The 110,927-nt window shown below is 73.3% G+C and carries 106 protein-coding genes, 1 pseudogene and 1 riboswitch (2 of these 108 cut by a window edge); of the genes and pseudogenes, 58 read left to right on the forward strand and 49 right to left on the reverse strand.

Annotation, left to right across the window (positions count from 1 at the left end):
• Both ACIP98_RS00250 and ACIP98_RS00255 read left to right on the forward strand, forming a co-directional pair.
• Positions 1-47, forward strand: the 3' portion of a protein-coding gene (locus ACIP98_RS00250) for a TetR/AcrR family transcriptional regulator (protein ID WP_401973002.1). It extends 622 nt beyond the left edge of the window; 47 of the gene's 669 nt are visible here — the last part of the coding sequence; its start codon lies beyond the left edge, outside the window; its stop codon occupies positions 45-47.
• A gap of 131 nt (positions 48-178) precedes the next feature.
• Positions 179-754, forward strand: a complete 576-nt coding sequence (locus ACIP98_RS00255; protein WP_319663299.1) for a TerD family protein — start codon at positions 179-181, stop codon at positions 752-754.
• 139 nt (positions 755-893) lie between these two features.
• Here the strand turns inward: ACIP98_RS00255 and ACIP98_RS00260 are convergent, their stop codons facing one another.
• Positions 894-1,511, reverse strand: coding sequence for an FMN-dependent NADH-azoreductase (locus tag ACIP98_RS00260; RefSeq protein WP_401973003.1), 618 nt, complete (start codon positions 1,509-1,511; stop codon positions 894-896).
• Positions 1,512-1,640: 129 nt separating this feature from the next.
• Here ACIP98_RS00260 and ACIP98_RS00265 point away from each other — a divergent pair, with 129 nt between their 5' ends.
• Complete coding sequence (locus tag ACIP98_RS00265) at positions 1,641-2,027, forward strand: helix-turn-helix domain-containing protein (protein ID WP_319663297.1); 387 nt, start codon at positions 1,641-1,643, stop codon at positions 2,025-2,027.
• 33 nt (positions 2,028-2,060) lie between these two features.
• On the opposite strand, the gene ACIP98_RS00270 is transcribed toward ACIP98_RS00265, so the two are convergent.
• A complete protein-coding gene (locus tag ACIP98_RS00270) occupies positions 2,061-4,556 on the reverse strand; it encodes a SpoIIE family protein phosphatase (protein WP_401973004.1) in 2,496 nt (831 codons plus the stop codon).
• Positions 4,557-4,735: 179 nt separating this feature from the next.
• On the opposite strand from ACIP98_RS00270, the gene ACIP98_RS00275 reads away from it, so the two are divergent.
• The 3 genes from ACIP98_RS00275 to ACIP98_RS00285 all read left to right on the forward strand — a co-directional run bounded on the left by ACIP98_RS00275 (position 4,736) and on the right by ACIP98_RS00285 (position 7,634).
• Positions 4,736-6,148 (forward strand): DUF2252 domain-containing protein, encoded by a 1,413-nt coding sequence (locus tag ACIP98_RS00275; protein ID WP_319663295.1) that lies wholly within the window; start codon positions 4,736-4,738, stop codon positions 6,146-6,148.
• 292 nt (positions 6,149-6,440) lie between these two features.
• Positions 6,441-7,253, forward strand: coding sequence for a hypothetical protein (locus ACIP98_RS00280; protein WP_319663294.1), 813 nt, complete (start codon positions 6,441-6,443; stop codon positions 7,251-7,253).
• Between the two features lie 48 nt (positions 7,254-7,301).
• Positions 7,302-7,634 (forward strand): rhodanese-like domain-containing protein, encoded by a 333-nt coding sequence (locus tag ACIP98_RS00285; RefSeq protein ID WP_319663293.1) that lies wholly within the window; start codon positions 7,302-7,304, stop codon positions 7,632-7,634.
• A gap of 30 nt (positions 7,635-7,664) precedes the next feature.
• On the opposite strand, the gene ACIP98_RS00290 is transcribed toward ACIP98_RS00285, so the two are convergent.
• From ACIP98_RS00290 to paaA, 5 genes are read right to left on the reverse strand one after another with little or no spacing between them, the layout of a single operon-like run.
• Positions 7,665-8,744: a 2Fe-2S iron-sulfur cluster-binding protein gene (locus tag ACIP98_RS00290; protein ID WP_401973005.1), complete on the reverse strand. Its 1,080-nt coding sequence runs from the start codon at positions 8,742-8,744 to the stop codon at positions 7,665-7,667.
• On the reverse strand, positions 8,745-9,248 hold the full coding sequence (gene paaD, locus ACIP98_RS00295; protein ID WP_401973006.1) for a 1,2-phenylacetyl-CoA epoxidase subunit PaaD: 504 nt from the start codon (positions 9,246-9,248) through the stop codon (positions 8,745-8,747).
• Positions 9,242-9,958, reverse strand: coding sequence for a 1,2-phenylacetyl-CoA epoxidase subunit PaaC (gene paaC, locus ACIP98_RS00300; RefSeq protein ID WP_319663290.1), 717 nt, complete (start codon positions 9,956-9,958; stop codon positions 9,242-9,244). The genes paaD and paaC overlap by 7 nt, the downstream gene beginning before the upstream one ends.
• Complete coding sequence (gene paaB / locus ACIP98_RS00305; RefSeq protein WP_319663289.1) at positions 9,955-10,248, reverse strand: 1,2-phenylacetyl-CoA epoxidase subunit PaaB; 294 nt, start codon at positions 10,246-10,248, stop codon at positions 9,955-9,957. The genes paaC and paaB overlap by 4 nt, the downstream gene beginning before the upstream one ends.
• Complete coding sequence (gene paaA / locus ACIP98_RS00310) at positions 10,245-11,249, reverse strand: 1,2-phenylacetyl-CoA epoxidase subunit PaaA (RefSeq protein WP_401973007.1); 1,005 nt, start codon at positions 11,247-11,249, stop codon at positions 10,245-10,247. Before paaA ends, paaB begins: the two co-directional genes overlap by 4 nt.
• A gap of 335 nt (positions 11,250-11,584) precedes the next feature.
• Between paaA and ACIP98_RS00315 the strand changes: the two genes are divergently transcribed.
• On the forward strand, positions 11,585-12,265 hold the full coding sequence (locus tag ACIP98_RS00315) for a DUF5819 family protein (RefSeq protein ID WP_319663287.1): 681 nt from the start codon (positions 11,585-11,587) through the stop codon (positions 12,263-12,265).
• Complete coding sequence (locus tag ACIP98_RS00320; protein WP_401973008.1) at positions 12,262-13,614, forward strand: HTTM domain-containing protein; 1,353 nt, start codon at positions 12,262-12,264, stop codon at positions 13,612-13,614. Before ACIP98_RS00315 ends, ACIP98_RS00320 begins: the two co-directional genes overlap by 4 nt.
• Here ACIP98_RS00320 and ACIP98_RS00325 read toward each other — a convergent pair.
• The 3 genes from ACIP98_RS00325 to ACIP98_RS00335 all read right to left on the reverse strand — a co-directional run bounded on the left by ACIP98_RS00325 (position 13,595) and on the right by ACIP98_RS00335 (position 15,879).
• Positions 13,595-14,392: a TrmH family RNA methyltransferase gene (locus ACIP98_RS00325; RefSeq protein WP_401973009.1), complete on the reverse strand. Its 798-nt coding sequence runs from the start codon at positions 14,390-14,392 to the stop codon at positions 13,595-13,597. The genes ACIP98_RS00320 and ACIP98_RS00325 overlap by 20 nt on opposite strands.
• A 22-nt stretch (positions 14,393-14,414) precedes the next feature.
• A complete protein-coding gene (locus tag ACIP98_RS00330) occupies positions 14,415-15,332 on the reverse strand; it encodes a pyridoxamine 5'-phosphate oxidase family protein (RefSeq protein WP_401973010.1) in 918 nt (305 codons plus the stop codon).
• 85 nt (positions 15,333-15,417) lie between these two features.
• Entirely contained in the window at positions 15,418-15,879 is a 462-nt protein-coding gene (locus ACIP98_RS00335; protein ID WP_319663284.1) for a VOC family protein, read from the reverse strand.
• 124 nt (positions 15,880-16,003) lie between these two features.
• Here ACIP98_RS00335 and ACIP98_RS00340 point away from each other — a divergent pair, with 124 nt between their 5' ends.
• Entirely contained in the window at positions 16,004-16,567 is a 564-nt protein-coding gene (locus tag ACIP98_RS00340; RefSeq protein ID WP_401973011.1) for a CGNR zinc finger domain-containing protein, read from the forward strand.
• Between the two features lie 40 nt (positions 16,568-16,607).
• Here ACIP98_RS00340 and paaN read toward each other — a convergent pair whose 3' ends face one another.
• Positions 16,608-18,284 (reverse strand): phenylacetic acid degradation protein PaaN, encoded by a 1,677-nt coding sequence (gene paaN / locus ACIP98_RS00345; RefSeq protein ID WP_319663282.1) that lies wholly within the window; start codon positions 18,282-18,284, stop codon positions 16,608-16,610.
• 134 nt (positions 18,285-18,418) lie between these two features.
• Here paaN and ACIP98_RS00350 point away from each other — a divergent pair, with 134 nt between their 5' ends.
• Genes ACIP98_RS00350 through ACIP98_RS00360 form a run of 3 tightly spaced genes read left to right on the forward strand, consistent with a single transcriptional unit; the run spans position 18,419 to position 21,390 of the window.
• A complete protein-coding gene (locus tag ACIP98_RS00350) occupies positions 18,419-19,954 on the forward strand; it encodes a 3-hydroxyacyl-CoA dehydrogenase (RefSeq protein WP_401973012.1) in 1,536 nt (511 codons plus the stop codon).
• Between the two features lie 2 nt (positions 19,955-19,956).
• Positions 19,957-20,610, forward strand: a complete 654-nt coding sequence (locus ACIP98_RS00355) for a TetR/AcrR family transcriptional regulator (protein WP_319663280.1) — start codon at positions 19,957-19,959, stop codon at positions 20,608-20,610.
• Positions 20,611-20,643: 33 nt separating this feature from the next.
• On the forward strand, positions 20,644-21,390 hold the full coding sequence (locus ACIP98_RS00360) for a hypothetical protein (protein ID WP_319663279.1): 747 nt from the start codon (positions 20,644-20,646) through the stop codon (positions 21,388-21,390).
• Here ACIP98_RS00360 and ACIP98_RS00365 read toward each other — a convergent pair.
• Positions 21,387-21,929: an Lrp/AsnC family transcriptional regulator gene (locus ACIP98_RS00365; protein WP_319660059.1), complete on the reverse strand. Its 543-nt coding sequence runs from the start codon at positions 21,927-21,929 to the stop codon at positions 21,387-21,389. The genes ACIP98_RS00360 and ACIP98_RS00365 overlap by 4 nt on opposite strands.
• Before the next feature lie 151 nt (positions 21,930-22,080).
• On the opposite strand from ACIP98_RS00365, the gene pdhA (ACIP98_RS00370) reads away from it, so the two are divergent.
• From pdhA (ACIP98_RS00370) to ACIP98_RS00410, 9 genes are all read left to right on the forward strand, one after another.
• Complete coding sequence (gene pdhA / locus ACIP98_RS00370; RefSeq protein WP_319660060.1) at positions 22,081-23,181, forward strand: pyruvate dehydrogenase (acetyl-transferring) E1 component subunit alpha; 1,101 nt, start codon at positions 22,081-22,083, stop codon at positions 23,179-23,181.
• Positions 23,178-24,200, forward strand: a complete 1,023-nt coding sequence (locus tag ACIP98_RS00375) for an alpha-ketoacid dehydrogenase subunit beta (RefSeq protein ID WP_401973013.1) — start codon at positions 23,178-23,180, stop codon at positions 24,198-24,200. Before pdhA (ACIP98_RS00370) ends, ACIP98_RS00375 begins: the two co-directional genes overlap by 4 nt.
• On the forward strand, positions 24,200-25,552 hold the full coding sequence (locus ACIP98_RS00380; RefSeq protein WP_319660062.1) for a dihydrolipoamide acetyltransferase family protein: 1,353 nt from the start codon (positions 24,200-24,202) through the stop codon (positions 25,550-25,552). Before ACIP98_RS00375 ends, ACIP98_RS00380 begins: the two co-directional genes overlap by 1 nt.
• Before the next feature lie 28 nt (positions 25,553-25,580).
• Positions 25,581-26,483: an NTP transferase domain-containing protein gene (locus tag ACIP98_RS00385; RefSeq protein WP_319660063.1), complete on the forward strand. Its 903-nt coding sequence runs from the start codon at positions 25,581-25,583 to the stop codon at positions 26,481-26,483.
• On the forward strand, positions 26,480-27,940 hold the full coding sequence (locus tag ACIP98_RS00390) for a molybdopterin molybdotransferase MoeA (RefSeq protein ID WP_401973014.1): 1,461 nt from the start codon (positions 26,480-26,482) through the stop codon (positions 27,938-27,940). Before ACIP98_RS00385 ends, ACIP98_RS00390 begins: the two co-directional genes overlap by 4 nt.
• A gap of 104 nt (positions 27,941-28,044) precedes the next feature.
• Positions 28,045-29,067 (forward strand): potassium channel family protein, encoded by a 1,023-nt coding sequence (locus ACIP98_RS00395; RefSeq protein WP_401973422.1) that lies wholly within the window; start codon positions 28,045-28,047, stop codon positions 29,065-29,067.
• 10 nt (positions 29,068-29,077) lie between these two features.
• Complete coding sequence (locus ACIP98_RS00400; RefSeq protein WP_401973015.1) at positions 29,078-30,049, forward strand: NAD(P)H-quinone oxidoreductase; 972 nt, start codon at positions 29,078-29,080, stop codon at positions 30,047-30,049.
• A 51-nt stretch (positions 30,050-30,100) separates the two neighbouring features.
• Positions 30,101-30,457, forward strand: coding sequence for a hypothetical protein (locus ACIP98_RS00405; RefSeq protein WP_319660066.1), 357 nt, complete (start codon positions 30,101-30,103; stop codon positions 30,455-30,457).
• Between the two features lie 250 nt (positions 30,458-30,707).
• Positions 30,708-31,268: a bacterial proteasome activator family protein gene (locus ACIP98_RS00410; protein ID WP_319660067.1), complete on the forward strand. Its 561-nt coding sequence runs from the start codon at positions 30,708-30,710 to the stop codon at positions 31,266-31,268.
• A 152-nt stretch (positions 31,269-31,420) separates the two neighbouring features.
• Here ACIP98_RS00410 and ACIP98_RS00415 read toward each other — a convergent pair whose 3' ends face one another.
• Positions 31,421-33,211, reverse strand: a complete 1,791-nt coding sequence (locus ACIP98_RS00415) for a protein kinase (RefSeq protein ID WP_401973016.1) — start codon at positions 33,209-33,211, stop codon at positions 31,421-31,423.
• Positions 33,212-33,441: 230 nt separating this feature from the next.
• On the opposite strand from ACIP98_RS00415, the gene ACIP98_RS00420 reads away from it, so the two are divergent.
• Positions 33,442-35,085, forward strand: a complete 1,644-nt coding sequence (locus ACIP98_RS00420; protein ID WP_401973017.1) for a protein kinase — start codon at positions 33,442-33,444, stop codon at positions 35,083-35,085.
• On the opposite strand, the gene ACIP98_RS00425 is transcribed toward ACIP98_RS00420, so the two are convergent.
• The 3 genes from ACIP98_RS00425 to ACIP98_RS00435 form a co-directional block, all read right to left on the reverse strand.
• Positions 35,075-36,130 (reverse strand): phosphotransferase, encoded by a 1,056-nt coding sequence (locus ACIP98_RS00425; protein ID WP_401973424.1) that lies wholly within the window; start codon positions 36,128-36,130, stop codon positions 35,075-35,077. The two genes, ACIP98_RS00420 and ACIP98_RS00425, sit on opposite strands and share 11 nt — an antisense overlap.
• The gene (locus ACIP98_RS00430) at positions 36,124-36,495 is read right to left on the reverse strand and encodes a pyridoxamine 5'-phosphate oxidase family protein (RefSeq protein WP_319660071.1); all 372 of its coding nucleotides are present in this window, start codon (positions 36,493-36,495) and stop codon (positions 36,124-36,126) included. The genes ACIP98_RS00425 and ACIP98_RS00430 overlap by 7 nt, the downstream gene beginning before the upstream one ends.
• 73 nt (positions 36,496-36,568) lie before the next feature.
• Entirely contained in the window at positions 36,569-37,384 is an 816-nt protein-coding gene (locus ACIP98_RS00435; RefSeq protein WP_401973018.1) for a carbon-nitrogen family hydrolase, read from the reverse strand.
• Positions 37,385-37,515: 131 nt separating this feature from the next.
• Here ACIP98_RS00435 and ACIP98_RS00440 point away from each other — a divergent pair, with 131 nt between their 5' ends.
• A complete protein-coding gene (locus tag ACIP98_RS00440; RefSeq protein ID WP_319660073.1) occupies positions 37,516-38,346 on the forward strand; it encodes a maleylpyruvate isomerase family mycothiol-dependent enzyme in 831 nt (276 codons plus the stop codon).
• A 15-nt stretch (positions 38,347-38,361) separates the two neighbouring features.
• Here the strand turns inward: ACIP98_RS00440 and ACIP98_RS00445 are convergent, their stop codons facing one another.
• The 3 genes from ACIP98_RS00445 to ACIP98_RS00455 all read right to left on the reverse strand — a co-directional run bounded on the left by ACIP98_RS00445 (position 38,362) and on the right by ACIP98_RS00455 (position 41,141).
• Positions 38,362-39,666 carry an MFS transporter gene (locus ACIP98_RS00445; protein WP_319660074.1) on the reverse strand — a complete coding sequence of 435 codons (1,305 nt, stop codon included), beginning with the start codon at positions 39,664-39,666 and terminating at the stop codon, positions 38,362-38,364.
• Positions 39,666-40,340: a GntR family transcriptional regulator gene (locus ACIP98_RS00450; protein ID WP_319660075.1), complete on the reverse strand. Its 675-nt coding sequence runs from the start codon at positions 40,338-40,340 to the stop codon at positions 39,666-39,668. Before ACIP98_RS00450 ends, ACIP98_RS00445 begins: the two co-directional genes overlap by 1 nt.
• A gap of 78 nt (positions 40,341-40,418) precedes the next feature.
• On the reverse strand, positions 40,419-41,141 hold the full coding sequence (locus tag ACIP98_RS00455; protein WP_319660076.1) for a response regulator transcription factor: 723 nt from the start codon (positions 41,139-41,141) through the stop codon (positions 40,419-40,421).
• A 310-nt stretch (positions 41,142-41,451) separates the two neighbouring features.
• Between ACIP98_RS00455 and pdhA (ACIP98_RS00460) the strand changes: the two genes are divergently transcribed.
• The 6 genes from pdhA (ACIP98_RS00460) (at position 41,452) to ACIP98_RS00485 (ending at position 49,504) form a co-directional block, all read left to right on the forward strand.
• Positions 41,452-42,594 carry a pyruvate dehydrogenase (acetyl-transferring) E1 component subunit alpha gene (gene pdhA / locus ACIP98_RS00460; RefSeq protein WP_319660077.1) on the forward strand — a complete coding sequence of 381 codons (1,143 nt, stop codon included), beginning with the start codon at positions 41,452-41,454 and terminating at the stop codon, positions 42,592-42,594.
• 1 nt (position 42,595) lies between these two features.
• Positions 42,596-43,570: an alpha-ketoacid dehydrogenase subunit beta gene (locus ACIP98_RS00465; RefSeq protein ID WP_319660078.1), complete on the forward strand. Its 975-nt coding sequence runs from the start codon at positions 42,596-42,598 to the stop codon at positions 43,568-43,570.
• A 52-nt stretch (positions 43,571-43,622) separates the two neighbouring features.
• On the forward strand, positions 43,623-45,032 hold the full coding sequence (locus ACIP98_RS00470; RefSeq protein WP_319660387.1) for a dihydrolipoamide acetyltransferase family protein: 1,410 nt from the start codon (positions 43,623-43,625) through the stop codon (positions 45,030-45,032).
• Positions 45,033-45,136: 104 nt separating this feature from the next.
• Entirely contained in the window at positions 45,137-45,331 is a 195-nt protein-coding gene (locus ACIP98_RS00475) for a hypothetical protein (RefSeq protein WP_319660079.1), read from the forward strand.
• A gap of 42 nt (positions 45,332-45,373) precedes the next feature.
• Positions 45,374-45,871 (forward strand): DUF4240 domain-containing protein, encoded by a 498-nt coding sequence (locus ACIP98_RS00480; protein WP_401973019.1) that lies wholly within the window; start codon positions 45,374-45,376, stop codon positions 45,869-45,871.
• A 156-nt stretch (positions 45,872-46,027) separates the two neighbouring features.
• The gene (locus tag ACIP98_RS00485; protein WP_401973020.1) at positions 46,028-49,504 is read left to right on the forward strand and encodes an IPT/TIG domain-containing protein; all 3,477 of its coding nucleotides are present in this window, start codon (positions 46,028-46,030) and stop codon (positions 49,502-49,504) included.
• A 69-nt stretch (positions 49,505-49,573) separates the two neighbouring features.
• Here ACIP98_RS00485 and ACIP98_RS00490 read toward each other — a convergent pair whose 3' ends face one another.
• Positions 49,574-50,326 (reverse strand): hypothetical protein, encoded by a 753-nt coding sequence (locus tag ACIP98_RS00490; RefSeq protein WP_401973021.1) that lies wholly within the window; start codon positions 50,324-50,326, stop codon positions 49,574-49,576.
• Between the two features lie 68 nt (positions 50,327-50,394).
• On the opposite strand from ACIP98_RS00490, the gene ACIP98_RS00495 reads away from it, so the two are divergent.
• The gene (locus tag ACIP98_RS00495; protein ID WP_319660084.1) at positions 50,395-52,212 is read left to right on the forward strand and encodes an NHL domain-containing thioredoxin family protein; all 1,818 of its coding nucleotides are present in this window, start codon (positions 50,395-50,397) and stop codon (positions 52,210-52,212) included.
• Positions 52,213-52,228: 16 nt separating this feature from the next.
• Here the strand turns inward: ACIP98_RS00495 and ACIP98_RS00500 are convergent, their stop codons facing one another.
• The 4 genes from ACIP98_RS00500 to ACIP98_RS00515 all read right to left on the reverse strand — a co-directional run bounded on the left by ACIP98_RS00500 (position 52,229) and on the right by ACIP98_RS00515 (position 56,942).
• Positions 52,229-52,450, reverse strand: a complete 222-nt coding sequence (locus ACIP98_RS00500; protein WP_319660085.1) for a hypothetical protein — start codon at positions 52,448-52,450, stop codon at positions 52,229-52,231.
• 87 nt (positions 52,451-52,537) lie between these two features.
• A complete protein-coding gene (locus tag ACIP98_RS00505) occupies positions 52,538-53,827 on the reverse strand; it encodes a M18 family aminopeptidase (RefSeq protein WP_401973022.1) in 1,290 nt (429 codons plus the stop codon).
• A 96-nt stretch (positions 53,828-53,923) separates the two neighbouring features.
• The gene (locus ACIP98_RS00510; RefSeq protein ID WP_319660087.1) at positions 53,924-55,753 is read right to left on the reverse strand and encodes an acyl-CoA dehydrogenase; all 1,830 of its coding nucleotides are present in this window, start codon (positions 55,751-55,753) and stop codon (positions 53,924-53,926) included.
• Between the two features lie 112 nt (positions 55,754-55,865).
• Positions 55,866-56,942, reverse strand: a complete 1,077-nt coding sequence (locus ACIP98_RS00515; RefSeq protein ID WP_319660088.1) for an AI-2E family transporter — start codon at positions 56,940-56,942, stop codon at positions 55,866-55,868.
• A gap of 135 nt (positions 56,943-57,077) precedes the next feature.
• On the opposite strand from ACIP98_RS00515, the gene metG reads away from it, so the two are divergent.
• The gene (gene metG / locus ACIP98_RS00520; protein WP_319660089.1) at positions 57,078-58,805 is read left to right on the forward strand and encodes a methionine--tRNA ligase; all 1,728 of its coding nucleotides are present in this window, start codon (positions 57,078-57,080) and stop codon (positions 58,803-58,805) included.
• On the forward strand, positions 58,805-59,359 hold the full coding sequence (locus tag ACIP98_RS00525) for a hypothetical protein (RefSeq protein ID WP_319660090.1): 555 nt from the start codon (positions 58,805-58,807) through the stop codon (positions 59,357-59,359). The genes metG and ACIP98_RS00525 overlap by 1 nt, the downstream gene beginning before the upstream one ends.
• Positions 59,360-59,560: 201 nt before the next feature.
• Here the strand turns inward: ACIP98_RS00525 and aspS are convergent, their stop codons facing one another.
• Positions 59,561-61,339, reverse strand: a complete 1,779-nt coding sequence (gene aspS, locus ACIP98_RS00530) for an aspartate--tRNA ligase (RefSeq protein ID WP_319660091.1) — start codon at positions 61,337-61,339, stop codon at positions 59,561-59,563.
• Positions 61,340-61,456: 117 nt separating this feature from the next.
• On the opposite strand from aspS, the gene ACIP98_RS00535 reads away from it, so the two are divergent.
• The 4 genes from ACIP98_RS00535 to ACIP98_RS00550 all read left to right on the forward strand — a co-directional run bounded on the left by ACIP98_RS00535 (position 61,457) and on the right by ACIP98_RS00550 (position 65,620).
• Positions 61,457-63,550: a SpoIIE family protein phosphatase gene (locus ACIP98_RS00535; RefSeq protein WP_401973023.1), complete on the forward strand. Its 2,094-nt coding sequence runs from the start codon at positions 61,457-61,459 to the stop codon at positions 63,548-63,550.
• A gap of 21 nt (positions 63,551-63,571) precedes the next feature.
• A complete protein-coding gene (locus ACIP98_RS00540; RefSeq protein ID WP_389249720.1) occupies positions 63,572-64,045 on the forward strand; it encodes an SseB family protein in 474 nt (157 codons plus the stop codon).
• Positions 64,046-64,192: 147 nt separating this feature from the next.
• Complete coding sequence (locus ACIP98_RS00545; RefSeq protein WP_319660092.1) at positions 64,193-65,146, forward strand: pirin family protein; 954 nt, start codon at positions 64,193-64,195, stop codon at positions 65,144-65,146.
• A gap of 234 nt (positions 65,147-65,380) precedes the next feature.
• Complete coding sequence (locus tag ACIP98_RS00550) at positions 65,381-65,620, forward strand: DUF397 domain-containing protein (RefSeq protein ID WP_319660093.1); 240 nt, start codon at positions 65,381-65,383, stop codon at positions 65,618-65,620.
• 40 nt (positions 65,621-65,660) lie between these two features.
• Here the strand turns inward: ACIP98_RS00550 and ACIP98_RS00555 are convergent, their stop codons facing one another.
• Positions 65,661-66,149 (reverse strand): ATP-binding protein, encoded by a 489-nt coding sequence (locus ACIP98_RS00555; RefSeq protein WP_319660094.1) that lies wholly within the window; start codon positions 66,147-66,149, stop codon positions 65,661-65,663.
• 193 nt (positions 66,150-66,342) lie between these two features.
• Between ACIP98_RS00555 and ACIP98_RS00560 the strand changes: the two genes are divergently transcribed.
• Together ACIP98_RS00560 and ACIP98_RS00565 are read left to right on the forward strand one after the other, a co-directional pair.
• On the forward strand, positions 66,343-67,212 hold the full coding sequence (locus ACIP98_RS00560; RefSeq protein WP_319660095.1) for a helix-turn-helix transcriptional regulator: 870 nt from the start codon (positions 66,343-66,345) through the stop codon (positions 67,210-67,212).
• Between the two features lie 132 nt (positions 67,213-67,344).
• Entirely contained in the window at positions 67,345-67,698 is a 354-nt protein-coding gene (locus tag ACIP98_RS00565) for an STAS domain-containing protein (protein ID WP_401973024.1), read from the forward strand.
• Here ACIP98_RS00565 and ACIP98_RS00570 read toward each other — a convergent pair.
• Positions 67,695-68,117 carry a CBS domain-containing protein gene (locus tag ACIP98_RS00570; protein WP_319660097.1) on the reverse strand — a complete coding sequence of 141 codons (423 nt, stop codon included), beginning with the start codon at positions 68,115-68,117 and terminating at the stop codon, positions 67,695-67,697. The genes ACIP98_RS00565 and ACIP98_RS00570 overlap by 4 nt on opposite strands.
• Before the next feature lie 127 nt (positions 68,118-68,244).
• Between ACIP98_RS00570 and ACIP98_RS00575 the strand changes: the two genes are divergently transcribed.
• Positions 68,245-68,514 carry a DUF1876 domain-containing protein gene (locus ACIP98_RS00575; protein ID WP_319660098.1) on the forward strand — a complete coding sequence of 90 codons (270 nt, stop codon included), beginning with the start codon at positions 68,245-68,247 and terminating at the stop codon, positions 68,512-68,514.
• A 30-nt stretch (positions 68,515-68,544) separates the two neighbouring features.
• Here the strand turns inward: ACIP98_RS00575 and ACIP98_RS00580 are convergent, their stop codons facing one another.
• Positions 68,545-69,555, reverse strand: a complete 1,011-nt coding sequence (locus ACIP98_RS00580; protein ID WP_401973426.1) for a magnesium and cobalt transport protein CorA — start codon at positions 69,553-69,555, stop codon at positions 68,545-68,547.
• 370 nt (positions 69,556-69,925) lie between these two features.
• On the opposite strand from ACIP98_RS00580, the gene ACIP98_RS00585 reads away from it, so the two are divergent.
• From ACIP98_RS00585 to ACIP98_RS00595, 3 genes are all read left to right on the forward strand, one after another.
• Positions 69,926-70,189: a chaplin gene (locus ACIP98_RS00585; protein WP_319660100.1), complete on the forward strand. Its 264-nt coding sequence runs from the start codon at positions 69,926-69,928 to the stop codon at positions 70,187-70,189.
• 424 nt (positions 70,190-70,613) lie between these two features.
• A complete protein-coding gene (locus ACIP98_RS00590; protein ID WP_319660101.1) occupies positions 70,614-73,136 on the forward strand; it encodes a SpoIIE family protein phosphatase in 2,523 nt (840 codons plus the stop codon).
• A gap of 148 nt (positions 73,137-73,284) precedes the next feature.
• On the forward strand, positions 73,285-74,925 hold the full coding sequence (locus ACIP98_RS00595) for a glycosyl hydrolase family 18 protein (RefSeq protein WP_401973025.1): 1,641 nt from the start codon (positions 73,285-73,287) through the stop codon (positions 74,923-74,925).
• Between the two features lie 57 nt (positions 74,926-74,982).
• Here ACIP98_RS00595 and ACIP98_RS00600 read toward each other — a convergent pair whose 3' ends face one another.
• On the reverse strand, positions 74,983-76,470 hold the full coding sequence (locus tag ACIP98_RS00600; protein WP_319660103.1) for a cellulose-binding domain-containing protein: 1,488 nt from the start codon (positions 76,468-76,470) through the stop codon (positions 74,983-74,985).
• Between the two features lie 322 nt (positions 76,471-76,792).
• A complete protein-coding gene (locus ACIP98_RS00605; protein ID WP_401973026.1) occupies positions 76,793-78,043 on the reverse strand; it encodes an MFS transporter in 1,251 nt (416 codons plus the stop codon).
• A gap of 160 nt (positions 78,044-78,203) precedes the next feature.
• Between ACIP98_RS00605 and ACIP98_RS00610 the strand changes: the two genes are divergently transcribed.
• Positions 78,204-78,965 carry a hypothetical protein gene (locus ACIP98_RS00610; RefSeq protein WP_401973027.1) on the forward strand — a complete coding sequence of 254 codons (762 nt, stop codon included), beginning with the start codon at positions 78,204-78,206 and terminating at the stop codon, positions 78,963-78,965.
• Positions 78,966-78,974: 9 nt separating this feature from the next.
• Here the strand turns inward: ACIP98_RS00610 and ACIP98_RS00615 are convergent, their stop codons facing one another.
• The gene (locus ACIP98_RS00615) at positions 78,975-79,505 is read right to left on the reverse strand and encodes a YceI family protein (RefSeq protein ID WP_319660106.1); all 531 of its coding nucleotides are present in this window, start codon (positions 79,503-79,505) and stop codon (positions 78,975-78,977) included.
• 83 nt (positions 79,506-79,588) lie between these two features.
• Between ACIP98_RS00615 and ACIP98_RS00620 the strand changes: the two genes are divergently transcribed.
• Positions 79,589-80,098, forward strand: coding sequence for a MarR family winged helix-turn-helix transcriptional regulator (locus tag ACIP98_RS00620; protein ID WP_319660107.1), 510 nt, complete (start codon positions 79,589-79,591; stop codon positions 80,096-80,098).
• A gap of 10 nt (positions 80,099-80,108) precedes the next feature.
• On the opposite strand, the gene ACIP98_RS00625 is transcribed toward ACIP98_RS00620, so the two are convergent.
• The 4 genes and pseudogenes from ACIP98_RS00625 to ACIP98_RS00640 all read right to left on the reverse strand — a co-directional run bounded on the left by ACIP98_RS00625 (position 80,109) and on the right by ACIP98_RS00640 (position 83,349).
• Positions 80,109-80,870 carry an ABC transporter ATP-binding protein gene (locus tag ACIP98_RS00625; RefSeq protein WP_319660108.1) on the reverse strand — a complete coding sequence of 254 codons (762 nt, stop codon included), beginning with the start codon at positions 80,868-80,870 and terminating at the stop codon, positions 80,109-80,111.
• Complete coding sequence (gene cbiQ / locus ACIP98_RS00630; RefSeq protein WP_319660109.1) at positions 80,858-81,619, reverse strand: cobalt ECF transporter T component CbiQ; 762 nt, start codon at positions 81,617-81,619, stop codon at positions 80,858-80,860. The genes ACIP98_RS00625 and cbiQ overlap by 13 nt, the downstream gene beginning before the upstream one ends.
• Positions 81,620-81,622: 3 nt before the next feature.
• A pseudogene (locus tag ACIP98_RS00635) lies at positions 81,623-82,638 on the reverse strand (energy-coupling factor ABC transporter permease).
• Between the two features lie 147 nt (positions 82,639-82,785).
• Positions 82,786-83,349, reverse strand: a complete 564-nt coding sequence (locus ACIP98_RS00640) for a histidine phosphatase family protein (RefSeq protein WP_401973028.1) — start codon at positions 83,347-83,349, stop codon at positions 82,786-82,788.
• Positions 83,350-83,498: 149 nt separating this feature from the next.
• Positions 83,499-83,566: riboswitch (cobalamin riboswitch) on the forward strand.
• A gap of 60 nt (positions 83,567-83,626) precedes the next feature.
• Here ACIP98_RS00640 and ACIP98_RS00645 point away from each other — a divergent pair.
• On the forward strand, positions 83,627-83,848 hold the full coding sequence (locus tag ACIP98_RS00645; protein WP_319660111.1) for a CbtB-domain containing protein: 222 nt from the start codon (positions 83,627-83,629) through the stop codon (positions 83,846-83,848).
• Positions 83,849-84,042: 194 nt separating this feature from the next.
• On the opposite strand, the gene ACIP98_RS00650 is transcribed toward ACIP98_RS00645, so the two are convergent.
• The 4 genes from ACIP98_RS00650 to ACIP98_RS00665 all read right to left on the reverse strand — a co-directional run bounded on the left by ACIP98_RS00650 (position 84,043) and on the right by ACIP98_RS00665 (position 89,174).
• Positions 84,043-85,287, reverse strand: a complete 1,245-nt coding sequence (locus ACIP98_RS00650; RefSeq protein ID WP_401973029.1) for a Tm-1-like ATP-binding domain-containing protein — start codon at positions 85,285-85,287, stop codon at positions 84,043-84,045.
• 40 nt (positions 85,288-85,327) lie between these two features.
• Entirely contained in the window at positions 85,328-87,478 is a 2,151-nt protein-coding gene (locus tag ACIP98_RS00655; RefSeq protein ID WP_401973030.1) for a SpoIIE family protein phosphatase, read from the reverse strand.
• Between the two features lie 339 nt (positions 87,479-87,817).
• Entirely contained in the window at positions 87,818-88,588 is a 771-nt protein-coding gene (locus tag ACIP98_RS00660; protein WP_319660114.1) for a DUF4118 domain-containing protein, read from the reverse strand.
• A gap of 61 nt (positions 88,589-88,649) precedes the next feature.
• Entirely contained in the window at positions 88,650-89,174 is a 525-nt protein-coding gene (locus ACIP98_RS00665) for a universal stress protein (RefSeq protein WP_319660115.1), read from the reverse strand.
• A 248-nt stretch (positions 89,175-89,422) separates the two neighbouring features.
• On the opposite strand from ACIP98_RS00665, the gene ACIP98_RS00670 reads away from it, so the two are divergent.
• Together ACIP98_RS00670 and lysA are read left to right on the forward strand one after the other, a co-directional pair.
• Entirely contained in the window at positions 89,423-89,794 is a 372-nt protein-coding gene (locus ACIP98_RS00670; RefSeq protein WP_319660116.1) for an SAV_915 family protein, read from the forward strand.
• A 13-nt stretch (positions 89,795-89,807) separates the two neighbouring features.
• Entirely contained in the window at positions 89,808-91,157 is a 1,350-nt protein-coding gene (gene lysA / locus ACIP98_RS00675; RefSeq protein WP_401973031.1) for a diaminopimelate decarboxylase, read from the forward strand.
• Positions 91,158-91,215: 58 nt separating this feature from the next.
• Here lysA and ACIP98_RS00680 read toward each other — a convergent pair whose 3' ends face one another.
• From ACIP98_RS00680 to modA, 3 genes are read right to left on the reverse strand one after another with little or no spacing between them, the layout of a single operon-like run.
• The gene (locus ACIP98_RS00680; protein ID WP_319660118.1) at positions 91,216-92,265 is read right to left on the reverse strand and encodes an ABC transporter ATP-binding protein; all 1,050 of its coding nucleotides are present in this window, start codon (positions 92,263-92,265) and stop codon (positions 91,216-91,218) included.
• Positions 92,262-93,086 carry an ABC transporter permease gene (locus ACIP98_RS00685; RefSeq protein WP_319660389.1) on the reverse strand — a complete coding sequence of 275 codons (825 nt, stop codon included), beginning with the start codon at positions 93,084-93,086 and terminating at the stop codon, positions 92,262-92,264. Before ACIP98_RS00685 ends, ACIP98_RS00680 begins: the two co-directional genes overlap by 4 nt.
• 11 nt (positions 93,087-93,097) lie before the next feature.
• Entirely contained in the window at positions 93,098-93,940 is an 843-nt protein-coding gene (gene modA, locus ACIP98_RS00690) for a molybdate ABC transporter substrate-binding protein (RefSeq protein WP_401973032.1), read from the reverse strand.
• Between the two features lie 174 nt (positions 93,941-94,114).
• Between modA and ACIP98_RS00695 the strand changes: the two genes are divergently transcribed.
• From ACIP98_RS00695 to ACIP98_RS00710, 4 genes are all read left to right on the forward strand, one after another.
• The gene (locus tag ACIP98_RS00695) at positions 94,115-94,594 is read left to right on the forward strand and encodes a molybdopterin-dependent oxidoreductase (RefSeq protein ID WP_401973033.1); all 480 of its coding nucleotides are present in this window, start codon (positions 94,115-94,117) and stop codon (positions 94,592-94,594) included.
• 47 nt (positions 94,595-94,641) lie between these two features.
• Complete coding sequence (locus ACIP98_RS00700) at positions 94,642-95,076, forward strand: MazG nucleotide pyrophosphohydrolase domain-containing protein (RefSeq protein ID WP_319660121.1); 435 nt, start codon at positions 94,642-94,644, stop codon at positions 95,074-95,076.
• A gap of 102 nt (positions 95,077-95,178) precedes the next feature.
• Positions 95,179-95,979: a VOC family protein gene (locus ACIP98_RS00705; protein ID WP_319660122.1), complete on the forward strand. Its 801-nt coding sequence runs from the start codon at positions 95,179-95,181 to the stop codon at positions 95,977-95,979.
• Positions 95,980-96,005: 26 nt separating this feature from the next.
• Positions 96,006-96,401: a DUF1992 domain-containing protein gene (locus ACIP98_RS00710; protein WP_319660123.1), complete on the forward strand. Its 396-nt coding sequence runs from the start codon at positions 96,006-96,008 to the stop codon at positions 96,399-96,401.
• Between the two features lie 599 nt (positions 96,402-97,000).
• Here ACIP98_RS00710 and ACIP98_RS00715 read toward each other — a convergent pair.
• Genes ACIP98_RS00715 through ACIP98_RS00725 form a run of 3 tightly spaced genes read right to left on the reverse strand, consistent with a single transcriptional unit; the run spans position 97,001 to position 99,245 of the window.
• Positions 97,001-97,987 (reverse strand): RNA polymerase subunit sigma-70, encoded by a 987-nt coding sequence (locus ACIP98_RS00715; protein ID WP_401973034.1) that lies wholly within the window; start codon positions 97,985-97,987, stop codon positions 97,001-97,003.
• Complete coding sequence (locus tag ACIP98_RS00720; protein ID WP_401973035.1) at positions 97,984-98,421, reverse strand: glyoxalase superfamily protein; 438 nt, start codon at positions 98,419-98,421, stop codon at positions 97,984-97,986. Before ACIP98_RS00720 ends, ACIP98_RS00715 begins: the two co-directional genes overlap by 4 nt.
• 35 nt (positions 98,422-98,456) lie before the next feature.
• Positions 98,457-99,245: an SDR family oxidoreductase gene (locus tag ACIP98_RS00725; RefSeq protein ID WP_319660126.1), complete on the reverse strand. Its 789-nt coding sequence runs from the start codon at positions 99,243-99,245 to the stop codon at positions 98,457-98,459.
• A 125-nt stretch (positions 99,246-99,370) separates the two neighbouring features.
• Between ACIP98_RS00725 and ACIP98_RS00730 the strand changes: the two genes are divergently transcribed.
• Positions 99,371-100,246, forward strand: coding sequence for a YhjD/YihY/BrkB family envelope integrity protein (locus ACIP98_RS00730; protein WP_319660127.1), 876 nt, complete (start codon positions 99,371-99,373; stop codon positions 100,244-100,246).
• Between the two features lie 15 nt (positions 100,247-100,261).
• Here the strand turns inward: ACIP98_RS00730 and ACIP98_RS00735 are convergent, their stop codons facing one another.
• Positions 100,262-100,756: a hypothetical protein gene (locus ACIP98_RS00735; RefSeq protein WP_401973036.1), complete on the reverse strand. Its 495-nt coding sequence runs from the start codon at positions 100,754-100,756 to the stop codon at positions 100,262-100,264.
• A 98-nt stretch (positions 100,757-100,854) separates the two neighbouring features.
• Here ACIP98_RS00735 and ACIP98_RS00740 point away from each other — a divergent pair, with 98 nt between their 5' ends.
• The 6 genes from ACIP98_RS00740 (at position 100,855) to ACIP98_RS00765 (ending at position 107,176) form a co-directional block, all read left to right on the forward strand.
• Positions 100,855-102,174 carry a hypothetical protein gene (locus ACIP98_RS00740; protein ID WP_319660129.1) on the forward strand — a complete coding sequence of 440 codons (1,320 nt, stop codon included), beginning with the start codon at positions 100,855-100,857 and terminating at the stop codon, positions 102,172-102,174.
• Positions 102,171-103,985, forward strand: coding sequence for an APC family permease (locus ACIP98_RS00745; protein WP_401973037.1), 1,815 nt, complete (start codon positions 102,171-102,173; stop codon positions 103,983-103,985). The genes ACIP98_RS00740 and ACIP98_RS00745 overlap by 4 nt, the downstream gene beginning before the upstream one ends.
• 296 nt (positions 103,986-104,281) lie before the next feature.
• Positions 104,282-105,013 (forward strand): response regulator transcription factor, encoded by a 732-nt coding sequence (locus ACIP98_RS00750; RefSeq protein ID WP_401973038.1) that lies wholly within the window; start codon positions 104,282-104,284, stop codon positions 105,011-105,013.
• The gene (locus ACIP98_RS00755; RefSeq protein WP_401973039.1) at positions 105,010-106,509 is read left to right on the forward strand and encodes a sensor histidine kinase; all 1,500 of its coding nucleotides are present in this window, start codon (positions 105,010-105,012) and stop codon (positions 106,507-106,509) included. The genes ACIP98_RS00750 and ACIP98_RS00755 overlap by 4 nt, the downstream gene beginning before the upstream one ends.
• A gap of 53 nt (positions 106,510-106,562) precedes the next feature.
• On the forward strand, positions 106,563-106,946 hold the full coding sequence (locus tag ACIP98_RS00760; protein WP_319660133.1) for a hypothetical protein: 384 nt from the start codon (positions 106,563-106,565) through the stop codon (positions 106,944-106,946).
• On the forward strand, positions 106,943-107,176 hold the full coding sequence (locus ACIP98_RS00765) for a hypothetical protein (protein WP_401973040.1): 234 nt from the start codon (positions 106,943-106,945) through the stop codon (positions 107,174-107,176). The genes ACIP98_RS00760 and ACIP98_RS00765 overlap by 4 nt, the downstream gene beginning before the upstream one ends.
• On the opposite strand, the gene ACIP98_RS00770 is transcribed toward ACIP98_RS00765, so the two are convergent.
• The 3 genes in view from ACIP98_RS00770 to ACIP98_RS00780 are tightly spaced (at most 34 nt apart) and all read right to left on the reverse strand, a layout consistent with a single transcriptional unit that may run on beyond the window.
• Entirely contained in the window at positions 107,177-108,121 is a 945-nt protein-coding gene (locus ACIP98_RS00770) for a ribose-phosphate diphosphokinase (protein WP_401973041.1), read from the reverse strand.
• A 10-nt stretch (positions 108,122-108,131) separates the two neighbouring features.
• Positions 108,132-109,670: a hypothetical protein gene (locus tag ACIP98_RS00775; RefSeq protein ID WP_401973042.1), complete on the reverse strand. Its 1,539-nt coding sequence runs from the start codon at positions 109,668-109,670 to the stop codon at positions 108,132-108,134.
• A 34-nt stretch (positions 109,671-109,704) separates the two neighbouring features.
• Positions 109,705-110,927, reverse strand: the 3' portion of a protein-coding gene (locus ACIP98_RS00780) for a pyridoxal-phosphate dependent enzyme (RefSeq protein ID WP_401973043.1). 16 nt of this gene lie beyond the right edge of the window; the window shows 1,223 of its 1,239 coding nt (coding positions 17-1,239); its start codon lies off the right edge, out of view — the gene reads right to left on this strand; the stop codon is at positions 109,705-109,707.

A 110,927-nucleotide genomic window follows, 5' to 3' on the forward strand; every position in this document is an offset into this window, starting at 1 on the left:
CCGCGGTGCTGTTCGCGGCGGAGCTGGAGAGCGTACGGTCGCTGTGACGAGCCCTGCTGCGGCACTCAGGTGAAGCGGCGTGGCACCGGGAACCCGCGCGCGGGGCGGCCCGTTGTAGGCGATGGGCAAAGGAATCGTCAAGGGGCGCGGCCCGCGCCGGATTGAGCAGGGAGATCCCATGGGTGTCAGCCTTTCCAAGGGCGGCAATGTCTCGCTGACCAAGGAGGCGCCGGGACTGACCGCAGTCACCGTCGGTCTCGGCTGGGACGTGCGCACGACCACCGGCACCGACTTCGACCTCGACGCGAGCGCGCTGCTGGTCAACGCCGACAGCAAGGTCGTCTCGGACAAGCACTTCATCTTCTTCAACAACCTCAAGAGCCCCGAGGGCTCGGTGGAGCACACCGGCGACAACCTCACGGGTGAGGGCGAGGGCGACGACGAGCAGGTCAAGGTGAACCTGTCGACCGTCCCCGCCGAGGTCGAGAAGATCGTCTTCCCGGTGTCGATCTACGACGCCGAGAGCCGCCAGCAGTCCTTCGGGCAGGTCCGCAACGCGTTCATCCGCGTGGTGAACCAGGCCGACAACAACGAGCTCGCTCGCTACGACCTCTCGGAGGACGCCTCCACCGAGACGGCGATGGTCTTCGGCGAGCTGTACCGCAACGGTGCGGAGTGGAAGTTCCGCGCCGTCGGCCAGGGGTACGCCTCCGGCCTGCGCGGCATCGCGCAGGACTTCGGCGTCAACCTCTGACGCCGCGCGCCTTCACGGGCGCACGTACGGACGAAGGGCCGCGTGGCATCTGCCGCGCGGCCCTTCGCCGTGTCGGGGGTACCGCGGCTCGGGGGTGCCGCGGCCGGTCCGGGCGCCGCGGCCGGGCGGCGCCCGGCGGTCAGGCGGCGATGCGGGCGGCGAGTTCCTTGGCCTTGGCGCCGGCCTGCTCGTGGGCGCTGGCCCTGGAGGCGTCGGAGAGGTCGATCAGGTCGGCCATCGCGGGCACGACGCGGGCCAGGGTCAGCTCCGGGACGATGAAGGACAGGTTCTTGATGCCGAGGCCGGCCGAGAGCACCTTCTCCATGTAGGTGGTGACGAACTCGAAGTCGGCGCGCGGGGTGCCCGGGCCGTAACCGCCGCCGCGGCTGGCGACGACGACCACCGGGGTGTCGGCCGCGGAGGGGTGCTCGCCCGCGGTGCGGCCCAGGATGATCACCTGGTCCAGCCAGGCCTTCAGCGTCGACGGGATTGTGTAGTTGTACATCGGCGCGCTGATCAGCACGGCGTCGGCGCGCTCCAGCTCGTCGACGAGCTCGCCCCGGACCGGGTGCTCGGCACCCGCGGTGTAGGCGGTGGCGTCGAGGTGCGGCACGGGTTCGGCGGAAAGGTCCCGGTAGATCACCTCGCCGCCCGGGTGCTGGGCCTCCCACTCCTTGCGGAAGGTGGCGGCGACGTCGCGGGAGGTGGAGCTCTCGGCGGGCCAGATGGACGAGTCGATGTGCAGCAGCGTGGGCATGGGGGTGCTCGCTTCCTTTTACTTCGCATAGAACGAAAGATTCGCAGCTATGGCTTCGTGTGTAGCTATTGCTATCACAGGAGCTTACTTTTCTGCAGCCGCTAGTGACAAGGGCGGTATCGTGGGGGCATGGCACAGGAGATCGAGCAGGCGGACCATCCGCCGGAGCAGTGCGCGCGCGTCGACGGCGGGCTGACGCGCGTCTTCGGGCTCCTCGGCAAGCGCTGGACGGGCCTCGTCGTGGCGGTCCTCACACAGCGGCCGGCCTACTTCGCCGAACTGCGCCGGGCCATCCCCGGCATCAGCGAGCGCATGCTCTCCGACCGGCTCACGGAGCTGGCCGAGGCCGGGCTGGTGGTCCGTGAGGTGGATTCCGGGCCTCCGCTGCGGGTCAGCTACCGGCTGACCGGGGCGGGCGAGGCGCTCGGCCCTGCCCTGGGCGAACTCGGCCGCTGGGCTGAGAACCACCTGCCCGGCGAGAACCCCTGCGGCGGGATCGGATCCGACGCCTGCTGACCGCCGCCGCCCCGGTTCCCGCCGGCGCCACGCTCAGGAGGGCAGCGGCAACTCGAACCAGACGACCTTGCCGACGGCCTGGCGGCTGGTGCCCCAGCGCCGTGAGAGGTTGCTCACCAGGGCGAGCCCACGGCCCTCTTCGTCGTCGGCGTCCGCGCGCCGCAGCTGCGGCAGGTTGTGGTCGTCGTCGCTCACCTCGACCAGCAGTTTGCCGACCCGCATCAACCGCAACGACACCTCGTGCGAGGCGGCCCGCAGCGCGTTGGTCACCAGCTCGCTGACCAGCAGCTCCGTCAGCTCGCCGAGCCCCTCCAGCCCCCACTCCGCCAGCTGCGCACGGGTGAGCGCCCGCGCCCTGCGGACGTCGGAGGGGTCCATCGACAACCGCCACTCGGCGACGTCCTGCGACGGGATGCCCTGGAAGTTGGCGACCAGCAGTGCCACGTCGTCGCGCCGGTCGTCGGAGTGGACGCGGCTGAGGATCTGCTCGCAGACGTCCTCCGGCGTCTGCTGCGGCTCGATGACATTGGCGCAGAGGGCCGCCAGGCCGGCGTCTATGCCCTGCCCGCGCACCTCCACCAGGCCGTCCGTGCACAGCACCAGCCAGCTGCCGTCCGGGACGGGGATCTCCACCGTCTCGAAGGGCACGCCGCCCACACCGATCGGGGCGCCCTTGGGGATCTGCAGCAGCTCGCTGCGGCCGTCGTGCCGGGACAGCACCGGCGGGATGTGACCGGCGTTGGCGAGGGTCAGGGTGCGGTGGATCGGGTCGTAGACCGCGTACACGCAGGTCGCCAGGTGCTCGGCGCCGAGACGGTGGGCGAGGTTGTCCAGGTGGCGCAGCAGCTGGGCGGGCGGCAGGTCGAGGGCGGCCATGGTGATCACCGAGGTCCGGAACTGGCCCATCACGGCGGCCGACAGCAGACCGTGCCCCATCACGTCGCCGACGATCAGCGCGACCCGGCCGCCCGGCAGCTGGATGGCGTCGAACCAGTCGCCGCCCACCTGGGCCTGGCGGTCGCCGGGCATGTAGCGGTGGGCGATCCGCACCCCGGGCAGCCGCGGCGGCCGGGTCGGCATCATGCTGCGCTGCAGCGTCGCCGCGGCCCGCGACTCCATCCGGTGCAGCCGCGCGTTGTCCAGGTGGACGGCGCCGCGCGCGGCCACCTCGGAGGCCGTCGCGGCGTCCTTGGCGTCGAAGGGGCGCCGGCCCGGATGCCGCAGGAAGCACATGCGGCCCAGCACCGTGCCGCGCGCCGTCAGCGGCACCACGATCATCGAGCGCTCCGGCAGCAGCGGCCCGAGCCCCGGCACCCCCAGGTCCAAGGCGATGTCCTGGGCGATCGCGGGGTCTATCACCGGGACGACCAGGGGTTCCCCGATCCGCGGGGTGCTGTCGGTGGGCAACGGGATCAGCTCGCCCTCCGGCAGGGCGGCGGCCCACGCGCCGGGGGTGGCCGCGGTGTGCGCGACGGCCACCCGGCGGGCGACGATCGTGTCCCCGGCCCGGTCGTCCTTGGGCAGCTCCGTGTCGGAGAACAACTGGTCCACGACGAGCACCGCCGCGAAGTCGGCGAACCGCGGCACCGTCACCGCGCACAGCTCCCGCGCCGTCGTCTCCAGGTCGAGGGTGGAACCGACCTTGGCGCCCGTCTCGCGGAGCAGCGCCAACTGCTCGTCCAGCACGTGCCCGGGCGCGGGCGCCGGAGCGAGCGACGGCGGCGTCCCGTCGCCGCGCGGGCCGGGGAGCAGCTCGCGATACGCCGGGCGGGTCGTCCGGGCCGTACGGCCGGTGCCGGGATTGGCGGGCGCCGCCCGCACCGCGCCCGCCTCGTACTCCTCGGGCAGGACGGGCAGCGGCAGCGCGCCGTCGACCTCCACCGCCGGGTACCCCAGCGGAACGATCTGCTGCATGATCCGCTCCAGCCGGCCGGCGCTCACCCGCGGCAGCACCGAGCCGAGCCGGCCGGCCAGCAGCCCGGCGTGCCCGGGATCGGGGACCGGGGCGAGACGGGCGGCGACGCGCACGCCCCCGCGCACCGCCGAGGTGTCGGCGGTGTACGGCAGGAGGCGGTCGCCGAGCGCCAGACGCGGCCCGGTGTCGCGCAGCGGCCGGGCGTTGGCGGCGATCAGCAGGAGGCTGCGGCCGGCCGGCTCCATGATCCGGTACGACCACCACATCGCGTCCTTGACGGCGCCGTCACGGTCGGTGGCGGGCAGGCTGCCCGCCCACGCGGGCTCCGTGAGGTCGTCCAGCAGCTCCAGCACGTCCTGCCCGGTGGCCGTGGACCGGCCGGGCGGTGCCGCCGGTCCTGGCGGTCCGGCCGCGCTCGGGGCATGCGGCAGCAGACCGGCCGACGGGCGGCCGAAAACGCCCTCCCAGCGGTGTCCGAAGAGCTCTTCGGCACCGCGGTTCCAGTACGAGATGTCCCCGTCGGGGTCGACGCACACGACGGCGAGGCGCAGCAGGGCGGAGACGCCCGTGGCCGCGAGCGCGGTGGTGGTGGCGGTGGCAGGGAGCCTGGTCATCTCATCCAACGTCGGGTACCTGCGGTTCGGCTGCGGTTCGGCGCGGAAGGCTGAAGGGGCAATCAGGGTCGGTTCGTTCGTGTTCAGGCAAGCATGAAACAACGGACGCGGTCCGGTAAATGGCTAGATTGCCCCCAGGAGTGACCAACCGGGCATGGCCCGAAGGGGTGGAGAGGCGCGTGGAGCAGGTGCAGCAGGTGGAGCACAGAATTCCGCACATCCCGGGGTTCGCGCGGTGGCCGCACGACGGTGCGCCCCGGCAGGAGGGCCGGGCCCTGCGCCAGAGGGTGCCGCGGGAGTCGCACGCCGAGCTCGCGTCCGAGGACGGCCGCCAGGGGGCCGTGGAATCGGTGCTCGCCTCCAGCGAGGGGCGCATTCCCGGGCTCGTGCCGCTGCGGGTGGGGCGGATGGCCGCGAGCCCCTTCGCGTTCCTGCGCGGCTCGGCCGGGCGCATGGCCGGCGACCTGGCCGGCACCCCGGTCACCGGCATCGGCACCCAGATCTGCGGCGACGCCCACGCCGCCAACTTCGGCCTGTACGGCGACCACCGCGGCAGCCTGGTGATGGACATCAACGACTTCGACGAGACCGTGCACGGACCCTGGGAATGGGACGTCAAACGGCTCGCCGTCTCCCTGGTGCTCGCCGGACGCGAGGCCGGCGCGGGCGAGGACGTCTGCCGCGGCGCGGCCTTCGACGCGGTCGGCGCCTACCGGCGCACCATGCGGCTGCTGGCGAAACTGCCGGTGATGGAGGGCTGGCACGCCGTCGCCGACGAGGAGCTGGTGACCCACGCCGACGCCCGCGACCTGGCCGGCACGCTGCGCCGGGTCGGCGACAAGGCGCGGCGCAACACCAGCGCCAAGTTCGCCGCCCGGGCGACCGAGCCGGACGGGGGCGGCGGACGGCGCTTCGTCGACGCGCCGCCGGTGCTGCGCCGGGTGCCGGACGCGGAGGCGGTGGCCGTCGCGGGCGCCCTGTCCGTCGAGGGCTATCTGGCCACGGTCGGCGAGGACCGGTGGCCGCTGCTGTCCCGGTACGCGGTGCACGACGTGGCGTTCCGCGTGGTCGGGACGGGGAGCGTGGGCACCCGCTCGTACGTGGTGCTGCTCCTGGACCACCACGGTGAGCCGCTGGTGCTCCAGGTGAAGGAGGCGCGGCCGTCGGCGCTCGTGCCGCACCTGGGGCGGGCCGGCTTCGGGGCGCCCGCGGCCGGGCACGAGGGGCGGCGCGTGGTGCTGGGGCAGAAGCGCATGCAGGTCGTCAGCGACAGCCTGCTGGGGTGGGCCGACGTGGAGGGCCGGCCGTACCAGGTGCGGCAGTTCCGCAACCGCAAGGGCAGCGTCGACCCCGCCTCGCTGCGGGCCGGGCTGATCGACGACTACGCCCGGATGACCGGGGCGCTGCTGGCCCGTGCGCACGCGCACAACGCCGACCCGCGGCTGATCGCCGCGTACTGCGGCAAGGGGGAGCAGCTGGACGAGGCGGTGGCGTCGTTCGCGGTCGCGTATGCGGACCGGACGGAGGCCGACCACGCGGAGCTGCTGGCGGGGGTACGGGCGGGGCGGATCGCGGCGGAGACGGGGATCTGAGGCGGCGGTGCCAGGGCTGCGGTGCGAGGGCGGCGGTGCGAGGGCGGTCTGAGGCAGCGGTGCGGGGGCGGTCCGAGGCAGCGGTGCGAGGGCGGTTGGGGGCGCGGATGCGGCGGCCTGGGAGCGCTCCGATGGGCACGGAGTCCACGGGACGCCGCCGGGGCGGTGGGGCGTACATGCGTGCGCGGGGCGCGCGCCGGAGCGCACAGGAGCGCGCTCAGGGGGCGGGCGGGGCGCGAGCAGGCTCACGGACCTTGTGACCGGCACCCGTTCGGCCTCGTAGGCTGGACCGGTGAAGAAAACCTCCGGCACTGAAGCGACCGCCGACGCCTCCCCCGATCCGCAGGACCGGCTGGCACAGGCCGTGCGGGCCGCCGAGCGCGCACTGATCGAGTTCGAGATCGCGGTGGAGACCTTCCGGGTGGAGGTCGAGAACTTCTCCCGGCTGCACCACCAGAAACTCGGACCCATGTACGCCCGGCTCGACGAGCTCGACGCGCTGATCGCCGAGGCGGTCGCGGCCAAGAGCGGCGACCGGGACGACATCCGCCGTGCCTGGGAGGCCCGGGCCCTGGTGATGCCCATGCCGGGGGTCGAGGAACTGTTCGGGGGGCTGCTCGGTTCCGACGGCGTCCGTCCCAGCGAGGACCCCAGCCCGCCGCGCCGGGTCCGGCCCGGCAAGGAGGCTCAGCGCCTCTACCGCGAGCTGGCCCGCAAGGCGCACCCGGACCTGGCGCAGGACGAGGCGGAGCAGGAGCGCCGCAGTGAGTTCATCGCCCGGGTCAACGAGGCGTACGCGTACGCCGACGAGGAGCGACTGCGCGAGCTGGCGGCCGAGTGGGAGGCCGGTCCGGTGCCGGAGGAGCAGCAGCCCAGCGAGGGCGAGGTCCTCTACGCCCGGCTGGAGTGGCTGGCGCAGCGCAAGGAGCAGCTCGCCGCCTCGGCGGCGGAGCTGGAGGAGAGCGCGATCGCGCAGATGATGAAGCTCTCCCCGGACGATCCGGACAGCCTGCTGAACGAGATCGCCGAGAGCCTGCTCAACCAGGTCGCCAACCGTGAGGCGCGGCTCGCGGAGCTTGTCAGGTCCCAGAAGGGCCCCGCGTAGCGTCCGGGGTACGGTCGGACCGCACGCCCTATCGAAGGAGTCCTTTCCATGTTCAACGCCCAGCTGCCCGCGGTGGACCCCGCCCAGGTGCCGGCCGACGGCTACCTGCTGGACGTCCGGGAGCACGACGAGTGGAACGCCGGCCACGCCGAGCGCGCGGTCCACATCCCCATGGGTGAGGTCGTGGCCCGCCTCGGGGAGCTGCCGGAGGACCGTCGCGTGCACGTGGTGTGCCGCGTCGGCGGCCGTTCGGCGCAGGTCGCGCAGTACCTGCTCGCGCAGGGGATCGACGCGGTGAACGTCGACGGCGGCATGCTCGGCTGGGAGGCCGCGGGCCGCCCGCTGGTGGCGGACGGCGGCGACCAGGCGTACGTGCTCTGAGCCGGCGGCCGGGCCCGCCCGGCCGCGAGGTCAGGCGTCGAAGTCCACCTCCACCGAGGAGGTGACCGGGTGCGACTGGCAGGCCAGCACGTATCCCGCCTCGATCTCCTCGGGCTCCAGCGCGAAGTTGCGGTCCATCCGCACCTCTCCGGAGACCAGCCGGGACCGGCAGGTCCCGCACACCCCGCCCTTGCAGGCGTACGGAGCGTCGGCCCGGTTGCGCAGCACCGTCTCCAGCACCGACTCAGCGCCCTGCGAGGGCCAGCTGCCGGCGCGCCCGTCGAGGGTCGCCCGCACGGTGGCGCCCTCGCGGACTCCGGCGACCGGGGTGGCCACCGGTGCGGCGTCCACGTGGAAGATCTCCTCGTGGATGCGGCCGCGGGCCACCCCCAGGCCGCGCAGCGCCCGCTCGGCACCCTGCACCAGCCCGTAGGGGCCGCACAGGAACCAGCCGTCGATCCGCCCGACCGGCAGCAGCGCCGGCAGCAGACCGGTCAGCCGCTCCTCGTCGAGCCGCCCGGACGGCAGCCCCGCCTGCTGCTCCTCGCGGGAGAGCACGGTGACCAGCTGGAAACGGTCCGGGTAACGGTCCTTCAGGTCGGCGACCTCTTCGAGGAACATCGTGGACGCGGCGGTCCTGTCGCTGCGTATCAGGCAGAACCGGGCCTCCCGCTGACGGGCCAGCAGGGTGGAGACGATCGACAGCACGGGAGTGATCCCGCTGCCGCCGACGACCGCCGCGAAGTGCCCCGGGCGCGGATGGAGGACGAAGCGCCCGGCCGGGCTCATCGCCTCCAGCAGGTCGCCCACCGCCAGTTCCTTGTGGGCGAAGGTCGAGAACTCGCCCTCCTCCACGAGCCGCACGCCCACCCGCAGAGTGCGCGGCGCGGTTCCGTGCGGTGCCGGGTCGCACAGCGAGTACGTCCGCCGGATCTCGCGGCCGTCGGCCCTGAGGCGCAGCGCGATGTGCTGGCCGGGGGCGAAGTGGTAGATCTCGCCCAGTTCCTCGGGCACTTCGAGGGTGACGGCCACTGCGTCGTCCGTGAGCCGGTCGACCTCCGCCACCCGCAGCGGGTGGAAGGCGCCATGCGCCCCGGGGACGGGTGCCATCTACAGCTCCTTGAAGTGGTCGAACGGCTCGCGGCAGCTCTCGCAGCGGCGCAGTGACTTGCACGAGGTGGAGGAGAAGCGGTTGAGCAGGACGGTGTCGAGGGAGCCGCAGTGCGGGCAGCGCACCGCGAGCTCCAGGGGTATCGGCCCGCCGCCGGGCGCGATCGTCCGCGGGGGAGCGATGCCGTACTCGGTGAGCTTGCGGCGGCCCTCGTCGGTGATCGCGTCGGTGGACCAGGGCGGTGACAGCACCGTGCGGACCGACACCTCGGTCATGCCGTGCTCGCGCAGCACCTGCGTCACGTCCGCGGTCATGGTGTCCAGGGCGGGACAGGCCGTGTAGGTGGGGGTGAGCTCGACCTCGACGCTGACGGGGCCGGTGAGGTGCACGTCCCGCAGGATGCCGAGGTCCTTCAGGGTGAGGACGGGCAGCTCGGGGTCGGGCACTGCGCCGACGGCGGCGCGCAGCTCCGCCTCCAGCGCGCTGAGGCCGGTGGTCACCATGTCGCCCCCGGGTGTGCGCGGTGGAGATGCTGCATCTCCGCGAGCATCCGGCCGAACGGCTCGGTGTGGATGCCCTGCCGGCCGGCCCCGGCGGACCAGGGGGTCACGCTGGGGCCCTCGGGGAGGGTCAGCGTGGCCCGCCCGAGGACGTCGGAGAGGGCGGCGAGCCAGGGTTCGCGCAGCTCCGGGAGGGAGACCGGCAGGCCCTCGACGGGCTGGAACATCTCGCCGGTGTAGCGCCACAGGGTGTCCAGGGCGCGCTGCATCCGCGTGTGGCTCTCGTCGGTGCCGTCGCCGAGACGCAGCGTCCACTGGACGGCGTGGTCGCGGTGGTAGGCGACCTCCTTGACGGCCTTGCCGGCGAGCGCGGCCAGGTCGGCCACCTCGGGGCCGCCCTTGGCGCGGGCCAGTTCGCCGTACATCAGCTCCTGGTGGACGGAGAAGTAGAGCTGGCGGGCGATGGTGTGGGCGAAGTCGCCGTTGGGCTGCTCGACGAGCTGGAGGTTGCGGAACTCCCGCTCCTCGCGCAGGTAGGCGAGCTCGTCCTCGTCACCGGCGAGGGAGAGCAGGACGCGGGCCTGGCCCAGCAGGTCGAGGGCGATGTTGGCGAGGGCGACCTCTTCCTCCAGGACGGGGGCGTGCCCCGCCCACTCCCCCAGGCGCTGGGCGAGCACCAGCGCGTCGTCCCCCAGTGCGATCGCGGCCTTCACAGGTGCTGCACCCCCTCGGGGATCTCGTAGAAGGTCGGGTGCCGGTAGGGCTTGTCGGCGGACGGGGCGAAGAAGGGGTCCTTCTCGTCGGGCGACGAGGCGGTGATCTCGGTGGACGGGACCACCCAGATGGACACGCCCTCGCTGCGCCGGGTGTACAGGTCCCGGGCCTGCCGCAGCGCCATGGCGGCGTCCGGGGCGTGCAGGCTGCCGGCGTGGGTGTGGCTCAGTCCGCGTCGGCTGCGGACGAAGACCTCCCACAGCGGCCACTCCTGGGCGCTGGTCGTCATCGCTCTCCCCCTTCGTGCCCGGCCGTGCGACCGGCCGCTCGCTGCTTGGCCGCGTGGGCGGTCGCCGCCTCACGCACCCAGGCGCCCTCTTCGTGGGCGGTGCGCCGCTGGGTCAGGCGCTGTTCGTTGCACGGACCGTTGCCGCGCAGGACTTCCTGGAACTCGGTCCAGTCGATGGCTCCGTAGTCATGGGCGCCGCGCTCCTCGTTCCACCGCAGGTCGGGGTCGGGGAGGGTGAGGCCGAGGATCTCGGCCTGGGGGACGCAGATGTCCACGAAGCGCTGGCGCAGCTCGTCGTTGGAGTGCCGCTTGATCTTCCAGGTCGTGGACTGGGCGGAGTGGGCGGACTCGCCGTCCGGAGGGCCGAACATCATCAGCGAGGGCCACCACCAGCGGTCGACGGCGTCCTGCGCCATGGCGTGCTGCTCGGCGGTGCCCTTGCTGAGGGCGAGCAGCAGCTCGTACCCCTGGCGCTGGTGGAAGGACTCCTCCTTGCAGATGCGGATCATGGCGCGCGCGTACGGGCCGTAGGAGCAGCGGCACAGCGGCACCTGGTTGGTGATCGCGGCGCCGTCCACGAGCCAGCCGATGGCGCCGACGTCGGCCCAGGTCAGCGTGGGGTAGTTGAAGATCGAGGAGTAGCGCTGGCGGCCGGCGTGGAGCTTGTCCAGCAGCTCGTCGCGGCTGACGCCGAGGGTCTCGGTGGCGCTGTAGAGGTAGAGCCCGTGGCCGGCCTCGTCCTGGACCTTGGCCATGAGGATGGCCTTGCGCCGCAGGGAGGGCGCGCGGGTGATCCAGTTGGCCTCCGGCTGCATGCCGATGATCTCGGAGTGGGCGTGCTGTGCCATCTGCCGGACCAGCGTGGCCCGGTAGGCGTCCGGCATCCAGTCGCGAGGCTCGATCCTCGCGTCGGCGGCGACCGCCGCGTCGAAGGCGGAGAGAAGTCCGGATTCCGTTTCCGCGGTCTCCGTGCTCTCCCCGGCCGTGGCCGCTGTCGTCATGCGAGGCCCCTTCCCTCCCGACCGACCGATCGTTCGGTTCAATGGTCGGGGGTGCCCGTGAGGGTGTCAAGGCCGGGCGGGGCCTGTGGAAAACCGCGCGGCAGGTTCCCCCGGCCTCCGTCGCGGTGCGCGCGCAGCCCTCCCCAGGCGCCGGCGGGAGGCGTCGATCGGCCGGCGAAGACCGGGATGGCTGTACCGCCGACGCGTGGCATGAGTACCGTTCCGTGCTGAGTGGACCCAGCGGTACGCCGGACGCGCCGGATGCACTGGATGCACCGGATGCGCCGGAGACATCGAATACGCCGGGAACACGCGGAACAGGAGCGGGAGCCACCATGGAGCCACCCGAAGGGCCCGGGGGAGCGACCGGGATATTCGCGCTGTCGCGGGCCTCCCGGGTCGCGGTCGCGCTGGCGCTGGCCGCGGCGGTGGTCGGGGTGGCCGTGCACCTCCTCATGGTGTTCCTGCACGTCGCCCCGCAGAACACGCTCTCCAAGCAGCACGGCGACCTGGTCGGCGACTACGTCTACCCCGAGTTCGAGCAGAACTGGAAGCTCTTCGCGCCCAACCCGCTCCAGCAGAACGTCCACGTCTGGGCCCGCGCCGACGTCCGCGGGCCCCACGTCACCGTGCGGACCACCGGCTGGATCGACCTCACGGCCATGGACATCGTCGCGATCCGCCACAGCATCGCCCCGAGCCACACCGAGCAGAACGAGCTCCGGCGGGCCTGGACCTTCTACAGCACCACGCACGGTGACCAGAACAAGCCGATCGGTCTGCGCGGCGACCTCAGCAAGGAGTACCTGCAGCGGATCGTCGAGCGACGGCTCGGCCACCGGCTGGGCAGCGACGACCTGGAACGGGTCCAGGTGCGCACCGGTACGACGGCGGTCGCGGCACCGGTCTGGAGCCCCGAGAACACCGACACGCGCACCAGCTTCCAGGTGCTCCCGTGGTGGAACGTCACTCCGCGGGACCAGGCCGCTGCCGCGGGGCAGGGGGACGCGTCGTGAGCGAGCCCGTGCACTCCCCGGACCACTCCGCCGCCGTCTCCCCCGCGCCCGTCCCGGCCCCGGTACCCGCTCAGGACCCGTCCGCGGTGCCCTCGCCCTTCACGGGCCTGGCCACCGCGGCCGACCGCGGTCTGACCCGCGCCCTCGTCCGCGTCACCGGCACCGCCATCGGCCCGTACCAGAGCGCCGTCGTCCGGATCGGTATGGCGCTGACCTGGCTGCTGTTCCTGCTCCGCGAGTTCCCGCACCGCCACGAGCTCTACGGACCCGACGGCGTGTGGGGCTACGCCCAGGCGAGCCGGCTGATCGCGGACAACCACGCCTTCACCGTCCTGCTGTGGGGCGACGGCAGGGTCTGGTTCGAGTTCGTCTATGCCGCCTCCATCGCCGCGAGCGCCATGCTGCTGCTGGGCTGGCGCACCAGGACCGCGTCGCTGCTGTTCATGGCCGGCGTGCTGTCGCTGCAGAACCGCAGCGTGTTCATGGGTGACGGCGGCGACAACGTCATCCACCTGATGGCGATCTACCTGGTCTTCACCCGCTGCGGCCAGGTGTGGTCGCTCGACGCCCGCCGTCGGGCGCGGAGCGGGGACGAGCGGGACGGCGACGCCGCCGGAATCGCCCTGTGGGCCGTCCTGGGGATGTTCCTCCTGATCGCCCAACTGCTCGGCCGTACCGGTCTGACCTGGACCGACGGCCTGCTGCCGTGGCTCGGCTGGACGCCGTTCCTGTGGGGCGTCCTGTTGCTGCAGGCGGTGTGGTGGGCCGTGCGCCGCTACGCGCCCGGCGAGCCCCGCACCCTCCTTGACGTGTTCGCCAACATCACGCACAACGCGGCGATGCTGGTCGTCGTCGTCGAGGTGTGCCTGATCTACGCGACCGCGGGCTGGTACAAGATCCAGGGGTCGCGCTGGCAGGACGGCACCGCCCTGTACTACCCGCTCCACCTGGACGACTTCAGCCCGTGGCCGGAGCTGTCGCACGCCATGGCGAGCAGCGGTCTGGTGGTCATGGCGATCACGTACGGGACGGTGATCGTCCAGGTCGCCTTCCCCTTCACCCTCTTCAACCGCCGGGTGAAGAACGCGCTGCTCGCGCTCATGATCGTCGAGCACGCCTCGATCGCCTTCCTCCTCGGCCTGCCGTTCTTCTCGATGGCGATGATCGCGGCCGACGCGGTCTTCCTGCCCACGGGCTTCCTGCGCTGGGCGGGCGACCGCCTGGGCCGGCCGGCGCGCCGCGGCCCGGCAGGCCGCGCCGGCAGCGGCGAGCGTGCCGTGGTGCCGGGTCCCGGACGCGGGCGGGCGGAGCCGGGTACGGAGCCCGCGCCTACGGACCTGCCGGTGTGACGCCCGCGGCCCCGGAGGCCGGGTCCGGCAGCCAGTGGAACAGGGCCATGCCGACCGTGGTCGCGAGGTTGAAGCTGGAGACCTGGGGGCGCATGGGCACGGCCAGCAGCCGGGTGGCGCGATCCCGCAGGCGGGGAGAGATCCCGTGCCGCTCCGAGCCGAAGACGAGCAGCGCGTCGTCGGGGAGGGCGACGCGGCGGATGTCCTCACCCTCGGGGTCCAGCGCGTAGAGCGGGCCCGGGGGCAGCGCGTCGAGCGGCAGGCGCTCCACGGCGGTCGCGTAGTGCAGGCCGGCCCCGGCCCGGACGACGTTCGGGTGCCAGGGGTCCAGGTCGTCGGGGCCGCCGACCGTGACGACGCCGGTGGCGCCGAAACCGGCCGCGAGACGGATGACGGCGCCGACGTTGCCGAGGTTGCGCGGGCCGTCGAGGACGACAACAGGAGCCCGGCGGGGCCGCTCGGACAGGACGCGCAGATTCGCCTCCCGGTCCGGGCGGGAGGCGAGCGCGGCGATGCCGGTCGGGTGGATCCGGGGCACCAGTTCGCGCAGGGTGGCGGCCGGGACCTCGACGGCCAGGGCATCGACGGCCGCGGCGACGTCCTCGGCCAGATCGGCCGCCAGGGCCAGGACCGCGGCCTTGTCGGACGTGAGCACGGAGTGGATCCGGGCCCCGAAGCGCAGCGCGTGCTTCAGCGCGTGGAAGCCGTCCAGCAGGACGGCCCCGGGGGCGGCCTCCCGCCATTCCCGGGTGACCCGCCGGGTGTCGTCCGTGCTCATGGCCTCAGCCTAGGGGTAGTGCTCAGGCCTCCCGGACGGGCGGATTGGCGGGGGAGAACTCGGGGGCGCCCCAGCGCAGGGTGCTGATGCCGGGCAGCTCGACGGCCTCGGTGACCGTGAAGTCCACGCCGCGCCCGTCCTCGCCGTCCGGGTCGCGGTCCCATGCGACACGCGCCGTGCCGGTCAGCATGAGGACGCCGCCGGTCCGCCAGTCGGGGAAGAGCAGCCCGGCGGCGGGCCTGGTGGTGATGTTGCCGAGCGTCATGAACATGGAGTTGCCGCTGTAGTCCGGCCAGCGCAGCCGGTGGCCGTCCGTCACCGTCACGAAGCCGGGGTTGCCGCCGCGATGCGAGGCATCGGCGGCGCCGTCGGGGCCGGCCGTCGCGACGAAGAAGGTGTCCGCGGCGCGGATCCGGTCCTGCTGGTCCGCGGTCAGCCCGGTGCCGCGCGTGACCCTGCCGCCGGTCGCCGGGGGCAGCCCCGCGGCCGTCAGCTCCCGTCGCTGGATGTACTTGGGGCAGTTGGCGTACACCTGCTCGGCGCGGATCAGCAGGCCGTCGCCGTCCGGGCGCGCGCTGCCGTTGACCCGCATGCGCCGCCGGGTCTCCGGCTCGACGGCGATGAGCCCGACGCGGGCCGGGCCGTCGAGGGTCGCGGCCAGCGGGTCGTCGGGGTGCGGCCGGGCGGCGACGGTGAGCGTGCGCACGTCGGGGGAGCGCACGAAGCCGGGCGGCCCGGTCAGCAGCGAGGCCCACAGCCGTCCCCGCTCGTCGGCGGCGCCGACGACGATCATCCGGCGCTGTTCCAGGAAAGCCGCGGCGACGGCCGGCACGTCGTCACGGATGCCGCGCCCGACGTGGTCGGCGCGGACGAGGACGCCGGCGCGGGCCTGTACGGCCCGTTCGCCGGGGTGGTACGTGCTCGACGGGGCTGTCGTCATGCCGGGTCCTTCCTGGGTGGGGCGGGTCGGATCGGGACGTGCGCGTGGGTCCTTCGCGCGGTGGTGCGGCGGTGCGGTCGCGTGCTCAGAAGAATCCGCAGGTGGGAGCAGCCTCGTGGGGCGCGGGGGCGGTGCCGGCGCCGGAGTCGGTGAAGATCTCCAGCCGGATGCCGTCCGGGTCGGCGAAGAAGATGCCGCCGGACGAGCCGCCCTCCCGGTGGGGGACCACACCGTCGTGGGCGAAGGAGGCGCCGAGCCCGCGCAGTACGTCCTCGGCGGCGCGGACCTCCTCGACCGAGTCGACCCGGAAGGACAGGTGGTGCAGGCCCGGCCGGGAGACGGCGAAGTCGCCCTCGCTCTGCTGCCACAGGGTCAGAACGAGGGTCCCGCCCAGGGACAGGAACGCCCAGCGGCGCTCCCCGTCGGCGCCCTCGGCGGCCTCGAATCCGAAGACCCGCTGGTAGAAGGCCACGGAGCGGTCGAGGTCGGTGACGTTGAGTCCGACGTGGCCCGTGTGCAGGGAGGCGGGTGCGGCGGCGGTGGACATGAGGCGGTGGCTCCCTCGGTCGTGGTCGCCCGGCCCGTCCAGGCTAACCGTTCTTTACGAACGTAAGGGTTAGCCTGGGTGGAGTCAACCAGTGTCAGTCGTCGAAAGGGTTAGGGTGAGGTCCATGCCGCCCGTGATCGACCCGCGTCCGCTGCTCGGGGAACCCGTCTCGCTCGACCTCCTCAACACCCGGTGGATGGCGGGTGACGAGGTACGGGACCTGCTGACCGGGCCCGACGGCCTGACGGTCTGGCTGGAGGCGAACGGGCTGGCGGGACGCTGCCCGGACGACGCGGCGGCGCTGGAGGCCGTGCTGGCCGCTCGCGAGGCGCTCGCGGTGGCGGTGCGCGACCCCGGGGCGCCGTCGCGGGAGGCCCTGGACGGGCTCAACGCCGTACTCGCCCATGGGCGGGTACGGCGCTTCGTCGGCCCGGACGGACGTCCGGCGGAGGAGGTCGAGACCGACCTCCCGGCCTGGCGGGCAGCGTGGATCGCCGTCGACGACTACCTGGGGCTGCTGGCCGCCGATCCGGCGCGGATCCGGGCCTGCGCCCACGACCGGTGCATCCTGCACTTCTTCGACACGTCGCAGAACCGCAGGCGCCGCTGGTGCTCCATGGCGGTGTGCGGCAACCGCGCCAAGGCGTCGCGCCATCACGCGCGCACAAAGGAGCCCCGTCCGGAGTGACAGGGCTACTCCGGACGGGGCGCTGGTGTGGGCTCGCGGATCAGGCCGGGCGGCGGACCTCGATGACCCGGAAGCGGTTCGCGACGAAGGCGCCGTCGCACAGCGCGGCGTTGGCGGCCGGGTTGCCGCCGGAGCCGTGGAAGTCGGAGAACGCGGCCGTCTGGTTCACGTACACCCCGCCGGTCAGGTTGAGGGAGAGCTGGGCGGCCTCCTCCAGGCAGACCTCCTCGGCCTTCCGCTCCACCTCGGGGGAGGTCGTGTACGCGCCGACCGTCATCGCGCCCTTCTCGCGCACCGTGCGGCGCAGGAGCTCCAGCGCGTCGTCCGTGGAGTCCACGGCCACGGCGAAGGACACCGGGCCGAAGCACTCCGACATGTAGGCCGCCTCGTCGTCCGGCTTGGCGCCGTCCAGCTTGACCATCAGCGGGGTACGGACCACGGCGCCGGGGAACTCGGGGTGCGCGACCTCGCGCGAGGCGAGGGAGACCTCGCCGAGGGAGGCGGCGGCCTCCAGCCGGGCCTTGACGTCGGGGTTGACCAGGGCGCCGAGCAGGGCGTTGGCGCGGGCGTCGTCGCCGAGCAGGCCGCTCACGGCCGCCGCGAGGTCGGCCGTCACCTCGTCGAAGCTCTTGTGCCCGGCGTCGGTCGCCACGCCGTCACGGGGGATGAGGAAGTTCTGCGGGGTGGTGCACATCTGACCGCTGTAGAGCGACAGCGAGAAGGCCAGGTTGGAGAGCAGGCCCTTGTAGTCGTCCGTGGAGTCGATCAGGACGGTGTTGACGCCGGCCTTCTCGGTGTAGACCTGCGCCTGGCGGGCGTTGGCCTCCAGCCAGTCGCCGAAGGCGGTGGAACCGGTGTAGTCGATGATGCGGATCTCCGGCCGCAGGGCCAGCGTCTTGGCCAGGCCCTCGCCCGGGCGCTCGGCGGCCAGGCACACCAGGTTCGGGTCGAAGCCGGCCTCGGCGAGCACCTCGCGCGCGATGCGCACGGTCAGCGCCAGCGGCAGCACGGCCCGCGGGTGCGGCTTGACCAGCACCGGATTGCCGGTGGCCAGCGAGGCGAACAGGCCCGGGTAGCCGTTCCACGTCGGGAAGGTGTTGCAGCCGATCACCAGGGCGACGCCGCGCGGCACCGCGGTGAACTCCTTGCGCAGGACCAGCGGGTCCCGCTTGCCCTGCGGCTTGGTCCACTCGGCCGCGCCCGGGGTGCGCACCTGCTCCGCGTAGGCGTACGCGACGGCTTCCAGGCCGCGGTCCTGGGCGTGGGGGCCACCGGCCTGGAAGGCCATCATGAAGGCCTGGCCGGAGGTGTGCATGACCGCGTGGGCCAGCTCCGTGGTGCGCGCGTTGATCCGCGCCAGGATCTCCAGGCAGACCAGGGCGCGCGTCTCGGGCCCGGCCTCGCGCCAGGCCGGCATCGCCGCCCGCATCGCGGGGAGCAGCACGTCCACGTCGGGATGCGGGTACTCCACGCCGAGCTCGATGCCGTACGGGGAGACCTCGCCGCCGGTCCAGCCGTCGGTGCCGGGCTGGTCCAGGTCGAAGCGGGTGCCGTGGAGGGCGTCGAACGCGGTCCTGCCGGTCTCGGCGTCGGCGTATGCCTTGGGGTGCTCGGGGTACGGAGACCAGTACTCGCGAGTACGGATTGCCTCGAGGGCCTTGTCGAGTGTCTCGCGATGCTTTTCGATCAGCGGGACAGCGGTGAGAACGGCAGCCATGGGGGCCAACTCCTCGTCGAGCTGGTGCTACGGGTGGGCAGGGTGCTGGCAACACGGCTAGATTAACCGAATGTTCGGTCGGGACAAGGGGGCCTGCCGAAGCTGTGGACAAGTGGCGAGGAGCAGAGGCGACGATGAGTGCTCTTGACCGATCCAGCACGATCGCGGTTGTCGGCACGGGCACCATGGGCCAGGGAATCGCCCAGGTCGCACTGGTCGCGGGCCACTCGGTACGGCTCTACGACGCCGGGCCGGGCCGCGCCGAGCAGGCCGAGCGGGCCATAGCGGAGCGGCTGGACCGGCTGGTGGAGAAGGGCCGCATGACCGCCGCGGAGCGCGACGCGGCACGCGGCCGGCTGGCGGCCGCGCAGGCGATCGAGGACCTGGCGGGCGTGTCGCTGGTCGTCGAGGCGATCCTGGAGGAGCTCGGCGCCAAGCAGCAGCTCTTCACCGCGCTGGAGAGCGTGGTTCCCGAGGACTGCCTGCTGGCCACCAACACCTCGTCCCTGTCGGTCACCGCCGTGGGCGGCGCCCTGCGCCTTCCGGGCCGTTTCGTGGGCCTGCACTTCTTCAACCCCGCGCCGCTGCTCCCTCTGGTGGAGGTGGTCTCCGGCGCCGCCACCGACGAGGCGGCCGCCCAGGTCGCGTACGACACCGCCGCCGCCTGGGGCAAGACGCCGGTGCGCTGCACCGACACCCCCGGCTTCATCGTCAACCGCGTCGCGCGCCCCTTCTACGCCGAGGCGTTCCGGCTGTACGAGGAGCGGGTCGCGGACCCGGCCACCATCGACGCCGTGCTGCGGGAGAGCGGCGGCTTCCGTATGGGGCCCTTCGAGCTGACGGACCTGATCGGCCAGGACGTGAACGAGGCCGTCACGCGGTCGGTGTGGGATTCCTACTTCCAGGACCCGAAGTTCACCCCCTCCCTCGCGCAGCGCCGCCTGGTGGAGTCCGGGCGGCTGGGCCGCAAGGCGGGGCACGGGTGGTACGACCACACGCCGGGCGCGCCCCTGCCCGAGCCGCACACGGCCGGGCCTGAGAAGCCGCCTTCCAAGGTGACCGTGCGCATGAGCGCTTCCGGGCCGGCCGCAGTGCTGCCCGAGCTGATCGCCGAGGCGGGCATCGAGGTGGTGGCCGGCGACTTCTCCGACCCCTTCGACGCCTGGGTGGAACTGCCCGGGGGCGGGCAGCTGTACCTGGCCAACGGGGTCGCGGCCACGCCGGACCCCACCGAGAGGGACCGGCCGGGCGACTGGGTGCAGTTCGACCTGGCGCTGGACTACCGTGCCGCCACCCGCGTCGCCCTCGCCCCGGCCGACACCGCCCGCCCGGAGACGGTCCGGGCCGCGATCGGGCTCTTCCAGGCGCTGGGCAAGAAGGTCAGCGTCATCGACGACGCACCGGGCATGATCGTCGCGCGCACCGTGGCGATGCTCGTGGACTTCGCCGCGGACGCGGTGGCCCGCGGCGTGGCGTCGCCGCAGGACATCGACGCCGCGATGCGGATGGGTGTGAACTACCCGCGCGGTCCGCTGGCGTGGGGGGACGAACTGGGTCCGGCGTGGGTCGTCGATGTGCTGCGCAGTCTGGACGAGGCCTGCCCCACCGGCCGTTACGCGCCGTCCCGCCTGCTGATCCGCCGAGCGGCCGCCGAGGGGAGACTGCTCTAATCATGACCATGGCACAGCGCGACACCCCCGCCCCCAAGCGGGACACCTACACTCCGGACTCGCTGCTGGCCGTCGCCGTGCGGGTCTTCAATGAGCGCGGCTACGACGGCACGTCCATGGAGCATCTGTCGCAGGCCGCCGGCATCTCCAAGTCCTCCATCTACCACCATGTGCGGGGCAAGGAGGAGCTCTTGCAGCGGGCCGTCGGGCGTGCCCTGGACGGGCTGTTCGGCATCCTGGAGGAGCCGGAGGCGCGGCGCGGGCGCGCTGTCGAGCGGCTGGAGTACGTCACGCGGCGCACCACCGAGGTGCTGATGGCGGAACTGCCCTACGTCACCCTGCTGCTGCGGGTGCGCGGCAACACCAAGACCGAGCGCTGGGCCATGGAGCGCCGCAGGGAGTTCGACCACCGGGTCGCCGCCCTGCTGAAGGCCGCGGTGGCGGAGGGCGACCTGCGGGCGGACGTGGCGCCGAGGCTCGCCACCAGGCTGCTCTTCGGAATGATCAACTCCCTGGTCGAGTGGTACCGGCCCCATGTGCCCGGCACCGGGGGCGCGGCGGACGCCGGGGCTCCGGCGGAAGCGCCCGAGCAGGAGGACGCGGCGGTCGTGGACGCCGTGGTGCGGTTGGCGTTCGACGGGCTGCGGATATCTTGACGTTGGTCTAGTCCAACCTCCACGCTCGGGGCCATGTCATTCATGGTCCGAGTCCGTGTGTGCGCCCCGTTGGCCGCCGTCCTGCTGCTCGCGGGGTGCGGGGGCGGAGGCGACGGGAAGGCCGCTGCCGAGGCCACGCCACCGGAGGACTTCGGGTGCCTCACCGAGGCCCAGGCGAAGGCGGGGAGCACGTCCTACGACGACACCGAGGGCAACCCGGTGGACGCCTGGCTCGGGGGCAAGGGCGCCGCCGCCGTGCTGCTGATGCACCAGTCGGACGGCGACCTGTGCCAGTGGATGCCGCAGGCGGACCTGCTGGTCGAGGACGGCTACCGCGTCCTGGTCGTCGACTCCAACGGGAGCGAGGTGCCGGAGGTCGTCGCCGGGGTGAAGCTGCTGCGCGCCAAGGGCGCCCGGCACGTGCTGCTCATGGGCGCGTCCAAGGGCGGCACGGGAGTCCTGGCGGGGGCCGTGGAGGTGAGCCCGCCGGTGGACGCCGTGGTCTCGCTGTCCGCCCCCGAGTACTACGGGGTGACGGACGCCGGTTCGGCGGTGCCCCGCCTGACGGCGCCGGTGCTCTACATGGCCGCGGCCGGCGACACCCGGTTCGCGGAGGCGGGCAAGGCCCTGCACAAGGCGACGAAGAAGGCCCCCGAGAACCGGCTGGAGATCGTCAACGGTCCCATGCACGGGGTGGGCATGCTCACCGACGACGCCAACTGGGCCACCGTCACGGACTTCCTGGCGAAGTACGCGGGCGGGGGCGGCGGCGCCGGCTAGTCGGTCAGCACGCGGTCGGTCTCCTCGAAGACCAGCAGGGTGCGGCTGCTGAGCACCTCCGGCACCGCCTGGATCCGGGTGAGCACCAGCTCCCGCAGGCTGCGGTTGTCCGGGGTGTGCACCAGCATCAGCACGTCGAAGTCCCCGCTGACCAGGGCGATGTGCGCGACCCCCGGCAGTTCCATCAGCTTTTCGCGCACGGTGCGCCAGGAGTTCTGGACGATCTTCAAGGTGATGTACGCGGACGCTCCCTGACCTGCCCGCTCGTGGTCGACGCGGGCGGTGAAGCCGCGGATGACGCCGTCCTCGATGAGCCGGTTGATGCGGGCGTAGGCGTTCGCCCGCGACACGTGGACCCGCTCGGCGACCGACCGTATCGACGCCCGGCCGTCCTCCTGCAGGTAGCGCAGGATCGCGCGGTCGATCGCGTCCAGCGGCCGGACCGCCGCCGCGGGGTCGGACGCCGCGGCGCTCTGGGTTTCGGGGGAGGTCCCCCGAGAAATTTGGGAATCCGTCACGCCCCCGAGCCTCCCTGTCATGGACGTACTGGCTCCATCTCAGGCTGTGCAGAACCGTTTGTCCACAGGCGGAACACACCTGTAGCCAAAATGCCTCCGGCGACCGAACAATCGGTAGGGGAAGCGATACCCGCTGCCCCGATACGAACACGCCCACGAGGAGGTGCTCGCGATGACCGTCCTGGACCAGCCTGTCTGGCACCCCCGCACCGATCCGGCGCCGCTGCTGCCCGATGCCGAGCCGTACCGGCTGCTCGGCACCCCGGCGGCCGGCGCCCTCGATGCCGGACTCCTGACCTCGATGTACGGACAGCTGGTGCGCGGCCGCCGCTACAACCGGCAGGCCACCGCGCTGACGAAGCAGGGCCGGCTCGCCGTGTACCCCTCCAGCACCGGTCAGGAGGCCTGCGAGATCGCCGCCGCGCTCGCCCTGGAGCCGCGGGACTGGCTGTTCCCCAGCTATCGCGACACCCTCGCCGCCGTCGCCCGCGGCGTCGACCCCGTCGAGGCGCTGACCCTGCTGCGCGGCGACTGGCACACCGGCTACGACCCCCACGAGCACCGCGTCGCCCCCCTCAGCACCCCGCTGGCCACCCAGCTCCCGCACGCGGTGGGCCTCGCGCACGCCGCCCGCCTCAAGGGCGACGACGTCGTGGCGCTCGCCATGGTCGGCGACGGCGGCACCAGCGAGGGCGACTTCCACGAGGCGCTCAACTTCGCCGCCGTCTGGCGCGCGCCCGTGGTCTTCTTCGTGCAGAACAACGGCTTCGCCATCTCGGTGCCCCTCGCCAAGCAGACGGCCGCGCCCTCGCTGGCGCACAAGGCCGTCGGATACGGCATGCCCGGCCGCCTCGTGGACGGAAACGACATAGCCGCCGTGCACTCCGTGCTCACCGAGGCGGTCGCCCGCGCCCGTCAGGGCGGCGGACCCACCCTGGTGGAGGCCGTCACCTACCGCATCGACGCCCACACCAACGCCGACGACGCCACCCGCTACCGCGAGGACGCCGAGGTCGAGGCCTGGCGCGAGCACGACCCGATCGCCGTGATGGAGCGCGCGCTGCGCTCCCGCGACCTGCTCGACGACGCGCTGACCGCCCAGGCCGAGAAGGACGCCGAGGCCATGGCCGCCGATCTGCGCGAGCGCATGAACCAGGACCCGGTCCTGGACCCGATGGATCTGTTCGCCCACGTCTACGCCGAGCCCACCCCGCAGCTGCGGGAGCAGGCGGCGATGCTGCAGGCCGAGCTGGAGGCCGAGGCCCAGTCATGACCACCGCAACCACGACCCCGGTCGCCGCCGCGCGCAAGCCCGCGACCATGGCGCAGGCCCTCAACCGGGCCCTGCGCGACGCCCTCGCCGACGACCCGGACGTCCATCTCTTCGGCGAGGACATCGGCACCCTCGGCGGTGTCTTCCGCATCACCGACGGCCTCGCCGCCGAGTTCGGCGACACCCGGTGCACCGACACCCCGCTCGCCGAGGCCGGCATCCTCGGCACGGCCGTCGGGATGGCGATGTACGGCATGCGCCCCGTCGTCGAGATGCAGTTCGACGCGTTCGCCTACCCCGCGTTCGAGCAACTGGTCAGCCATGTGGCCCGGATGCGCAACCGCACGCGCGGCACGATGCCGCTGCCGATCACCATCCGCGTGCCCTACGGCGGCGGCATCGGCGGCGTGGAGCACCACAGCGACTCCTCCGAGGCGTACTACACCCACACCCCCGGCCTGCACGTCGTCACCCCGGCCACGGTCGCCGACGCCTACGGGCTGCTGCGCGCCTCGATAGCGTCCGACGACCCGGTGATCTTCCTGGAGCCCAAGCGGCTGTACTGGTCCAAGGCCGACTGGTCGGCGGAGGCACCGGAGGAGGTCGCGCCGATCGGCAGGGCCGTGGTCCGGCGTCCCGGCCGCTCGGCGACGCTCATCACCTACGGCCCCTCGGTGCCGGTCTGCATGGAGGCCGCGGAGGCCGCCGTGCAGGAGGGCTGGGACCTGGAGGTCGTGGACCTGCGCAGCCTGGTGCCCTTCGACGACGAGACGGTGGCGGCGTCGGTGCGGCGCACCGGGCGCGCGGTGGTCGTCCAGGAGGCGTCCGGCTTCGGCGGCATCGGCGCGGAGATCGCCGCCCGGGTCACCGAGCGGTGCTTCCACCATCTGGAGGCCCCGGTCCTGCGGGTCGCCGGCTTCGACATCCCGTATCCGCCGCCGATGCTGGAGCGGCACCACCTGCCCGGTGTCGACCGCATCCTCGACACGGTCGGCCGGCTGCAGTGGGAGGGGGCGTGATGGCCGTCGTCCGCGAGTTCGCGCTGCCCGACCTCGGGGAGGGCCTGACCGAGGCCGAGATCGTGCGGTGGATGGTGCAGGTCGGTGACGTCGTCGCCATCGACCAGCCGGTGGTCGAGGTGGAGACGGCCAAGGCCGTGGTCGAGGTGCCGTGCCCCTACGGGGGAGTCGTCACCGCCCGGTTCGGCGAGGAGGGCGAGACCCTTGACGTCGGACGCCCGCTGATCACCGTCGCGGTGGAGTCCCAGGAGGCGGTCCCGGTCGGTGCCGACGGGGCCTCCCCCGACGGGGACTCCGGCTCGGGCAACGTCCTGGTCGGCTACGGGACGAGCGGCCCCGCGGCCCGGCGTCGCCGGGTCCGCCAGGCCCTCGCACCCGCTTCCACGGGGACCGCTCCGGCGACCGTCCCCCGGTCCGCCCCTACCCCGGCCCCGGCCCCCGCCTCCGCCGCGGGCTTCGTGGTGGACGAGGGGGTGACCGGACCGGTGGCGGTCATCTCGCCGCTGGTGCGGCGCATCGCCCGCGAGCACGGGCTCGACCTGCGCGCGCTGAAGGGGTCCGGGCCCGACGGGCTGATCCTGCGCGCGGACGTCGAGCGCGCGATCACCGCGGCCGCCGTGCCGGTGACCGCGGCCGCCACCGCCACCACGACGCCGGCCGTCGAGGGCACCCGCATCCCGCTCAAGGGCATCCGGGGAGCCGTCGCCGAGAAGCTCAGCCGCAGCCGCCGGGAGATCCCGGACGCCACGTGCTGGGTGGACGCCGACGCCACCGAACTGCTCGCGGCGCGGGCCGCGATGAACGCGGCGGGCGGTCCCAAGGTGTCCGTCCTCGCCGTGCTGGCGCGGATCTGCACGGCCGCGCTCGCCCGTCACCCCGACCTCAACGCCACGGTGGACACCGAGCGCGGCGAGATCGTCCGGCTGCCCGCGGTTCACCTGGGCTTCGCCGCCCAGACCGACCGCGGCCTGGTCGTCCCCGTCGTCCGGGACGCGCAGGCGCGCAGTACGGAGGAGCTCTCGGCTGAGATCGCCCGGCTCACCGAGGCCGCGCGGGCCGGCCGTCTGACCCCGGCCGAACTGACCGGCGGCACCTTCACGCTCAACAACTACGGCGTCTTCGGCGTCGACGGCTCGACGCCGATCATCAACCACCCCGAGGCAGCGATGCTGGGAGTCGGCCGTATAGCGCCCAAGCCATGGGTGCACCAGGGGGAGCTGGCGGTGCGTCAGGTCGTGCAGCTGTCGTTCACGTTCGACCACCGGGTGTGCGACGGCGGGACCGCCGGCGGATTCCTGCGCTATGTCGCCGACTGCGTGGAGCAGCCTGCGGTCCTGCTGCGGGGGGTGTGAGCGCCTCGCGTGGGGCCATACTCCGGGCATGACTTCGCAGCCGGGTGCGGCCGTACCCCATGACGAGCCCTTCGACGCGGTCGTCCTCGCCGGGGGTGCCGCGCGGCGCCTCGGCGGGGCCGACAAGCCCGGACTTCCGGTCGCGGGACGGGCGTTGATCGACCGTGTCCTGGACGCGTGCGCCGGCGCGGGTACGACGGTCGTCGTCGGCCCGCGCCGTGCGACCAGCCGCCCGGTCGTCTGGGCCCGTGAGGAGCCGCCCGGCGGCGGCCCGCTGCCCGCCCTCGCGGCGGGACTGGGCGCGGGTGTCACCGCCGACGTGGTGCTGGTGCTCGCCGCCGACCTGCCCTTCCTGTCCCCCACGACGGTGCGGGCGCTGCTCGCGGCGCTCGGCGGGCGGGACGGCGGGCAGGGCCACGACGGCGTCGTCCTCACCGACCCGGACGGTCGCGACCAGCCGCTGGCGGCGGCCTACCGCGCGGAGTCGCTGCGGCGTGAGATCGCCCTGCTCGCCACGGAGCACGGCGGCCTGTCCGGCCTGCCGCTGCGCCTGCTCACCGCGGAACTGCGGCTGCTGCGGCTGGCCGATCCCACCGGACAGGCCTCCTTCGACTGCGACACCTGGGACGACCTCTCCACAGCGAGGGCCCGCATCAGGGAGCATGGGACCGTGCTGGACGAATGGATTGCCACTGTCAAGGCGGAACTGGGCATCGACCTCGACGTCGACACCGGTGTACTGCTGGATCTCGCGCGCGACGCCGCGCACGGCGTGGCGCGCCCCGCGGCGCCCCTGACCACCTTCCTGGTCGGCTACGCGGCCGCCACGGCCGGTGGCGGCGAGCAGGCCGTCGCCGAGGCCGCCCGGCGCGCTGCCGAGCTGGCCGAACGCTGGGCCAAGGAGGCGGACGCCGGGGAAGCGGAGGCATGAGCGTTCCCGACGGGGCCCGCTGCCGGAACGCCGGGAACGCCGGGAACGCCGGGAACGCCGGGAACACCGGGAACGGCCGGGACACCGCGCCACCCGTCGACCTCGCGGCCGCCGAGGCGGCGGTCGACGACGAGCTGGAGCAGGCCCTCGCCCTCGCCAACGCGCGCCGCGGCCCCGTCCGGTACGCCGCGGCGAGCCCGCGCACGGACGCCACCGCCCCGGCGCCCCTCGCCCCCCAGGACACCGACATCCCGCATCCCCCGCACCCTCCTCACGCCCACCACGACACCTCCTGGCCCGAAGCCCGCCGCATCGCCACCGCCGCGGGCTCGCCCCTCCGGCGCGAACTCAGGCCGCTCGCACAGGCCTTGGGCTGCGCCCTCGCCGAGCCGTTGACGGCGCTGACCGACCTGCCGTCCTTCGACACCTCCGCGATGGACGGCTGGGCCGTCGCCGGGCCGGGCCCCTGGCGGCCCGAGGGCCGGGTGCTGGCCGGTGAACGCGCCCTCGCCGCGCTGCCGGACGGCCACGCGACCGGCATCGCCACCGGCGCCCTGCTCCCGGCCGGGACGACCGCCGTGCTGCGCAGCGAGTACAGCCGCCTCGGCCCGGACGGTCTGCTGCACGCCACGCGGGGCGGCCCCGGGCCCGGACAGGACGTGCGCCCGCGGGGCCAGGAATGCCGCAGCGGCGACGAGTTGCTGGCCACCGGCGCCCTCGTCACGCCCGCCGTGCTGGGCCTGGCCGCCGCGGCGGGCTACGACGAACTGCCGGTGACGGTCCGCCCGACCGTCGAGGTCCTCGTCATCGGCGACGAGTTGCTGGACCGCGGCGTTCCCGGTTCCGGCCGGGTGCGGGACGCGCTGGGCCCCCTGCTGCCCGCCTGGCTCGCCGCGCTGGGTGCCGACGTCGTCACGTCCCGCCGACTGAAGGACGACGCCGACCTGCTGCGCGAGGCCGTCACGGGGTCCGGCGCCGATCTGGTGGTCACCACGGGCGGCACGGCGGGCGGCCCGGTCGACTTCGTGCACCCCGTGCTCTCGCGCATCGGCGCGCGGCTGCTCGTCGACGGTGTCGCCGTACGGCCGGGCCATCCCATGCTGCTCGCCGAACTCCCGGGTGATGGCGGTCATTTGGTGGGCCTTCCGGGGAATCCCCTGGCCGCCGTCTCCGGGGTGCTCACGCTGATCGTGCCCCTGGTGCGCAGGCTCGCGGGGCGGCCGGCGGCGGTGCCCTCGGCGGTCCGGCTGACCGGCGACGTGCCCGGCCACCCCACGGACACCCGGCTGGTGCCGGTGATCCTGGACGAGGAGTCGCGGGCGGTCCCGCTGCGCTTCAGCGGGCCGGCCATGCTGCGCGGCATCGCCACCGCCGACGGGATGGCCGTCATCCCGCCCGGCGGGGCCGCCAAGGGCGACACCACGGCCGTGCTGGAGACCGGCTGGGGGCGCCTGTGACCCCGACGCCGGGCGGTTCCGACGACCCGCCCGGTCCGGGCGGTCCGGGTCGCCGGCCCCGGCCGGGAGGACGCTACGTCCAGGGCGGTCAGGACGGGGCGCAGTTGCTCCGGCTGCCGCACAACGCCCCCCGCAGCCCGCTGCGGCAGGTCGCCCAGCGTCTCGTGTACGCGCTGGCCTGCCTGTTCGCCACCGTCGCCATCGTCTACGCCGACCGCGGGGGGTACCACGACAACGCGGGCGGCCCGATGTCGTTCCTGGACTGCCTGTACTACGCCACCGTCACCCTCTCCACCACCGGCTACGGCGACATCGTCCCCTACAGCGCGGGCGCCCGGCTGACCAATGTGCTGCTGGTGACGCCGCTGCGCGTGCTCTTCCTGATCATCCTGGTCGGCACCACGCTCGAAGTGCTCACCGAACGCACCCGCGAGCAGTACCGCCAACAGCGCTGGAGGTCCTCGGTGCGCGACCACACCGTCATCGTCGGATACGGCACGAAGGGCCGGTCCGCCGCCAGGACGCTGACCGGTCACGGCGTGCCCGCCAAGAACATCGTGGTCGTCGACCCCGAGCCCAGGGCGGTGGACGCCGCGGTGGCCGCCGGGTTCGCCGGCGTGACGGGCGACGGCACGCGCAACGGCGTCCTGATGCGGGCGGAGATCCAGCGCGCCAAGGAGCTCATCATCGCCGCGCAGCGCGACGACACCGCCGTCCTGGTCGCCCTGACGGCGCGTCAGCTCAATCCGCGGATCACCATCGTCGCCTCCGTTCGCGAGGAGGAGAACGCCCCGCTGCTGCGGCAGTCGGGGGCGAACGCCGTAGTCACCAGTTCCGGGGCGGCGGGGCGGCTGCTCGGGATGTCGATGCTCAGCCCCAGCGCGGGCGAGGTGATGGAGGAGCTGATCACCTACGGCAGCGGTCTGGACCTCATCGAGCGTCCCGTCACCAAGGCCGAGGCCGGGCGGGCGCCGCGGGAGATCGGCGACCTGGTGGTGGCCGTGAAGCGCGGCCACCGGCTGCTGGACCACGACGACTCCGAGGCGGCCGAGCTCCAGCTGACCGACCGGGTCATCGTCATCCATAGGGTGGACCGACGGGACCCGATTCCGCCCGGGCAGAGGTAGCGTCGGCTTCATGCATGCGATCACGATCCCCGAACCCGGCGGCCCGGAAGCGCTTGTCTGGACCGAGGTCCCCGATCCCGTACCGGCCGAGGGCGAGGTGCTGGTCGACGTGGTGGCCAGCGCCGTCAACCGGGCCGACCTTCTGCAGCGGCAGGGCTTCTACGACCCGCCGCCCGGCACGTCCGCCTACCCCGGTCTTGAGTGCTCGGGGCGGGTCGCCGCGCTCGGCCCCGGCGTCACCGGCTGGACCGTGGGCGACGAGGTCTGCGCGCTGCTGGCCGGCGGCGGCTATGCGGAGAAGGTCGCCGTGCCGGTCGGCCAGCTGCTGCCCGTCCCCAAGGGGGTGTCGCTCGTGGAAGCGGCCGCCCTGCCGGAGGTGGTGTGCACGGTGTGGTCGAACGTCTTCATGGTGGCCCACCTGCGCCCGGGCGAGACGCTGCTCGTGCACGGCGGTTCCAGCGGTATCGGCACCATGGCGATCCAGCTGGCCAAGGCCGTGGGCGCGAAGGTCGCCGTCACGGCCGGCAGCGCGGCCAAGCTGGAGCGCTGCCGTGAACTCGGCGCCGACCTCGGGATCGACTACCACGACCAGGACTTCGTGCCGGCCGTACGGGACGTGTTCGGCGGCGCGGACGTCATCCTCGACATCATGGGCGCCAAGTACCTGGACCGGAACATCGACGCCCTCGCGGTGAACGGCCGGCTGGCCGTCATCGGCCTGCAGGGCGGTGTCAAGGGCGAGCTCAACCTCGGCAAGCTGCTCGCCAAGCGGGCCGCGGTCACGGCGACCTCGCTGCGCGGGCGCCCGCTGGAGGAGAAGACGGCGATCGTCGCCGCCGTCCGCGAGCACGTGTGGCCGCTGTTCGAGACGGGCGCTGTGGCCCCGGTCGTGGACTGCACCCTCCCCATGGAGCAGGCCGCGCAGGCGCACCGCGTGGTCGAGGAGAGCTCCCACGTGGGCAAGGTCCTTCTGACGGTCTAGGCAGCCGGGACCCAAGGTGCCCGGGTCGGTTCCCCGTGTGACGCTGGGCGCATGGACTGGCGACGTGCGGTGGCGGCTGCCTCCGCCGTCGTCGCCGGGCTCGGTGTCACCGGGGCCGCCGCGCCCGGCCCCGCGCCCAGCGCCTCGCCCACGGCCGGCCTGGCCGGGAGCGTGCCCGGCGAGGGGCGGAGGCATCCCGGCCGCCCGGAGCGGCCGCCGGCGGAGCCGAGCGAGCAGCCGGTGCCGCAGGGGCCGCGGCAGGTCTTCGACGACGGGGAGACCTCCGGTCCCGAGGCCGTGCCCAGCCCCACGGGTCGGGTGCTGGAGGTGCTGCCGCTGGGCGCCGGGCTGCTCCTGATCGGCCTGGGCCTGGGGTTCCTGGGGTGGCGGCTGCGGCGCGGGGCCTGAGGTCCGCCGGGCAGCGTGGTCGGGCGGACCACGCGGAGGGCGGTGGGCCGCGCGGCGTCCTGGCGGCGGGCTGCCCGCGGGCAGGAGGCCGGCCATCCCGCTCCCGCCGCACCCCATCAGGAAGCCTCCCGCCCCCCGATCCCGGTAGGCGCTCCCCCCGCCCGCCGGGCTGCGCGACGTCCGGTGGGGGTAGCGGATGCTTTCAGGGGGCAGAAAACCTTCGCAAGCGCCGGTGCGCGACAATGGCGGCATGGAGATGCCGATGAACGAACGGTCGCAGGAGAGCCCGCAGGTCCTGGTCGTCGGCCCGGACGGGATGGCCCTCGGCGGCGGACACGCCGGACGCGCCGGAGAAGGCGACGAGCAGCGCGAGGTCCCCGTGACGGAGATGGTCGAACAGCCCGCGAAGGTCATGCGGATCGGCAGCATGATCAAGCAGCTTCTGGAGGAGGTCAAGGCGGCGCCGCTTGACGAGGCCAGCCGGGCCCGCCTGAAGGAGATCCACCACAGCTCCGTCAAGGAGCTGGAGGCGGGGCTGGCCCCCGAGCTGGTCGAGGAGCTGGAGCGGCTGTCGCTGCCCTTCGCCGAGGACGGCGTGCCGAGCGACGCCGAGCTGCGGATCGCGCAGGCGCAGCTGGTGGGCTGGCTGGAGGGCCTCTTCCACGGCATCCAGACGGCGCTGTTCGCGCAGCAGATGGCGGCCCGCGCCCAGCTGGAGCAGATGCGCCGCGCGCTGCCGCCCGGTGCCGTGCACGAGGGCGACGAGGACGGGCACCTGCCGGGCGGCGCCCGCTCGGGTCCGTACCTGTAGGCGGCGCGGCCGGTGCGCGGGCGGTCGTCCGCGCCGTGCCGGCGGGGCCACCTCCGTACTCGTAGGTACAGGGTGACGGGGGCCGGGAGCGGCCCTCGTGCCGCGCGGTCCGGCGAGTCCGTGCCCGGGGGCGTTGCCCGCGGCCGCCCGGCTCAGCCGCTCTCGCCGGTGGAGACCCAGATGGTGACGGTGTCCCCGGCCTTGAGCGGGTCGTAGCGCCGGGGCTGCTGGTCGATGACCGCGCCCTTGCCGTAGACCTGCTCGTTGCGGTACTTGACCTGGTACTTCCAGCCCGCTTCGGTCATGCAGGCCTTCACCGAGTCCACGTACTTGGTGAAGAAGTCCGGCATGATCACCGAGTTGTCGTCCTGGTAGTTCTTGGTGGCCTCGGTGCAGCGCGCGGCGTCGATGGTCCGGCTCTGGTCGGCCTGGCTGACGCCCGGCGCGGGCTGGTTGTCGTCGCCGGTGGGCTGGGAGGGGGTTCGCCCGGTGGACCGGTCGGTCGCGGGGGTGCTCGCCTGGTAGCCGTCCGTCGGCGTGCGGCCGCCGGCGCCGTTGTCGGCACCGGTGCCGTTGTCCTTGTTGAGCGAAAGGACGATGGCCACGACGACGACGATCGCGATGACCGCGACCGTGGCGCCGATCGCGACGACCGCGGTCGATCCCCCGCCGCCCCGTCTGCCGCCTCCGGAGGGATGGTTCGGCTGCAGCGTGTACGGGGTGGTGGAGTGCTGGGCGGGGTGCTGCTGCCCGCCGTTCTGCGGATATCCGTACGCGGGCCGGGACGCCGGCGGCGGGGTCTGCGCGGCCTGGCCCCAGCCGCCGTGGAGCGGGGCCTGCTGCGGGGTGTGCTGCGTGTGCTGAGGTGCCTGGTACGGCGCCGGCGGAGTCTGCGACTGGTGCGACTGGTGCGAGGGATGCGGCTGGTACGGCTGCCGCACGGGCGGTTGCGGGGTCCGCAGATCGCCCTGGACCGGCGGGAAGACCGCCTGCGAGACCGCCTCGCCGCGGCCGCGGGCCCGCGGGCCCTCGCCGATGATCAGCGGCGTCGTGCCGGCGCCCCGCTCGGGCGCGGCCACACGGTCCGTCTCGTCCTTCATCGCGTCGGCGGTCGGGAAGCGCTCGGCCGGGTTCTTCCGCAGGGCGCGGGCGACGAGCGCGTCCACGCCCGGCGTCACCACCCGGTTGAGCCCGGAGGGGGCCGGCGGCATCTCCTGGACGTGCTGGTAGGCGATGGACAGCGGGGAGTCGCCGTCGAAGGGCAGCCGCCCGGTGAGCAGCTCGAAGAGCATGCAGCCCACCGAGTACAGGTCGGAGCGCTCGTCCACGCCCCGGCCCAGCGCCTGCTCGGGGGAGAGGTACTGCGGGGTGCCGACCACCATGCCGGTCTGCGTCATCGACGTGACGCCGGACTGCATCGCGCGGGCGATGCCGAAGTCCATCACCTTGACGACGCCGCGGCGGGTCAGCATCACGTTGCCCGGCTTGATGTCGCGGTGGACCAGGCCCACGCTGTGGCTCTCCGAGAGCGCCGCCAGCACGTCGGAGACGATCTTCAGGGCCTTCTCCGTCGGCATCGCGCCGAACTGCGCGATGTCCTCGTCGAGTACCGTGCGCAGCGGCTTGCCCTCGACGTACTCCATGACGATGTACGGCACGACGGCGCCGTCGACGGTGTCCTCGCCGGAGTCGAAGACCGAGACGATGTTGGGGTGGTTGAGCTTCGCGACGGCCTGCGCCTCACGCCGGAACCGCTCGCGGAAGGACTGTTCGCGCCCGAGATCGGTGTGCAGGGTCTTGACGGCCACGGGCCGGTCGAGGACGGTGTCATGGGCCAGGTGCACCGAGGCCATGCCCCCCTGTCCCAGCAGGTCGCGCAGTACGTAGCGGCCACCGCCGACCGAACGCCCCGCATGCGTGCCCTGCGCGCCGTCCCCGCCCATACGTACCCGCCCCTTGAACGTCCCCCCGAGCGCACCAGGCGCACAAAGGCGTGTCCCGACCCTGACCGCCAAGTCTGCCCGACCCCCTACTCAGGTCAAGTTCGTTGACCTGTTCGTCACCGGATGCGTATGAATCCCTTCACAAGTGGCTCAGCCACACGACCGCCGCGGAACGCGGTAGCGTGGTGCGCCGGAGGACCCTGTACGGCGACGATCGACGGCGAGGACTGATGGCACAGACGACAGCCGCCGGCGGCACGGACGAGCCCTCTGCCGGTGGTGCGGGAGTGCCCGATTCGCCGGAGCACTGGGGTGCCTCGGGCCTGGTGGGTGACGGCCGTTACCGGCTGACCGGACGGCTGGGCCGCGGCGGCATGGCGGAGGTCTTCGCCGCCGAGGACGTACGGCTCGGGCGGACGGTGGCGGTGAAGCTGCTGCGCTCGGACCTGGCGGAGGACCCGGTCTCCAAGGCCCGCTTCACGCGCGAGGCGCAGTCCGTCGCCGGGCTCAACCACCACGCGGTGGTGGCGGTCTACGACACCGGCGAGGACGTCACGCCGAACGGCACCGTCCCGTACATCGTCATGGAGCTGGTCGAGGGCAGGACCATCCGCGACCTGCTGGTCGGCTCGGACGAGCCGCCGCCGGTGGACCAGGCCCTGATCATCGTCTCGGGCGTGCTGGAGGCACTGGCCTACAGCCACGCGCACGGCATCGTGCACCGGGACATCAAGCCCGCGAACGTCATCATCACCAACACCGGCGCGGTGAAGGTGATGGACTTCGGCATCGCGCGGGCGCTGCACGGCGCCTCCACCACGATGACCCAGACCGGCATGGTGATGGGCACCCCGCAGTACCTGTCGCCGGAGCAGGCGCTCGGCAAGACCGTCGACGCGCGCTCCGACCTGTACGCGACGGGCTGCCTGCTGTACGAACTCCTGGCGCTGCGACCGCCGTTCACCGGTGAGACCCCGCTTTCGGTGGTCTACCAGCACGTGCAGGACGAGGCCCGCCCGCCGTCGCAGACCAGCGACCGCGTGCCGCCGGAGCTGGACGGCCTGGTGCTGCACGCGCTGGCCAAGCACCCCGACGACCGTTTCCAGACGGCCGAGGAGATGCGCGGCGTCGTCCAGTACGCGCTGGGCATGCTGCACGACCGCGGCGGCCACACGGGCACCTGGGACACCGGTTTCGTGCCGGTGCACAACGGGGGTTCCACGCCGGCGATGGGCATGCCGGGCCAGTACGCCCAGCCGCACCCGGAGCACACCACGGCCGAGTTCCAGGCCCCGCTGCTGCTCGGGCCGCCCGGGGGCGACGGCGGCGACCACGGCGACCCCGGTTACGGCGATCCGCGTCCGCCCGGTGGGGGCGACGGCAACCGCTGGGTGAAACCGGCCCTGTTCGTGATCGCGGCCGTGCTCGCGGTGGCGCTCGGCGTCTGGTTCGCGGTCGCCCACTCCGGTGGCGGCGCCAAGCCCCCGACCGACCACGTGACGCCGACGCAGTCGCAGACGACGAAACAGTCCTCGGAGCCGAACGGGGAGCCCACGCAGGGCAGCACGCAGGACACCACGGGCACGGTCTCCGGCGAGCCACCGAGCAGCTCGACCCCGTCACTGTCCTCGACGCCCTCGTGGACACCCTCGCCGAGCCAGCCGACCACGACCGCGCCGACCACCCCGGCCACCTCCGCGCCGCCCAGCACGACGCCCAGCGCGCCGACTTCGGGTGACGCCAGCGAGGGCGGCAGCGGTGAGCCGGCCGGTGGCAACGGCGGGACCGCGGGCAACGGCGGCGCCGGCGGCTCGGGGGGCGACGGCGGTGACTCCGCCGCGGGCACCGACGGCGCGGGCGGCGTCACTCCGTGAAGGCGTCCATGACGGCCTCGTACGCCCCCGTCCACCAGACGATCAGGGCGGACGAGGCCGGGAAGAGCGGGTCGGCGCGCCGGTCGTCGCGCAGGTAGCGCCAGCTCAGCATCCAGAAGTCGTTGAGCCGTTCCCACCACACGCGGTGCACGGCGGCGGCGAGTTCGGCCTCCGGGACGTCGGCGGCGCGGCGGTAGGCGCGCGCGTAGGCGCGGATCTTGTCCAGTTCCAGGGTGCCGCCGGGCGTCACGAAGAAGATGGCGGCGGCCCGCACCGCCTCCTCCGCGCGCGGCTGCACGTCGAGCCGGTCCCAGTCGACGATGGCGACGGGCTCGTCCTCGCGGTAGAGCAGGTTCAGCGGGTGGAAGTCGCCGTGCACCCACCCGGTGACGGGTTCGGCCGCGTCGGGTTCCGGCGGACGCCGGTGGGCGTGCCGGTCGAGCAGCGCGCGCCGCTCCACCAGCCGGTACTCGGCGAGTTCGTCGAAGGCCTCGCGCGGCGCCTGGTCGCGCACCCGCCGCAGCAGCGTCCGGATGAGGGCGTAGGTGTCCTGCGGATCGGCGCCGGCGTGACCCCCCGCCGGGCGGCCCGGCTCCTCGCCGGGGGCGGGCTGCACTTGTGCGAGCAGGGTGTGGACGAGGCCGAGCAGGGCGCCCAGCCGCCGGGACTCGGCGGTGGTCAGTTCGCTGCCGTCGCGGTGCCGGCCCTCGATCCAGGGGTAGAGGGCGAAGCGGCGTCCGTCGAGTTCGGCGACGGTGCGGCCGTCGGAGTCGGGCAGCGGCGGGGCGACGGGCAGGCCGAGTGCGCCCAGGCGCTGGGTGGCGCGGTGCTGGCGGGCGATGACCGCGGAGTCGGCGGTGGCGGGTTCGACGTACAGCTTGAGGAAGAAGCTGCCGCGGGTGGTGGCCAGCCGGAAGCCCTTGTTGAGCAGGCCCGTGGCCACGGGTTCGCAGGACAGCGGATCGCCGGCGTCGGCGTATCGGCGCAGCAGGGCGTGCAGGGTCCCGCCGGAGGGCGGCGCCGTCGCCGTACTCCCGATCACCAGGCAGATGCTAGATCATTTCGGTGGTGGACTCGCGGGTCGAGGCGTACGTACACATAGCCCGGTGACGGGGTTGTATCGTTTCGAGTTTCTGTGCCGAAAAGTGCCCGCTGCTCGTCCGAGGGCTCGAAGGCCCGCGCCGTCCCGAGGAACTGCACCGCCCACCCGGCCTCCACGTCGTCCGCCTGGTAGGCGACGACGGTGCCGTCCACGCCCCAGGCGCGGCGGGTGCGGATCAGTACGGCGCCGTCGTGGACGACGTGCCGTGCGACGGCGATGTACGGCAGGGCCCGGCGGGTCAGCGCCAGCCGTCCGTACCGGACCCTTTCCAGCAACGCCAGCGCAGCGTGCCCCTCCTCGAACTCCATGGCTCCCACCTTGCCGGGGCGCTGGGCCGCCGGCGCAGAGCACTCCGCCCCCAGCTGCGGGGCCGATGGTCCCTTACCGGTCGGAATCGGGCGGCGGAACGGCGATGCCGGGAATGCCGAGCAGGCGGTCGCGCAGCACCGGGAAGTCGGCACGGGTCTTGGTGACGAGGCCGGGGTCGAGGTCGACGGTGAGGACCTCCTCGCCGGCGCCCGCCTCGCCGAGGACCGCGCCCCAGGGGTCGACGACCAGGCTGTGCCCGGCGAGCTCGACGCCCGCGTGCGTCCCGGCGGTTCCGCAGGCCAGGACGAAGGCCTGGGACTCCACGGCACGGGCGCGGGCGAGCAGGGTCCAGTGCTCGCGGCGGCGGGCGGGCCAGCCGGCGGGGAGGACGAGGAGTTCCGCGCCCGCGTCGACCAGCAGCCGGAACTGCTCGGGGAAGCGCAGGTCGTAGCAGGTGGCGAGGCCCACGCCGATGCCCTGGACCTCGGCGGTCACGATCCGGTCGCCGCCGCTCATGAGCACGGCCTCGCCGCGGTCGAAGCCGAAGCGGTGGATCTTGCGGTAGGTCGCCCGCAGTGCGCCGTCCGGGGAGAAGAGCAGGGAGGTGTTGTACAAGGAGCCGTCCGCGGCCCGTTCGACGACGGAGCCCGCGTGGAGCCAGACCCCGGCGTCGAGCGCGGCGGCGCTCATGACCTCGGCGGTGGGCCCGTCGAGCGGTTCGGCCTCGGTCTCGAAGAGGTCGGCGGCGAAGGCGCCGACCGGCCAGAGCTCGGGCAGCACGACCAGGTCGGAGCCGGCCCGGTCGCGGACGAGTGCGGCGGCGCGTTCGCGCCGGGCGTGCACCGGTTCCGCCGGGTCGACGTCGATCTGGATCAGGGAAACGCGCACGGTACCACCGCCCATGAGTCGGGACATCCTGCCGGGCCTACGATCGTCACACGAAAGCACTCCCGTGGTGTCACTGCGCAGCGTAATTTAAGGCGCACACCACGACCGCGCACCGACCGTCGAGGGGTCCCGTGACCGGCACCGTCCACAGCCAGCTCCAGCCGTACATCGACGCCTGGACCCACTCCATAGAATCCATGGCCGAGTTGGTCCGCCCCGTTCCGGCGGGTGCATGGAACCGGCCGACCGAGTGCCCCTACTGGTCCGTCCGTGACGTTGTGTCACACGTGATCGGTTTTGAATGCGAACTGCTCGGCGATCCTCGCCCGATCCACACACTTCCGAGCGATCTGCGTCACATGACGTCAGAGTACGCCCGCTACGTGGAGGTGCCGGTCGACAAGCGGCGTCACCACACCGCGCCCGAGGTGGTCGGGGAGCTCGACTACACGATCATCCGCCGGTCCCGCCAGCTGCGGAACGAGACCCGCGGGCCGCAGGACACCGTCCGCGGTCCGATGGGCAAGGAGACCACCCTCGAAGAGCTGCTGAAGTGGCGGATCTTCGACGTCTGGGTGCACGAGCAGGACCTGCGCCGCGCGCTGGGCGAGCCGGGCAACCTGGACTCCCCCGCCGCGGCCTACGCCCGTGACTGGATCCTGGCCGAGCTGCCGCGGGTCGTCGCCGAGCGGGCGGCCGCCCCGGCCGGTTCCGCGGTCGTCTTCGACATCCACGGCGAGCAGGAGTTCATGCGCACCGTCCGGGTCGGCCCCGACGGCAAGGGCTCGATCGACGGCAGCGTCTCCCTGGGCCCCGCGGTGACGATGACCATGGACTGGGAGACCTTCCTGCGGCTGACCTGCGGCCGCACGCGGGCCAAGGCGGTCGAGGACCGGATGAAGATCGAGGGCGACCAGGCGCTGGCCGAGGCGATCCTCGCCAACATCGCGGTCACGCAGTGAGCCAGGAGGGGGCGTTCACGTCCCGGCCGGCACGTGGACGCTCTCGACGCGGCTGACGGCGATCCGCTGCCGTTCCAGCCGCGCGGCCCGGCCGCGCAGCCGCAGGATCTGGACCACGCCGAGCGCCTGGAGGACGAACACGCTGCTCCAGGCGATCCGGTAGTCGCCGCCGCTTGCGTCCAGCAGGACGCCGATGGCCAGCAGCGTGGCCATCGAGGCGGTGAAGCCGCCGATGTTGACGATGCCGGACGCCGTGCCGAAACGCTCCGGGGGGTTCGCCGGGCGGGCGAAGTCGAAGCCGATCATCGACGCCGGCCCGCAGGTCCCCAGGACGACGCAGAGCAGCGCCAGCAGCCACAGCGGGGCGTGCTCGGCGGGCCACGCCAGGACCACCGCCCACATCAGGGCGGTGGCGCCGACGACGCCCAGGGTGAGCGGCATCCGGGCGCCGTGGTGGCGGCCGATGATCTGGCCGAAGAGCATTCCGAAGACCATGTTGGCCACGACGACCACGGTCAGCAGGGTGCCGGCCGCCTCACGGGACAGCCCCTGCGCCTGCACCAGGTACGGCAGGCCCCACAGCAGCAGGAACACCATGCCGGAGAACTGCGTGGTGAAGTGCGTCCACATCCCGAGCCGGGTGCCCGGCTCCCGCCAGGCCGCCGCGATCTGCCGCTTCACATAACCGCGCCCGTGGTGCTCGGCGGGGGCGGGCTCGAAGCCCTCGGGGTGGTCCTTCATGAAGAGCAGGACGAGGACGAGGACGAGCGCGCCGCCGAGCGCCGTGCCGACGAAGGTCGGCGTCCAGCCCGCGGAGTGCAGCAGCCGCGCCAGCAGCACGGTGCTGAGCAGGTTGCCCGCGACGCCGAACAGCGCCGCGCCCTGCGCGATCATCGGCCCCCTGCGGGCCGGGAACCACCGCGAGCCCAGCCGCAGCACGCTGACGAACGTCATCGCGTCGCCGCAGCCCAGCACCGCGCGGGCGGTCAGGGCCATGCCGTACGAGTGCGACAGGGCGAAGCCGAGCTGGCCCGCGGTGAAGAGCACGATGCCGATGGTCAGCACCCGCTTGGTGCCGAGCCGGTCGACCATCAGGCCGACGGGTATCTGCATGCCGGCGTAGACCAGCACCTGCAGGATCGAGAACGTGGACAGCGCGGACGCGCCTATGTGGAAGCGTTCGGCGGCGTCGATGCCGGCGACGCCGAGGCTGGTGCGGTGCACGACCGCGACCATGTAGACGAGGGTGCCGATGCCCCAGACCCCGACCGCCCTGACGCCGCCGGGTGGTTCACCGGTGGTGGTGCCGATCGATGCCATTACTCCCCCCGGGCCAGATGGTTCACCCAGCTGACGTGGCGTTCGACCAGAGCGGCGGCCGCGCCGGCGTCCCCGGCGCGCAACGCGTCGAGGATCTCGGTGTGTTCGGTGATGTTCTTGGCGATGCGGCCGGGGTCGGCGTGCATGGTCGCCACCCCCATCCGCAGCTGACGGTCCCTCAACTGGTCGTACAGGTGGGACATGATGCGGTTGCCGGCGGCGCGCACGATCTCGGCGTGAAAGCTCCGGTCCGCCATGGCGAAGGCGGCCAGGTCGCCGGTGGCCGCGTGGCCGCGCTGCTCCTCCAGCAACTGCTGCAGCCGGGACAGCAGCCACGGCGGGACGGGCTCCAGTTTCAGCACCGCGTGCCGTTCCACCAGCAGCCGGGTCTCCACGACGTCGGCGATCTCCTGCGCGGAGACCGGCAGCACCAGGGCGCCCTTCTTCGGGTACAGCTTCAGCAGCCCCTCGGCCTCCAGGCGCAGCAGGGCCTCGCGCACCGGGGTCCGCGACACGCCCACCGCCTCGGCGAGCTCGCCCTCGCTCAGGAGGGTGCCGCCCTCGTAGCTGCGGTCCAGGACGGCTCGCTTGACGTGGGTGTAGACCCGCTCGGCGGCGGGCGGCTGCTTGGCGGCCGGCTCGGCGGCGGCGGTCGCGACGGGGCTCTGGTTCATGATGCGCACATCATAGATACAACAGGTATGCGCCGGCAGCTCACGTCCGCGATACGGACGGGCACGGACCGTGAGCCGTCAGTTTCCGGCCGTTCCCGGCGTGCCGGGGCCCTCCGGGCGCTGGTCGGGCCGCTCGGATCGTTCGGGCCGCTCGGGGTGCAGCCGGGCGACGTAGGCCGCGGCCTGGGTGCGGCGCTGCATGCCGAGCTTGGCCAGCAGCGAGGAGACGTAGTTCTTGACCGTCTTCTCGGCCAGGTGCAGCCGCTCGCCTATCTGCCGGTTGGTGAGTCCCTCGCCGATCAGGTCGAGGATGCGCTTCTCCTGCTCGGTGAGGTCGGACAGGCGGTCCTCGGCCTTCTCGGCGCCGCCCCCGCGCAGCCGCTCCATCACCCGGGCGGTCGCGGCGGGATCCAGCAGCGACCTGCCCGCGGCGACGTCCCGCACGGCGCCCACCAGGTCGCTGGCGCGGATGTCCTTGAGCACGTAACCGGCCGCGCCCGCCATGATCGCGTCGAAGAGCGCCTCGTCGTCCGCGTACGAGGTGAGCATCAGGCACTTGGTCTCCGGCTGCCGGGACCGGACCTCCCGGCACACCTCGACCCCGCTGCCGTCCGGCAGCCGGACGTCCAGCAGCGCCACGTCGGGCCGTACCGCGGGCAGCCGCGCCAGCGCCTCGGCGGCCGTGCCGGCCTCGCCGACGACCTCGATGCCGGGCTCCGCGGAGAGCAGTTCGTGCACCCCCCGCCGTACGACTTCGTGATCGTCGAGCAGGAATACCGCGATTGTCGACTTTTCGGGCACAACTTCAGCGTTGCACACCCGACCACAGCCGACCTCTTACGCAGATTCGATCCGCGGGATACCGTGCCGTTGTCCCGGTGGCCTGCGAGAACGTCCATTTACTAGGAAATCCAACCAAAACCGCAGGTAGAACCCTCTTCGCGCGAAAGCGGGAGGTGTGGGTAACGTTCACTTCGCAGGGCTGCCTGCCGGGGTCCATCAACACTTCCGGCTCGGCCGTGCCGCACACACCCCGTGCGCCGCGACGAGACGGTAGGAGCCGCACTGGCCGCCGGCGGATCCCGGGGGCCGGACAGACGGAGGAGCAAGCGTGAGCGTGAAAAGCACTGCCGCGAAGCCCCGTACGCCCCGTACGGGCACCCGCGGTGGCGCGAAGCGCCGTGAGGCCGAGCCGGAGCTGGTACAGCTCCTGACTCCCGAGGGCGATCGCGTCGAGCACAGTGAGTACTCCATCGACCTGAGCCCCGAAGAGCTGCGCGGTCTGTACCGGGACATGGTCCTGACCCGCCGTTTCGACGCGGAGGCCACGTCCCTGCAGCGACAGGGCGAGCTCGGTCTGTGGGCCTCGCTGCTCGGCCAGGAGGCCGCGCAGATCGGCTCGGGCCGGGCGACCCGGCAGGACGACTACGTCTTCCCCACCTACCGCGAGCACGGCGTCGCCTGGTGCCGCGGGGTGGACCCGGTCAATCTGCTGGGCATGTTCCGCGGGGTCAACCACGGCGGGTGGGACCCCAACGAGAACAACTTCCACCTGTACACGATCGTCATCGGCTCCCAGACGCTGCACGCCACCGGCTACGCCATGGGCGTCGCCAAGGACGGCGCGGACTCCGCCGTCATCGCCTACTTCGGCGACGGCGCCTCCAGCCAGGGCGACGTCGCGGAGGCCTTCACCTTCGCGGCCGTCTACAACGCCCCCGTGGTCTTCTTCTGCCAGAACAACCAGTGGGCGATCTCGGAGCCCACCGAGAAGCAGAGCCGCGTCCCGATCTACCAGCGCGCCGCCGGCTTCGGCTTCCCGGGCGTGCGGGTGGACGGCAACGACGTCCTCGCGGTGCTCGCGGTCACGCGCGCCGCCCTGGAGCACGCCCGTTCCGGCCAGGGCCCGATGCTGGTCGAGGCCTTCACGTACCGCATGGGCGCCCACACCACCTCCGACGACCCCACCCGCTACCGCCTCGACGAGGAGCGCGAGCAGTGGGAGAGCAAGGACCCGATCCTGCGGCTGCGGGCCTACCTGGAGAAGCAGGGCATCGCGGACGAGGCGTTCCTCGCCGGGATCGAGGAGGAGAGCCTCGCCCTGGGCAAGCGGGTCCGCGAGGCCGTGCGCGCCATGCCCGACCCCGACCCCATGTCGATCTTCGAGAACGTCTACGCCGACGGACACGCGCTGGTCGACGAGGAGCGCGCCCAGTTCGCCGAGTACCTCGCCGCCTTCGAGGAGGGCCACTGACATGGCAACGATGACCATCGCCAAGGCCCTCAACGAGGCACTGCGCAAGGCCCTGGACACCGACCCCAAGGTCGTCCTCATGGGCGAGGACATCGGCAAGCTCGGCGGTGTCTTCCGGATCACCGACGGCCTGCAGAAGGACTTCGGCGAGGAGCGGGTCATCGACACCCCGCTCGCCGAGTCCGGCATCGTCGGCACCGCGATCGGCCTGGCCCTGCGCGGCTACCGCCCGGTCGTGGAGATCCAGTTCGACGGCTTCGTCTACCCCGCGTACGACCAGATCGTCACCCAGCTCGCCAAGATGCACGCGCGCGCCCTGGGCAAGATCAAGCTGCCGGTCGTCATCCGCATCCCGTTCGGCGGCGGCATCGGCGCGGTGGAGCACCACAGCGAGTCGCCCGAGGCGTACTTCGCGCACACCGCCGGACTCAAGGTCGTCACCCCGTCGACCCCGCAGGACGCCTACTGGATGCTGCAGCAGGCGATCGAGTCCGACGACCCGGTGATCTTCCAGGAGCCCAAGCGCCGTTACTGGGACAAGGGCGAGGTGGACACCGAGTCCATCCCCGCTCCGCTGCACAAGGCCCGTACGGTCCTGGAGGGCACCGACCTCACGCTGGTCGCCTACGGCCCGATGGTGAAGGTCTGCCTGGAAGCCGCCGCCGCGGCCGCCGAGGAGGGCCGTAGCCTGGAGGTGGTCGACCTCCGCTCCCTGTCGCCGATGGACTTCGACGCGATCCAGGCCTCGGTCGAGAAGACCCGCCGCCTGGTCGTCGTGCACGAGGCCCCGGTGCAGCTCGGCACCGGCGCGGAGATCGCGGCCAGGATCACCGAGCGGTGCTTCTACCACCTCGAGGCACCCGTGCTGCGGGTCGGCGGGTTCCACACGCCGTACCCCCCGGCCCGGGTCGAGGAGGAGTACCTGCCGGGCCTGGACCGCGTACTCGACGCGGTCGACCGCGCACTGGCGTACTGAGGAGAGGGTTGTGACGACAGTGGCAGCACCGCAGCGCTTCCGCGAGTTCAAGATGCCGGACGTCGGCGAGGGACTCACGGAGGCGGAGATCCTCAAGTGGTACGTCAAGCCCGGTGACACGGTCACCGACGGTCAGGTGGTCTGCGAGGTCGAGACCGCCAAGGCCGCCGTCGAGCTGCCGATCCCCTTCGACGGGGTCGTGCACGAACTGCGCTTCCCCGAGGGCGAGACGGTCGACGTCGGCACGGTGATCATCGCCGTGGACACCGGCCAGGGCGAGGCGGAGGAAGCACCGGTGGCCGTGGCGGCCCCCGCGCAGGCCGCCGCCCCCGCCCCCGCGGGCGCCGAGCCAGAGCAGAAGCGGCAGCCCGTGCTGGTCGGCTACGGCGTCGCCGCCTCGTCGACCAAGCGCCGCCCGCGCAAGCAGTCCGCCGTGCCGGCGCAGGGCGCCGCCGCCGGCGCGCTCCAGGCCGAGCTCAACGGACACGCCCCGGCCGCCCCGGCCGTGCCCGCGGTTCCGACGGCGTTCGCGCCGGCCGAGGCGCGTCCGCTGGCCAAGCCGCCGGTGCGCAAGCTCGCCAAGGACCTCGGCGTGGACCTGGCCGGGATCACCCCGACCGGTCCCCAGGGCACCATCACCCGCGAGGACGTCCAGAACGCGGTCGCTCCGGCGGTCCAGGCCGCACCCGCGGCCGTTCCGGCCGCCGCGGCCACGGCGGCCTTCGAGGCGCCCTCCACGGCGACCTCGGTGAGCACCGCCCCCCTGGAGACCCGGGTCCCGATCAAGGGCGTCCGCAAGGCCACGGCCGCGGCGATGGTGGCCAGCGCCTTCACCGCGCCGCACGTGACCGAGTTCGTCACCTTCGACATCACCCGCACCATGCGGCTGGTCCAGGAGCTCAGGACCGACCCGGCCTTCACCGGCCTCAAGGTCAGCCCGCTCCTGATCGTCGCCAAGGCCCTGCTCGTGGCGATCCGGCGCAATCCGGAGATCAACGCCGCCTGGGACGAGGCGAACCAGGAGATCGTCCACAAGGGATACGTCAACCTCGGCATCGCCGCGGCCACCCCGCGCGGCCTGATCGTCCCCAACATCAAGGACGCCCAGGCCAAGACGCTGCCCGAACTGGCCACCGCCCTCGGTGAACTCGTCGCCACCGCGCGTGAGGGCAAGACCTCCCCCGCCGCCATGCAGGGCGGCACGGTCACCATCACCAACGTCGGTGTCTTCGGCATCGACACCGGCACCCCCATCCTCAACCCCGGGGAGTCCGCGATCCTCGCCTTCGGCGCGGTCAAGGACATGCCCTGGGTCCACAAGGGCAAGGTCAAGCCCCGCCAAGTCACCACGCTCGCGCTCTCCTTCGACCACCGCCTGGTGGACGGCGAGCTCGGCTCCAGGGTCCTCGCCGACGTCGCGGCGGTCCTGGAGTACCCCAAGCGCCTGATGACCTGGGCCTGATCACCCCCGTCACACCATCGAGAAGGGCCCGGACGTGTGTGCGTCCGGGCCCTTCTCCCGCGTGTCGCCCCCCACGCGGACCGGATCTGTGACGTCATACGGCCATGGCGGTATCCATCTCGCTGATCCTGCTGCTGGCAGTCCTCACGCTGGTGCTCCTGCGCGCCAAGTCGCTGAAGGTCTCCCATGCCCTGCTCTGCATGCTCCTCGGCTTCTGCCTCGCGAGCTCCAGCCTGGCCCCCACCATCCACTCCGGACTCGTCGCCACCACCGACGTCGTGGGCGACCTACGCCCCTGAGCCGCTGTTCTGTCACACCCCTCCGGCAGACTCCGCCGGTGTATGGACACCGGACAGTTCTGGCAGCTCATCCACGACGCCCGAGGCCAAGTCGCCGACCCCACGGACCCCGAGGCGGTCGCCGCAGGCGCCGGCGGGCCGCTCGCCGGGCAGTCCCCGGAGCGCATCGTCGCCGCCCAGCAGGTCCTGTGGGACCTCATGGCGGCCTCCTACCGTGCGCCCCTGTGGGCCGCCGCCCACCTGATCAACGGCGGGTGTTCCGGCGACGGTTTCGACTACGTCCGCGGCTGGCTGATCACCCAGGGCCGCGAGGTCCTCGGCCGCGCCGTCCGTCCGTGCGGCGTGCGCCGGCACCGGCCCGGACCTGGGGTGCGAGGCGACCTCGCCATCGTCTGGGACGCGCACCTGACGGCGACCGGCGAGGAACTTCCCGGTGACGTGTTCACCATCAGCTACCCGGACCTCGACCCCGCCTGGCGCTTCGACTTCGGCGACCCGGCCGAGATGGCCCGCCGCCTGCCGGCTCTGAGCGCGCTCTGACGCGGAAGTCCGCTCGGGACGGGGATAAAGGCGAGCTGCCCGTGAAACGTCTGTGCGATCATCCTCTCCGGCTCACCACACACCGCACACACGTCCGCCGTCAGGGCGGACCCGACGCACCCATGCGTCTCATCAGACCGCTCCGGGGGGAACGGAATGCCTCGACACCCGCGTACGACGGGGAGACCCGCGCCGTACGCCGCACTGCTGCTCGTCCTGTCGGCCCTGCTGGCGGCCCTGCTGCCGGTGGGCGCGGCACCGGCGTACGCCGATACCGCCGCGGAACCCGGCGACTGCGCCGTCCTGCCGCTTGCCCCGTTCGGCGACCCGGGGTCCGCGGTGGCCTCGGCGACCCTTCCCGAGGACGGCACCGTCTGCTACACCTTCACCGCTGAGCAGCCGGGGCTGCACCGGGTCCTGGTGCACGACCTCCACGGCGAGACCGGCGCCCAGGTGTACGACGGCGCCGCCCCGCTGAACTGCTACGACGCGGAGTGGGGCAGCGCGGGCTGGTGCGAACTGCCCCACGCGGGCGCCTACACCGTCACGGTTGCCAACTACGGGTGGACCACGGATACGTTCGACCTCGCGGTGGTCGCTCTCGCCACGACCGCGAACTGCGGGCCGGAGACCGGCACGTCGTGGGACACCCCGGCCGTGGACGTGTCCGTGCCCGGCCCGCTGGGGATGGCGTGCGTGCCGTTCACCGGCACGGCGGGCGAACGGGTCCTGCTGTACGCGGACGGCACCACCCTGTACGCCGGAGCCACGTCCTGGATCACGGACGCGACCGGGGCGCGCATCTGCCCGCACTTCAACGAGGACGACAGCATCGGCTGTGTGCTGCCCGGTGACGGCCCGTACCGGGTACTCAGGCAGGTCACCGGGACCGGCGACGGGTCGCCGGCCGAGCACACCGTCGCCGTTCGCCGGCTGTCGGACCCCGCCGGCTGCGAGACCGTCCCGCTCAACACCTTCGGCTCCGGGCCCACGGCGACCACCCCGGGCACCGAGTGCAAGGTCTTCACGGCGCCGAAGGCCGGACGCTACGACGTGTACCAGGTCTCCTCCGACAGCCGTTCCGGGACCGATGTCTACGACCGGGCCGGCAAGAGCGTCTGCCGTTCCTGCGAGCTGCCCGCGGGCACCTACACCGTGCTCACCGATCAGTCGACCCTCATCCTCGACCGCTCCTCCACCGCGGGCTGCCGGCCCGCCGGACTGGGCACGTACCACGGCGAACTCGGCGAGGTCGGCGAGGTCGACTGCCTGACGCTGTCCCTCCCCGAGGGGGCCCGGATGGCGGCGCTGCGGCCCCTGAGCACGACCGGCCCGAGCATCGACGTCGTCGTGGTCGACGCCGAGGGCGTACAGCGGTGCGACGGGACGGACCTCGCCCAGGGCTCGTGCGCGCTCACCGGCACGGGCCCGTTCCGCGCCCTGGTCTCCACCACGACTCAGTCCACGCCCACGGGTCCGTACGACCTCGCCTTCCACCGGACGGACGACGCGAGCGGCTGCCAGGTCTTCCCGGCCGGCGACTTCACCGCCGCCAGTGCCTCGGCCGGATTCGGAACCGGCGACGGTGCCTTCTCCCACTGCCTGACCATTCCGGCCGACGACCACAGCGCGATGGAGACCCTGCACCTGCGCGCGGCTCCGGGGACCACGGGCACGGCACGTTTCTCGGTCCTGGACGCCGACGGGAAGCAGGTGTGCTCCGCGGGGCCCTCGCTGCTGACCTGGGTCGCCTGCGGCCTCACTCCGGGTGTGGCGCACACCGTGCTGGTCACCGGCCGGGAGACCGCTGCGACCTACACCCTCGTCCGCCGCGACGTCACGGCGACCGCCAAGGGCTGCACCGCCAACCCGGCGACCGCGGTGGGCGGTCCGTCCACGGGCGGGGCACTGGGCGTGCCGGGCGAGACGGTGTGCCGGCAGGTCACCACGGCGAACGCGGGGGACACCCTGCACGTCAATGTCCGTGACGCACTCGGCACCGCGAACTCGTACGTCTTCGACGCCGACGGCAAGAGCCTCTGCCTTCGTGCCAACTCGTCCTGCGCCGTGAGCGGTTCGACTCGCTACCAGGTGCTGGTCACGGTCCCGTCCTCCCTGAAGGCCGCCTCCTCCTACCGATTCGACGCCCTGCGCATCGCCACGCCGCAGGGCCCGGCGCCCGAGTGCGTCACGGTCCCGAACATCAGTTACGGGTACGGGCCCGTCACCGGCACCCTCGACGAGCAGCACACCGCCGTCTGCGCGGCGCTGCCCACCGCCTACCACGACCGCTTCGACGTCCCCGTGACCGACACCGGCGGCGCCACCGAGACCGCGGTGCCCGCCCTCTACGACGAGAGCCTCGACAACGGCTGCACGCTGTACATCCCCAGCGGGTACCAGTGCTCGGTGAACGAGCCGGCCACGGCGAAGACGACCCCGAGCGTCTTCGTCCTCGGCCTCCCCGAGAAGGCGGCGCAGACCTCCTACCGGGCCGAACTCGTCTGCACGTCCGGACCCTGCGGCACCGAGAGGATCGGCGTCACGGGGGTGACCCCGACCACGGGTCCGAGCGGCGGCAGAACCACCGTCACGGTGACGGGCAGCGCCCTGCACCAGGACGACAAGGTCCGGATCTACCGGTCCGGCGGTACGCCGATCACCGCCACCACGGTCTCGGTCTCGGCCGACCGCAGGACCCTGACCGCCGTGCTGGACCTCAGCGGGGTCGCCCCCGGCACCTTGAGCCTCAGCGTCTTCACCCACGACGGCTGGGAGCGTCAGCAGGGCACCTTCACCGTCACCGAGCAGCCCGCGTTGAAGGCCACCACCACCCCGGCGGTCAAGGGCACGGTCCGGGTCGGCGAGAAGCTCACCGCCTCCCCCGGCACGTGGTCGGCCGCGCCCGAGGCGTACGCCTACCAGTGGAGGGCCGACGGTACGGCGATCTCCGGCGCCACCGGGTCGGCGTACACGGTGCCGTCCTCGCTGCTGGGCAAGAAGCTCACAGTGACGGTGACGGCCCGCCGCGCCGGTTACCGCGACGGCACTGCCACCACCCCCTCCGCCACCGTCGCGAAGGGGCTCGCGCCCAAGGCCACCGCCCACCCGGCGATCAAGGGAACCGTGCGGGTCGGCGTCAAGCTCACCGCGGCCCCCGGCACGTGGTCGCCCGCCCCGTCCTCCTACGCCTACCAGTGGAAGGCCGACGGCAAGGCGATCTCCGGGGCGACGAAATCCACGTACACGGTCCCGGCCTCGCTGACGGGCAGGAAGCTGTCCCTGACGGTGACCGCCCGCCGCGCGGGATGCAGTGACGGCTCCGCCACCACGTCCGCGGTCACGGTCGCCAGGGGCCTCGCGCCCAAGGCCACCAAGCTCCCGGCGATCTCGGGCACCGCCAAGGTGGGCCGCACGCTCACCGCGGGGCACGGTACCTGGTCGCCCGCGCCGACCTCGTACCGCTACCAGTGGTACGCGAACGGCAAGGCGATCGCGGGCGCGACCAAGTCCACGCTGGTCCTGAAGTCCGCCCAGCGGGGCAAGAGGATCACCGTCAAGGTGAGCGCCGTACGCACCGGCCACTCCACCGGGTCGGCCACGAGCAGGGCGACGTCGACCGTCGCCCGCTGAGCCGTCCCGCTGCCCGCTCCCGCTCCCGTCCGCCCCCGGCCGCCAACACGCGGCCGGGGGCGGACGCGTTCATCCGGCGGAGTGCCCGTCCCCCACCTGGTGCTCGACCCGGTGCCGGATGTACGCGTCGGGGTGGGAGCGGGCGATGGCCACCGCCGCGTGCACCAGATCGTGCAGTTCCGGCGGATAGGCGGATGTGCGCAGCGGCAGTTCCGGGAGGATGCTGCGGCGGACGTCGAGGTGCTCGTTCTCCACGAACTCCCGCAGCGCGGCCTGGTGCCACTTCGCCACCAGGGCCCGACCGTCCTCGGGCTCCTCCCGGTCGGCGGTGCGGGGTTCCTCCGCCCGCACGAGCGGCATCCGCAGCGGCAGGGCGGTCCAGTACCAGGCCCGTGCGGCGCCCGCCCGTTCCGGATCCGTGCCCGTCCGCAGGTACCGCAGCAGCGCGGCCCGGACGCGCCGGTACCCGAAAGCGTTCAGGGCGGGCTCGACGAACTGACGGTCGAAGCTCGGATCCGGGTCGTGGACGGCCGCCCTGAGCAGCACGTCGAAGGACTCCTCGGAGAGGCTCAGCCCCCGGCGGCACGCCGCACGCAGCGCCGTCCGGACACGGTGCTCCCAGGCTCGTTCGCCCCCGGGCACAGGGCCCGGCTCCGGCCGGGCAGGGACGTCGAGCCGCAGGAGGCGGGCGACGTCCGCCAGACACCGCGAGAACGCTTCGCGCCGGTCCTCCGTGTGCTCCGGCAGCGCCATGAACACCTGTGGCGGCTGTGCCCGCCGTGCCGTCCCGCCGTCGTCCGTCCCGCGCCCGTCCGTGGTCATCCGCCGCCCCCTGTTCCGTGCCCCTCGCGCGTGAACAGGTGTCCGCGCCCGGATGGCATCCTTGCAGCATGAACGATGCCGCTCCCGCCTCCCGCCGTGCCCGTGTCCGTGCCCCCGAGCTGATCGGGAAGGGCGGCTGGCTGAACACCGGCGGAAAGCAGCTGACCCTCTCCGACCTGCGCGGATCCGTCGTCATTCTGGACTTCTGGACGTTCTGCTGCATCAACTGCCTGCACGTCCTGGACGAACTGCGCGAGCTGGAGGAGAAGCACCGCGACACCGTGGTGATCGTCGGCGTGCACTCGCCGAAGTTCGTGCACGAGGCGGAGCACCAGGCGGTCGTGGACGCCGTGGAGCGGTACGGGGTGCACCACCCCGTGCTGGACGACCCCGAGCTGGCGACGTGGAAGCAGTACGCCGTGCGGGCGTGGCCCACGCTCACCGTGATCGACCCCGAGGGCTACATCGTCGCCCAGCACTCCGGTGAGGGCCACGCGCACGCGCTGGAGGCGCTGGTCACGGAGCTGGAGGAGGAGCACGCGGCGAAGGGCACACTGCGGCGCGGGGACGGCCCGTACGTGCCGCCGGAGCCGGTGGCGACGCATCTGCGGTTCCCGGGCAAGGCGCTGCGGCTGCCGTCGGGCAACCTGCTGGTGTCGGACTCCACGCGGCACCAGCTGGTGGAGGTCGCCCCGGACACGGAGACCGTGGTGCGGCGGATCGGGGAGCCGGGCGACTTCAACGAGCCGCAGGGCCTGGCGCTGCTGCCGGACGGCACCGTGGTGGTCGCGGACACCGTGAACCACCGGCTGCGCACGTTCGACCCGGACAGCGGCGCCCTGCAGACGGTCGCCGGGACGGGCAGGCAGTGGTGGCAGGGGTCGGCGACGTCGGGCCCGGCCCTTGAGGTGGATCTGTCCTCGCCGTGGGACGTGGCCTGGTGGGACGGCAAGGTGTGGATCGCGATGGCCGGCGTCCACCAGCTGTGGACGTACGACCCGCAGGACGGCACCGTGCGGGTCGCGGCCGGCACGACCAACGAGGGCCTGGTGGACGGCCCGGCGGACGAGGCGTGGTTCGCGCAGCCGTCCGGACTCGCGGCGGCGGAGGACCGGCTGTGGGTCGCCGACTCCGAGACCAGCGCGCTGCGCTGGGTGGAGCGGGACGGAGCCGGAGCCGACGCCGGTGACGGCTACGCGGTGCGCACCGCGGTCGGGACGGGCCTGTTCGACTTCGGCCACCGCGACGGCGCGGCGGAGCAGGCGCTGCTCCAGCACCCGCTGGGCGTGACCGCGCTGCCCGACGGCTCGGTCGCGGTCAGCGACACGTACAACCACGCCCTGCGCCGGTTCGACCCGGCCTCGGGTGAGGTGACCACGCTGGCGACCGATCTGCGCGAGCCCTCGGGGGCCGTGCTGGACGGCGACGAGGTGGTGGTCGTGGAGTCGGCGCGGCACCGGCTGACGCGGCTGCGGCTGCCGGAGGAGGCCGTGCGGGTCGAGGCCGCGGCGCACCGCACGCAGCGTCCCGCCACGGAGGTGGCGCCGGGGGCGCTGCGGCTGGACGTGGTCTTCACCGCGCCGGCCGGCCAGAAGCTGGACCGGCGCTACGGTCCCTCGACCCGGCTGCTGGTGAGCTCGACCCCGCCCGAACTGCTGCTGGAGGGCGAGGGGAAGGGAACGGACCTCTTCCGGGACCTCGTGCTCAACGCCGAGGTGGCGGAAGGGGTGCTGCACGTGTCGGCGATGGCCGCCTCGTGCGACGACGACCCGGACAACGAGTTCCCGGCCTGCCATGTGCACCAGCAGGACTGGGGTGTCCCCGTACGCCTGACCGGCGACGGGGACACCCGCCTGGCCCTGGTGCTGGCGGGCATGGACGCCTGAGGCGCCGTCATGCCGGTCAGATGTGCGGGTAGTGGCGGTCCCGTTCCTCGACGACCGGCATCGGCTCCACGATCCGGCGCCGCTTGAAGATGCTGACGTACGCCGCCACACCGATGACGCCGACCGCCATCATGATGAGGCCGACCAGGTCCAGGTTGACCCCGGCCATGTGCCAGTCGGTCGCGAAGGTGAGGATGGCCCCCACCGCGATGAGACCGATGCAACCGCCGATGCCCATGATGTCCGCCTCCGAACTGCTCTGGCCCTAGGGGCTGGTAGACCTTCGCCTACCCGGAGGCGGACATCTCATGACCGGTGTGGGCGGTCAGCCCTCAAGGAACGCCTTGAGCGCGCTCGCCAGCAGGTGCGGGTCGTCGGCGCCGCACAGCTCGCGCGCGGAGTGCATCGACAGGATCGGCACGCCGACGTCCACGGTCGTGATGCCGTGCCGGGCGGCGGTGATGGGGCCGATGGTCGTACCGCAGGGCATGGCGTTGTTGGAGACGAAGGACTGCCACGGCACCCCGGCGCGCTCGCAGGCGGCCGCGAAGACGCCGCGGCCGGCGCCGTCGGTGGCGTAGCGCTGGCTGACGTTGACCTTGAGGATGGGGCCGCCGTTGGGCATCGGGCGGTGCGTCGGGTCGTGCTTCTCCGCGTAGTTGGGGTGCACGGCGTGGCCGGTGTCGGCGGAGACGCACACCGTGCCGGCGAAGGCGCGGGCGCGGTCCTCGTAGCCGCCGCCGCGGGCGAAGACGGACCGCTCCAGGACGTTGCCGAGCAGCGGGCCGGCGGCGCCGGTGTCGGACTCGCTGCCCGTCTCCTCGTGGTCGAAGGCGGCCAGCACCGGGATGTACGGCAGCGCCGACCCGGCGACGGAGGCCAGTGCGGCGGTGCCGGCGTGCACGGAGAGCAGGTTGTCCAGCCGGGCGGCGGCCAGGAATTCGCGGTCGCGGCCGAGGTAGGCGGGCGGCTGGACGTCGTGCGTCATCAGGTCCCAGCCGACGACGTCGGCGGCGGCGACGCCGGTCTCCTCGGCGAGGAAGGCCATCAGTGCGCCCTCGTCGACCTCGCCGAGGCCCCAGATCGGCTGCATGTGCCGCTGCTTGTCGAGCTTGAGCCCGTTCTCGTTGACGCCGCGGTCCAGGTGGACGGCCAGCTGCGGCACCCGCAGCAGCGGCCGGTCGATGTGGACCAGGGGCGTGCTGCCGTCCCGCAGCACCAGGCGGCCGCACAGGCCCAGGTCGCGGTCGAGCCAGGTGTTGAGCAGGGCGCCGCCGTAGACCTCCACGGCGATCTGGCGCCATCCGAAGGAGCCGGAGTCGGGGCGCGGCTTGACGCGCAGGTTGGTGGAGTCGGTGTGCGCGCCGACGATCCGGAAGGGGGTGGCGGGGCCGGCGCCCTCGGGCACGTACCAGGCGATGATCGCGCCGCCCCTCAGCACGTACTTGCCGCCCGCCTCGGCGTTCCAGGGCTCGGTCTCGGCGACCTGTCGGAAACCCGCCTTCTCCAGGCGCTCGGCGGCACCGGCGACCGCGTGGTACTGCGACGGGCTGGCCGCGACGAAGGCGGCGAGGTCATCGGTGTGGCTGCGGTCGAAGTGGGGCTGAGGGTTCATGGTTCAAGGATAGGGACGCACGGCGGCCCGCTCCTCGTCGCGGGAGCGGGCCGCCGTAGCCGCGATCGGTCCCGTCCGGAACCGGTCGAACCGTGATCAGAAGGCCTCTTCGGGCAGCTCCATCACATCGAGGGTCACGCTCTCGGCGGCGGAGCGCGCCACGGAGACCTGCGGCAGGACGTCGGCGGCGAAGTGCCGGGCCGCCGCGATCTTGCCGGTGTAGAAGGCGGTGTCCTTGGCTGAGGCGCCGGCGGCCAGCTTGGCCTGGGCGACGGCCGCGCCCTTGAGCAGCAGGTAGCCGACGACCACGTCGCCCGAGGCGAGCAGCAGGCGGGTGGTGTTGAGGCCGACCTTGTAGATGGACTTGACGTCCTTCTCGGTCTCGGCGAGGTCGGTCAGCATCCTGCCGACGATCGCCTCCAGGTCCACGGCGGCCTTGGCGAGCTGCTCGCGGGCGGCGGCCAGCTCCTCGCCGCCGGAGCCCTCGGCGAGGAACTTCTTGATCTCCTCGGAGAGGGTGGTCAGTGCCGCGCCCTGGTTGCGGACGATCTTCCGGAAGAAGTAGTCCTGGCCCTGGATGGCGGTGGTGCCCTCGTAGAGGGTGTCGATCTTGGCGTCCCGGATGTACTGCTCGATCGGGTACTCCTGCAGGAAGCCGGAGCCGCCGAAGATCTGCAGGGACTGCGCCAGCTGCTCGTAGCCCTTCTCGGAGCCGTAGCCCTTGACGATCGGCAGCAGCAGGTCGTTGAACGCCTCCAGCTCCTTGGTGTCCTCGCCGGTCACCTCGGCCGCGGCGATCGCGTCCTGGATGGAGGCGGTGAACAGGACCAGGGCGCGCATGCCCTCGGCGTAGGCCTTCTGCGTCAGCAGCGAGCGGCGCACGTCGGGGTGGTGGGTGATGGTGACCTTGGGGGCGCTCTTGTCCATGAACTGCGCCAGGTCCGGGCCCTGCACGCGCTCCTTGGCGTACTCCAGCGCGTTCAGGTAGCCGGTGGAGAGCGTGGAGATCGCCTTCGTGCCGACCATCATGCGGGCGAACTCGATGATGCGGAACATCTGGCGGATGCCGTCGTGCTTGTCGCCGATCAGCCAGCCCTTGGCGGGGTGCTTGTCGCCGAAGGTCATCTCGCAGGTGTTGGAGGCCTTCAGGCCCATCTTGTGCTCGACGTTGGTGGCGTAGACGCCGTTGCGCTCGCCCAGCTCGCCGGTCTCGAAGTCGAAGAGGTACTTCGGGACCAGGAAGAGGGACAGGCCCTTGGTGCCGGGGCCGTGGCCCTCGGGGCGGGCGAGGACGTAGTGGAGGATGTTCTCCTCCATGTCGTGCTCACCGGAAGTGATGAAGCGCTTGACGCCCTCGATGTGCCAGGAGCCGTCCTCCTGCTCGACGGCCTTGGCGCGGCCGGCGCCCACGTCCGAGCCGGCGTCCGGCTCGGTGAGGACCATGGTGGAGCCCCAGGTCTTCTCGACGGCGATCTCGGCGATCTTCTTCTGGACCTCGTTGCCCTCCTCGAAGAGGATGCGGGCGAAGGCCGGGCCGGAGGAGTACATCCAGATGGCCGGGTTCGCGCCGAGGACCAGCTCCGCGTACGACCAGATCAGGGACGGCGGGGCGGTGGTGCCGCCGATTTCCTCGGGCAGGCCCAGGCGCCAGTACTCGGCGGCCATGAAGGCCTTGTAGCTCTTCTTGAAGGTGTCCGGGACCGGCGCCGTGTTGGTCTTGGGGTCGAAGACCGGCGGGGTGCGGTCGGCGTCGGCGAAGGAGTCGGCGAGCTCGTTCTCCGCGAGGCGCGTGATCTCGCCCAGGATGTCCTTGGCGGTCTCGACGTCCATCTCGGCGAACGGGCCGGTGCCGTAGATCTTGTCGCGCCCGAGGACCTCGAAGAGGTTGAACTCGATGTCGCGAAGGTTTGACTTGTAGTGGCCCATGGCGACGGCTCCGTCGGGGATCGGTCGGACAGCGGGTGGGAGTTCGCAGTCCTCGCAGCTTTATCACTTACCAGTCGGTAATGATGCTACCCGTCGGTAATAAAAACAACCCCTATCCGGCCGGATGTGACGCAGGCCCTTCGACTTCTGGAGGAACACCCCCGCCCCGGCGCCTGAGTTCGTCCACGGCCGCAAAGGCCGCGGCCGCGATCGGCACCGCCAGCAGCATCCCGAGGATGCCGGCCAGGCTCGCCCCCGCGGTGATCGCCAGCAGCACCACCGCCGGGTGCATGTGGACGGTGCGGCTCTGGATCGTCGGCTGCAGCACGTGCCCCTCCAGCACCTGCACGGCCAGCACCACGCCCAGCGCCCACAGTGCCACCAGCCATCCGCGGTCCGCCAGCGCCACCAGGACCGCCACCGCGCCGGAGATGAACGCCCCCAGGTACGGGATGTACGCCCCCACGAAGACGAGCGCGCCGAGCCCGACCGCCCCCGGCACCCGCAGGATCAGCAGCCCGACGGTGATGCACACGGCGTCGATCAGCGCGATCAGCGTCGTGCCCCGCATGAAGCCCTGCACCGCGGCGAAGGCCCGGTGGGCGATCCGCTCCAAAAGCGGCCCGATGCCGTGCGGGGCCAGTTCGCGCAGCAGGACGGGGAAGCGGCCGCCGTCGCGCAGGAAGAAGAAGGTCAGCAGCAGCGCCAGAATGGCGGTCGCGATGATCTGGCCCACGATGCTGATCCCGGACACCACCCCGGAGGCGGCCCGGGCGCCGTACTTGGTCGCGAAGGACTTGAGGCTGTCGAAGGTGTTGTCCAGCGACGGCCCCGACACGCCGAGCTCCGGCATCACCTTGTGGGCCACCTCCTTCAGCGACGCCACGATCTGGCCCCCGGAGTGCATGAGGCTCTGCACCACGATGTACATCGCGCCCGCGGCGAACACCAGAAGGGCCAGGCACGTCAGCGCCGCGGCCAGCGACCGCTGCACCCGTACCGTCCGCAGCCAGCGGTACAGCGGCCCCAGCAGGGCACTGCCCAGCAGCGCCAGCAGGACGGGCGTCACGACCGCCGCGAAGGTGACGACGAGCCAGACCACCAGCGCGCCCACGCCGGCCAGGAGCAGCACGACGGCGCACCACGCGCCCGTCCGGCGCGCGGCGGCCGGCAGGAGGGGCGCGTCCACCCGCCCACCGGATCACGGCCCCGCGGTGTCCGCATGCCGGGCACGGCGAACGGGTGGCGTCGCGCGGTCGGATACGCTATTGACGGTCCGTAGAGAAAATCCTCACCCACAGTAGCGACTTGGGAGCAGCCGGCAATGGCTCGACACCTCATCACCAGCGCCCTTCCGTACATCAACGGGATCAAGCACTTGGGCAACATGGTGGGGTCCATGCTCCCGGCCGACGTCTACTCCCGGTACCTGCGCCAGCGCGGCCACGAGGTCCTCTACATCTGCGCCACCGACGAGCACGGCACCCCGGCCGAACTCGCCGCGCAGGAGGCCGGCCTGCCGGTCGACGCTTTCTGCGCCCAGCAGCACGACGCGCAGAAGGCGGTCTACGACGGCTTCGCGCTCTCGTTCGACTACTTCGGCCGCAGCTCCTCGCAGCAGAACCGGGAGATCACCCAGGCCATCGCGCGGGAGCTGAAGGAGAACGGCTTCATCGAGGAGCGCGCCATCCGCCAGGTCTACTCCCTGGACGACGAGCGCTTCCTGCCCGACCGCTACATCGTCGGCACCTGCCCGCACTGCGGCTACGACAAGGCACGCGGCGACCAGTGCGAGAACTGCACCCGGGTCCTGGACCCGACCGACCTGATCGAGCCCCGCTCCGCGATCAGCGGCAGCAGCCGGCTGGAGGTCCGGGAGACCAAGCACCTGTTCCTGCTGCAGTCCAAGCTCTCCCACGAGGTCGAGGCCTGGGTCGACGAGCACGGCAAGGACTGGCCCACCCTCGCCTCCTCCATCGCCCGCAAGTGGCTCACCGAGGGCCTGCAGGACCGCGCGATCACCCGCGACCTCGACTGGGGCGTGCCCGTCCCGGCCGACACCTGGCCGGAGCTCGCGGCTGAGGGCAAGGTCTTCTACGTCTGGTTCGACGCGCCGATCGAGTACATCGGCGCCACCAAGGAGTGGTCGGACGCGGCTGCCGCGGGCGAGACCCGGGACTGGCGCTCCTGGTGGTACGACGTCGACACCGACGTCCGCTACACCGAGTTCATGGCCAAGGACAACGTCCCCTTCCACACCGTGATGTTCCCGGCGACACTGCTGGGCACCCGGGACAAGTGGAAGAAGGTCGACTACGTCAAGGCCTTCAACTGGCTGACCTACTACGGCGGCAAGTTCTCCACCTCGCAGCGCCGCGGCATCTTCACCGACGCCGCCCTGGAGATCCTGCCGGCCGACTACTGGCGCTACTTCCTGATCGCCAACGCGCCCGAGTCCGACGACACCTCCTTCACCTGGGAGCACTTCGCGGCCTCGGTCAACAAGGACCTCGCCGACACCCTCGGCAACTTCGTCAACCGCGTGCTGTCCTTCTCCCGCAAGCGCTTCGGCGACGAGGTGCCCGCGGGCTCCGCGGCGGGCGAGGCCGAGCAGCGCCTCGGCGCGCAGATCGCCGAGCTCCTCGGCGAATACGAGCGGCACATGGAGGACCTGCAGTTCCGCAAGGCCGCGCAGGCACTGCGCGCGCTGTGGAGCGCCGGCAACTCCTACCTGGAGGAGAAGGCGCCCTGGCTGGAGATCAAGACCGATCCGGACGGCGCCGCGCTCACCCTGCGCACCGCGATGAACCTCATCCACCTGTACGCGGTGGTCTCCGAGCCCTTCATCCCGGCCTCCGCCGCCGCCATGCGCGGTGCCTTCGCGCTGGCGGACGACACCGCGGTCTGGGTCACCGCCGACGAGGCCCGCGCCCTGTCCGCGGTGCCGCCGGGCACGGCCTTCACCGTCCCACCGGTGCTCTTCGCCAAGATCACCGATGAGGACCTGGAGTCCTACCGCGAGCGCTTCGGCGGACAGCCGGAAGCCGCCTGATGAGCACGCCGGCGCCCGTCCAGGGCAAGTCCCCGTTCCTGCTCCTGCTGTCGGTCGGCCTGACCCTGGCCCTGGTGGTCGCGGCCGTCATCGTCGCCGTCTCGCTGACCGGCGACCACGACTCCCGCACCGGGGCGGCCCCGGACGCGGGCGGCGCCTGCCGCGGCAGCAACGTCGCCCTCGACAAGGCCGCCCGGCGCTTCCGGCTGGAGCTCCCCGCCGACGCGAAGGACGTGCACTACCTCGCCCAGTCCGGCGGCCTGTCCGGGGAGTACGACCTGGAGTTGCGCTTCCGCACCACGGCGGCCGGCCTCCAGCACTTCCTGACCGGCTCCGGCCTCCCCAAGCTCAGCGGGGATGTGGACGTCCTGCGCACCGGGCAGCCCGAGGCCAACCCCTGCCGCCAGGACTCCGAGGGCCTGCCCCACGCCCGCTACGCAGGCGACCAGGTCGCGGCCGACGGCGCGACCCACGGCGCCTACGTCCGCGGCATCGCCGTCGACGACTCCGACCGCGCCCGCCCGGTCGTCTCCCTCATCGCCATGGACACCTGACCCGCTGGGCCGTCGTCGCATGTCGCCGCGGAGGTGCACGGCCGCCCGCCGGGCGAAGGTGACAGCGGCACTGAGCTGTGGCGTTGCAGCGGCAACGGCAAGGGCACCGTCGGCGCCCGGGTGAAGATCGACCTGAACGCGGGGGGGCCCGGAACCGAAGAACGGTTCCGGGCCCCTCCGCGTCACGGTGTGCCGAGGCCGTCAGGCCTTCTTCTCGGGCTTCTCGGGGGGCAGCCGCAGCGCGAGGTGCAGCTCGCGCAGCCGCGCCTCGTCGACCTCGCTCGGGGCGCCCATGAGCAGGTCCTGGGCGTTCTGGTTGAGCGGGAAGGCGATGGTCTCGCGGATGTTGGGCTCGTCCGCGAGCAGCATGACCATGCGGTCGACGCCGGGGGCGATGCCGCCGTGCGGCGGGGCGCCGAAGTGGAAGGCGCGGAGCATGCCGCCGAACTCGTGCTCGACGGTCTCGCGGGTGTAGCCGGCGATCTCGAACGCCTTGTACATGACGTCCGGTTCGTGGTTCCGGATCGCGCCGGAGGAGAGCTCGACGCCGTTGCAGACGATGTCGTACTGCCACGCCAGGATGTCCAGCGGGTCCTTGGTCTGCAGCGCCTCCAGGCCGCCCTGCGGCATGGAGAACGGGTTGTGGGAGAACTCGATCTGGCCGGTGTCCTCGTTCTTCTCGAACATCGGGAAGTCGACGATCCAGCAGAAGCGGAAGACGTCCTCCTCGAACTGCCCGGCCCGCTTGGCGGCTTCGACGCGGACCGCGCTCATGATCTTGGAGACCTCGTCGAACTCGCCGGCGCCGAAGAAGATCGCGTGGCCCGGCTTGGCGTCGACGGCGGCGAGCAGCGCCTTGACGTCGTCCTCGGTGAGGAACTTGGCGATCGGTCCGGTGAGGGCGAGGTCCTCGCCGACCCGCACCCAGGCCAGGCCCTTGGCGCCCTGCTCGACGGCGTAGTCGCCGAGGTTGTCGAAGAACTTGCGCGGCTGGTCCGCCGTGTCCGGCACCGGCAGGGCGCGGACGTGCTTGCCGGCGAAGGCCTTGAAGCCGGACTCGGCGAACAGGTCGGAGACGTCGACCAGTTCGAGCTTGGCGCGCAGGTCGGGCTTGTCGTTGCCGTACTTCACCATCGACTCGCGGAACGGGATCCGCGGGAAGGGCGAGGTGACGTGGCGACCGCCGCCGAACTCCTCGAAGAGGTCCGTCATGACCTTCTCGATGACGCCGAAGACGTCCTCCTGCTCGACGAAGCTCATCTCGACGTCGAGCTGGTAGAACTCGCCGGGCGAGCGGTCGGCGCGGCTGTCCTCGTCGCGGAAGCAGGGCGCGATCTGGAAGTAGCGGTCGAAGCCGGCGATCATCAGCAGCTGCTTGAACTGCTGCGGGGCCTGCGGGAGTGCGTAGAACTTGCCGGCGTGCACGCGGGAGGGCACCAGGAAGTCGCGCGCGCCCTCGGGGGAGGTCGCGGACAGGATCGGGGTGGCCAGCTCGTTGAAGCCGAGCGCGGTCATCTCGCGGCGCAGGAAGCTGATGACCTGGGTGCGCAGCATGATGTTGCGGTGCATGCGGGCGCGGCGCAGGTCGAGGAAGCGGTTGGTGAGCCGCATCTCCTCGTTGGCGTTGTCCTCCGGGAAGACCGGGAACGGCAGCTGGTCGGCGGCGCCGAGCACCTCCAGCTCGGTGACCTCGACCTCGACCTCGCCGGTGGGCAGGTCGGGGTTGACGTTCTCCGCGGTGCGGGCGAGCACGCGGCCGTCCACGCGGAGCACGGACTCCTTCGACTGGTGGCTCAGCGCCTCGTACGCGGGCGAGCCCGGGCGGGCGACGAGCTGCACCACGCCGTAGTGGTCGCGGAGATCGACGAAGAGGATGCCGCCCAGATCCCGGCGATTGTGCAGCCATCCGCTGAGGCGCACTTCCGCGTCTACGTCGGTGGCGCGCAGCTCACCGCAGGTGTGGGACCGGTACCGATGCATCGTTCGTCCAAGTCGTCTGTTTGCGGGGATGAGGCGCCCCCAGTCTACGGGCCCGCGCACCCGCGGCCCCATTCGTATCAAGGGTGCGAACAAACCTAAACTATGACAATGCTGCCAATGCGCATCGAGGACGTGCTCTCCGCGCTCGGCACCGGCGTATGGCGCTGGGACGGCACCACGGACCTGGTGGAGCTCGACGCGGTCGGCGCGGGCCTGATCGGGCTGGCGCCACGGCCGCAGAAGGTGCACTCGGGCGTGGTCCGCGCCTGTTACGACGCCTCCGACTACGTGGACATGTCGGCGGCAGTGGCCCTGGCGGTCGCGGAGGGCACGCCGTGCGAGTCGTGTCTGAGGGTGGTCGGCCGGGACGGGAGGATCGTCCGGACGGTCGCCATGCGGGCCTGCGGCACGTGCGGCGCCGGCGGACGGCCGCGGGAGATGGTCGGCACCCTGCACGAGGTGCCCGCGCCCCCCGGCCCCGGCGCCGGCACCGCGGCGGTGGGCCCCGTCGCCCGGCGGCGGGCCCGCGAGGCGTTCCTCCTGGACGCGGGCCGGGCGCTGGCCGAGGCCGACAGCACGCAGGAGGTGCTGCGGGTCGCCGCTCATCTGTCGATGCCCGGGTTCTCGCCGGACGGCCTGGCGGTCTTCGGCGTGCACGGCGACCACCTGTCGGTCATCGGCCACCACGGGCAGCGGCCCGGCGCCGAGACGCCCTTCCTGGAGATGCCGCTGACCACCGGCTACCCGGCGGCGGTGGCCGCCCGTACCGGCCAGGCGGTCTACCTGCCGAGCCCGGAGGCCTACGAGGAGCGCTTCGCGGCGACCTGGCCGCTGGTCCGGGGCTTCGGCCGGCGCTCCTGGGCCTATCTGCCGCTGGTCGTCGCCGGGCGGTCGATCGGCGCGTGGATGGCCGCCTTCCGGGAGCCCGTCGCCTTCACGCCCGACGAGCGCTCGGTGCTGACCACGGTCGCCCGGATGCTCGCCCAGGCGCTGTGGCGGGCGCAGGTGCACGAGTCGGAACGCGAGCTCTCCGACGGGCTGCGGCACACGATGCTGCCCACGCGCCGTCCGCACATCGACGGGATGACCGTGACGACGCGCTATGTGCCCACCGGCGGCGGACTGCAGGTCGGCGGCGACTGGTACGACGTGATCGACCTGCCCTCCGGGCGCACCGCGCTGGTCATCGGCGACGTCCAGGGCCACGACGTACGGGCGGCGGGGCTGATGGGTCAGCTGCGGATCGCCCTGCGGGCGTACGCGGCCGAGGGGCACCGTGCGGACGCGGTGGTGTCCCGCACCTCGCGCTTCCTGGCCGGGCTGACCGGTTGCGCGCGGACGGAGGACGACCGCTTCGCGACCTGCGTCTACCTGGAAGTCGACCCGGAGCACGGCACCCTGGACGTGGTGCGGGCCGGGCACCTGGACCCGGCGGTCCGGCTGCGGGACGGCACCGTGCTCCCGCGCAGGACGGCGGGTGGCCTCCCGTTGGGCATCGCCCCCGACTCCGACTACCCGACCACCCGGATCACCCTGGAGCCCGGCGAGACCCTGCTGCTCTGCACCGACGGGCTGATCGAGACCGGCGGCCACGACCTGGACACCGGCTGGGACCGGCTGCGCACCGTGCTGGAGTCCGGCCCGGCCGACGATCTGGAGGCGCTGGCCGACGCGGTGGTCGGGGCGGTCCACGGACCCGCCTCGCACCGCACGACCGGCCCGCTCGCCGACCGCCGCCAGGACGACATCGCCCTGTTGCTGCTGCGCCGTCGTGCCGACCCGCCGGTCTGCGAGGTGCCGCTGCGCCGCAGCGTGCTCACCGTCTCCCAGACCGACCCCCGGGAGGTCGGGGCGGCCCGCGAGGAGGTCCGGGCCCTCCTGCACGACTGGACCTGCGCCGAGCAGGTCGACGCGGCCGTGCTGCTGGTCTCCGAACTGGCCTCCAACGTCCTGCTGCACACGGACGAGGACGCGGCACTCTCCGCCCAGCTGCGCGGGATGCCGGGCGGCCGGCGGCGGCTGCGGGTGGATGTGCGGGACCGCGGTGACGAGATGCCGCACCTGCGCAGACCGGGGGAGATGGCCTCCTCCGGGCGCGGTCTGCTGCTCGTCCAGGAGTTGTCGGACGCCTGGGGCGTCGATCCGCGGGGCGACGGCAAGTCGATCTGGTTCGAGCTGTACGAGGCGCCCACAGCGCCCACAGCGGGCTAGCGGCCCGATACGCTTGCCCCCGTGTACGGCTACGACCAGAACGCTATGGCGGGTGCGGCGCCTCCGATGGGCGGGGCGCCCATGGGTGGTGCGCCGATGGGCGGTGCCCCGATGGGCGGGGGGTACCCCGAGCCGTCGCCGCCGTCGCTCGCGGACGCGGTGCGGGCGTTCACGACCGGCTCGATGTCGGCGGAGGACTTCCAGGCGGTCTTCGCCACCTCCAAGGTGTACTGCCCGCGCGGCGACAACCCGGGCTTCCTGGCGCTGCACGACACGCAGCAGCCGGTGATCCCGATGTTCTCCTCGCTCAAGCAGCTGCGCCGGTACGCGGGCAAGGAGTCCAAGTACTTCGTCATCACCGGCGCCGAGGTGCTGGACCTGCTGCCGACCGGCTACGGCTTCGTGCTGGACATGGAGGGCGAGCACCGGATGGTGTTCGACGCCAAGGCCGTGGAGCAGATGGTCGAGTTCACCATGCGCCGCATGTACGGCTGACCGCCGCCGGCCGTCGGTCGCCGGCGCCTGGCTGCCCACCCCGGCGCTGCCGCAGGGCAGTAACCGGACAAACACCCAGGGAATGCTTGCGGGAAGTTCAGGGTTCAACTATGTTGAACGTTGAACTAACCGAGGAGGATCCGGATCATGCCCGCAGTGACCGTCGAGAACCCGTTGACCCTGCCGCGTGTCACCGCTCCGGCGGGCGCGAACGCGCGTCGCGCGCTGCAGGTGACGACCGCCCCGACCGGCTTCGAGGGCGAGGGATTCCCGGTCCGCCGGGCCTTCGCCGGTATCGACTACAAGAACCTCGACCCGTTCATCATGATGGACCAGATGGGCGAGGTGGAGTACGCGCCGGGCGAGCCCAAGGGCACCCCCTGGCACCCGCACCGCGGCTTCGAGACCGTCACCTACATCATGGACGGCGCCTTCATCCACCAGGACTCGCACGGCGGCGGCGGCACCATCAGCGACGGTGACACGCAGTGGATGACGGCGGGCAGCGGCCTGCTGCACATCGAGACCCCGCCGGAGGCGCTGGTCATGAGCGGCGGCCTCTTCCACGGCCTGCAGCTGTGGGTGAACCTGCCGGCCAAGGACAAGATGATCGCGCCGAAGTACCAGGACATCCGCGGCGGCAACGTCAAGATGCTGGCCTCCGAGGACGGCGGCGCGCTCATCCGGATCATCGCGGGCGACATCGACGGCCACCAGGGCCCGGGTGCCACGCACACCCCGATCACCATGCTGCACGTCTCGGTGAACCCCGGTGCCCAGGTGACGCTGCCCTGGCGCGCGGACTTCAACGCCCTGGCGTACGGCCTGGCCGGCCGCGGCACCGCGGGCCCGGAGGGCCGGCCGTTCCGGATGGGGCAGGCCGTGGTCTTCGGGCGCGGTGACTCGCTCACCATCACCGCCGACGAGAGCCAGGAAACGCGCAGCCCCAACTTCGAGGTCGTGCTCCTCGGCGGGCTCCCGATCCGCGAGCCGATGATGCAGTACGGCCCGTTCGTGATGAACACCCACGCCGAACTCGCCCAGGCCTTCGAGGACTTCCAGGCCGGTCGGCTCGGCAGGATTCCCGCCGGTCAGGAGTGATCCGGCGCCGCTCGGCGGCACCTTGCATAACGCGGCCCCGGCCGGGAATCCGATTCCCGTCCGGGGCCGTCGCATACGGTGGGGACAGTTCCGCGCGGCGGGTCGTTGCGGTGTTCGTTGGCAGGTGCATTCACCCTGAGTGACTGCACGTGCACTTGCACGTGCAGATGCACGTGACTTCGATCTCTGGCTATCATCTCCCCTGTCCTGCACGGTACTTACCTGGAGAGAAGCATGCGCCACACGTACAACGGCATGGCCGCGTCCGATCTCTCCGGCGTGGCGTGGCAGAAGAGCCGGCACAGCAATGCCAACGGGCAGTGCGTGGAACTCGCCGCACTGCCCGACGGTGATGTGGCCGTCCGCAATTCGCGTTTTCCGGACGGACCGGCGCTGATATATACGAAGGAAGAGATCGAATCCCTCATTCTCGGGATGAAGAACGGGGAGTTCGATCACCTTGTGGCGAATTGACCGCGGCCGTCACTTACGGTGACGGCGCGCCGCTCACGTCCTACGGCTCCTCGGAGTCCCCGGGTTCGCCGGGCAGCGTGAACAGCGCCCAGACGACCTTGCCGGTCCCGCTCAGCGGGTGCCAGCCCCAGGTCTCGCTGAAGGACTCCACCAGGTGCAGTCCCCGGCCGGACTCCGCCACGAAGTCGGGCGCCTTGGTGACCGGCCCGTGACTGCTGGGGTCGCGGACCGCGCAGACTACGCGCGTTGACCACCGCACCAGGCTGAGCCGGACGCACCCCTCGGCGGCCTCCTCGGGCAGCGCGTAGCGCAGCGCGTTGGTGACCAGTTCCGAGGCGACGAGTTCCACGCCGTCCTGGAGTGCTTCCAGGTCCCATGCGCGGAGAATGGACCGGGTGAACCGGCGCGCGTCACCGACGGCCTCGTAGCGCGGCGGGAGCGGGCAGGACGTGGCGCTCGACGACGAAAGGCGCTCGGGGATCAGCCCGTCCCATAAGGGCTGCAGTCCGGTCGAGCTATCGGTCCACATGCGCACCACCCGGTATCGGCACGTACATCATCGTCCCGTACGGCCGCAGGACGATGCAAGGGGCGGATGCACGTGCATTTGCATGCTGCGATACGGGTGGGACGGAAGTGGCGATCGAGAGTGACCGATCGCGTACTCAACGCAGCGCGGAGATGGCAGACTGCTGGATGCCACGGGGAGAAGGTAGGCGCACATGACCACAGTTCAGTCGGGAAGCGGATCGATGGTGCGCCGCATCCTTCTGGGCTCGCAGCTGCGCAGGCTGCGCGAATCCAAGGGCATCACCCGTGAGGCCGCGGGCTACTCGATCCGTGCGTCCGAGTCGAAGATCAGCCGGATGGAGCTCGGCCGCGTGAGCTTCAAGGAGCGGGACGTGGCCGATCTGCTCACCCTCTACGGGATCTCCGACGACGCCGAGCGCTCGACGCTGCTCGGCCTGGTCCGCGAGGCCAATATCGCCGGCTGGTGGCACGGCTTCGGCGACGTCCTGCCCTCCTGGTTCCAGACCTATGTGGGCCTGGAGGAGTCGGCCTCGGTCATCCGCAGCTTCGAGAGCCAGTTCGTGCACGGGCTGCTCCAGGCCGACGAGTACAGCCGCGCCGTCATCGAGCTGGGGCACCCGGACGCCCCCGCCGAGGAGGTCGAGCGCCGGCTGGACCTGCGTCACAAGCGTCAGAAGCTGCTGACCGGTGAGAACGCACCGGAGATCGTCGCGGTGATGGACGAGGCCGTGGTGCGGCGCAGCTTCGGCGGCGCCGGGGTGATGCACGCCCAGTTGCGGCACCTCGTGGAGGTGTCGCACCAGCCGAACGTCACGGTGCAGCTGTTGCCGCTGGAGTTCACCGGCTACTCGGCAGGCGCGAGCGGCACCTTCACCCAGTTGAGCTTCCCGGAATCGGATGTCTCCGACGTCGTGTACGTCGAGCAGCTGACCGGCGCCATGTACATCGACAAGCGGGACGAAGTGGACCAGTACCACGTCGTCATGGAGAAACTGCGTACGGACAGCCTCTCGCCGGCGGCAACCCGGGAGCGGCTGAACGACATTCTGCACGCCATGTGACCACTCCCGGGGGACCGGATTCCGTTCCCATCCCGGGCCGTCATTTCACGGGGTTTCCGGCCATTCACCTGATCGAGTGAAGTGATCCTTGACATGCCGATCAGTTCATCGGCCCGGTGATCTCATGCTCCGGTGGACCGGTACCTGCGCACCTACGAGAGCAACGGGTGCCTCGTGGTGGAGCTCAACGGGGAGATCGACGTCGAAGCGGCGGTGGCGATCACCCCGCTCCTCGACGATCTCACCCAGGCCCCCGGCCCTACCCTGGTGATCGACCTGAGCCCGGTGCGGTTCATCGACTGCTCGGGGCTCGCGGTGCTGTGCCGGGCCCGCCGGCGCGTGCTCTCCCACGGGGGCACCGTGCAGCTCGTCTGCGCGCGCCCCATGACGTTGCGCATCCTGCGCGCCACCGGGCTCATGACCGCCTTCCGGCCGGTCGCCGACCTCGACACGGCACTGGCCCGGCCCGCCGGGGATGATCCCTAGTCGGCGCAGATCGCCGTGACGAACTCGGCGACCCGGTCCTTCTCGAGGTGGCGGGCGATGTCCGCCTCGCTGATCATGCCGATCAGCCGGTGCGCGGGGTGGTCGATCACCGGCAGCCTGCGGACCCTGGCCTCCTCCATCACCTCCAGGATCCGGTCCACCTCCTCGTCGCTCTCGATGATCTCCGGCCGTCCCTGGGCGAGTTCGCCGCAGGACACCTCGGACGGGTCGCGCCCCTCCGCGACGCACTTCAGCACGATGTCCCGGTCGGTGACGATGCCGACCAGCACGTCGTCGTCCCCGCAGATCGGCAGGGCCCCGACGCACTGCTCGCTCATGATCCGGGCCGCGTCGGCCAGGTTCTCGCGCTCACCGATGCACATGGCGCCGGGATGCATGATGTCCAGAGCCGTGGTCATGACGGCGCCTCCTCCGTGGCGTGGATCGCCTCTTCCCTGGCTCCATCGTCACCCTGGTGGAGTAGTTCCGCGAGAGGGCGCACCCTGGAAGGGACACCGACACCGGGGACCGCTGGAGGTGCACGTCATGCAGACCCTCGTCGGATGGCACATCGAGATGGACTTCCGTGAGGAAGGGTCCAGGACCAAGGCCGCGGCGTTGCTCCGCCTCCCGGACGGGACGGAGGTCAGGTCGCACGGCCACGCCAACCGGCATCCCGCCGACCCCTCCCAGGACCGGGTCGGCGAGGAGCTCGCCGCCGCGCGGGCGCTGAACGACCTCGCCCGTCAGCTGCTGGGCAAGGCCGCGCACGAGATCGAGGAGGTCACGCACATCTCGGCGCACCCCCGGATCTGACCGCTCCGGCCGGGTCGCCGGCCACCGCCGTCAGAGCCAGCCCCGCCGCTTGAAGACCAGGTAGAGGCTGACGCAGACCACGCCCATCAGCACGATCGCGAAGGGGTAGCCGAGCAGCCAGTGCAGCTCGGGCATGTGGTCGAAGTTCATGCCGTAGATCGTGCCGACGAGGGTGGGCGCGAAGAGGATGGCGGCCCACGCGGAGATCTTCTTGATCTCCTCGTTCTGCTCGAAGCCCGCCTCGGCCAGCGCCCGCATCTCCGCGTTCTGCTGCTGGGCGACGAGCGTGGCGTTCAGCGTCAGCAAGTCGCCGAGCGCCTGGCGGAAGCCGTCGACGCGCTCGATGGTGTGGGTGACGTGGTCGGCGACGTCGCGCAGGTAGCGCTGGAGCTCCTCGCCGGTTCCGTACTTCTCGAAGCCCGCCTGCAGACCCTCCAGCATCGGGGTGAGCGGGCGGGTGGCGCGCTGGAACTCCAGTACCTCCTGGGAGAGCTCGTAGATCCGGCGGGAGACCTGCGGGTCCCCGCCGAAGACCTGGATCTCGCTCTCCTCCATGTCCTTCTCGACCCCCGCCACGACCGGCGCGTAACCGTCGACGACCGTGTCGAGTATCGCGTAGAGCACCGCTTCCGGGCCGAGCTTGAGCAGCTCGGGGTTGCTCTCCATACGGCGGCGCACGGCGGACAGGTCGGGGGCCGAACCGTGCCGCACGGTCAGCACGAAGCCCGGGCCGACGAAGATGTGCAGCTCCGCGAAGTCGACCTCCTCGGGCAGGTCCAGGTAGCGCGCCGCGCGCAGCACGACGAAGAGGGTGTCCCCGTACCGTTCCAGCTTGGGGCGCTGGTGGGCCTGGATGGCGTCCTCCAGCGCGAGCGGGTGCAGGTCGAACTCCTTGGCCAGGGAGACCAGCTCGGCCTCGGTCGGCCGGAACAGCCCGATCCAGGCCATCGCGCCCGGTTCGGCGCGCAGTTGCGCGTACGCCTCGGCCAGGGACGACGGGGTCGCGATGCGGCGGCCGCCCCGGTAGAGGGCCGCGTCCATGACGCTGCTGACCCTCACGCCACCGGCGCCGCCGGACGACTCCGGCTCCAGGGGTACGTGCGCCTCACCGGAGGGCGCCGGGGCCGGCGGGGCGGGGCGGGCGTGCTTCGCCGTCCTCGCCCTCTCCTTCGCCGAGTTCCTCAGTGCGCGCAGGGTACGCAGGCGACGCCCGGACACCGGCAACACCACCTCTCACGGGACACCTGTGCAGCCTAGGCCCTGCCCCGCGGTCGCGTGCCCTGCCGTGCCGCGTGGCCGGCCGCACGTCGGGGAGGGCCGAACGGGTGACGACGGGGCCGCCGACGTATCGGCACCCGTGCGCTTCTCGTTGGACAGATCCCATCCGTGATCACTGATTGGAACCACGCTCGTGAACCGTATCGCCAAGGCCGCCGCTCTCACCGCCGCTGCGAGTGCCGCCGTCGTCGGCAGCGCCGGTGGCGCCCTCGCCCTCGACGGCCACGGGCACGGCGGCTCGCACGCCGAGGGCAAGGCCATCGGATCCCCCGGTGTCGTCAGCGGCAATGTCATCCAGGTCCCGGTGAACATCCCGGTCAACGTCTGCGGCAACTCCGTGAACCTCATCATCTCCCTGGTCAACCCGACCCTGGGCAACGTCTGCATCAACCGCTGACGCGGCGGGCCGGCCCCGGATCTCCGGCGCCGGCCCGGCCCGGCCGTGGACGAAGCGGCGCCCGTCGTGTGCCCCTGCTTCGTCCCGCGGTTCCACGGCGGCCTCCGGGCCGCCGTTTCGCATGCCGCGCCCCTCCCGGGCCGGCCGCGGCCACCGGGCGAGCGGCGGTCCGCACGCGGCGGGCGGTGGCAGGGGGCCACGAGTAACCTGAGTCGCGGGGGCCGCGGCAGGCGATCCCTGACAGGGCGCGACGGGTTCCGTGCGCACCCCGGACCCGGACCCGGCCCCGTCGCCACCGGTCCGTTCTTCCCCGTCCTTCCCGTCCCGTGACTCCCCGATCCCGTGATCCCGTGGGCGGCCCTCGCCGAGTGGGAAGAACGGTGGACGGAGCGTAACGTTGCGGGCGGATACGGAGTGGCTGGCCATGGGGACACCCGAGGAACACGCGGTCGCCGGCGTGGCGGATGCCGTCACGCTGGTGCTCGATGCCCGGGGTCTGGTGCTGAGCTGGCCGCCGACCGCGCGGCGGCTGCTCGGGCTCGCCCCCGACGAGGTCGTCGGCCACCCGGCGCAGGATCTGCTGGCCCCGCAGGACGTGGCGCGGCTGCCGGAGATCCGGTCCCGCTGCCGGTCCGAGGGCGGCTGGACGGGGGTGCTCCGGCTGCGCCACGCCGACGGCTCCGTGCGCACGCTGGGCGTCCGGGTGGCGGCACTGCCCGCGGAGGCCACCGGCTCCGGGGTCCGCTGGCTCGTCCTGGCCGCCGAGTCCTCGCACACGGCGCGTTCGGCCGCCTCGGGGCTGACCGACACGATGCTGGAGCGGATCGTCGGCCAGACGCCCATCGGGCTGGCCGTGGTCGACACCGAACTGCGCTGCGTGTGGTCGAACGCGGCGCTGGAGCGGTTCGGCGGCGGCCCCACCCAGGAGCGGATCGGGCACCGGCTCGCGGAGATCCAGCCCGGTCTGAACGCCACGGTCCTGGAGGCGCAGATGCGCCAGGTCCTGGAGACCGGCGTTCCGGTGATCGACTACGAGCACGTCGGCCGGTTTCGGACCGCCCCGCGCCGGGAGCAGGCGCACTCGATGTCCTTCGTCCGTCTGGAGGACGAGCGCGGCGTCCCGGTCGGGGTCTGCTACTCCGTGATCGACATCAGCGACCGCTGGCGGGCCCGCCAGCGGCTGTCGCTGCTGGACCGCGCCAGTGAGCAGATCGGCCGCACGCTGGACGTCATGCACACCGCGCAGGACCTGGCCGACGTCGTGGTGCCGGACCTGGCCGACTACGTGGCCGTCGAACTGCTGGAGTCGGTCATCAAGGGCGCCGAGCCGCAGCCGGGCCCGATCGACGACCCGCTCACCACGACACTGCGCCGCGCGGGCATGCGGGCCGCGCGGCAGGGCGAGCCGGAACCGGCCTTCGGCCTCGGGGCGGTCGTCTCCTACCTGCCCGGCACACCGCCGATCCGGGCGCTGACCGACGGCCGGTCCTGGTTCACCCCACGGCTGGACCCGTTGGGCCTGGAGTGGTGCGCGGGCGCGCCCGGCGGCCGGGCGCAGCGTTTCGGCGAACTGGGCCTGCACACCGCCATGGTGGTGCCGATCCGCGCCCGGGGGGTCACCCTCGGTGTGACACTGTTCTTCCGGGTGCGCAGGGCCGAGCCCTTCGACGCGGAGGACCTGCGGCTGGCCGAGGAGGTGATGGCGCGCGCTGCGGTGTGCGTCGACAACGCCCGCCGCTACACGCGGGAGCGGGATGCCGCGCTGGTGCTGCAGCGCAGCCTGCTGCCGCACGTCTTCCCGCCGCAGGACGCCGTGGACGTGGCCACCTACTACCGTCCGGCCGACGAGCTGTCGGGGGTCGGCGGGGACTGGTTCGACGTCGTCCCGCTGTCCGGGGCGCGGGTAGCCCTGGTGGTGGGCGAGGTGGTGGGGCACGGCATCGACGCGGCCGCGACCATGGGCCAGTTGCGTACGGCGGTGCGCACGCTGGCCGATCTCGACCTGCCGCCCGAGGAGTTGATGGCGCACCTGGACGACCTGGTGGTGCAGGTGGCCCGGGAGCAGCGCGATGCCCTGCCGCCGGGGACGGACGGCGGCGTGCTCGGGTCGAGCTGCCTGTACGTCACGTACGACCCGGTGAGCCGGAGTTGCGTCATGGCCAGCGCCGGGCATCTGCCGCCCGCCGTGCTGTCGCCGGGACGGGACGCGGTGCGGTTTCCCGACGTGCCGATCGGCCCGTCGCTCGGGCTGGGCGGACTGCCCTTCGAGGCCACCGAGCTGACGCTCGAGGAGGGCAGCGTACTGGCCCTCTACACCGACGGACTGCTCGCCTCCCCGGGCGCCCCGCGCACCATGACCCTGCAGGACACCGGGCGGGAGCGGCTGCGCGCGGCGCTGGAGGGCGGCGACCTCCCGCTGGACGGACTGTGCCGCAGCGTGGTCGACGAACTCGCCCCGGCGCGGCCGACGGACGACGTGGCGCTGCTGCTGGCCAGGACGCGCAGCCTCGACACCAGCCGCGTCGCCTCCTGGGAGCTGTCCAGCGATCCCGCGGTGGTCGGCCGGGCCCGGGAGATGTCCACCCGGCAGCTCGACTCGTGGGGGCTGCCCGGCCTCGCGTTCACCACCGAGCTCGTGGTGAGCGAGCTGGTCACCAACGCCATCCGGCACGCCTCCGGCCCCATCCGGCTGCGCCTGATCCTGGAACGGGCGCTGATCTGCGAGGTCTCGGACGCCAGCAGCACCTCGCCGCATCTGCGCCATCCCCGCACGCTCGACGAGGGCGGCCGGGGGCTCTTCCTGATCTCGCAGTTCGCCCAGCGCTGGGGCACCCGCTACACGGGCGACGGGAAGATCATCTGGGCGGAGCAGTTCCTGGACGGCCAGGGCCCGGGCGCCGGTGCCGGCCTGGACCTGGGCGAGATCCCGGTGCGCGCACGGGTCTGACGCTCCGTTTTCTATGGTCCAGACCTATTGACCGGCTGGTCCAGACCTTTCTACGCTCTGCGAGTGAACTGTGGTGGGCATGACATCGTGTCAACGGCCCGCCAGGCGGCAAGGTTTCCCCGTCGGCCCCCCACTCGAGGAGCACCCCTTGAGCACTGGAGACACCCCACGCACCTCACGGACCAGACGCCTCAGGGCCTCGGCGGTCGCGGGCTTCACCGCGCTGCTGCTGCCCGTCGCGGCTCTCGTCGGTCTGGCCACCCCTGCGCACGCCGCGGGCACCACCGCCACGTACACCAAGACCCAGGACTGGGGAACGGGGTTCGAGGGCAAGTGGACGATCACCAACAGCGGCACCACCAGCATCAGTAGCTGGACGGTCGAGTGGGACTACCCCGCCGGCACCTCGGTGACCTCGGCGTGGGACGCCGACGTCACCAGCACCGGCACCCACTGGACCGCCAAGAACAAGAGCTGGAACGGCACCCTGGCTCCCGGTGCCAGCGTCAGCTTCGGATTCAACGGCGCAGGCGCCGGAAGCCCCAGCGGCTGCAAGCTCAACGGCGGCTCCTGCACCGGCGGCGGTGGCGGCGACCCGACCCCGACGCCCACGCCGACCCCCACCCCCACGCCCACCCCGACCCCGACGCCGACCCCCACCGGCCCGGCGGGCAGCAAGATCCGTCTCGGCTACTTCGCCGAGTGGGGCGTCTACGGCCGCAACTACCACGTCAAGAACCTGGTGACCTCCGGCACGGCGAGCAAGCTGACCCACATCAACTACGCCTTCGGCAACGTCACCAACGGCCAGTGCGCCATCGGCGACTCGTACGCCGACTACGACAAGGCCTACACCGCGGACCAGAGCGTCGACGGCGTCGCCGACACCTGGGACACCGGTGCGCTGCGCGGCAGCTTCAACCAGCTGCGCAAGCTGAAGAAGCAGTATCCGAACATCAAGATCCTGTGGTCGTTCGGCGGCTGGACCTGGTCCGGCGGATTCGGCCAGGCGGCCGCCAACCCGACCGCCTTCGCCAACTCCTGCTACAACCTGGTCGAGGACCCGCGCTGGGCGGACGTCTTCGACGGCATCGACATCGACTGGGAGTACCCCAACGCCTGCGGCCTGTCCTGCGACACCAGCGGGGCCTCGTCCTTCAAGACGCTGATGTCCGCGCTGCGCACCCGGTTCGGCTCCAACAACCTGGTCACCGCGGCCATCACCGCCGACGGCACCAACGGCGGCAAGATCGACGCTGCCGACTACGCGGGCGCCGCGCAGTACGTCAACTACTACAACGTGATGACGTACGACTACTTCGGCTCCTTCGACGCGGACGGCCCGACCGCCCCGCACTCCCCGCTCACCTCCTACAGCGGCATCCCGATCGCCGGGTTCTACTCCGACGCGGCGATCCAGAAGCTGAAGAGCAAGGGCATCGCGTCGAACAAGCTCAACCTGGGGATCGGCTTCTACGGGCGCGGCTGGACCGGCGTCACGCAGGACGCCCCGGGCGGCTCGGCCACCGGTGCCGCGCCGGGCACGTACGAGGCGGGCAACGAGGACTACAAGGTCCTCAAGAACACCTGCCCGGCCACCGGGACCATCGCCGGCACCGCGTACGCCCACTGCGGCAGCAACTGGTGGAGCTACGACACCCCGGCGACCATCGCGGGCAAGATGGCCTACGTGAAGAACCAGGGCCTCGGCGGAGCGTTCTTCTGGGAGTTCAGCGGCGACACCAGCAACGGTGAGCTGGTCACCGCGATCAACAACGGCCTGAGCTAGTCCGGCCGGAGGAAGGCCGGGGAGGCGGTCCAGCCGCCTCCCCGGCCTTCCGCGTGCTCAGGCCGTGCAGCGGGAGCCGTCGAGGGAGAAGGACGCGGGATCGGCGTTGCCCGAGTACCGGGCGCCGATGAAGCCGAAGGTCGCCGAACCGCCCGTGCCCAGCGAGCGGTTGTAGCCCTTGGCGCGGACCGTGACCGACCCGCCCGACTGGTGGAAGTCCGCGTCCCACATCTGCGTCACGCGCCGGCCGTCGGGGAACGTCCAGTCCAGCCGCCAGTCCGACCGCGGGATGCGGGTCGTGACGGTCACCGCCGCCTGGAAGCCGCTGTCCCACTCGTCGACCAGGGTGTACGTGACGGAACACGTCGCCGCGGGGGCGGAGGGCGAGCCGTGCGGGGACCGCGCGGGCGGGGCGGCGTCCGACGGGCGGCGGGCCGGCACGGCGGGGATCGTGTGCTCCGCGGCGGACGGCTCGGCGTCACCGGGGAAGGACGCGCCGTCGGAGGGGTCCTGGGTCCCGGCCGTCGCGGGGGCACTGGGCACACCGGGTCCGGGCAGCGGGGGCAGACCTCGGTCGGTGCCGCCCTGCGGGGTGGGCGCGGCGGAAGCGGCCCGCGGCGCGGAGTCGTCGGCCGTCACCAGGACCGTCAGCCCGACCACGGCGGCCAGCAGGCCCGCGACGACCACCACGGCCATCCGGCCGCCGGGCAGGTGCCCGCGGGCCCGCCCGGCCGGGCGGGCGGTGCGGCGCGGCGGCCTGCGGTCCGCACGCCGCAACGGCGGCTGCGCCCCGCCGACGCGGGTCGCCTGCCGGCGGGCCTCCAGGTACGCCGGGCCCGCCCAGCCCAGCACGCCCTCGGCGAGCGCTTGCGCCAGGGCGTCGCCGTCGCCGTGCGGGGTCAGGCAGACCACCGCCTTCGCGCAGTCCGGGCACCGGTCGAGGTGCCGGCGCAGGTCCTCCGGCAGCGCTTCCTGCGGCAGGAACCTCGCCGTGTCCAGCAGCCCGGCGTAGCCTCCGCACTCCTGCGTCGGGGGCTCCGCCATGTGCGTGCGCAGGCAGTACTCGCGGAAGAACTCGCGCGCGCGGTCGGTCTCCTCGGGGGTGACTGCCGGGTGGCGCTCCACCTCCGCGTACCAGAGCGTCTCCGCGGCCCGCTCGGGCATCGCCCGCAGCCCGCGCAGCGCCAGCGGCTCCGGGCGCCGCGCCCCGGTGCGGGCCCGGCGGGCGGCACGCTCGGCGTTCAGCCAGATCCGCAACTCGGGCTGCAGGCTGTCGCCGTCGCCGGCGGCCGCCCAGTGCGCGGTGGTGTCCCGGACGGCCGTCAGCAGGAACGGCAGGCAGGGCAGCCCCGCACCACCGGTACCGGTACCGGGCGCGTGCGCCGTGTACGGCTCCTTGGCCGCCGCCAGCCCGCGGTCGAAGGCGTCGGCGGCCAACCGATCGCCGGCCTCGCGGGTGAGGGTGCACAGCTGCGCGAGGCAGAGCACTTCCCCCCAGTACTCGGACAGCAGGACGGCCTCGGGGACCGGGGCTGCGGGGGTCATGGAGCGGGGGACCACCCTTCGGCGTCGGGGAGGCTGCGCCTTTGTGGTGCCGGGAGCCTTTCACGCTTCCTGCACAAGCAGCAAGACGCGATGTCCTCTGCGTGCAGGGGGTGTTGATGCAGCTTTGACGGGATGCGCGACGTCCGTGCGCGCGCAGGACGGCCCGTGGTGCGGCGCCCGAGGCCACCGCGCCGCCCCCGACGCGGATCGGCGGTGCCGAGGGCATTCGCAGTGCGACGCGGCGCCCACCGGGACCCGCACGCCGTCCGGTCGGCGCGTGCGCCGTTGGTGGGCGGTGCCGAGGGCGGGCCCTCCCGGAGCGTCACGCCGTTCCGTCGGCGGGGGCGGAGGTGGGAGCGGCGGGGCGTGGGAGGGCGGTGCGGATGGCCGGGAGGGTCAGGACCGCGGCCACCGCGCCGAGTTGCCAGACGGCGCCGAAGCCGAGGACACCGGAGGTGCCCAGGAGCACCGACAGCGGCCCGGCGGCGGCGAGGCCGACGGGGCCCAGGGCGAACGCGCCGAAGGCGCCGTACGCGCTGACGCGGGCGACGGCCCCGGGTGGGACCTGGGACTGGGTGACGGTGGCGTAGAGGGTTGCGCAGACGGACGAGCCGATGCCCGCGGCCAGCGCGCCGGCGCAGACCCACGGCAGCGGCCACCCGCCGGCGAGGGCCGCCGAGGGCAGGGCCCAGCACACCGTGGCGGCCGTGGCGACGAACAGCGGCCGGCGGGGCCTGCGGCCCAGCATGGCCGTGCCGCCGGCGACCGCGCCCGCCCCGTACAGCGCCATGACCAGGCCCCACGAGGTCGCCCCGCCGAGGCGGCGCTGGGCGACGAGGGGGCCGAGGACCAGGAACGGCGCCCACACGAAGAGGTTGAACAGGCAGACGTGGAGGGAGGTGACCCACAGCCAGGTCCGGGAGCGGAACTCCGTCCAGCCCTCCCGCAGGCCGGTGAGGAAGGAAGCCGCGGGTCCGGCGGGTCCGGCCGTACGGGGCAACAGGAGCAGCGCCGCGACGCTGACGCCGTAGCTGGCGGCGTCCACCGCGAACACCGCCGACGCGCCCGCGGTCGCGGTCAGCACGCCGGCGAGCGCGGGCCCGGCGACCGACGCCGCCGAACGGGCCACGCCCAGAAGCGCGTTGCCGTCCGACAGCGCGTCGCCCCGCACGATGCGCGGCACGAGCGCGTCGAGCGCCGGGGTGAACAACGCCTCGGCGGCGCCCCAGACGACGACCAGCGCCGTCAGCGTCGCCAGGTGCGGTGCGCCGCCCAGCAGGGCCAGGGCCAGGCCGCCCTGGGTGAGGCAGCGCGTGATGTCGGCGGTGAGCATCACCCGCCGGCTGCCCCAGCGGTCGCTGAGGACGCCGCCGGCGAGGAGCACCAGGACCAGCGGCAGGATCCGGGCGGTGAGGACGAGGCCGAGTTCGGTACCGCCGCCACCGTTCTCCAGCACGGCGAACGCCAGCGCGACCGACGCCATCGACGATCCGAGCAGGGACGTGGCGTAGCCGGTGAAGAAGCGGCGGAAGTCGCGTTCCCGCAGCACAGCGGGGCGGAAGTCGAAGGCCATGGGCGCAGCGTGCAAGGGCCGTCGGCCGACACGCCAGAGCGGCGGTCGAAATTATTGAGTCGGGTCGAATCAACTTATGATGGATGCGGTTGCGGACGGCAGGTCATTTACTGCGGTCCGCGGGCCTTGGTGAGGGTGCGCAGCGACAAGGGGGTGGGGCATGAGCCGTCCCGTGGAGTACGCCGTCGCCGTCGACCGCTATCTCGCCGCCACGGGCCTGGGCACCGGCTCCCGCCGGGTCTACCGGATCGCCCTCGCCACCTGGGCGTGGGGCCTGGTCGACCGCGCCGCGCCCCTGGGGCGCGGTCGGCGCAACGCCGCGCCGCCCGCCGTCCCGCTGGCACTGCTCGACACACCGCAGGCCGCGCGGCGGTTGCGCGAGGCCTTCGCCGCGCGCTCCGCGGCGGTCGGCGCCCGTACCGCCAACCGCGAACTGTCCGTGCTCGTCGCCGCCGTGACCTGGTGGCGGGCGCAGGGCTGGCTGACCGGCGACCCCGTGGACGGCCTGCGGGCGCTGCCCCTGCCGGGGCCGCGCGACACGGGGGGCGGCCTCGACGCGGACCGCGCGCGGGAGGTGCTCGGCCTGCCGGCCCCCTTGCGCGAACAGGCCCTGTGGCATCTGCTCCACGACACCGGGGCGTCCATCGAGCGGGTCCTCGCCCTGGACGTCGACCACCTGGACCTGCCCGGCCGCCGTACCCGTGAGCGCTTCGGCGGCACGCCGCTGCGCTGGGGTGAGGCGACGGACCGGCTGCTGGCGCTGCTGACACTGGGGCGCGTCGCCGGGCCGGTGTTCCGCACCGGCCGGGGGCGGCTGTCCTACCGCCGCGCGGCCGAGGTCTTCACCGCCGCCACCCGCCCGCTCGACCCGGGCGGGCGGGGGTGGACGCTGCGGGACCTGCGCGGCCCGGGGCGGCGGTGACCCGCGGCGTCAGCCGCCGTGGGTGAAGCGGGCGACGACCGTGAGCGTCGCGGGGCCCTTGATCATGCCGAGCCGGTTCCAGGTGAGGCCGAAGTCGGCCCGGTCGACGACGGCTTCGACGGTGAGGACGACCGCGTCGGGGGAGGCGGTGTCGGCCCGGCCCGTCAGGGCGAGCGGGCGGGTGGTGCCGCGCACGGTCAGTTCGCCGTCGACCGCGAGGGCGCCGTCCGCGTCGGCGGTGACCCGGCGGGCGGTGAAGACGATCGCCGGGTGGGCGGCGACGTCGAAGAACTCGGCGGACTTCAGGTGGGTGTCCCGCTGGGTGTTGCCCGTGTCGAGAGAGGCGGCCTCGATGGTGAGCGTGCCGTGTGCGGTGCCGTCGGGGGCGAGTTCGCCGCTGCCGGCGACGGTGGCGAAGGCGCCCTTGACGGTGGCCGCGTTCCACATCGTCTTGTGCGTGAGCCGGACCGAGGAAGCCGCGGGGTCGAGGACCCACGAGCCCGTGCGCGGGCCGGCGGGGGTGGTGGACGAGTCGGTCATGGGGGAACCGCATCCTTTGATCGCTAGCCAGATATTAAGTAGCTGGTTAGACAATAACGGGCATTGGTACCCTGGGCAATGTGATGACGGAGATCCACACGGGGGCGGACGGCGGGGTGACCTGCCCCGGCACCGCGGACCTGGAACTGCTCGCGCGGTGGGACGGGTTGCAGTCGGGCTTCCGCCGCGTCACCGATCAGCTGCTGGCGGACGTGGAGGCGCGGTCGGGGCTGGCCCCGTCCTCGTTCCAGGCGTTGTGGTTCCTCATGACCACACCGGAGCGCTCCGCGCCGATGAACCAGCTCGCGGGAACCCTCGGCTTCACGACGGCGGGCACCACCAAGGTCGCCGACCGCCTCACGGAGGCCGGCCTCATCGAACGCCGTCCGTGCCGGAGCGACCGGCGGGTCACGCTGGCGGCGCTCACCGAACGCGGGCTGGAGGTGGCGGCGACGGCCGCCCGCGCCCTCGCCGACGCGCTGCGGGAACGCGTCGTCGCCCCCCTCGGCGGCACGGAGCGCTTCGCCGCGCTCGCGGACGCGGTCACCGCGGTCGACCCGGAGCCGCCGGGCCGTCCCCCGTGCGGCGCCTGAGCACAAGCCGTCAGATGCCTGTCGCGACCGAGCGCGGGTCGAAGCCGAAGGGCAGCTCCAGGCGGTGGCGGCGCATCAGGGCGTCGTCGGACAGCAGTTCCTGCGTGCGGCCGTCGGCCGCGATGACGCCGCCGCTGAGGATCACCGCGCGGGAGCACAGTTCCAGGGCGTAGGGCAGGTCGTGCGTGACCATCAGCACCGTGACGTCCAGCGACCGCAGGATGTCGGCGAGTTCGCGCCGCGAGGCCGGGTCCAGGTTGGACGAGGGCTCGTCGAGGACGAGGATCTCCGGCTCCATGGCGAGCACGGTGGCCACCGCGACCCGGCGTCGCTGGCCGAAGGACAGGTGGTGCGGCGGCCGGTCGGCGAACTCCGCCATGCCGACCCGCTCCAGTGCCCTGCGGACGCAGGCTTCCAGTTCGGGGCCGCGCATCCCGGCCGCGGCGGGTCCGAAGGCGACGTCCTCGCGGACGGTCGGCATGAACAACTGGTCGTCCGGGTCCTGGAAGACGATGCCGACCCGGCGGCGGATCTCCGCGAGGTGCCTGCGGTCGCCGACCGGCAGGCCCGCGACGGTGACCGTGCCCGCGCCCGCCTCCAGGATGCCGTTGAGGTGCAGGACGAGCGTGGTCTTGCCGGCGCCGTTGGGCCCGAGCAGGGCGACCCGCTCGCCGCGGCCGATGGTGAGGTCCACGCCGAACAGCGCCTGGTGGCCGTCGGGGTAGGCGTAGGCGAGGCCGTCGACCTCGAGCGAAGGTGTCACACGAACCATCCCATCAGACAGACCAGCAGCGCGGCGGCCGGGAGCGCGGCCGCGTACGACCACTGGGCACGGGACGCCGTGACGTCGTCGATCACCGGCATGCTGCCGGCGTAGCCGCGGCTGACCATGGCCAGGTGGACGCGCTCGCCGCGTTCGTAGGAGCGGATGAACAGGGCGCCCGCGGACTTGGCGAGCACGCCCCAGTGGCGCGGGCCGCGGGCCTCGAAGCCGCGCGAGGCCCGGGCGACGCGCATGCGGCGCATCTCGTCGGTGATGACGTCGCCGTAACGGATCATGAAGGAGGCGATCTGCACCAGCAGCGCGGGCAGCCGCAACCGCTGCAGCCCGAGCAGCAGTTCGCGCAGTTCGGTGGTGGAGGCCAGCAGCACCGACGCGGCGACGCCCAGGGTGCCCTTGGCGAGGATGTTCCAGGCGCCCCACAGGCCGTTCACGCTCACGGACAGCCCGAGCACCTGCGTGTGCGGGCCCTCGGCGACGAACGGCATCAGGACGGCGAAGGCGACGAACGGCACCTCGATCAGCAGCCGCCGCAGCAGGAAGCCCGCGGGTACCCGGGCCACCGCCGCCACCGTGGCCAGCAGCACCGCGTACAGGCCGAAGGCCCACACCGCGGTGCGCGGGGTGGACACGACGACCAGGACGAAGCAGAAGACCGCGGCGATCTTGCACTGCGGGGGCAGCGCGTGCACCCGCGAGTGCCCGTGCCGGTAGAGCCGGTGTGCGTGCCCCGCGCCCATCCGTCAGGCCTCGTCCGCGCGCGGCCGGCGGCGCACGACCCAGAAGACGCCGCTGCCGAGCGCGAGGGTGGCGCCGACGCCCAGGATCCCGGCGAGACCGCCGGACAGCCGGGGGTCGCCGACGTCCTCGGTCCGGTAGTCCGCCAGCGGCGAGTCCTTGGCCGCGTGCTCCTCGGTCTTCTTGTCGATGCCGTGGTCGGCGGCGACCTTCTCCAGGCCGTCGGGGCTGGACGACGCGTAGTAGCTGACGAATCCGGCGAGCACCAGGGCGGCGATCAGGCCGGCGATCCACAGCGGCCGTACGCCGCCGCGCTTGGGGGTGGTGGTCACGGCCGCCATCAGACGGTCGCCTCCTTCAGCTCCAGCGGACGGCGCAGGCCACGGGCGCCGTGGACGAGATCGGGACGGACGGCGATCACGGCGCCCACCGTCGCGGCGGTGATGAACGCCTCACCGATGCCGATGAGCACGTGGACGCCGACCATGGCGGCGAAGACCTTGCCCAGGGGGACGTCGGTCGTGCCGCCGAGCGCGTAGATCGCGGTGAAGGCGACCGAGGCCGCGGGGACGGAGAGCAGGGCCGCCGCGAAGGCCGCGCCCGTCACCGAGCCGCGGGTGCGGGGCAGCACCTTCACCAGGCCGCGGAAGACCGCGTAGGCGACGACGACCGTCACGATCGCCATGTCCGTGATGTTCACGCCGAGCGCGGTGAGCCCGCCGTCGGCGAAGAGCACCCCTTGGATGAGCAGCACCACCGACACGCACAGGACGCCGGTGAAAGGGCCCACCAGGATGGCGGCCAGTGCGCCTCCGAGGAGATGGCCGCTGGTGCCCGCCGCGACGGGGAAGTTGAGCATCTGCACGGCGAAGATGAAGGCGGAGACGAGTCCGGCCAGTGGCGCGGTGCGCTCGTCGAGTTCGCGCCGGGCACCGCGCAGGCTCACGGCGACGGCCGCCGCCGCCACGGCCCCGGCCGCCACCGACACCGGGGCGTCGATGAATCCGTCGGGTACATGCATGAGGTGCTCCGCTTCGGAGTCGGCCTGCTCGAACGCCTCATCATACGGCCTTATTGCAACATGGTTGCAAGAGCCTGGGACACGCGAAAACGTTCCCCTCGCGTGTACCGGTGGCCGCGACCGGATCGCCTTCACGGCGCCGGTCGTTCAGGCCAGCGGCCGCCCCGCCGTCAGGTTCCAGCGCCCGGAGCGCCCGCTGAATTCCGTCGCGGTGAGCGGCGGGACGTCGATCCGCCAGAACGCCGGCTCCGGCACGCCCAGTGCCCGTACCGCGCACGCCCGGACGATCTCCGGCTCGACGACGGCGACCACCCGGCCGGTCGCGGCCGCCAGCGAGTCCAGCCAGGCGCCGACCCTTGCGCACAGGTCGCGCAGCGACTCCGCGTCGTGCGGCGCGGCGTCGGGGTCGGAGAGCCAGGCCGCGACCGCGTCGGGCTCCTCCGCGCTCACCTCGGCCAGCGTGCGGCCGCGCCAGCGCCCCAGCGCCCAGCCGTCGGGGGCCTCCTCGGTGGTGGCCAGTCCCAGCGCCGCGGCCGTCGCCCGGCAGCGCGCCGAGGGCGACACCAGGACCCGGCCGGCGGAGGGCAGGTCGCCGGCCACCGCGCGGGCGGCCACCAGCGCGCTCTCGTCCGGCGGCACGTCGTCGTCGAAACGGGCCTCGCGCAGCGCGGCCGTCACGACCGGCGAGATCAGGGTCACCCGGGTGGTCATGCGCTCTCCTCCGTTGTCCGCGGGGCCGCCGCGCGGCCCCCGGCAACCCTTCCACGCCAGGTCGCGCCGCCAACGGGGGCGCACCCGTGTGCCCTTGGCCGTTCGGCCGGACCGCGGTACCGTCGCGAGGACGAACACGACGGCACGGCGGAAGTCCGGTGGGAATCCGGCACGGTCGCGCCACTGTGAGCCGGGCACAGCGCCGGGCGAGTCAGACCCGCAGCCGTCGACATCGCTCCACCGACCGGGACGCGCGTTCCCACCAGGAGGCCACACCATGGCGCAGTCCGCCGTCCAGCCCGCCGTCGCACCCACCGCCGTCCCCGCCCCGCTGCCGATCGGCGCGATCGCGCCGTGGGCGGTCTTCTTCGGCGTCCTGATGCTCGTCGTCCTCTACTTCGTGGGTGCCGAGCAGGGCGCGACCTCGCTCATCTCCGGCGAGAACGTGCACGAATGGGTGCACGACGGGCGTCACCTGCTCGGCTTCCCCTGCCACTGAGCGGGGCCGGCCCGGCCCGGCCGACCACCCGTTGTCGCCGCCCCCGCCCGGGGCGGATCTTTCCCGGCGTGTCCCGTGGGACCGCCCGCGGCGAGGGCGGGGCCGACACCCCACCCGCGCTGCCACCGTGTGCACGCCGCGGGCCGCTGCCGTGGCAACCCCCGCCGGTCGGGCAGGTGCCCGGCCTTCGGCGTTCAACGGGTGGCGCGGGCCGGGCCGTTCGCAGTGACCAGGGTGTGCAGCCGGTCGGCGGCGGTGCGGCCGAAGTCCGGGTCGTTGAGGTGCGTGTCGTACGCGGCCAGCTCCACCCGGCTGCCGCGCAAGCCCTCGCGCAGCGCCGTGAACAGCACCTCGTCGACGGACGGGTCGTGGTACGGGCCGCCAGGGGCGCCGAGGGTGGACAGGCCGCGCAGCGGGAGCAGCAGGGCCGCGGGACCGGTCGCGGCGCGCAGTTTCTCGGCGACCTGGCGGCCGAGCGCGGCGCACTCGGCGGCGCTGGTGCGGATGACGGTGACCGACGGGTTGTGCACGTGGACGTGGCGGGACCGGAAGCGTTCGGGCAGCGAGGCGAGCGGCCCGAACTTGACCATGTCCAGCGCCCCCGGGCTCACCACCTGCGGCAGTCCGGCGCGGCCCGCCGCCCGCAGCCGGTCCGGGCCCGCCCCGAAGGCGCCGCCGACCAGGTCGTCGGCGAGCTCGCTGAGCGTGAGGTCCAGTACGCCGGCGAACATCCCCTGCGCGGCGAGGGTCTCCAGGGAGCGGCCGCCCGACCCGACGGAGTGGAAGACCAGTACCTCGTAGCCGAGTTCGGTCAGCCGCTGCCGGGCGGCGTCCACGCCCGGGGTGGTCACGCCGGCCATGCTGGCCGCGACCAGCGGCCGGTCGTCCGCGGGCGGCGGCGCGTCGGTGGCGTACCCCGTGGCCATGGCGGCGATGGCGTCGGCCGCGTTCGCCAGGATCGGCGCCGAGACGCGGTTGACGCCCGCGAGGTCGACGACGCTGTACATCATCGCGATGTCGGCAGCCCCCACGTACGGCGAGACGTCGCCGGCCGCCATCGAGGACACCATCAGCTTCGGCACCCCCAGCGGCAGGGCGCGCATCGCGCGGGTCGCGATCGACGTACCGCCGCTGCCCCCGATGGCCAGCACACCGTGCAGCCGCCCCTGTTCGTGCAGTCGGCGCACCACCTCGGCCGCGCCCTCGGCCATCGTCGTCACGGCGGTGCCCCGGTCCCCCTGGGCGCGCAGCCGGGCGAGATCGGCGCCCGCCGCGCGGGCGACCTCGACACGCGGTATGTCGGGGGGCACCAGGGGCTCACCGGCGACCCCGGTGTCGATGAGGACGACCTCCACGGCGCGCCGCAGCAGGCGCTCGCGCAGCCATCCGTACTCCACACCCTTGGTGTCCAGCGTTCCCAGCAGCGCAACCACCGGCATGGATCACAGTGTTGGGGGCATCGGCGGATGTGACAAGGCCTCATGCCGCCGGCATGCGCCGCAGCAGCAGGAGCGCGGTGTCGTCCACCCGGTGCTCGGAGGCGCCGTCGAAGTGGACGAGGGTCTCGGCGAGCCGGTCCAGCGGACCCTCGCCGGCGGCGGACAGCGCGCCGGCGAGACCGGCGATGGCGGTGTCCAGGTCGGTGCCGGGGCTCTCGACCAGCCCGTCGGTGTAGAGCGCGAGCACTGCCTCCGGCGGCAACGGCACCTCGGTGGTGGGGTATTCGGCGCGCGGGTCGATGCCCAGCAGCAGCCCCGGCGGGGTCGTGAGCACCTCGGTACGTCCCCCGGGGTGGCGCAGCAGCGGTGGCGGATGACCGGCGCTGGCCAGCCGTGCGATGCCCTCGGCGAGGTCGAGGTGGACGTACAGGCAGCTGGTGAAGAGCCCGGTGTCGAGCTCGTCGAGCAACCGGTTGGTGCGGGCCAGCACCTCGTCGGGCGAGGCGCCCGCGGTCGCGTGCGCGTGCACGGCGGTGCGGACCTGGCCCATCAGGGCGGCGGCGTTGACGTTGTGGCCCTGGACGTCGCCGATGACGGCGGCCGCGCAGGTGCCGTCGAGCCGGATCAGGTCGTAGAAGTCGCCGCCGATGTCCATGCCGCTGGTGGCGGGCAGATAGCGGGCGGCGACCTCCAGACCGGGCAGCGAGGGCAGCGTGTGCGGGAGCAGCGCGGCCTGGAGGCCGTGGGCGAGTCGGTGCTTGGCGTCGTAGATGCGGGCCCGGTCCAGGGCCTGTGCGATGAGCGCGGTCAGCGAGGCCATGGCGCTGCGCTCGTCACCGCGGAACGGGCGCGGATGGTCGTAGCCGAGGATGCAGCAGCCGACCGGGCGGCCCGAGGCGATCAGCGGCAGCAGGGCCCACGCCGACTTCCGCAGGGAGCCGGTCAGCCCCGGGTACGCCCGCAGCAGTTCCTCGGGGGAGCTGTAGAACCGGGGCACCCCGGTGAGCAGGGCCCGGCTCGCCGGGGTCAGCCGCGAGCCGAGCGGGGTGCCGTCGAGCGCGGCCATCGCCTCTTCGTCGTAGCCGCGATGGCCGATCACCCGCAGCCGGCCGCCCTCCGCGACGACGAGCACGAAGCCGTCCGCGCCGAACGCCGGCGGGAACAGGTCGGCCACCAGCTCGACCACGTCGCGCACCCCGACCGCCTCGGCGAGCGCGCCGGCGAGCTGCATCAGGTGGTAGATCGCCGTGACCCGGTCCGGTGCCGCGCCGGCCGCGTCCTTCCGGCAGTTCCCGGGGGCCTGCGGCGCCGGCTCAGGACGGTGGTCGGTGGGGGAGATCCGCACGCTCACCCCGGTCCTGTCCGGGTAGAGCTGAAAGAGCAGCCAGTGGTCGGGGGGCCGCCGGGCGATGAACGACGTCGGCTGCCCGCTGAGCACGGCCCCGCGGTAGCGGTCCTCGTGCACCGCGTCGTGCAGCCAGGGCAGCACCTGCCACGGCAGGGCGCCGAGCAGCACCCCGGCGGACTCGCCGAGGAGCAGTTCGGCGTGGCCGCTGACGTAGGTGATCCGCCCGCTCTGGTCCAGGGCGCACCCGCCCTCCGGCAGCCGCCGTGCGAAATCGGCGGCCGCCTGCGCCTCGTCCGGCGCCGCCCGCGCGGCGCCGGGCCGGTCCAGCACCCGCGGCAGCGGGCCCGGACGGACCGGGTCGCCGGCCGACTCCGCGTGCTGCAGGTGCTCGCACATCACGTCGCACGCGCGGCCGATGACGGCGTGCTCGATCCCGGCCGGGGGCTCGGGATGGGAACCGGGCCAGATCAGCATCAGCGCGCCGCGCACGAGGTGCGCGGCGTCCTGCAAGGGGGCGGCGGCCAGGGCCAGGTCGTACGGCAGCACCAGCGCGGTCTGCGGGTAGCGCTCCGCCAGCTCCTCCCGCGTCCCCAGCCACACCAGGCGCCCGGTGCGCACGGCGTCCGCCACCGGCGCCGAACGGTTCAGGGCCATCCGGGCCCACGGCGTCGCCAGCTCCCGCGGTGCCCCGGTCAGCACCTCCAGGCCCAGCCCCCGCCCTTCGGGCAGCACCAGGAAGACCGCGCCGATGTGCGCGTTCGTGGCGCGCACGACCTCGGCCAGCGTGTCGTCCAGCTGCTCCCGTACGGGGGCGGTCACCACCATCGCGGGCCCACCGTCCATGCCGATCGGCTCTCTAAGGGGACGATACGCCTCATTCCCCCCTCGGCACCCGCCGAGCCGCCGCACCGGCGCCGCGGGCGCACCTTGGGGGCGAGCGGGGCCGGGGCGATGAGGTCGATGGCGGTGGCGGGAGGGAGGCGGTGCTCACGCGGTCGATGGGGTGGGGCGCTGGGCACCGTCGGCCACGTACGGGACGGGGCGTCTCGGGCGGCGGTCGAGGCGCGGGCCCGTGCAGGTGATCAGGAGGTCGGGACTCCGGCCGGGTCCGCGAGTGCGGTGGCGTGGGCGTATCGGGCGGCGGCTGAGGCGGGGCCCGGGCGGTCGCGTGCCGGGCGCGGGTTACGACGGGTGGGTCGTCGGGGCCGGGGCGATGAGGTCGATGGCGGTGCCGACCTGGTCGGCGAGGGTGACGGCGACCAGGCGGGCCTGGGGGGAGGGCACGGCGCCGGGGGTGGGGCGGAGCATGAAGCGGCCGTGGAAGCGGCCGTTGTGGAAGACCCGGAGCTCGACCTCCGTGTCGGGCAGGCCCTGGCGGTCGGCGTTCCAGGGGTGGCGGCCCCAGAAGATCGTGCCGTCGGCCTCGAGCCGCGGCGGGTGGCCGACGAGCGTGCCGTACTCGAAGCGGTAGCCGCGCAGTTGCAGCAGGCTCACCAGCTGGTCGCCGACGTGCTCCACGACCCGGTGCGGGGAGGGGGCGCACTGGGCGAGCCGGGCGGTCTCGTGGATGCGGGCCAGGTGGTCCGCGTCGGTGACCACGACGACTTCCAGTTGCCGGGTCCTGGCGGCCAGTTGGGAGACGGCCAGCCCCACTGCGAGCAGGAGCAGGGCGGTGGCGATGTCGCCGGGCCCGGCGATGGTGAACCGCCCGTAGGGCGGGGCGAAGAAGAAGTCGAACCACGCCGCTGCCGACAGCGCGGCGACGGCTCCGGCGACACGGCTGCCGAGAACGGCCACGGCGACCACCGCGACCACGAGGACCAGGGCCACGAGCGGGGCGGCGATGCCTGTGCGGAAGGGCAGCAGCACCGCGCTGACGGCGAGCGGCAGCAGGACCGCGGCCGGCAGGGCGAGCCTGCGCAGGAACGGGGACAGGGACGGATTACGGAGCACGGCCCTCACCTGATTCGGCTGGTCGGGACGGATACCGCCCCGCGGACCCCCCGCGGAACGGTCAGACGGGCCCGGCGGCCCGCAGCGGCAGCCGCCGGGCGTTGCGGCGGCTCACGGTCTCGAAGAGCTCCTGGAGCGACGGGCGCGGCACGGTCAGCACCGGGCAGGCCGCGTCCCGTACGCACCGGTGGGCCACCGAGGGCGACAGCAGCCGGCGCAGCAGGCCGGTGCGCCCGGCGCCGACGACGAGCAGGTCGTCCTCGCGGTCCGCGACGTGCACCAGGCAGCGGGCCACCGGGCCGCGGGCGACGAGCGCCCGGACCGGCAGGCCGGCCGGCGCACCGCCGAAGGCGTCGTCCATCGCGGTCAGCAGCCGTGTCCTGGCCTGGTCCTGCCCCGCGCTCAGCAGCGGCGGGCACGGGTGGCGCCGGTAGGCGAACTCGCCGCCGGCCGGCTCCCAGGCGTGCACCACGACCAGCACCGCATCGCCGCGGCGGGCCTCGGCGGCCGCCCGGTGCAGTGCCGCGAGACTGCCCAGCGAACCGCTCACCCCCACGACCACGCGGCGGTATCCGGCGTCTTCCATACCCCCATGGAAGCGCCGTCCGCGTCCGCGCGCGGGGGCTCTTGTCGTCGCCCTGTCGCCGCCGCCACGGCCCTTGACGCTTCCCTGACCGTGCCGCCAGCGCACCGTCAACGCTTGGCCCGCGGACGTCAACGTCGCATCAGGGACGGGCCCGGACCCGGACGTGCCGGGCATAGCGTCAATGCCTGGCCACGGACCACATCCGGCCCGGGCCCACCGTCACGAACGAACCTCACAGGAGGATCGCGATGAGCGAGACATGGTGCGGGGACGACCCGGAACCTTCCGAACCCGTCCCGGCCGGACACCCCAGAGGGGAGACGCTGTTCGTCCCCGTCCGGCCGGGTCCCGCCGGGTGCGTCGCGAGAATGTTCCGCACGCCCCTGGGCGGCCGTACGGCCGTCGCCTTCACCAGTGAGGAACGCCTGGCCGCCACGCTCGGCGCCGGCCAGGAATGGATCAGGCTCGGCGAGCCCGCGCTGCGGGCGCTCGCCGAACCGCTGGGGGTGACCACCCTCACCGTGGACCCGCAGTTCGCCGCGCCCGCCGTGGGCGCCACCGCGGACTGGGACCCGCGGGCCGTGCACACCGCCGACCACCTGCCGCTGCGCATCGGCTGAGGAGCGTCCTGCCATGACCATCTCTGAGACCACCGCCTTCACCGCGCTCGCCGCAGAGGGCGTCGACACCGGGCTGTCCGTCTGGCCGGCCTCCACCCGCACCGCGCCGCACGGCGAGCTGTCGGTGGGGGGCGTCGCCCTCACCGAGCTCGCCGAGCGCTTCGGCACCCCGGCGTACGTCCTCGACGAGGGCGAGGTGCGTGCCCGCTGCCGCACCTACCGGGCCGCGTTCCCCGACGCCGACGTGCTGTACGCCGCCAAGGCGTTCCTGTGCCGGGCGATGGCCCACTGGGTCGAGGAGGAGGGCCTGGGCCTGGACGTCTGCTCGGCCGGAGAGCTCGAACTCGCCGTCATCACCGGCTTCCCGCCGGAGCGCATCGTGCTGCACGGCAACGCCAAGAGCCCCGAGGACCTGGCCACCGCGCTGCGCCTGGGGGTGGGCCGCATCGTCATCGACAGCACCGGGGAGATCGCCCGGCTGGCCGCCCAGGTCCCGGCCGGGTCCCGGCAGAAGGTGCTGCTGCGGGTGGTGCCCGGCATCGCCGCGGGCGGTCACGCCGCGGTGCGCACCGGCACCGACGACCAGAAGTTCGGGCTGTCGCTCGCCGACGGCTCCGCGCAGCACGCGGTGGCCCGGGTCCTGGACCAGCCGCGTCTCGAACTGGTCGGCCTGCACTGCCACCTCGGGTCGCAGATCTCCAGCGTCAAGCCGTACCTGTCCGCCGTGCGGCGGCTGGTGGGGCTGCTGGCCGGGATCCGCCGCCAGCACGGCGTCGCGCTGCCCGAACTGGACCTGGGCGGCGGCCACGCGGTGGCCTACCGGCCCGGCGAGGCGGCGCTCGACGTCACCTCGCTGGCCGCCCGGGTGCGTGGCGAGCTCGCCGCGAGCTGCGCGGCGGCCGGGCTGCCGGTCCCGCGGCTGACGGTCGAGCCCGGCCGCGCCATCGCCGGGCCCGCGGGTGTGGCGCTGTACCGGGTGCTGTCGGTCAAGCGCACCGGCGGCCAGGTCTTCGTGGCCGTGGACGGCGGCATGAGCGACAACCCGCGGCCCGCCCTGTACGGGGTGCGCTACGCGCCCCGGCTGATCGGCCGGCACTCCACGGAGGAGCCCGCGCTGGTCACCGTCGTGGGCCGGCACTGCGAGGCCGGCGACGTGCTGGCCTCCGCGGTCCCGCTGCCCGGCGACATCCGGCCGGGCGACCTGCTGGGTGTGCCGGTCGCGGGCGCGTACCACCTGTCGATGGCCTCGACGTACAACATGGTCGGCCGCCCGCCGGTGGTCGCCGTGGACGAGGGGCGGGCGCGGCTGCTGGTGCGCCGCGAGTCGATGGAGGACTTCCGCAGGCGCGACATCGGCCTGTGAACGGTTCCGGCCGGCCCCGGCGGTGCCCGGCCGGTGTGCCCCGGAGGGGCCGCCCGGGTCACGCCGGATAGGCGTGCACCTGGGCGGCCTTGACGGTGGCCCAGACCTCGGCCCCCGGGTGGAGGTCGAGTTCGGCCGCGGCGGCGGTCGACAGGTCGGCGGCGAGCGGGAGTCGGCCGTCGACGTCGACGCGGATGCGGTCGCCCCGGGACTCCAGGCCGACGACCCGGCCGTGCCACAGGTTGCGGGCGCTCGCACCGGCGGGCCGTTCCCGGTACAAGGTGACGGCGTCGGGCGGGAACGCGGCGAAGGCCGGTCCCGTCAGGTCGTCGGTGGTGGTGATCGCCGGTCCCCCGGCGAGCGTCACGACGCGGCCTGCGGCCTCACCCCGGTAGAGGTTGAGCCCCACCAGGTGGGCGATGTAGTCGGTGCGGGGACGGCGGGCGACCTCGGCCGGGGTGCCCTCCTGCACGGCGCGGCCGTGCTCGATGACCACCAGCCGGTCGGCCAGCACCATCGCGTCCAGCGGGTCGTGCGTCACCAGTACCGCCACGGCCTCGAAATCCGCCAGGTGGCGCCGGAGTTGCGAGCGCACCTCCAGCCTGGTGCGGGCGTCCAGCGCGGCCAGCGGCTCGTCCAGCAGGAGCAGCCGCGGGCGGGTCGCCAGCGCGCGGGCCAGGGCGACGCGCTGTGCCTGCCCGCCGGACAGCCGCCTTGGTCGGGCCGCGGCGTGCTCGGCCAGTCCCATCCGCTCCAGCCAGGCCGCGGCCTCGGCGCGGGCCCGTGCCTTCGACAGGCCCCGGCAGCGCGGACCGAAGGCCACGTTGTCGAGGGCGGACAGGTGCGGGAAGAGCAGGTAGTCCTGGAACACCACGCCGACCGGGCGGGCCTCGGGCGGCGTTCCGTCCAGGTCCGTCCCGTCCAGCCGCAGCCGTCCGCCGGTCAGCGGCGTCAGACCGGCCAGGGCGCGCAGCGCGGTGGTCTTGCCGGCGCCGTTGGGCCCCAGCAGTGCCAGGACCTCGCCGGGGGCGGCGGTCAGTCGTACGTCGAGCCGGAACGTGCCCAGGTCGACGACGAGTTCGGCCCGCAGGCCCTGGGCGCCGTTCATGCGGCCGTCATCCATCGGTCGCGCAGCCCCGCGAGGACCGCGACGGAGACGACGAGCAGCACCAGGCTGAGCGCGATGGCCGCCGCGGGGTCGCTCTGCAGGGCCAGGTAGACCGCCAGCGGCATGGTCTGGGTGCGGCCGGGAAAGTTGCCCGCGAAGGTGATGGTGGCGCCGAACTCGCCGAGCGCGCGCGCCCACGCCAGCACCGCGCCCGCGGCGATGCCCGGCGCGATCAGCGGCAGGGTGACCCGGCGGAACGCGGTGAAGCGGGAGGCGCCCAGCGTGGTGGCGGCCTCCTCGTAGCGGGGGTCGGCGGCGCGCAGTGTGCCCTCCACGCTGATCACCAGGAACGGCATGGCCACGAACGCCTCGGCGACGATCACCCCGGTCGTGGTGAACGGCAGGGTGAGCCCGAACCACTGGTCCAGGTACCGCCCCGCGATGCCGTTGCGGCCCAGTGCCAGCAGCAGCGCCACACCGCCGACGACCGGGGGCAGCACCAGCGGCAGCGTCACCAGCGCCCGCACCATGCGGCGCCCGGGGAACTCGGTGCGGGCCAGCAGCCAGGCCAGGGGCACGCCCAGCACGAGGGTCACCGCGGTCGCGGAGGTGGCGCAGACCAGGGACAGCCGCAGCGCCTGCCACACCCCGGGGCTGGTCAGCTGGTGCGGGAGGTCGCTCCACGGCGTGCGCACCAGCAGTCCGGCGAGCGGCAGCGCCAGGAAGGCGAGGCCGATCAGCGCGGGCAGCAGCAGGGGCAGCGGCGCCGGGGAGCGGTGACGGCGCGGCCGGGCCTTCACGGGGCCGGCCGCGCCGTCCAGGACGTCGTCCGTCACGGGTTGAGGAAGCCCGCGGCGCTCAGCACCTCGGCGCCCCCGGGCGACTCCACCAGGGCGATGAAGGCCTTGGCGGCGTCGGCGTTGGGGGCGTCCTTGAGCAGCACGATGGGGTAGTCGTTGACGACCTTGGCGGACTCGGGGAACTCCACGCCCTCCACCTTGCCACCGGCGGCCTTCACATCGGTCTTGTAGACGAGCGAGGCGTCGACCTCCTTGAGCTCGACCTTGGTCAGCGCGCTCTTGACGTCCTGCTCGTAGGAGACCGGCGTGAGCTTCAGGCCGCCGGCGTCCAGCGCCTTCTGGGCGGCGGCCCCGCAGGGCACCTCCTTGGCGCACAGGGCGACCTTGAGGCCGGGGCCGGTGAGGTCCTTCAGGGCGTCGATCTTCTTGGGGTTGCCGGGGACGACCGCGATCTCCAGCTGGTTGCGCACGAAGGTCTCCGGTTCCCCGGAGGCGTCCTCGGCGTCGGTGACGATCCTCATCGTCTTCGGGGAGGCGGCCGCGAAGACGTCGGCCGGGGCGCCGGAGGTGATGCTCGCGGCGAGCGAGTCGCTGCCGCCGAAGTTGAAGGTCACCTTCGTGCCGGGGTGCGCCGCCTCGAACTGCTTGCCCAGCTCGGTGAAGGTCTCCTTGAGGGAGGCCGCGGCGAAGACCGTGACCGTGCCCTTGAGGTCGTCGGCGGGCGAGGCCGCGGCGTCCGAGGCCGACGGCGCGGCCGACGACGAGGCGTCGTTCGAGTCGTCACCGGAGGAACAGGCGCTCAGGGCCAGCAGCACCGCGGTGCCTCCGACGGCCAGCTGCAAGGTCCGGGTCCGGCGGTGCACGGAACGGTTCATCACGTGGTCATTCCCCCTCGGTAAGTGGTCGCGCCTGCGCCGATGATAGTGGCGCAGGTGCGGCCCAGATGGTCCCTGACGCATTGCATTAGCCAGACGATTCGACAACTGATCACGTACGTGCGTTTCCGCTGGGGGCCCTCGTGGGTACCGTGGTACGGGAGGTGCATGCCCGTGACCGCGCCCGTTCCCGCGCCGCCGCCCCAGCTCGCCGGATTCGTGCTGAGCGGCGACCTGGCCCGCCCCGCCCCGCTCACCGTGCGTGACCTGCGTACATGGCCGCAGCACGAGGCGCGGGTCAGCTTCGAGTGCGCCACCAGCGGGACGCAGCACCACCGGTTCGAGGGGCCGCTGCTGCACGAGGTGCTGTGCGCCGCGGGGCCCGCCTTCGACCCGGCCCGGCGCAAGGACCGGCTGCGCTTCCTCATCGTCGTCACCGGCGCCGACGGCCATCACGCCCTGCTGTCCTGGGGCGAGATCGACCCCGACTTCGGGCGGGCCGCGGTGCTGCTGGCCACCCGCATCGACGGCACACCGCTGGACGGGAGCGGCCCGCAACTGGTGCTTCCCCAGGACCGGTGCGGGGCACGGCACATCAGCGGCATCACCGCGATCCGGGTGGACGGCCGGTACGCGGGCGCCGCGGCGGCCTGATCCTCCGGGCACGGCGGGCACGGCGGGCACGGATTACGATCGGCCGGATGCACTCCTCCTCTTCTGCGTCCCCCGCCTCCCCCGCCTCGCCTTCCGGCCTCGTCCGCGAGTTCCACACCGCTTTCGGCCTCGACGTCCGTTCGGCGCCCGCGGAGATCTCCCCGGCGCACGCCGCGCACCGCCAGGACCTGCTGGCGGAAGAGGTGGCCGAGGTCGCGGAGGCCTCCGCCGAGGGATCGCTGGCCCACCTCGCGCACGAGCTGGCCGACGTGGTCTACGTCGCGTACGGCACGGCGCTGGTCCACGGCATCGACCTGGACGCCGTCATCGCCGAGGTGCACCGCGCCAACATGTCCAAGCTGGGCCCCGACGGCCGGCCGACCCTGCGCGCCGACGGCAAGGTGCTCAAGGGCGAGCACTACCGTGCCCCGGACGTCGCCGCGGTGCTGCGCGACCAGGGCTGGTCGCCGCGCGAGGCGTAGCGGGCGGCCCGCGCGGCGGCGGGCGGCGCGGCGTCCCGCGCCGCTTCCGGGCCCTGGTGTCACGCTGGAAGGATCAGGGACGGACCCCGCGAAGGGAGCGCCATGATCACCACAGACTTCGTCCCCGGGTCGCCGTGCTGGGTGGACCTCGGGGCGCCGGACGTCGATGCCGCGGCCGCCTTCTACGGGGCCGTCTTCGGCTGGGCCTTCGAGCGGTTCGCCCTGGAGGGCGGCGACTTCGGCCTTTTCCGGCTGCACGGGCGGACGGTGGGCGCGGTCGGGGAGCTCACCGAGGAGGGCGCCCGGCCCGCGTGGATGATCTACTTTCGCGCCCTCGACGTCGAGGTGACCACCTGGGCCGCGATGCGGGCGGGCGGCTCGGTGCGGCGGGAGCCGGCCGACGTGCGGGACGAGGGCCGGCTGGCACAGCTCACCGACCCGCTGGGCGCCGAGTTCGCCGTGTGGCAGCCGGGCGGGACGCGGGGTTTCGGCGCCGCCGACCAGCCGGGTTCGCTGTGCTGGACCGAGCTCTACACGACGGACGCGGCGGCCGCGAAGGAGTTCTACGGCTCCCTCTTCGGCTGGAAGACCGACGACATGCCGCTCCCCGGCGGGGGCGGGGGAACGTACACCGTGATCACGCCCGCGGGGGAGAGCCAGGAGCGGATGCAGGGCGGGCTGATGGAGATGGCCCCCGAGTTCCTCACCCTCAACGGCGGGCGTCCCTACTGGCACCCGGTCTTCGCCGTCGAGGACTGCGACGCGGCCGTCGCTCGCGTCACCGGCAACGGCGGCTCGCTCCAGATGGGCCCGGAGGACGCCGAGGGCGTCGGCCGGCTGGCGGTCTGCCTCGACCCGGCGGGCGCGGACTTCGTCCTGCTGGACCCGGCACCTGCCGCCTGAGCGGGACCTGCGGGAGAATCGTGGGCATGACGGAGCGCAAGCCACCCGGTGTCCCGTTCGAGTCGTGGGTCGACCACCAGATCCGCGACGCCACGGAACGCGGCGCCTTCGACGATCTGCCCGGGGCGGGCAAGCCGCTGGCCTCGCTGGACGAGCCCTATGACGAGCTGTGGTGGATCCGGCGGAAGATGGCCCAGGAGGGCCTGGCCGCGCTGCCGCCCGCCCTCGTGCTGCGCAAGGAGGCGGAGGACGCCCTGGCCAAGGCGCGGCGCGCCCCGTCGGAACGCCTGGTCCGGGCCATCCTGGACGGCGTCAACGACAAGATCCGCGCGGCGCTGCGCATGCCGCCGCCCGGTCCGCCGCTCGGGCTGAGGCCGTTCGACGTCGAGCAGGTCGTGGCCGAGTGGCGCGAGCAGCACTGATCCGGGCGTGCCTCGGGCCCCCGGGCGCCCCGGGTGCCCGTGGCCGGGCGCGCTGACCCGCTGCCTGGGGCCGGAGGGGCGTGCGGAAGTACCCGGTCGGGGCCCGGGCCGTCGCGGTGCCGCAGGCGATCCGCGCGAAGGCGTCGGCCGGGTCGCCGGGCGTCCCCGGCCCCGCGCGGGGATTCGCGGCGGAGCGCGTGACGGGCGGCGACGGACCGCCGTCCCGGCCGCGGACCGGGCACGGCGAAGCCGGTGCGCCGGAGGGTGGCCTCGATCATGTCGCCGGGCCGGGACCGACGAGGTACGGGGGTGCCGGCACCCGCCGGCAGCGGTCGGTGACATCGCGGATCCGGGTGAGCGGCGCGGCCAGCGCGAGGGACGCCGCCCGCTCCGCCGGCCCGGGCATGCCGCGGCGCGGCGGCTGACATGGGGGCGCGGGGACGCACCTCTCGACGGCGGGAGGCGGGCCGCCCGCTTCCGCTCCGGGGCGCCTGCTCGGCGCCGGTCACCGTGGACGTGACGTCCTCGCCCCGGAACGGTTCGAGGACGACGCCCCCCGGCCGCTCCTGAGGGGAAGGGCCGGGGGCGGCGCCGCCTGCTCACCGTTCCGCGGGGGCTGCCGGTTCCGTGGAATCAGGGAGCTCCGGTGGGAGGCCGAACGCCGGGAACAGCGACGGGCCGAAGGTCGTGATCTCGGCGATCAGCCCGTCCTCCACCCGCAGGACGTCGAACTTGAAGGCCCGGAAGCGGGTGTCGCCCGGCCGCCGCAGGTAACTCGCCGCGGTCGGCATGCGGTTGGCGCTCGTCGGGAGGAGCCGCCAGTCGCCGTCCCGGTTCTCGCCCAGCGCGCGTTCCAGCAGCGGTGCGACGGCGTCCAGCCCCTCGAAGACCATCGGCATCGGCGGCATCGTGATCCGCAGGTCCTGTGCGGAGATCGACACGGCGGCCGCGGCGTCGCAGCGTTCGTGCGCGTCGATGAAGCGCTCCAGCAGGGCCTTCTCCTCGGCGCCGGGATCTCCCGCGGACCAGTCGGTACGGCGCGCGGGCAGGTGCTGCCGCATCGTCGCCCGGGCCCGCTGCAGGGCGCTGTTGGCGGCGGCGACCGTCGTCCCCAGCAGGGCGGCCGTCTCCTCCGCCGGAAGCGCCAGGACGTCGCGGGCGAGGAACGCGGCCCGCTGCCGCGGCGGCAGCACCTGCAGCGCGGCCAGGAACGCCAGCTCGATCGTCTCCCGGTCGACGACGACCGCGTCCGGGTCGTCCGCGCCGCCGGCCGCCAACTCGTCCAGCAGGCCGTCCGGGTACGGCTGGAGCCAGGGCACGTCCGCGAAGGACTGCGCCTGCGCGGCGGCCGTGCGGCGGGCGCCGCGCCGCAGCGTGTCGAGGCAGACGTTGGTCGCGATGCGGTAGAGCCAGGCGCGGAACAGCAGGTCGCCGCCGAACCCCTCGCGTCCGCGCCACGCCCGCAGATACGTCTCCTGCACCGCGTCCTCGGCCTCGTCGAACGAGCCGAGCATCCGGTAGCAGTGGACGTGCAGTTCGCGGCGGTGGCGCTCGCTCAGAGCGGCGAAGGCCCCCTCGTCCGTCATCCCGCGGCCCCGTCCTTCTCCCCCTGCTCGCGCCGCACTTCCTGGAGCACCCACGTGTTGCCGTCCGGGTCCGCGAATTCGGCGAAGGAGTTGTACGGGCTGTGGCCGGGGTCGACGCCGTCCACCCAGCCGCCCGGCGTCATGTGCCGGATACCGGCCACGGCGACGCCGCGCGAGGTCAACTCCTTGTGCACGGCCTCGATGTCGTCGACGACCAGGTGCAGTCCGCGTACCGAGCCGGGCGCCGCGTCCGTGATGCCCTTGCCCACCGAGACCGAGCACGCGGAGCCGGGCGGGTCGAGCTGCACGACCCGGAAGTCGTCGCCGGCGCGGTGGTCGACGTGCACGGAGAAACCGAGCTTCTCGCTGTAGAAGGCCTTGGCCCGGTCGACGTCCACGACCGGCAGGAGCACGAGTTCGAGCCTGAGATCCATGACGCTGTCTCCATCCGTGGGTGGTAGGGATCGTGTCACCTGAGCACGAGACCGGCGGTCACATTCGTCATCGTGCCCGTCATGCCCGCCGCCCGGTCCGAGGCGAGGAAGGCCGCCACTTCCGCGACATCGGCGAGCCGCGGCGTGCGGCGCAGCACCGACGCCCCGGCGATCGCCGCCAGGGCGGCCCGCGGGTCGGGGGCGTTCTCCCCGGCGACGGCGGCGAGCCCCTCGCGGGTCAGCGTCTCGGCGACCCCGGCCGTCCAGATGCCGCAGACCCGCACGCCGAACGGACCGGTCTCGGCGGCCAGGTACCGCATGAACGCCTCGGTCGCCGCGTCGGCCGGTCCGGTGCTGCCCATGCCGGGCATCGCCCCCGCGCCGGACGCGCTGTTGAGGTGCAGGATCACCCCGGACCCCTGGGCGACCATCCGGCGGGCGGCGGCGCGGGCGGTGACGAAGGAGGACCGCAGCCCGGTGTCGACGGCCCGCAGCAGGTCGTCCGCCGTCATCTCGACCAGCGGGACGCCCTGCACGTCGCCGCGCGTGACGAGGTTGAAGGAGACGTGGACTCCCCCGTGACGCTCGGCCACGTCCTGGACGTGCGCTTCGACGGCCTTCTCGTCCAGCGCGTCGAGCACGGCGGTCTCGGCGCGGCCGCCCGCCGCGGTGATCTCCTCCGCCACCGCGTCGAGCGTCCCCCGCGTCCGTCCCGCCAGGCACACCAGCGCCCCTTCACGCGCGAGGACGCGCGCCACGCCGCCGCCGATGCCGCCCCCGCCGCCGTAGACGACCGCCGTGCGGCCGTCCAGTGTCCCGGTCATCCAGGCTCCTTCGGAACGCGCGGCCGCCGGTGCGGCGGCCGCTCACGAACGTGAAACGGCGGCCGTCGCGGAAACTCATCGGTGCACCGGTTGCGGGGCGTGGCGGGCTGTAAAACAGTCGGAGGGTGACAGGCCGGCCGCGCGGCGGGATTCGGGACGGGCTCCGCGCCGCGCGCGCGGATCTGCCGCGCCGTGCCCGGGAGCTGCGCACCGGCGCCGAGCGCAGGTTCCCGGTCATCACCCGGCTGGCCGCCCGGCTGCTGTCCGTCCACGTGCTCGACGCCGGGACCCGGCTGGCCGCGCAGGTCTTCCTCACCGCGGTGCCGCTGGTCTTCGTCGTCACGTCCCTCGCACCCGCGGATCTGCGCCGGGAGATCTTCGACTCGCTGCAGGACCTGCTGGGACTCAGCGGCGCGTCGCAGGTGCAGCTGAGTCAGCTGGCCGAGGCCGAGGCGGGCAATCTGCGCGAGACGGTCGGGGCGGTCGGCAGTCTCATGGTGCTGCTGTCCGCGACCGCGTGCAGCCGGTCGATGCAGCGGGTGTGCGAACGGGCCTGGCGGATGCCGAAGTCCGGTGCCCGGATCGCGGCGTGGCGGTGGTTCGTGTGGGTGGCGATGATGCTGGTCGTCGTCTTCCTCCTGGGCCCGATGCGGGACGCCTTCGGCGTCGGCGAGTGGCTGGGCTTCCCGCTCTCGCTGGCCTGCGGCGTCGCCGTGTGGTGGTGGACGCAGCACCTCCTGCTGGGTGGCCGTGTGGGCTGGCGGCCGCTGCTGCCCGGCGCCGTCCTCACCGCCGTGGTCCTGGAGGCCGCGTACTTCGCCGCGCCGCTCTACGTCCCGCTCGCCCTCAACCGCAGCCTGGAGGCCTACGGTTCGCTGGGCTCGGTCTTCACCCTCCTGTCCTGCCTGATCGCCGTCTGCGTCGCCGTCTCCCTCTGCATCACCCTCGGCGCCGTCATCGCGACCGACGAGCCGCCCGCCGGCCCCGCGGGCCCCGGCTGATCCCGAGCCGACGGGTCAGTGGCGGAGGGCGGTGTCGACGGTGGCCCGGACGGGGCCGCCGAGGTCGCGGTGGCTGCGGGCGGTGGCCCGGGCGGTGCCGTGGGCGGGGACGTCGGGGACGGTGACGACGACCGCGTCGAGGAGGTTGCCGCCGGAGTCGCGGAAGGAGACCTGGACGGTGTAGGAGGCGGGCTTCGTGCCGTTGTTGGTGGCGGTGACGGGGACGGTCGCCTTGTCCTGGGACGTGCTGACGGTGCCCAGACGGACGTCCGCCTTGGCGTCGACACCGCCCTTGATGCGGGCCAGCTCCGACGCCGCCGCGGCGGTCGCCGACGCCAGGGCCTCGCCGCCGCGGGCGGCCAGCGAGGACGCGGCGGAGGCGGCCCGGGACCCGTTCACGGAAGGGGGGCCGGCCCCGTCGGAGCAGCCGCTCACGGCAGCCGCCATGACGGTCAGTACAGCCGCCGCGTACGTCGCGCTCGCCGCACGCCACTGGTTCACCGTTGTCATCGCCGTCCTCCGTACCGCTTCTGACGCCCCATATGGCACATCATGCACAATACGGATTAAATGACCCTGTCGCGTGGTCAGGGAGAGGCGGCGGTGACATGGCGGGCACGGGCCCCGAGGGCGGCGACCTCGCCGAGCTGCGCGCCCGGCTGGCCGCGCTGGAGGCACGCGACGCACGTGCGGCACGCGACGCACGTGAGACCGCGGACACCGGGCCGGGGACCGGCCGCCGCCGTCACCACCACCCCGTCAGGGCCTTCTTCTCCGCGCTGCTGATCGTCCTCGCCTGCGTCCTGGTGCCGCTCAGCGCGCTGGCCGTCTGGGTGAACTCCCAGATCGGCGACACCGACCGCTACGTCGCCACAGTGGCGCCGCTCGCCTCCGACCGCGACGTCCAGGACGCCGCCGCCGACCGCATCACCGGCGCCGTCATGCAGCACGTCGACGTCACGTCCCTGCTGGACGAGGTCGCCCCCGCCGACCGCCCCCGGCTGGACACCCTCCTGAACCGGCTGTCCGGCCCGCTGAACAGCGGCCTGCAGAGCCTGGTGCACAGCACCGCCGAACGGGTCGTGCGCAGCGAGGCCTTCCGGACGGTGTGGGTGGAAGCCAACCGCCGCATCCACGCCACCGTCGACAAGGCGCTCACCGGCGAGGGCGGCGGCGCGGTGCGGCTCACCAACGACACCGTCGCCATCGACCTGGCCCCCGTCATCGACCAGGTCAAGCAGCGGCTGGTCGACGCCGGCCTCACCGTCGCCGGGAAGATCCCGCAGATCCACACCGACTTCACCGTCGTCCGCTCCGAGAAGGTCGGGAAGATCAGGACCGGCTTCCGGCTGCTGCAACTGGCCGGCTTCTGGCTGCCGATCCTCACGGTCGTCCTGGCCGCGGTGGGCGTGCTGCTCGCCGCCCGCCGCCGCCGGTCGCTGGTCGCGGCCGCGCTCGGTTTCGCCGGGGCCGCCCTGGTGCTCGGCCTGGCCCTGACCGTGTTCCGGACGATCTATCTGGACGCGCTGCCCGCGAGCGTCTCCCAGCCCGCCGCCGCGACCGTCTACGACACCCTGATCCGTTTCCTGCGCGCCACGGTCCGCGCGGTGATCGTGCTCGGCGTCGTCGTGGCGCTCGGGGCGTGGCTCAGCGGCCCGGGCCGGTACGCCGTCCGGGTGCGCGGGGTGTGGGAGTCCGTGCTCGGCGCGGCGGGGGACGCCGCGGAGGGGGCGGGGATGCGGACCGGACCCGTCGGCCCGTGGCTGGACCGGCACAAGGTCCTGGTCGCCTGGATCGTCGTCGCGGCGGCGGGCCTCGCACTGGCCTTCTGGTCGTACCCGACGGGCTGGGTGGTCGTCGGGCTGGCGCTGGCCGTCGTCTTCGTTCTCGCCGTCGTGGAGTTCCTGGCCCGGCCGGTGCGCCCATGACGTTCGGACTGGCACGCCGTCAGGTACGGCCCAAGGTCCCGCTGCTGCACGGCGAGGGCGACAAGTCGCGGCTGACCAGCCTCCAGGGGCTGGCGGCGCTGTCGCTGGACGCGCTCAGCTCGGTGGCGTACGGCCCGGAGTCCATCGTCGTCGTCCTCGTCGCGGCAGGGACGGCGGCGCTGTCCGCGACGCTCCCGGTCATGCTGGTCATCGCCGCGCTGCTGGTCGTGCTGGTGATCTCCTACGGCCAGGTCATCGCCGTCCACCCGGACGGCGGCGGCTCCTACGCGGTGGCCAAGAAGGACCTCGGCGTGCGGGTCAGCCTGCTGGCGGCGGCCAGCCTGGTGGTGGACTACGTGCTCACCGTCGCCGTCAGCCTGGCGGCCGGCGCGGCCAGCCTCGCCTCCGCCTTCCCGTCCCTGACGCCGTATCTGCTGGAGATCTGCCTCGGCGGCCTCGGGCTGATCACGCTGGTGAACCTGCGCGGCGTCGCGGACAGCGCGCGGGTGCTGATGCTGCCCGCGGCGCTGTTCGTCCTCAGCATCGCCGCGGTCGTGGTCGTGGGCCTGCTGCGCGCCCATCCGGCGGCGGTCGTCGGCACCGCGCGGCCCGTGCACGCCACCGAGGCGCTGAGCCTGCTGCTGCTCCTGAAGGCCTTCTCCTCCGGGTGCTCCGCGCTCACCGGCGTGGAGGCCATCGCCAACGCGGTGCCCGCCTTCCGGCCGCCCAAGGTCCGGCGCGCCCAGCGGACCGAACTGATGCTCGGCGCGCTGCTGGCGCTGATGCTGATCGGCCTCGGCTTCCTCATCCGGCGCGACGAGGTGGCGCCGCGCGGCGGGGTGACGATCCTGGCGCAGCTCACCGCCGGTTCCTTCGGCGACGGCTGGCCGTACTACGCGACGAACCTGATCGTGACGTTCGTCCTGGGCCTGGCCGCGAACACCAGCTTCGGCGGACTGCCCGTGCTGATGAGCCTGCTGGCCCGCGACGACCGGCTGCCGCACGTGTTCGGGCTGCGCGCCGAACGGCCGGTCTACCGCTACGGGGTGGTGGCCCTCGCGCTGTTGGCGGCCCTGCTGCTGATCGTCGTGGACGCCGACACCCAGCGGCTCATCCCGCTGTACGCGATCGGGGTGTTCATCGGCTTCACGGTCAGCCAGACCGGCCTGGTGCGGCACTGGGCCGGGGCCCGGCCGCGCGGATGGCTGCCCAGGGCGCTGCTCAACGGCGTGGGCGCCGTGCTGACCGCCCTCGCCGGGGTGATCCTGCTGACCAGCAAGTTCCTGGAGGGCGCCTGGGTGGTCGTCATCGCGGTGCCGCTGCTGATGCTGCTGTTCGCCCGCATCGAGCGCTACTACCTGCGGGTCCGCGAGGAACTCCGGCCCGGGGTCGTGCCCGACCCGCCGCGACGCACCGACAGCCTGGTCATCGTGCCGCTGGGCGAGGTGAGCCGGCTCGCCCAGCACGCGCTGACCGCGGCCTTGGCGCTCGGCGACGAGGTGGTGGTCGTCGCCGTCCACTGCGACCCGGAGAAGAGCCGCCGCCTGCTGGAGAACTGGGAGCGGTGGCACCCCGGGGTGCGCCTGGACGTCATCGAGAGCCCGCACCGCTCACTCGTGCAGCCGATCCTCGCCTACGTCAAGCGCGCCGCCGCCGGCGGGCGGCAGATCGCCGTGCTCATCCCGGAGGTCGAGCCCCGGCACCGCCGCTACCGCATCCTGCAGAACCAGCGCGGCATCCTGCTCGCCACCGTCCTGCGGGCCCGCACCGACGTGGTGGTCTGCCTGGTGCCGTACCGGCTCGACATCTGACGCGGGCCAGCCGGCCTGGCCGGGGTGCCGTCGCGTACGGGGCGCGGTCTTCGGGCGCGGGGTCCGGCAGGCGCTCGCTCTGCGCGGGCGACGACGGCGCGGGCGCCCACCGCCACCCCGGTCGCGCGCCAACGGGCCGGCGCTTCGGCAGAGCGATGCCGGGGCCGGGGCCCCGCGTCGCGCGGAGTCCGCCGTACGGCGAGAGGGCTGTTGCCGCCGGCGCACGGTCCACAGGCTGTGGACGCGATCCGCCGCCGCGCGTTCGCGGCCGGGCCGGGGCGCCTACCATCACCGCCGTGAGAACCGATGCGCACACCGGCGGCCGCGTGCTGGTCGCCGACGACGACGCCGCCATACGCAGGTCACTGGAGCGGGGCCTGCGGCTGGGCGGCTTCTCGGTGATCCTGGCCGACGGCGGGCACGCCGCGCTCGGCTCCGTCCGCGAGGGCGCGCCGGACGTGGTCGTCCTCGACATCTCGATGCCGGACCTCAGCGGGATCGAGGTCTGCCGGACCCTGCGGGCGGAGCGCAACGACGTTCCGGTGCTGATGCTCTCCGCCCTCGACGAACTCGCCGACCGGGTCGCCGGGCTCCAGGCGGGCGGCGACGACTACCTCGTCAAGCCGTTCGCCCTGGAGGAACTGGTGCTGCGGCTGCAGGCCCTGCTGCGCCGGCGCCCGCCCGCGCCCTCCGACCTGGTGCGGGCGGGCGGCCTGCTCGTCGACCCGGCGACCCGGCAGGCGCGCCTGGACGGGGAGCCGCTCGCGCTCACCCGCAGGGAGTTCGAGCTGCTGGAGGTGCTGGCCCGCAACGCGGGGCTGGTGATGACCCGGGACCAGTTGCTGGACCGGGTCTGGGGCTACGACTTCGACGTGCGCACCGACGCCGTCGACACCTTCGTCAGCTATCTGCGGCGCAAGCTGGAGGCCGGTGGCCGCCCTCGCGTCCTCCACACGGTGCGGGGCGTCGGTTTCGTCCTGCGCGACGACCGCGACCACCGCGACGACCGCGAGGACAGCCGGTCATGAGGCTGTCGACACGGGTCGCGCTCGCCGTGGTGGCCGTGGTGCCGCTGCTCGTCCTGGCCTCCGGCGCGCTGCTGATCCGGCTGGTCGCGGCGGACCTGCACGCCCAGCAGGACGCGCACCTGCGGGAGCGGGCCGCGGCGGTCGCCCCGGACGCCCGGGCGCTGCTGCGGGTCACCGCGGCCGACCGCCCGGCGGCGGAACAGGCCCGCAGCCGCAGGCTGTTCGCCTCGGCGCTCGACGTGGGCATCAGGGTCGTCGGCCCGGACGGCACCGTCGAGGGCGGACCGCTGCCGGCCGCGTCGGTGGCGCTGCCCGCCATCGCGCCCCGCCCCGTCACGGTCGGCGCCGGCGGCATCCGCTGGCGTGTGCTGTCGCGGCCGGTCGCCGGCTCGCGCAAGGGGGCCAAGGGCACGCTGTGGGTCTTCTCGCCGGACGCGGCGACCGAGGCCCAGTTGCGGCGGGTGCGTCTGCGCGTGCTGACCGTGGCCCTGCTCGCCGCGCCCCTGTCCGGACTGCTGGCCTGGGCGGCGGCCGGCCGTGCCGTACGACCGCTGCGCCGCCTCCAGCACCGCGCGGGCGGTCTGGACCCGCGGGTCAGCGCGGTCCGCCTGGAGCACACCCCGACCCGGCTCGCCGAGGTCGACGACCTGGCACGTACCTTGCAGACGGTGCTGTCGCGCTACGACGAGCAGGCCGCCCGGACCGGCGAAGCCCTCGCCACCGCCCGCTCGTTCGCGGCCACCGCCTCCCACGAACTGCGCAATCCGCTGATGAGCATCGGCACCAATCTCGACATCCTGGCCCGGTACCCCGATCTGCCCGCCGGCGACCGCGCCGAGGTCCTGGAGGACCTGCGCGCCGAACACGCCCGGGTGCTCGGCCTGCTGGTCATGCTGCGCGCCCTGGCCCAGGGCGACCTGGTCGAGGAGGACACCTTCGTCCCGGTCGACGCGGGCGAACTCGTGGACGCCGCGGCCGCCGACCTGCGCCGCCGGCACCCCGACGCCCGGGTGACCGTCACCACCGCACCGGGGCTGCTCGTCCGCGGCTGGGAGCAGGGGCTGCGCTCCATGGCCGACAACCTGCTGACCAACGCGCTCGTCCACGGCCGCCCCGCGGGCGGGCCGCCCGCCGTCGAGGTCGTCCTGCGGCGCGGCGGCGACGAGCGGGCGCCGGCCGTCGTCCTCACGGTCGACGACCATGGTCCCGGCGTCGCGCCCGAGTCCCGCGCCGCGGTCTTCGAACGCTTCCACCACCGCCCCGGCAGCCCCGGCTCCGGGCTCGGACTCACCCTGGTCGCCCAGCAGATCGCCCTGCACCGCGGCACGGTCGTGGTCGGCGACCGCCCCGACGGCGGGCCGGGCGCGCGCTTCGAGATACGGCTGCCGCTCAGCGGGGTGCGCGGCGGCGAGCCGACGCTGCCGCTGCTGCGCCGCGACTGGCTGTCGGCGCAACGGCGGCAGGAGCCACAGGGTTTCCACAAAGACGCTCCCTAACGTCCGGTGCGAGGGGCGTGCTCCGCGTTCCCCGCGACCCGAAGGAGGACGTCATGCGACGCCGTACCACCGCCGTGGCCCTGGCCACCGTCGTCACCGTGCTGGGACTCGCCGCCCCGGCGGGCGCCGCCACCGCCGCGCCGGGTCCGAAGGGCGACGGGGCCAAGGCCCTGTGCAAGCGCGCCGACCGGATCGACGCCCGTATCGACCGCGCGCTGAAGCGCCTTGACGGACCGGTGACGCAGCGCGGCTCGATCAAGCGGCTGCAGCAGCGCGTGGACAACGCGAAGGCGGCCGGCCACACGGAGATCGAGACCTACCTCGACGACCGGCTGACCTTCCGCACTTCCCTGGTGCCGACGCTGCAGCAGCGCAGGACGGACCTCGGCAAGGTCCAGGACTGGTGCGCCGCCCACCACGACGGCGCCGCCTCGTGACCGGCCGTCCCGTGATCCGCCGTCTCGCCGCCGTCCTGGCGGTCGCCGTCGCCGCCACGGCCTGCGCCGCCCTGCTGACCGCCTGCGGACCGTCCGGCAGCGCCGCGCCCGCCCCGTCCGGCGGTGCCGCCTCCGTCGCCCCGGTCCCCTCCGACCTCAGCCGGATCGTGGACGACGCCGAGAGCGCCGCCGCCCGGGCGGACTCCGACGCGGCTCGCGGCGACGGCTGATCAGACCTGGTCGAACAGGGCGCTCACCGATGCGCCGTCGTGGATCCGGCGCACGGCCTCGGCCAGCGCGGGCGCGACGGACAGCACCGTCAGCTTGTCCGTGCGCTGCGCCTCCGGGACGGGCACGGTGTCGGTGCACACGATCTCCAGTACCTCCGGCCGGTCCGACAGGCGCTTGAGGGCGCCCGAGGCGAACAGGCCGTGCGTGCAGGCGACGCGGACCGAGCGGGCGCCCAGTTCCCGCAGCCGCTCCAGCAGTTCCAGGACGGTGCTGCCCTTGGCGATCTCGTCGTCCAGGACGATCACGTCCCGCCCGGCGATCTCGCCGATCACGGAGCTGATGGTGACCCGGTCGTCGGCGAACCGCTGCTTGGCCCCCGCCGCGACCGGCACCCCCAGCATGCGGGCGAAGGCGGCGGCCTCCTTGGCGTTGCCCAGATCGGGGGAGACGACCGTGGCGCGGGACAGGTCGTGGCCGCGGAAGTGCGCGGCCAGCTCGCGCAGTGCGTGCAGGTGGTCGACGGGGACGCTGAAGAAGCCGTGCACCTGCGGGGAGTGCAGCGTCATGGTGAGCACGCGGCTCGCACCGGCGGCGACCAGCAGGTCGGCGACCAGACGCCCCCCGATGGAGATGCGGGGGGCGTCCTTCTTGTCGGAGCGCGCGTACGCGTAGTGCGGCATCACGACGGTGATCCGGGCGGCCGACGCGCCCCGGGCGGCGTCGCACATCATCAGCAGCTCCACCAGGTGCTCCTGCACGGGGGCCACCAGCGGCTGGATCAGAAAGACGTCCCGCTCCCGGCAGTTGGCCTGCAACTGCACTTCCAGGCAGTCGTTGGCGAACCGGCTGACCCGAGCCGGGCTGAGTTCCACCCCCAGGTGGGCACAGAGTTCGGCCGCGAGGCGGGGATGGGCACTGCCGCTGAAAACCGCGATGTCGCGCACGCTGCGCATCCTACGGGCGGGCCCTTTGCCGCCGACGGGGGATCAGCCGTGGCCATCGGCGCGCCGCACGGCTGGGCTCCGCCACCGGAGCGGAGTCGTCACGGCGCGCGGGGGCGGGGGGCGGGGGGCGGTCGATGCGGGCGTGGAAGGCCACGGCCCGGCAGGTGCTGTCGTCGAGGGTGCCCGTGGTGAGCGCCCGCTGGATCCGCCCCCGCTGCGTGTCCGGCAGGCCGGCCCAGGTGGTGGCCGGTCCGGTGGCGAGCCAGTTCCCGATACCCGAGCGCCCCAGGGACGCGAGCCGGGGATCGTCGTCCTCCGCGGCCCGGAGGTCGGCCTCGACGCGGTCCCAGCTGCCACGGCCGCGGTCCACCCGCCACGCGGCGCGCCTGCTCCAGGGCTGGGCGGACGCCCACGCCGCGTCCGTCGCCGCCCGGGGCGCGCCCAGTCGCACGAGGTTCGACGCGGCCGTGGCGCCCACGCGGGGACTGGGGTCGAGCAGCATCGGCTCCAGGAGGGCAAGGGCCTCGCCCCGCGCCGCGTGCAAGCCGGCCCCGGTCACCGCGGCCGCGCGGACCCGGGCGCTCCGGTGGCCCAGGCCCGCGGTGAACGCGGGCAGGTCCACCGTGCCGCCCACCTCGGCGAGTCCGTGGAGGCACGCGGCCAGGACCTGTGCCGGGGTGGTGGGCATGCCGATCCGGTCCCGGTACCAGTCCGCGGCGTCGACGCCCCTGCGGCGTGCGCGCCACCGCGCCTGCTCGCGTACGGCGGGCGACCGGTCGGCCATCAGCGGTACGAGTTCGTCGTCGGCGAGGGCCTCGTCGGGGACGCGGGTGAGCGCCACGAGGCGGGCCACGACACTCTTCGCGGTCAGGAGCGGCCGCAGTTCCGCGGGTCGCGTGACCTCCACGAGCCATTCGGCGCAGGTGGCGCGGATCCACTGGTCCGGGTCCCGGCGTACGGCGGCCAGCAGGTGCCGCGCGGTGAGCAGCCCGCGTTCGTGTCCGAAGGCCAGCGCCCATCGCCGTACGCCGCGCCGATCGCTGCGCAGGAGGGACGGAACCAGCTCCGCGGCCGGATGCCGGTCGAGCAGGGTGTCGAGCACCCGGCCGAGGGCGGCCGGCGCGTGGCGGCGGTCGCGGCCGGCCAGCAGGACGTCGAGCACAGCGTCGGCGCTGTGCGCGTCGAGCCGGGGAAGGAGTGCGCGCCATGCCTCCTCGCGTACGGGGGTGACGTGGTCGAGCAACCGCACGGCGAGGGCGGCGGTGGCCACCCGCCCGTCGTGCCGGGCGAGCATCCGGGTCGCCCGTTGCCGGAGGTGCCCGTCCCGGTGCCAGCTGGTGACCACGTCCGTGGGCAGTCCGGCCGCCGGGCTGAGGGGAACGCGGGCGGTGGGGAGGCCGGCGGGGCGGGCGGCCTCGTCCAGCAGGAGCCACGACCTTCCGTCGAGAGGTGCGAGCCGCTCCGCCGCGACCGCCCGGGCACCGGGGTCGTCGCCGGTCGCGGCCGGAATCAGCTCCGCCGCGAGCTCCCGTGCCTGGGCCCATGTCATCACCGGTACAGCATCACGGGCGGGGGTGCCGTCGTCACCTGGTTTGCCCCGGGGACCGAAGCGGTGCCGGGCCCGGGCGGTCCTCGTCGAGGCGGCGCCGGACGGTGTCCCAGTCGGGGGCGACCGGCGCGACGCGCAGGGAACCCACCGCGGCGTCCTTGAAGCCGCTGGACGTCGACACGCACACCATCGGGCCCTCGAAGCGGTGGGCGCCGTACTGGCGGAGGCCGGCCAGGCCGGCGGCGGAGGACAGTTCGGTCCACAGGCCTGCGCGGGCGAGTTCGTCACGGGCCGTGGCCAGTTCGGCGTCGGTGACGAGCAGCGGCTCGCCGCGGCTGCCGCGCAGCGCCAGAACCCCGCGGTAGCCCCCCACCCGGCAGGCGATGGAGTACGCGGCCGTCGTGCCGACCGGCACGGTGACCGCGGGCCGGTCGCGACGGATCGCGGCGGCGAGCGGGCCGCCCGCGGCGGGCTCGCAGCTGAACAGGCGGGGCACGGCCGGGGCGAGGCCGAGGCGGTGGAGTTCGGCGAACCCCTTGCCGATGCCGAAGAGGAGTTCGCCGTAGCCGGTGGGGACGAACACCGCCTCCGGGACGCCGATGTCGCCGAAGATCTCGTACGCCACCGTTTTGTAGCCCTCCACGCCGAACGGATGCCCGGTGTGGGTCGGGGTCAGGTTGCTGACCGGGTGGTAGCCGTACTCCGCGCTGATGCGGCGGAGCAGCGGCCGGCGCGCCTCCACCGGGACGGGCAGCACCACGGCGCCGTAGGCGTGCAGGAACGAGACGACCGCCGGGGGCGCTCCGGGGGAGGTCAGTACGACGCAGCGCAGCCCGGCCCGGGCGGCGTAGGCCGCGGCGGAGGCGCCGTGGTTGCCGGAGGAGGCGACGACCACGCCCGGGGCGCCGGTGGCGACGGCGGCGCCGACCGCGCAGCGGTTGAGGCGGTCCTTGTGGCTCCAGGTCGGGTTGCGCGACTCGTCCTTGACCAGGACCCCGTCGCCGAGGTCGACCAGCGGGGTGCGGCCCTCGCCGAGACCGGGCGCCGCGAGCGGCGGCAGCAGCGGCGCCCAGCGGTCCAGGCCGTGGCCGCCGGCCGTACGGTCGAAGAGGCCCGCCGGGACGCGGTCGTAGGCGTAGTCGACCTCGACGGGGTACGAGACGGTGGCGGTGCTGGTGCGCGGGCAGCCCTGCGTCAGCGGCGGCCACAGGGGGTAGGTGGCCGAGGGGTCGCCGAGCGAACGCTGCGCGGTGGCCA

This window comes from Streptomyces sp. NPDC088354, from assembly GCF_044753585.1.
In the GTDB taxonomy this organism is placed as follows: Bacteria; Actinomycetota; Actinomycetes; order Streptomycetales; family Streptomycetaceae; genus Actinacidiphila.

Bases quoted from the DNA above. Each gene is read 5' to 3' on its own strand.
- ACIP98_RS00255 (WP_319663299.1), top strand. From the start codon at position 179: ATGGGTGTCAGCCTTTCCAAGGGCGGCAATGTCTCGCTGACCAAGGAG.
- ACIP98_RS00260 (WP_401973003.1), bottom strand. From the start codon at position 1,511: ATGCCCACGCTGCTGCACATCGACTCGTCCATCTGGCCCGCCGAGAGC.
- ACIP98_RS00265 (WP_319663297.1), top strand. From the start codon at position 1,641: ATGGCACAGGAGATCGAGCAGGCGGACCATCCGCCGGAGCAGTGCGCG.
- ACIP98_RS00270 (WP_401973004.1), bottom strand. From the start codon at position 4,556: ATGACCAGGCTCCCTGCCACCGCCACCACCACCGCGCTCGCGGCCACG.
- ACIP98_RS00285 (WP_319663293.1), top strand. From the start codon at position 7,302: ATGTTCAACGCCCAGCTGCCCGCGGTGGACCCCGCCCAGGTGCCGGCC.
- ACIP98_RS00290 (WP_401973005.1), bottom strand. From the start codon at position 8,744: ATGGCACCCGTCCCCGGGGCGCATGGCGCCTTCCACCCGCTGCGGGTG.
- paaD (WP_401973006.1), bottom strand. From the start codon at position 9,248: ATGGTGACCACCGGCCTCAGCGCGCTGGAGGCGGAGCTGCGCGCCGCC.
- paaB (WP_319663289.1), bottom strand. From the start codon at position 10,248: ATGACGACCAGCGCCCAGGAGTGGCCGCTGTGGGAGGTCTTCGTCCGC.
- paaA (WP_401973007.1), bottom strand. From the start codon at position 11,249: ATGACGACAGCGGCCACGGCCGGGGAGAGCACGGAGACCGCGGAAACG.
- ACIP98_RS00315 (WP_319663287.1), top strand. From the start codon at position 11,585: ATGGAGCCACCCGAAGGGCCCGGGGGAGCGACCGGGATATTCGCGCTG.
- ACIP98_RS00325 (WP_401973009.1), bottom strand. From the start codon at position 14,392: ATGAGCACGGACGACACCCGGCGGGTCACCCGGGAATGGCGGGAGGCC.
- ACIP98_RS00330 (WP_401973010.1), bottom strand. From the start codon at position 15,332: ATGACGACAGCCCCGTCGAGCACGTACCACCCCGGCGAACGGGCCGTA.
- ACIP98_RS00335 (WP_319663284.1), bottom strand. From the start codon at position 15,879: ATGTCCACCGCCGCCGCACCCGCCTCCCTGCACACGGGCCACGTCGGA.
- ACIP98_RS00340 (WP_401973011.1), top strand. From the start codon at position 16,004: ATGCCGCCCGTGATCGACCCGCGTCCGCTGCTCGGGGAACCCGTCTCG.
- paaN (WP_319663282.1), bottom strand. From the start codon at position 18,284: ATGGCTGCCGTTCTCACCGCTGTCCCGCTGATCGAAAAGCATCGCGAG.
- ACIP98_RS00350 (WP_401973012.1), top strand. From the start codon at position 18,419: ATGAGTGCTCTTGACCGATCCAGCACGATCGCGGTTGTCGGCACGGGC.
- ACIP98_RS00355 (WP_319663280.1), top strand. From the start codon at position 19,957: ATGACCATGGCACAGCGCGACACCCCCGCCCCCAAGCGGGACACCTAC.
- ACIP98_RS00360 (WP_319663279.1), top strand. From the start codon at position 20,644: ATGTCATTCATGGTCCGAGTCCGTGTGTGCGCCCCGTTGGCCGCCGTC.
- ACIP98_RS00365 (WP_319660059.1), bottom strand. From the start codon at position 21,929: ATGACAGGGAGGCTCGGGGGCGTGACGGATTCCCAAATTTCTCGGGGG.
- pdhA (WP_319660060.1), top strand. From the start codon at position 22,081: ATGACCGTCCTGGACCAGCCTGTCTGGCACCCCCGCACCGATCCGGCG.
- ACIP98_RS00375 (WP_401973013.1), top strand. From the start codon at position 23,178: ATGACCACCGCAACCACGACCCCGGTCGCCGCCGCGCGCAAGCCCGCG.
- ACIP98_RS00380 (WP_319660062.1), top strand. From the start codon at position 24,200: ATGGCCGTCGTCCGCGAGTTCGCGCTGCCCGACCTCGGGGAGGGCCTG.
- ACIP98_RS00385 (WP_319660063.1), top strand. From the start codon at position 25,581: ATGACTTCGCAGCCGGGTGCGGCCGTACCCCATGACGAGCCCTTCGAC.
- ACIP98_RS00390 (WP_401973014.1), top strand. From the start codon at position 26,480: ATGAGCGTTCCCGACGGGGCCCGCTGCCGGAACGCCGGGAACGCCGGG.
- ACIP98_RS00400 (WP_401973015.1), top strand. From the start codon at position 29,078: ATGCATGCGATCACGATCCCCGAACCCGGCGGCCCGGAAGCGCTTGTC.
- ACIP98_RS00405 (WP_319660066.1), top strand. From the start codon at position 30,101: ATGGACTGGCGACGTGCGGTGGCGGCTGCCTCCGCCGTCGTCGCCGGG.
- ACIP98_RS00410 (WP_319660067.1), top strand. From the start codon at position 30,708: ATGGAGATGCCGATGAACGAACGGTCGCAGGAGAGCCCGCAGGTCCTG.
- ACIP98_RS00415 (WP_401973016.1), bottom strand. From the start codon at position 33,211: ATGGGCGGGGACGGCGCGCAGGGCACGCATGCGGGGCGTTCGGTCGGC.
- ACIP98_RS00420 (WP_401973017.1), top strand. From the start codon at position 33,442: ATGGCACAGACGACAGCCGCCGGCGGCACGGACGAGCCCTCTGCCGGT.
- ACIP98_RS00430 (WP_319660071.1), bottom strand. From the start codon at position 36,495: ATGGAGTTCGAGGAGGGGCACGCTGCGCTGGCGTTGCTGGAAAGGGTC.
- ACIP98_RS00445 (WP_319660074.1), bottom strand. From the start codon at position 39,666: ATGGCATCGATCGGCACCACCACCGGTGAACCACCCGGCGGCGTCAGG.
- ACIP98_RS00450 (WP_319660075.1), bottom strand. From the start codon at position 40,340: ATGAACCAGAGCCCCGTCGCGACCGCCGCCGCCGAGCCGGCCGCCAAG.
- ACIP98_RS00465 (WP_319660078.1), top strand. From the start codon at position 42,596: ATGGCAACGATGACCATCGCCAAGGCCCTCAACGAGGCACTGCGCAAG.
- ACIP98_RS00470 (WP_319660387.1), top strand. From the start codon at position 43,623: ATGCCGGACGTCGGCGAGGGACTCACGGAGGCGGAGATCCTCAAGTGG.
- ACIP98_RS00475 (WP_319660079.1), top strand. From the start codon at position 45,137: ATGGCGGTATCCATCTCGCTGATCCTGCTGCTGGCAGTCCTCACGCTG.
- ACIP98_RS00480 (WP_401973019.1), top strand. From the start codon at position 45,374: ATGGACACCGGACAGTTCTGGCAGCTCATCCACGACGCCCGAGGCCAA.
- ACIP98_RS00485 (WP_401973020.1), top strand. From the start codon at position 46,028: ATGCCTCGACACCCGCGTACGACGGGGAGACCCGCGCCGTACGCCGCA.
- ACIP98_RS00490 (WP_401973021.1), bottom strand. From the start codon at position 50,326: ATGACCACGGACGGGCGCGGGACGGACGACGGCGGGACGGCACGGCGG.
- ACIP98_RS00495 (WP_319660084.1), top strand. From the start codon at position 50,395: ATGAACGATGCCGCTCCCGCCTCCCGCCGTGCCCGTGTCCGTGCCCCC.
- ACIP98_RS00500 (WP_319660085.1), bottom strand. From the start codon at position 52,450: ATGGGCATCGGCGGTTGCATCGGTCTCATCGCGGTGGGGGCCATCCTC.
- ACIP98_RS00505 (WP_401973022.1), bottom strand. From the start codon at position 53,827: ATGAACCCTCAGCCCCACTTCGACCGCAGCCACACCGATGACCTCGCC.
- ACIP98_RS00510 (WP_319660087.1), bottom strand. From the start codon at position 55,753: ATGGGCCACTACAAGTCAAACCTTCGCGACATCGAGTTCAACCTCTTC.
- metG (WP_319660089.1), top strand. From the start codon at position 57,078: ATGGCTCGACACCTCATCACCAGCGCCCTTCCGTACATCAACGGGATC.
- ACIP98_RS00525 (WP_319660090.1), top strand. From the start codon at position 58,805: ATGAGCACGCCGGCGCCCGTCCAGGGCAAGTCCCCGTTCCTGCTCCTG.
- aspS (WP_319660091.1), bottom strand. From the start codon at position 61,339: ATGCATCGGTACCGGTCCCACACCTGCGGTGAGCTGCGCGCCACCGAC.
- ACIP98_RS00535 (WP_401973023.1), top strand. From the start codon at position 61,457: ATGCGCATCGAGGACGTGCTCTCCGCGCTCGGCACCGGCGTATGGCGC.
- ACIP98_RS00545 (WP_319660092.1), top strand. From the start codon at position 64,193: ATGCCCGCAGTGACCGTCGAGAACCCGTTGACCCTGCCGCGTGTCACC.
- ACIP98_RS00550 (WP_319660093.1), top strand. From the start codon at position 65,381: ATGCGCCACACGTACAACGGCATGGCCGCGTCCGATCTCTCCGGCGTG.
- ACIP98_RS00555 (WP_319660094.1), bottom strand. From the start codon at position 66,149: ATGTGGACCGATAGCTCGACCGGACTGCAGCCCTTATGGGACGGGCTG.
- ACIP98_RS00560 (WP_319660095.1), top strand. From the start codon at position 66,343: ATGACCACAGTTCAGTCGGGAAGCGGATCGATGGTGCGCCGCATCCTT.
- ACIP98_RS00570 (WP_319660097.1), bottom strand. From the start codon at position 68,117: ATGACCACGGCTCTGGACATCATGCATCCCGGCGCCATGTGCATCGGT.
- ACIP98_RS00575 (WP_319660098.1), top strand. From the start codon at position 68,245: ATGCAGACCCTCGTCGGATGGCACATCGAGATGGACTTCCGTGAGGAA.
- ACIP98_RS00580 (WP_401973426.1), bottom strand. From the start codon at position 69,555: ATGGACGCGGCCCTCTACCGGGGCGGCCGCCGCATCGCGACCCCGTCG.
- ACIP98_RS00590 (WP_319660101.1), top strand. From the start codon at position 70,614: ATGGGGACACCCGAGGAACACGCGGTCGCCGGCGTGGCGGATGCCGTC.
- ACIP98_RS00600 (WP_319660103.1), bottom strand. From the start codon at position 76,470: ATGACCCCCGCAGCCCCGGTCCCCGAGGCCGTCCTGCTGTCCGAGTAC.
- ACIP98_RS00605 (WP_401973026.1), bottom strand. From the start codon at position 78,043: ATGGCCTTCGACTTCCGCCCCGCTGTGCTGCGGGAACGCGACTTCCGC.
- ACIP98_RS00610 (WP_401973027.1), top strand. From the start codon at position 78,204: ATGAGCCGTCCCGTGGAGTACGCCGTCGCCGTCGACCGCTATCTCGCC.
- ACIP98_RS00615 (WP_319660106.1), bottom strand. From the start codon at position 79,505: ATGACCGACTCGTCCACCACCCCCGCCGGCCCGCGCACGGGCTCGTGG.
- ACIP98_RS00620 (WP_319660107.1), top strand. From the start codon at position 79,589: ATGACGGAGATCCACACGGGGGCGGACGGCGGGGTGACCTGCCCCGGC.
- ACIP98_RS00625 (WP_319660108.1), bottom strand. From the start codon at position 80,870: ATGGTTCGTGTGACACCTTCGCTCGAGGTCGACGGCCTCGCCTACGCC.
- cbiQ (WP_319660109.1), bottom strand. From the start codon at position 81,619: ATGGGCGCGGGGCACGCACACCGGCTCTACCGGCACGGGCACTCGCGG.
- ACIP98_RS00640 (WP_401973028.1), bottom strand. From the start codon at position 83,349: ATGACCACCCGGGTGACCCTGATCTCGCCGGTCGTGACGGCCGCGCTG.
- ACIP98_RS00645 (WP_319660111.1), top strand. From the start codon at position 83,627: ATGGCGCAGTCCGCCGTCCAGCCCGCCGTCGCACCCACCGCCGTCCCC.
- ACIP98_RS00650 (WP_401973029.1), bottom strand. From the start codon at position 85,287: ATGCCGGTGGTTGCGCTGCTGGGAACGCTGGACACCAAGGGTGTGGAG.
- ACIP98_RS00655 (WP_401973030.1), bottom strand. From the start codon at position 87,478: ATGGACGGTGGGCCCGCGATGGTGGTGACCGCCCCCGTACGGGAGCAG.
- ACIP98_RS00665 (WP_319660115.1), bottom strand. From the start codon at position 89,174: ATGGAAGACGCCGGATACCGCCGCGTGGTCGTGGGGGTGAGCGGTTCG.
- ACIP98_RS00670 (WP_319660116.1), top strand. From the start codon at position 89,423: ATGAGCGAGACATGGTGCGGGGACGACCCGGAACCTTCCGAACCCGTC.
- lysA (WP_401973031.1), top strand. From the start codon at position 89,808: ATGACCATCTCTGAGACCACCGCCTTCACCGCGCTCGCCGCAGAGGGC.
- ACIP98_RS00680 (WP_319660118.1), bottom strand. From the start codon at position 92,265: ATGAACGGCGCCCAGGGCCTGCGGGCCGAACTCGTCGTCGACCTGGGC.
- modA (WP_401973032.1), bottom strand. From the start codon at position 93,940: ATGAACCGTTCCGTGCACCGCCGGACCCGGACCTTGCAGCTGGCCGTC.
- ACIP98_RS00700 (WP_319660121.1), top strand. From the start codon at position 94,642: ATGCACTCCTCCTCTTCTGCGTCCCCCGCCTCCCCCGCCTCGCCTTCC.
- ACIP98_RS00705 (WP_319660122.1), top strand. From the start codon at position 95,179: ATGATCACCACAGACTTCGTCCCCGGGTCGCCGTGCTGGGTGGACCTC.
- ACIP98_RS00710 (WP_319660123.1), top strand. From the start codon at position 96,006: ATGACGGAGCGCAAGCCACCCGGTGTCCCGTTCGAGTCGTGGGTCGAC.
- ACIP98_RS00715 (WP_401973034.1), bottom strand. From the start codon at position 97,987: ATGACGGACGAGGGGGCCTTCGCCGCTCTGAGCGAGCGCCACCGCCGC.
- ACIP98_RS00720 (WP_401973035.1), bottom strand. From the start codon at position 98,421: ATGGATCTCAGGCTCGAACTCGTGCTCCTGCCGGTCGTGGACGTCGAC.
- ACIP98_RS00725 (WP_319660126.1), bottom strand. From the start codon at position 99,245: ATGACCGGGACACTGGACGGCCGCACGGCGGTCGTCTACGGCGGCGGG.
- ACIP98_RS00735 (WP_401973036.1), bottom strand. From the start codon at position 100,756: ATGACAACGGTGAACCAGTGGCGTGCGGCGAGCGCGACGTACGCGGCG.
- ACIP98_RS00740 (WP_319660129.1), top strand. From the start codon at position 100,855: ATGGCGGGCACGGGCCCCGAGGGCGGCGACCTCGCCGAGCTGCGCGCC.
- ACIP98_RS00745 (WP_401973037.1), top strand. From the start codon at position 102,171: ATGACGTTCGGACTGGCACGCCGTCAGGTACGGCCCAAGGTCCCGCTG.
- ACIP98_RS00755 (WP_401973039.1), top strand. From the start codon at position 105,010: ATGAGGCTGTCGACACGGGTCGCGCTCGCCGTGGTGGCCGTGGTGCCG.
- ACIP98_RS00760 (WP_319660133.1), top strand. From the start codon at position 106,563: ATGCGACGCCGTACCACCGCCGTGGCCCTGGCCACCGTCGTCACCGTG.
- ACIP98_RS00775 (WP_401973042.1), bottom strand. From the start codon at position 109,670: ATGACATGGGCCCAGGCACGGGAGCTCGCGGCGGAGCTGATTCCGGCC.